We start from the raw sequence: 114,736 nt of genomic DNA, 5'->3' as shown, positions 1-114,736 counted from the left end.
TAGGCTATCGCCAGTACTTTCTGCAGGATCGCGTCAGCGCTCAGGTCATCCTCTTTCCGTTCATCCCAGTTGTCGAGGTTCACAAAGATCGCGGCGCCGTTTGTCGTTGTGCCGTTCAGGATCGAGAAGCCGTTGATCAGAACTGTGCTTGCGACGCCGGGGATCTGTTGGATCTGTGCGTCGACACGTGCAGTGACCGTTTCGGTCCGTTCCAACGTTGCGGCGTCTGGCAGTTGCACATCCACGAACAGATATCCGTTGTCTTCCAGCGGAAGGAAACCACTCGAAGTGTTGGACATGATCGTGCCTGTGCCCATGGCCAGCGCTACGATGATGCCCAGACCGATGATCGGCAGGATCAGCAATTTGCGTACGATGGCGACATAGCCACTGCGAACGCTACCGATGAAGTTTTCGAACACCGCCAACAACCCTTTTGGCGGGCCGGACCGTGCCTTCAACACCAGACCGCACAACGCAGGAGACAGTGTCAACGCGTTGATTGACGAGATCACCACAGCGGTCGAGATTGTCACAGCAAACTGCGAATAAAGCCGTCCCGAGATGCCGGGCATAAAGGTGACTGGTACGAACACCGCCAACAGAACCAACGTGGTTGCAATAACCGGACCGGTGATCTGCCCCATCGCCTTGCGCGTTGCCTCAGCCGGTGGAAGCCCTTCGTCGGCGATGATCCGTTCGACGTTTTCGACCACAACGATCGCGTCATCCACAACGATCCCGATGGCCAGCACCAGCGCGAACAAAGAGATCGTGTTCAGCGACATACCGAAAAGCAGCAAGAACGCGAATGTCCCGATCAACGACACGGGGATCGCAACCGCCGGAATGATCGTCGCGCGCCAGCTTCCAAGGAAGACAAACACCACCGAGATCACAAGGATGAAGGTCAGGATCAGGGTCGAGACCACGTCATTCAGCGACTGTTTGACAAAGTCTGTGGTGTTGAAAGGTACGGCGTATTCCACATCCGTCGGGAAGGTTCGGGACAATCGCTCAAGCTCGGCCTCGACACGGTCCGACACGGCCAGCGCATTCGCGCCAGGGGCCTGATAAATGCCGATTACCGTGGCCGGGACACTGTCGAAATAGCCCGAAGCCGCATAATATTCTGCACCCAGCTCGACCCGCGCGATGTCCTTGACCCGTACGATTGAACCGGCATCCCCGGTTCGGATGACAATGTCGCCGAACTCTGCGGCCGAGGTCAGGCGGCCCTTGGTTTTGATCGTGTATTGAAAGGTCTGCCCTTCCGGGACCGGAGGAGCGCCGATGGAACCGGCCGAAACTTCGACGTTTTGTTCCTGAATTGCATTGATCACGTCACCGGGTGTGATGGACAAAGCAGCCATCTGATCCGGGTCCATCCAGATCCGCATGGCGTATTCCAGATTGGTTAGAACGTCGGCTTTACCCACACCCTGAACACGCGCCAGCGCGTCTTTCAGGTTGATCGAAGCATAGTTGGACAGAAAGACACTGTCATAAGTCTCATTCGGCGAGGTCAGCGTCACCAGCAACAGCATGTTGGTGGATGCTTTTTGAGTAACCACGCCAGATGAGGTCACTTCGGCAGGCAGGGACGACATGGCCTGAGCCACGCGGTTCTGCACGTTGACTGAGGCGATGTCCGGGTCGGTGCCCACTTCGAATGTGACGTTGAGCGAATAGGATCCGTTATCTGCCGAGGTCGACGTCATGTAGATCATGTCGTCCACACCGTTGACCTGCGCCTCGATCGGTGCGGCGACGGTGTTTTCAACGGTTTCGGCGTTGGCGCCGGTATAGGTGGTCGTCACGCTGACCACAGGTGGCGTAATGTCCGGGAACTGTGCGACCGGCAGAACCAAATAGCCGATGCCGCCCATGATCGTTAGGACCAGCGAAATAACTAGGGCCAGCTTGGGCCGGCTAATGAACAGGGCTGAGAACATCCGTTATTCTCCCGGCTGTTCAGAGGCGACGACGGCATCCACCGCGACGCCCGGGCGAACCCGCTGCAGGCCCTCAACGATCACGCTTTCACCTTCGCGCAGACCATCTGTCACAATAATCGCTGTCCCAACCACGTCGCCGGTTGTGATGTAGCGCTGTTCGACCATCTGCTTGTCATTCACCACCAGCACGAACTCACCGCGCTGATCGCGTTGCAATGCGGCCTGAGGGACCAGCACCTGAAGGGTCGGTTCCAATGCCTCGATTTGAACACTCAGGAATTGGCCGTCGATGATAAACCGATCGGTGTTAGGGAACTCAGCGCGGACGGTGATCGCACCCGTCAGAGGGTCGATGCGGTTGTCCACAAAAACAATCTCACCTGTTTCGTCGAGCTTGGTTCCGTTGGGCAAGGTCAGGTGTACATTCGGGCTTTTGTTGCTTTCAGCAAGTGAAGCTGCGCTCTCTCCAACCTGTTCGAGGACCGAGGTAAATTGTTTTTCGTTTAAAGAGAAATTTACATAAATCGGAGCTTCGCTTACCAGGTTGACGAGCGGAGGGTTTGTCGGCCCTACAACGTCGCCTACGCTGGTTTCCACACGTCCAATCCGCCCGTCAAACGGCGCGTGGATCTCGGTGTAACTCAGGTCCAACTCGGCTTGTTGGATGGCAGCGTGAGCGGCCTTGACCTCGGCCTCGGCGACCAGTTCATTGGCGCGGGCGATGTCACGCTCGGACTCCGGGGTGGCATCGCGTTTGTACAGCTCTTCCTTTCGGGCCAGATCGACCTTGGCAAGCTCCAGATTGGCCTCCGCCCGGTCCAGATCGGCTTTCCGGGCCTCCAGGGTCGCCTCATACAGATCGGGTTCGATGGTAAACAACAGGTCGTCTTTTTTGATAAGCGCACCGTCTTCCACATCCTGAGTTTCAAGAAAGCCGTTCACGCGGGCGACAATATCCACCTTGTTAATGGCCTCGGCGCGCCCGATGAACACGGCCTCATCGGTAATTTCTTCGGTATAGGCCGCTGCAATCGACACTTTCGGCGGCGGCGCGTCGCTTTGATCCTGGGCCAGCGCCGTGAACGAGGCGCCCAAACTGGTCAGTGCCGCGATGGCCAAGACCGGACCTCTGTGTCGAAAAAATGAATTCTTTAATGCAAGGGACATGGCGGGCGCCTCATTAGACCTAAGGATATTGCGCCGGGGCAGCTCTGTTGCCTCGACGAGTCGTGCTGATTTCTTGGCAGGATGGCCGTTTTGGAACTTTATCTCAAGCTTCTTGAATGCGTCAGCCGGGTGGAGCGCCCGGAAATTATTCCGGTTTCAAGCGGACTTACGCCAAGATCCTTTGGAGTTTTGGCGCCCAAACCCGGTTTTTGCCCCATTTCAAATGAAAACGGAGGCCAAATGGCCTCCGTAACTATGGTGTTGTGATCCAAAATATCAGTCGCGCTGTCCAGCGAACCTGGATTGCCACTCTTCGCGCTGTTCGTCCGTGATCTTGGCGAACAGAACGTCCGGCACAGTGAACGCGTGACCGGCGGGCAGGGCGTCCAGCGCGGCAGCAACATCGTCAGGCCAGCTGGTGTCCAAAGTGTTCATTGCGCTCAGCATCTTGGCCGAGGCTTCAGGGATGAACGGTGCGCTGAGTACGGCGTAGAGGCGGATCAGGTTCAGGCCCAGACGCACCTGAGCGGCGGCCTGTTCAGGGTCTTCCTTGAAGATCGACCACGGGGCGGCAGCCTGCAGGTATTCGTTGCCCGCAACCCAGATCGCACGCAATTCCTGCGCGGATTTGCGAACCTCCATCGCCTCCATATGCGCTTCATACGCGCGGACTCGTTTGGTCAGCTCATCAATCAGCGCGTGTTCGCGGTCGCCATAAGCGCCACCTTCAGGAACTGCCTCACCAAACTTAGAGCGGCAAAACTTTGTAATGCGGCTGACAAAGTTACCCAGAACATCCGCCAGGTCCTTGTTCACCGACTGCTGGAAATTCTCCCATGTGAACTCGCTATCGCTGCTTTCGGGCGCATGGCTCAGTAACCACCAGCGCCAATAATCGGCTGGCAGGATTTCCAGCGCCTGATCCATGAACACACCACGGCCCTGGCTGGTCGAGAACTGACCACCATCGTAGTTCAGGTAGTTGAACGACTTGATGTAGTCGACAAGCTTCCAACGTTCGGATGACCCAGATTCTTCGTTGTAAGTGTTGGTGCCCAAAATCGTTGCCGGGAAGGAAAGGGTGTGGAAGGGCACATTGTCCTTGCCCATGAACTGGACATAACGGACATCATCCGCTCCTTTGTCGGTGCGCCACCAGCGTTCCCAATCGGCCTCGGTCCTGCCGTTGGCATCCGCCCATTCCTTGGCGCAGGCGATGTATTCGATCGGCGCGTCGAACCAGACGTAGAAGACCTTGCCCTCCATGCCGGGCCAGTCCTGATCGCCTTTTTTGACGGGCACACCCCAGTCCAGATCGCGGGTGATGCCGCGATCCTGAAGGCCGTCTCCGTCATTAAGCCATTTTAATGCAATAGAGGTAGTAAGATTCGGCCAGTAGTTCTGGTCTTCTGGCTCGACCTTTTCCCCTTCAACTGTGAGCGCGGTCGGTTTCATCTTAGACTGAATCCAGCGCCGCAGCTCTTCCCTCATCTCCGATTGCCGCAGGTACAGGTGTTTGGTCTCGCGCACCTCCAGATCGGTCGATCCGGATATGGCCGAGCGCGGCTCGATCAAATCGGTCGGGTCCAGCTGTTTGGTGCAGTTTTCACATTGGTCGCCCCGCGCACGTTCATAACCGCAATTGGGGCAGGTGCCTTCGATATAGCGGTCAGGAAGAAAGCGGCCATCGGCGTTGGAATAGACCTGTTTTTCGCTGACTTCGCGGATCAGCCCAGCATCGTCCAGCTTCCCGGCAAAATGCTGGGTCAGCGTCTTGTTCTGCTCGCTGGACGAGCGGCCAAAATGATCAAAGCTCATACCAAACCGCTTGGCGATGTCGGCCTGAACCTCGTACATATCTGCGCAGTATTCAGCCACTGGCTTGCCTGCTTTCGCTGCGGCCAGCTCGGCAGGTGTGCCGTGTTCGTCGGTGGCGCACAGGAACATGACCTCGTTCCCCCGGCCACGCAGGTAGCGTGCGTACAGATCAGCCGGCAATTGCGAGCCGATCAGGTTACCGAGGTGCTTGATCCCGTTGATGTAAGGGATCGCTGAGGTGATGAGAATTCGAGCCATGTTCCGTTTCCGCGTAACTGTCTGCGCGCCCGTCTACATTATGTTACCGGCCAGCAAAACCCCGGCTTTGGTTTGGACGTCATTTTAGCACGGGTCGCCGGGAAAATCGGACTGAGTTGCAGCCTTGGATTGCGTCGCCTTCATCGCATGCAATACCCCAGAGTTGTAAATTAGAATCACAAACTCTTGAATTTTCACAATGAGTTCCCATCTATCATGTATACCACAGTATACAATAACGAGGGCAAACAACTGATGTTCGACTTTCTGCTCGAGGGTGCATTTGCGCCCTTCACTTTGGCGCTTGCGCTTCTGTTCGGCCTGCTTGTGCTGGAACTGATCGCATTGGTCCTGGGTGGAAGCCTTATGGCGGGCGAGGGCGAGGTTGATCTGGACGTTGTTGACGCCCCGGATCTCGATGTTGGTGATTTCGATCTGGATATCGATGCCGATGTCGACCTAGGTGACTTTGAGCTGGCCGAGGTCGAAGCGGACGCGCCTGGCGCGACCCCTACGGGACCCTTGGCCTGGCTTGGGATCGGCAAAGTGCCGTTCATGATCTGGCTGGTCGTTCTGCTGGCGGGTTTTGGCCTGTCCGGTATGGGCCTGCAGTTGGCGTTGCGCGATCTGCTTGGCTTCGACCTGCCTGCCTGGATGGCCGCGATCCCTGCCGGTGCCTTTGGCCTTTGGTTTGCACGTGGCTTTGGCGGGGTCTTTGCCCGCTTGCTGCCCAAAACCGAGACCGAGGCAATGTCCGAACGGATGCTTGCTCGCCGCCGGGGCGTAATCACCCAGGGCACCGCTTCGCGCGGACGCCCGGCTGAGGTGCGTGTCATGGACCGCTTTGGCAACGCCCACTACCTGCGCGCTGAGCCGCTGCAGGACAAAGACGCGCTGAAGCAAGGCACCGATGTGCTGGTGCTGCGCGACCGACGGCGCGACCGGTTCGTTCTGGTCGGCATGTCTGAATAACCAAAAATTTCTAACCCCATCACGGAGGATTTTGCATGGAACTTACATTCCTAGCCGTCACAGTTGTGACCATTCTGGCAGTAGTTTTGTTTATCGGCCTTGTGCTTGGCCGTCTTTACCGCCGCGCGACCCGAGAGATCAGCCTGGTGAAAACCGGTGCTGGTGGTAAGAAAGTCATCATGGATGGTGGCGTTATCGTCGTGCCGTTGCTGCACGAAGTCAGCCCAGTCAACATGAAAACCCTACGCCTTGAGGTTCAGCGCAGCGGCGAGGCCGCTCTGATCACCAAAGACCGGATGCGTGTCGACGTGGGCGTCGAGTTCTACGTCTCGGTCATGGCGACTGAAGAAGGTATCGCTCGTGCTGCGCAAACCCTTGGCGATCGGACGTTCGACGTCGAACAGCTGCGGGAAATGATCGAAGGCAAATTGATCGATGGTCTGCGCGCTGTTGCGGCCCAGATGACGATGGACGGTCTGCACGAAAACCGCGCTGACTTTGTGCAAGAAGTGCAGAATGCGGTGTCTGAGGATCTGTTGAAAAACGGATTGTCCTTGGAATCCGTTTCGCTGACCGCGCTGGACCAGACGCCGTTTGAGGCTCTGGACGAAAACAACGCGTTTAACGCTGTGGGTATGCGCAAGCTGGCCGAGGTCATTGCGACCTCAAAGAAAGAGCGTGCGCAGATTGATGCCGATGCCGAGGTCGAAGTGCGCCGTGCAGCGATGGAAGCTCAGCGTCAGAAGCTGTTGATCGAAAAGGACGAAGAGCAGGCGCGCATCGAGCAGACGCAGCAGATCGAAACTCTGCGCGTGGCGCAAGAGGCCGAGGTTGCAGCCCGGACCGAAGACTCGGTACGCGAAACCGAACGCGCACGGATCGCCCGTGAAGAAGCCATTCGCGCCGCAGACATCGAGCGTGAGCGTAAAATCCGCGAAGCCGAGATCTCGAAAGAGCGTGAACTGGAAGTCGCCGAGCAAGAGCGTCAAATCATCATCGCGCAGAAATCCGAAGAGGAAAGCCGCGCGCGTGCATCTGCTGATTTGGCCCGTGCCGAGGCGACCAAAGCGACCGAAGCCGTAGCGACCGCACAGAAGGTTGCCGAGGCCGAGCGTATCAAGCAGATCGCGCTGATCGAAGCCACACGTGAGGCCGAGCGTCAAGCGACCGCAATCCGACTGGCTGCGCAGGCTGAGAAAGAAGCCGCTGCTGACCGCGCCGAAGCCCGCCGTGAAGAGGCGCAGGCCGAAGCCGACGCGCTGAACATTCGGGCTGAGGCCAAGAAGAACGACATGCTGGCCGAAGCCGAAGGTAAGCGTGCGATCGTCGAAGCAGATAACGTGCTGTCAGTGGATCAGATCCGCATGAAGGTTGATCTGGCGCGGATCGAAACCATGCCGTCGATCATCGCGGAGATGGTTAAACCAGCTGAGAAGATCGACTCGATCAAGATCCATCAGGTTGGCGGAATCAGTGGCACGAATGGCGGTGGCGCATCGAACGGCGACAAGCCGGTCGTCAACCAGGCGCTGGACTCGATCATGGGAATGGCGGTGCAGATGCCCGCACTCAAGAAGCTGGGCGAAGAGCTTGGCCTGTCGATGGAAAACGGTGTCGGGGGTGTCGTTAACGGTGCGCTTGAATCGACGGTTGAACCTGCCGAAGAAGGCGGCGTGATCGAAGAAGGATCGCGAACAGAACACTAATCGAAAGGGGCCGGGGTTTTCCCGGCCCTTTTTTATTGCTTTTCACGCGACCGTTTCAGCAAACGACCGATGGTGAACGACGTGCGTGGTGCGTAGACATAGTTGGTCCGCTCTTCGGGCGTCGGGCGTGAGCGCATTCGGGCCAGGCCAAAGATGATCAGGAAAACATGGCCGACCGCCACAAATGCAAACAGGGCTCCGGGTCCGAACTGCTGAATCAATGTCGATGAGATATAGGGTGAGGCTATCGCACCCAAAGCGAACCAGAACATCAGCGCCGCGGATAGCTCAACCCGTTCTTCTGCTGTTGCAAAGTCGTTCGCATGGGCTGAAGAGACCGAGAAGATCGGGAAGGTTGTCAGGCCAAAGAAAACAGCGGCTAGCATGACGCCTACCGTTCCTGTTCCGCTGGCCGCCATTGTGACTCCGCTGCTGACGACCGCAGCAACGGACAGCCAGATCAACACCCAGCGCCTGTCATATTTGTCGGCCAGCCAGCCCACCGGGTACTGCGCCAGTGCCCCACCCAAAACAAAGGAAGCCAGGAAGAATGCGATCTGGTCCACGTCCAACCCAACTTCCTGACCGTAGACCGGACCAACCATACGAAACGACGCAGAGCTGAGCGCCGCAACGATCACACCTGCAACGGCCAAGGGTGAGCTGCGCCAGGCCAGTTTGGGTCTCAACCGAGGGGCGTCGGGTGTTTTCGGCTGGCTGGCCCGTGTCAACGTCAACGGCAACAGGGACGCGCAGCACAGGATCGCCAGCAAGTTGTAGGACACGTATGACGCTGGCGGCAAAACCGCGATGATCAACTGTGCGCACAAAGACGCGCCCATATCCGCAATGCGATAGGTCCCCATGGCGCGGCCGCGTGTTTCGTTTGTGACTTTGGCGTTCAGCCAAGCCTCGATCACCGTATAGGCCCCGGCGACACAAGTTCCGGACGCGACCCGAAGGGCTGCCCAGATGTACGGGTTTTCGGTCAACGTATGCCCAATAAGACCCATTGCGCCCAAGGCCGTGCAGACTGCGAAGGCCCGCGAATGGCCAACGCTGCCCATTAGGCGCGGGGCCCACCAGCAGCCAATGAAGAAGCCAAGAAAGTGCGCCGAACCCAACATACCAATTTGTCCGGTCGTGAATCCAAGCGTGATGCCGGATATGGCATCCAAAGGACCAACGCCGCCCGTCGAGAGCTGCAGAAGAATGACAGAAAGAAACAGGGCGGCAAAAGAAATGATCGTGCGCATAGTGCGCCCAGCATTACCCCATCAGCGAGCGTTGCGCGTGATAATTCGACCTCTGCGCGTCGTTTTTTGTCCTTTGGGTGTCAGGCCTTGCGGGTCAAATCGGCCCGGATGTTCAAAGACACGGTATCGGCGACCAGATCGGGATAGCCAGAGGCGCCGAATTCGTGGCGGTTCAACGCGCCCGACAGTCGAATTGACAATGCGTTCAGGTCATCAGCCTCGGTTCCGGGTTCGCGGTACAGATTGGCTTGCAGGGTCACGGGGCGTGTGACCCCGCGCACCGTCAGGTCTCCGGTGATGGTTGCGCCTTCGGAAATGCGGCCGGCGGGGCCAAGCTGTATCCGGGTCGATTTGAACATTATGGTCGGAAATTCCTGCACGTTTAGCACGCTTTTACTTAGCATCGGGCCGCGGGCAAAGGGCAACCGGGTGCGCGCCGCGGCTACATTCAGCACGACGGTGACACGGCTATTTTGTAACTGATCCGTGTCGACCCGAATATCTGCCGATTGGATCGGCATCGTGCCTGACTGCGCAACCCCCGAAAGCATGAAGGAAAAGCCGACGGACGTCCCGGCTCGAGACAATTCATATTGGACCAACGCAGCATGAGTTGGCCGTGCCAACGGAAGGCTCGCCAGACCCGCAATCATAAAGCGCCGCGTCAATGATCTCATGCCAAAACCTCTTGTCTGTGGGCGCGCGAGCGGCTGAGCAGAAACAGCAGAATTCCGATGTTCAGGCCGTTCCATAGAATGCCGTTTACGAAAGCCAGTTGGTAATTGCCGGTCACGTCGTAAATCCAGCCGGACATCCATCCCCCCAGCGCCATGCCCATGATCGTCATCATCATGACAAACCCCACACGCGCCCCGGCCTCTCGCGGGGGCATATATTCGCGCACAATAAGGGCATAACCGGGAACGATGCCGCCTTGTGACAGGCCAAAAAGCAGGCTGATCAGGTAGAGTGAGACCATCCCGTCATAAGGCAAGAACAGGAACAGTGCGAGGCATTGAAGAACCGAGCCAATCAGAACCGTCAGGACGCCGCCAAGTTGATCAGCGACCATGCCTGATATTACTCGGCTGATCACACCTCCGAACAGCATCAGGGACAACATCTCGGCGCCGACTGTGGGTCCATAACCCAGCCCGACGCAATAGGACACGATATGCACCTGAGGCATCGACATTGCGACACAGCACGAAATACCGGCCAGACCGAGAATGTATTGAAGTGCCCGCGGGGAAATGCCAACGCTGCGCGCCTTGATTTGTGCGGCAGATGCTGCGGTGCTGTGCGCCTCGGCCGGGACCTGTCGGCGCAACAGTAGGGATAGGGGGATAACGACCAGCAACGTTATGACGGCCAGCGTCAGGTAGACCTGTTGCCAGCCATCGCGTGCGAGTATGCCGGACAGCAAGGTCGGCCAGATGGTCCCGGACAGATAGTTTCCGCTTGCCACTAGCCCCACAGCGATCCCGCGCCGTTTCATGAACCAGTGCGAGATGTCGGCGATCAATGGTCCAAAGCCGATAGATGCCCCGAGTCCCAACATAAGATGTGCGACGGACAACATCACAATGTTTGGCGCCAGTGTCGCCAGCAGATAGCTGGTGGCGCTGAGGATTGCGGTCCCGATCAGGGCTTTGGTCACGCCCAGCCGATCCACCAACTGCCCCATCCAAAAATTGCCAAGGGCGAACCCGATCATGGCCAATGTGTAAGGCATCGCGGCCTCGGCACGTCCGGCGTTGAATTGGGTTTCGATAGCGGGCATCACAACGATGACGGCCCACATTCCCACATTGGCCACGGTTGCGATGATCAAAGTGATCGCAAGTCGCAGCCAGGAGTATCGGCTATCGTGGATCGCGTGGCTCATCCTGAAACGCTAGGGCTCGGCCTGTGCTTTGGCCAGTCACAAACCCCGTGAGGGGCGCGTGATCACACGGGTGTGTCTTCTGTAGCGATCTGTTGCAGGTGCAAACCGGCGCGCGGTTTGGTCTGCGTGGCATGCCAGCTGACCGGGGGCAGGGCGCGGGCACGGCGGCGGGTCAGGGTCCAGCGCCGGGCCTCTGCCTGATGGTTTGCGGCCATGTGCCAGCGCGTCTCTACCCCCTGTGCGCCGCCGTCGCCGGGGGTCAGCAGCATCCCCAGCGGGGCACGCCCCATCGCACCACCCTGTTCCGCAGCCAGATGCATGCGCCGCACCGGGGTCAGCCCCGGTGCGCCGGGCAGATCACCGATGACCAGAGGCATGGCCGCGCTGCGCAGGGCCTCTTCTACGCACCACAGCAGGTCTTCGGACCGGGTCGGGCGCACAAAGATGAACCGGGCGGGGTCGGCAAAGGCCATCATGCCATCAGGGTTAAGCTGGCCGGGCTCCCATGCGGGCGCGATCCACAGCACCGGCCCCTGCATCTGCCCCGCTAGCCACATGGCAAAGCTGCGCCGGGCGGGGCCGCAGGCCTCGTGCACGCGGGCCAGTTGCAGTCTGATCTGCGGATGAAGATCTATCCCCGGCACGTCACGCGCGGGTTTGCGGCCAAGAAGATGTGTAGACATGCTGTCAGGCTAGCATGTTCTTATTTTGTTCTCAATCGTGGAGTTGCGGCAACGGATGCCTTAGCGAGACAAAAGCAGGCGGCCATTGGCGAACTGGATATTCGAGAACCGATGCAGGTAATCCATACCCAGCAAGGATTTGTCCAATTCCCCTTCGTTTACCCAGGCCGAGATATTCTGGTCCGTGATTGGCCCCAATGCCAGCGTATCCAGGCGCACTGGCGCGGTCCGCACAACGCCATTGGCCGTGTTTGCCCGGCCGAAATAATTCAACTGATCGGGATCAATGCCAACACGTTCGGCGTCCCGCGAGCTTAAGACAATCTGGCTTGCGCCGGTGTCCACCAGAAAGGTGATCGGTTCTCCGTTCACATCAATGGGCAGATAATAGTGTCCGTCGGAGGCGCGCGGAACCTCTATGGTCTGGCCGGTGACAGTCATTTGCGGGGCAGGGCCAACAGTGGTGCGGATGTCTTCCCACAGGCCGACAACGGCAATGACACCGATAAAGATAAAGACCCACGCCAAAGCCTGTTGCAGCGTTTTGTTCAGAGATTGGCGGTTTTGTGCGACAAACCACGCCACAACGGCCGTACCAAGCACGGCCAGATATACCAAACGTCCAATGTTGTCGCCGTCCATAGCGCTCCTCACCATATTCTCTGAAAGATATATGGGGTTTTACGACGCAAAACCAAAGGCCTTGAGGCCGTCCAGGATGAATTGAACCGACAACGCCGCCAGCAGCATCCCCAACAGCCGCGTCAATACGTTCAGGCCGGTTTTGCCCAACAGGCGCGCAATCAGGCCGCCAGACAGGAAGAAGGTTAAAACCACGGCCATGACGGCCAGCATGACGATACAGGCCTCGACAATGCCAAGAATGCCCGGGTGCTGTCCGGCCAGCAGGATAATTGTTGCAATTGATCCGGGACCGGCGACCAGTGGAATGGCCAGCGGGAACACGGACGGGTCATGGTGTTCCTCTTCTTCCTCGACTCGGTCTTCACGGCGTTTGGTGCGTCGTTCGAACAGCATGTCCAATGCTGTAAGGAACAACAACGCGCCCCCGGCGACCTTGAAGGCCTCCATCGAGATACCGACAAAACCCAGCACCGCTTCGCCAAAGGCGGCAAAGGCAATGAGTATGCCAGAGGCCACGGCACAGGTGCGATAGGCGGTCCGGCGACGGGCGCGGGCGTCCATGTCCTGAGTTAAAGCCACAAAAATCGGCGCGGTGCCAAAGGGGTCAATCACCACGAACAGGGTGGTGAAGGCAGTGATGAAAAAGGCGAAGTCGATCATTTGCCGGCACCTTGTTGGAGGTCTAACAGAACGGCCACAGCTTTTTCCGCCAGATTGCTTGGAACATAGACGTGGTCGTGGTGATACCCCGCGACCATGTTTGCCGGAATGTCACTTTGGGCAAGAGCATCGGACACTGCGGCAGTCAAGCCAACGCCTTCCAGTGAGGAATGAACCCGCAACGTTATGCACTTCATACTGATGGCGCCAGCGGGTGCTGCGTCGATTGGCACGATAAGGGACAGTCCTTCGGCCTCCATGCAACTGGCCCGCGTTCCTTCGGGCCAAGCTTTGTCATGCGGCCAAACAACAAATGCGAATTCTGCGTCCTGAAGTTCAGGGCGCATGCCTGCGATCATGGCAGTCGTTTCGATTACGGGTTTCGTCATGTCGCTTCGGCCTTTTCAAGACGCTCTGCGGCGACAACCCAAAGGGCCTCGGCTTTTTGCATGGCTTCGACCACTTCGGCAAATTTCCGGTTCCACGTTGCAAGATCGTTTTTCCTGTCGTCCTCGTAAAGCGCAGGATCTGCCAGTTTGGCCGACAGTTTATCATGCATATCCGTTAGCTTCTCGATCCGGTCCTCGCATTTGCGAAGGTCCGCCCGCAGGTTCAGCACTGCCTCGCGCGAGGGGCGCTTGGGCTTGATCACTTGCGGTTTCTCTTTGGCCGGTTTGTCGCGTCCCAGCAGCATGGTGCGATAGGTCTCGAGATCTCCCTCGAAGGGTTTGACCGTTCCGTCCGAGACCAGCCACAGATGGTCCGCGACCAGCGACAATAGGTGCATATCGTGGCTGACCAGAACCACCGCACCGGAATAGGCGGTCAACGCTTCGACCAGCGCCTCACGGCTTTCGATATCCAGGTGGTTGGTCGGCTCGTCCAGGATCAACATATGCGGCGCGTCGATGGTGGCGATCAGCAGCGACAGGCGTGCCTTCTGGCCGCCCGACAGACGACCAACCTTAGTTTCAGCCTGATCCGCGTTCAGCCCGAACCCCGCCAGACGCGACCGCCACTTGCCCGGCGCCTCGTTCGGGCGCAGGCGTCGCAGATGGTCCAGCGGCGTTTCGTCCACATAAAGCTCATCCACCTGATGCTGCGCAAAATAACCAATCCGCAGCTTGTTGCTGCGGGTCATCTTGCCCGCCATCAGGGGCAGGCGGTCGGACAGCAGCTTGGACAGGGTCGACTTGCCCTGACCGTTCCTGCCCAGCAGCGCGATCCGGTCATCCTGGTCAATACGCAGGTTCAAGCGGCGCAGCACCTCGGTTTCACCATAGCCCGTCACGCCGCCTTCAATCTGAATGATCGGCGGGGACAGCTCTTCTGGCTCGGGGAAGGAGAATGCGCGCAGAGCGGCCTCTTGAGGGGTTGAAACCAGCTGAATGCGCTCGATCATTTTCAAGCGTGACTGGGCCTGAACTGCTTTGGATGCCTTGTAACGGAAGCGATCCACGAAACTCTGCAGATGGGCGATCCGGGCCTTGGCTTTCACGTTCTCGGATTCCGCCTGTGCCAGCCGTTCAGCGCGGCGTTCGGCGAATTTGTCATAAGGAACCGCGTAGTAGGTCAGCTTGCGGTCTTCCAAATGCAGGATCGAACCCACCGCGCGGTTCAGCAACCCGCGGTCGTGGCTGATGATGATGACGGTGTGCGGATATTTGGCCAAATAGCTCTCCAGCCACAGCGCACCTTCGAGGTCCAGATAGTTTGTCGGTTCGTCCAGCAGCAGCAGATCGGGCTGTGAAAACAGCACCGCCGCCAACGCCACGCGCATCCGCCAACCGCCCGAGAAGTCGGAGCAGGGGCGCAACTGGTCGTCATCATCAAACCCAAGACCTTTAAGGATCGAGGCAGCGCGCGCCTCGGCAGACCACGCGTCGATATCTACAAGGCGGGTCTGAATTTCGGCGATGCGTGTGGGATCGGTCGCGGTGTCGGCCTCGTTCATCAGCGCGCTGCGCTCAGTATCGGCGGCCAGAACCGTGTTGATCAGCGACACATCCGAGGAGGGCACCTCTTGCGCCACTCCGCCAATCCGGGCGCGCTTCGGGACATTGATATTGCCTGACTCCAGCGCCAATTCGCCCCGGATCAGTCGGAACAGGGTTGTCTTCCCCGTGCCGTTCCGTCCCACAAGGCCAACCTTGTGCCCATCGGGAATGGTTGCACTGGCCCCATCGAATAGGGGGCGGCCTTCAACCGCGTAGGTTATGTCTTGAATCCGTAGCATGACGCGCTCTTAGCAGAGCCTTGTTGCCACCGCCAGCAGCTTGATATGTTCAATATCCAGGCAATGTGTTAGCGCTGATCCGGTTGGCATTACTCGACGGTTTTCATCATGCGCGCGGCTCAGACGCCTCCTTCTTTGGTCACTTTGATCTTCGCTACGGCGTTGTCGGTGCTGTCGTTGAACATGTTCCTGCCGTCGCTTGCGAGGATGGCCGAGGGCTTTCAGGTCGACTACGGACTGATTAACTTGTCAGTCGCCGGGTATCTGGCGGTGTCCGCCGTGTTGCAATTGATCATGGGGCCGTTGTCCGACCGATATGGTCGCAGACCGATCCTGTTGATTTGCATGGCAGTTTTCACAGTGGCATCGGTTGGCTGCGTATTGGCCGAGTCGATTTGGATATTCCTCGGTTTCCGTCTACTTCAAGCAGCGGTGGTGGCCGGACCCGTGCTGTCCAGCGCCTCAATCCGGGATCTCTATGCCCCGAACGAGGCCGCCAGCAAACTGGGCTATGTTGCGATGGCAATGGCTTTGGCACCGATGCTTGGCCCGATGCTGGGCGGTGCACTGGATATGCTGTTCGGTTGGCGAGCCGGGTTCATATTGTATTCGGTCCTGGGGGCGGGGATGCTGGTGCTGTTGTGGGCGGATATGGGTGAGACGAATACGAACCGTTCCGCAACATTCTCGGCTCAGCTAAAGGAATACCCGCACCTGTTTCGCGCGCGTCGGTTCTGGGGTTACGCGCTGTGCGCGGCATTCTCGATCGGCGGGTTCTTCAGCTTTATCACCGGTGCGCCACTGGTCGCCGCGGTCTGGTTCGACCTGAGCCCTGCCATGCTGGGTCTGGGGATCGGAATTATTACCGGCGGCTTCATGGTGGGCAATTTCATTACCGGGCGTATCGCAGCACACACGAAGCTGACGACGATGATCCTGATCGGTCGGGTCGTTGCCTCTATTGGGCCCTTCTGCGGGTTGCTGTTGTTCACAGCAGGTCTGAGTTCAGTCTGGGTATTCTTCGGCTCGGCCATTTGCGTGGGCTTCGGTAACGGGCTGACGAATGCCAACGCCTCGGCCGGCGTAATGTCCGTGAGACCCAATCTGGCAGGCAGCGCCGCGGGGCTTTCCGGGGCACTAATCGTGGCGTTGGGCGCAGTTTTGACCTTGATGACCGGCGCGTTTGTTAGCCCTGAAAATGGGCCCTTTCTGGTGTTGGGCATGATGTTCGCCAGCAGCTTTGTCGGATTGCTCGCGGTGCTTTACGTTCGCCGGATCGACGCGTCAGAGCCCTTGCCGGACACAATCTGATCGCCAAGACCCACTGGCGCAATCATTCCACTTTTCATGAGGCACATACCGTGTTAGGCGGCGCGCGATGGATTTCGGCGCGTACCTCGCGCCATATAGTAAGGAGAGGCCGATATGGCACTGGAACGCACATTCTCGATCATCAAACCTGATGCAACCCGTCGCAACCTGACTGGCAAGATCAACGCCAAGTTCGAAGACGCTGGCCTGCGCATCGTTGCGCAAAAGCGCATTCACATGACCAAAGCTCAAGCTGGCAAGTTCTACGACGTACACGCCGAGCGTCCGTTCTATGACGAACTGTGCGAATTCATGTCCTCCGAGCCGGTTATCGTTCAGGTTCTGGAAGGCGAAGGCGCCATTGCCAAGAACCGCGAAGTCATGGGCGCAACCAACCCCGCAGACGCAGCACCCGGCACCATCCGCGCCGAGTTTGCTGAATCGGTTGGCGAAAACTCGGTCCACGGTTCGGACGCGCCTGAAACTGCTGCCGTTGAAATCGCGTACTTCTTCTCGGGCATCGAACTGGTCGGCTAATCAGCCGTCAGACGAAGTTCAGGGCCGTATCCCATTGGGGGTGCGGCCTTTTTCGTTTCAGACCTCTTTAAGATCTTTCGGTGCAACGCGTATGCCAATTGCATCCAGATCAGAAATCATCTGGGTTTCCGGGGCGGTACTAACGCTGGATTTTATTGCGTCGAACTTTACGCGCAGCGCCTTCTTTTCCTCGCCCTTGCAGTCGTTCCAGGGGCGCCCCTGCAATCCCATCACCAGCACGTAGTATCCGATGAAGTGCGGCCGGGTGCCCGCCTGTAATAGCCGTGCATAGGCCTCATCCGCCCCCAAATCGCGCAATTCCTGCGCAGACTGAATGCCTGCGCGTGCGCAGGATTGCTCAAAAGCCGGGCCGAGATTGCGGATCGATGAAACAGGATCAGACATACCCCCGTCTTAGCCAAATGCCTGGACAGAGTCATTCGGTTGTTCGAGCAAAATCAGATGTTTTGGTCATTGCTGTTGATCAACGGAGTTAGTCGTTGATCAGATCGCAGGAATATGAATTCATGATCACGTACTGGATCCTCGGTGAAAGGGACGCTCTTAATGGCTCGGGTCAAAAACTGTTTTGTTATCCTGGGCACATTCGATGAGGCGGGTTTTACTAAATCTTTGAAAGATTTGGCATTGCGGTTCGAGGCCGCTGAAACTGCTGGAAATTTTGATATTCTGGATTGTCATGACCAATCCCTCAGGGCATCTAGCAAGGTTTTGATCCAAACCGATGGGTCATTGATTTTGTTGCGCGGCGGTAGAGCCAAAACCCAGCAGTGCAAGGGTAAGGGCAAGTTCGTGCAGGATCTGCCTGACGGACCCGTCAAGGCGGGTCTAGCGGGCTTTCCCAAGTTGCGCGCGTTGATTAGCGTCGGGACGGGCAGAGCCAAGCACCGATCATTTGCCATTCTGGGTGACCTGCAAAAGACACAAGTGCGTGGCACGATGATGTTGATGTCTTCGGATCAGGGGCAGGTAACAGTTGTAACCGTTCAACACATGCGTGGATATGACCGGGCGTGTAAGACTGTTTGTGAAAAGCTGACGAAATTGGAGGGCGGCAAAAGCAAGGCTAAGCCATTGTTCGACTGGTTGTTTCCCGACGCGACCATATACAGGGCCAAGCCCGAAATCCGCGTTAGTAAACAAGAACCATCAATTGAAGTCGCCACCAACATCATTCGCACCTATCTGGCGGTCGCGCGCCAGAACGAGGCGGGCGTGATCGATGATATCGATACTGAATTTCTGCATGACTACCGCGTTTCTCTGCGCCGCGTGCGATCTGTGATCGGCCTGTTCAAGGGTGTGTTCTCACCCGAACAAACCGCTGCATTAAAGCGCGAGTTTTCCGGTTTGATGGAACCCACTGGTCGCGTACGCGATTTGGATGTCTATCTGTTGGAAAAAGACAGTTACTTCAATCTCATACCGCCGAACCTTCATGAAGGTGCCGTGACCATGTTTGCGCAATTCGAAAAGGAACGCAGTCAGGCACTTGGCCGTCTGTCCCGGCGTTTTCGGACGCAAAACTATGACAATCAGATGAAAAAGTTGACCGAACTATTCGCTGATCCGACAAACCTGCAGTCTGGCCCAAATGCAGATCGGCCTGCCTATGAATACGCGCGCGCCCTAATCTGGAAGCGATACCGGAAAACCTGCAAACTGGCGCAACGTATCACTTCGGACACGCCTGATGAAGATGTTCATAAATTGCGGATCGACTGCAAAAAACTGCGTTATCTTATGGAGTTCTTTGCCCCTTTGTTCGACGCAAAGGCATTTAAAACGATCATCAAGCCATTGAAAAAGTTGCAGGATAATTTGGGTCTATTCAATGATTTCTCGGTCCAACAAGAGGCGCTTCTGAGCTTTGTGAAACAGCACACCAATATGCAAGGCCGCGCTGATGCGCAGTTGGCCTTGTCCGTGGGTGGGCTGATTTCTGTTCTGGATCAACTCCAAAAGGCAGAACGCGACCGAGTCATCGCAAATTTCAAGCATTTCGACAGCCCGGACATCCGGCACCTGTTCCGCAGTTTGTTTCATCAAAAGGAGGGCTGAGGAGTGAAGATCATTGCTTGTTACAGCAACAAGGGCGGTGTGGGTAAAACCGCCACCTCGGTCAATCTTGCCCATGCCTACGCGGCAGCAGGGCACAAGGTTTTGCTATGCGACCTGGATCCGCAAGGGGCGTCTGGGTTTTATCTGCGCGTCAAGCCGTCCAAAAAGCTGACAGATGCGCGGTTTTTTGACGATGTCGCGCGGTTCACCAAGTCCATTCGCGCCAGTGACTTCGAGGGTCTCGACGTGCTGCCAGCAAACATGACCTTTCGGGATTTTGACGTCTTCCTGTCACGGATGCGGAACACGCGGTCGCGGCTGAAAAAAGCGCTGATCTCGGCGGGCAGCGATTATGAGGTGATCATTCTGGATTGCCCGCCCAATTTTTCGACCCTGTCGGAAAACATCTTCAAAGCGGCCGATCAGATCGTGGTTCCGGTCATCCCGACGACTCTGTCTGAGCGGTCTTTCGATCAGTTGGTCGGTTTTTTCGATGCCAACAAGTTGTCGAAGAAAAAACTGACGGCATTCTTTTCCATGGTGCAACAGCGCAAGACCCTGCACCTTGAAACTATGGATGCGATGCGAAAGCTCTATCGCAAACGGTTCCTGTACAGCTCAATCCCGTTTGCGGCGGATATCGAACAGATGGGGCAGAACCGTGCGCCAGTCAGTGAATTCGCCCCGCGCAGCGCCGCCAGCTTGGCATATCAAAAGCTGTACGACGAGATGGAAAACGGAGTGGTTTCAAAGCGATGAGCACCGAAATTGAACGCAAGTTTCTGGTGGCGGAATTGCCCGACCTGAGCGGCGCGGATAAGGCCGTCATCCGTCAAGGCTATCTGACTGCACCGGACGATTCCACGGAATTGCGCCTGCGGCAAAAGAATGACAGGTACTTTTTGACGCTCAAAGGAGCGGGCTCCTTGGTGCGGGTGGAACGCGAGGCCGAGATCACGGCCGAGCAATTCGAAACCTTCTGGCCGGAAACCGAAGCACGTCGGGTTGAGAAAGAGCGCTATACCGGAAAAATGCCGGATGGGCGCGTGTTTGAGCTGGACATCTTTCTGGGAAGCCTCGTGCCGCTGCGGCTGGTCGAGGTAGAGTTCGACACAGAGGCCGAGGCGCAGGCATACGCGCCGCCCGACTGGTTCGGAACAGATGTGACGGCAGATAAACGTTATAAAAACAAGATGATGGCGATCAATGGTGTGCCAATCTAGGGCTTGCGCGCCAGCTTGATCGTGGCCTCAAGTCCAGGGTCGCAGTTGCGCGCCTCGAAAGCGCCTTGATGCATGTGAGAAATCGCCGCGACCAGCGCCAGACCCAGCCCTGAGTTGCGCTCGGTCCTTGCTGGATCAAGCGTGACAAACGGCACCTGCAGACGCGGCAAATCTTCTTCCGGGACGCCCGGACCGCAGTCACGCACGCTCAGGCAGGTAAAGGGGCCGTTTTCTGACAGGGTGATTGTGATCGCCGTCTTTTCCGGGGCATAGCGCATCGCGTTCTCCAGAAGATTTGACAACGCCTGAGACAGAAGCGGGCGGTGCCCCTGAACAGGTTGCGCGGTGCCGACGACCTCAAGCGAGATGCCCTGATCGGCGGCAACCGGGTCGTACAACTCGACGACGTCACCGATCAGTTGCTGCAAGTCCACGGGTTCGAACTGTTCCCGCCCGACGCCGGCCTCGGCGCGTGAGATTTCAGTCAATTGCCCCAGAACGCGCAGCACGTGGTCGATCTCGGCTGTCGCGCGGGCCACGTCGACGTCGCGGTCCAGATCGCTTTTGGACGGGTCTGACAGCGTCTCGACCCTTTGGCGCAGACGGGACAGGGGGGATCGCAGGTCATGCGCGATTGAATTTGAGGTTGTGCGCAGATTGCTGATCAGTTCCTCAATCCGGTCCAACATGCTGTTCAGGGTTCCGGCCACTTGATCCAGCTCATCCCCGGTTCCGCGCAAGGGCATGCGGCGGGACAGATCACCTGACACGATGTTTTCCGCCGTTCCCGCAAATTCTGACAGGCGAGTGAAGACCAGCCGTGTAAAAAGCCAACCAGTTAAAAGGCTCAGCGCCAACGCGATTGCAAGCGCCAAGCCAACCGCGCGCAACAGTGCCCTGTCAAATTGCTGCCGTGCAAGGGCATCACGACCTACCAGCAGGCGTTCGCCGCCCGGCAAGCGGACCGAGGCGGCCGAGATTGGCACCAATTGGTCGTTATCGGCCCGGCGAAGCTCCAGGTCGACCCAGCCACTGCCTGCTGTGACGTCCGCAGGCCAGTGCTTGAGGTTTCCGGCCAGCTTTACACCGAACCGGTCAGTCAAAAGATACAAAGCATCCCGTTCTGACGCGGTTGGAATCCTGCGTTCAATGGCCTGCAACAGCCCGAATAGGCCGCGCCGTTCATATTCATCGGCCAGACCGGTTAGTTCGGCGGATACCACCGAACGGGTCTCGCCCTCGATACTGCGATTAGCGGTAAAATATACAAGCCCCAGCACAATTGCTGTCAGCAATGTGCTGAGAATCATGCTGGCCAGAACGAGGCGGGTACGGGAATTATTGAACGAAAGTCGCAGGTTATCCATCGGATATCATGTAACCCGCACCTCGAACCGTTTCAATCAATGGCGGCCGGTCGCCTTCATCCAACTGGCGGCGCAGTTTTGAGATATGGACGTCGACCACGTTGGTATTTGGGTCAAAATGATAATCCCAAACACCTTCCAAAAGCATGGTGCGCGATACCACGCGGTTCTTGCGGCGCAGGAAGAATTCAAGGATCTGGAACTCACGCGGGGTCAAGGATATTTCGTGCCCGTCGCGGGTGACCTTGCGCGTTAACAGATCCATTTCCAGGTCGCGGCAGGTCAGCGTCGCGGTTTCCTCAGATTCCTGTGGCCGTCGCAACAAGGCTTCGATCCTCGCGTGGAGTTCCTGAAACGAAAACGGTTTGACCAGGTAGTCATCTGCACCCGACCGTAACCCCTTAACCCTTTCGTCAACCGCGCTCATTGCGGTCAGCATCAGGGTAGGGGTCTTGACCCCAGCCGCCCTTAAGGATCGGATCAGCGAAAGGCCATCAAGACCGGGAAGCATCCGGTCCAGCACAATGGCGTCAAACCCGCCATCGGTGGCGTGGTACAGACCCTCGCGGCCATCTGCAGCCTGCTCGACCACATAGCCTTCTTCGCCAAAGCCCTTGGCGATGAACTCACGAGTGTCCTCGTCATCTTCGACGATCAGCAGGCGGCGGCTCATGTTTCGGGTTCCTTTCTATCGGGATTTAAACACAAATTTCCTGAAAAGCACATGATTTGCGTAAATTACGTGCCGGGTGCGTTGCAGCGCACCCGGCAGTCCCGGCGGAATGCGGACAATTCAATCCGCCGAGGAGGCGCACGCCAGAAATCCCCATCAAATGGCGCACGCGGACTTCGGGTCAGGCGATTTCCACCGCCACGAAGATCTGGTTTCCGCCCCGGTTGATCAGCACCAGTGCAGGGTCAGTCTTTTCGCTGTCCAGCGCAGCCTTCAGCGCGTCGGGTGAGGCGGTTTCCTGACCGCCCAGTTTTACGATCACGTCGCCGCGTTGCAGACCGGCCTTGGCAGCAGGGCTGTCGGGCTTCAGATCAGTCACAACGACACCATCGACATTCTCAGCTACGCCCATTTGTGCGCGGTTGCTGTCGGTCAGCGGTGCGACGGTCACGCCCAACGCGGTGCCTGAGATGCCTTCGTCCACCGATTTGTCGATCTCGGCCGAGGCGCTTTGATGCTGGCCGATTGTCAACTCGATCTGTTGCTCTTTTCCATCACGCAGAACGGTCATGACACTGTCGGTACCGACTTTGGTCGTGCCGACAAGGATCGGCAGGTCGCTGCTGGAATCGACGGCTTCGTCGTTGAAGGTCAGGATAACGTCACCTTGCTCCAACACGCCTTCTGCGGGGCTGCCTGCGACGACATCTGACACAAGTGCGCCGGTCGAGGCATCGATCCCCATAGCCGCCGCGATCTCTGGGCTGACATTCTGGATTGAAACACCCAGCCAGCCACGGCTGACCTGACCATCATCGCGCAGATCCGCGGCGATATGTTCAACGATGTTCGAGGTCACAGCAAAGCCCAGACCAACCGACCCGCCGGTGGGCGAGTAGATGGCCGAGTTCACGCCAATCACTTCGCCTTCCATGTTGAACAGTGGACCGCCCGAGTTGCCCTTGTTGATGGCCGCATCGGTCTGAATGAATTCAGCGTAGGGCCCGGCCGAGATATTGCGGCCTTTGGCCGAAACGATGCCCGTGGTCACGGTCGAATGCAGGCCAAACGGGTTGCCGATGGCCACGACGTCCTCACCCACGCGGATAACGTCACTGTCCCCGATCTCAACGGCTTGCAGCGCTTCGCCGGCGTCAATCTTCAGGACGGCGATATCGGTCAGCGGGTCGGTGCCCACGATTTCGGCTTCGAAACTACGGTCGTCGCTCAGACGGACGGTCACGGTAGAGGCATTGTCGACAACATGGTGATTGGTGATGATGTACCCGGCTTCGTCGAGTACAAACCCCGATCCCAAGCCTTGCGATGGTCCACGCTGCGGTGCCTGAAAGCCCTCAGGCGCTCCGAAGCGTTTGAAGAATTCACCAAAGGGGTGGTCTTCTAAATCAAAATTCTGTCCCTGTCCCGGTGCTTGCACGGGCACAATATCCTGTTCGGCGATGATGGTCACCACCGAGGGGGACACGCTTTCAACCAGATCAGCCAGGGCTTCGTCTGCCAGCGAGGGCAGGGCGGTCGTGGCCAGCAGCGCGGCGCCAAGCGCGGATGCGCCAACGAGGCCTGTTGCACGTGGCAAAAGCAGCGAGGATTTACGGATGCTCATTTTTGTCTCCTGTTTATTTCACGCGATTGCAGCCGCGCGTTAACCGAGGAGATGAGGCATCAACCTGTGAGTTTCCTGTGTTGAGGATTAAGAAATCTTAATTTCGCCACAAACAGGTCGTCGTATGCGGACGGTTCGCCGAGATAGTGGCGAATCGCTTGTCACGAATCAGCGATTGTTGCCAATTTGAAAGTCAAACCCTGATTTAACCTGAATTGATTCAGTTTTGGCAACAAAGGATCACTGGAAAGCCTTGGCGAAAATCCGCTCACCTCTTGGTTGTGGTGCGTTTCTGCAACCTGAGCAAATCAAGTACATATGCACCCGATAACTTTTATATATAGCTAATAAAGAATATGCATATCGTCAGGTTTGAACTAAAATGGGCAGTTCATTGATCTTCTATAGGTAGATTTCGCCTCGGCGGGATGTTGCGCAAAAACCATTCCGAGACGCCAAAAATTAACCGTTCTTTCCAATTTTACATTGTTTGGAAGCACCGTTTGGGTGACGATGATCTTGCCCAAGCGAAGGGGGAGCCGATGGCACTAGGGGGTGCCAACGGCTTGTCACAGTCACTGGAAACGCTAAGCGGCATGTTAACGAGGGGGTCTTGTTTAGGTTCAGCGGCGGAATAGCCAGGGTGCCATAGGCATTTTTGGCAGCGTTTTCAGGATTGGTGAAAAGTGGTAGTCCTGTTTTGGGCAACGGCCTGGTCGGTATCGACCGGGCCGTTTCTATTTTGGCAGGCAGGTTATGTGGCCTTCCTGGCCCGCCAGCGCGCCCAATCCTCGGGTGTGTCTAAATCCAACAGGGCGTTTTGGCCGGGCAATGGTTGAAGATGCACTGCATTCTTATGCGCCCGCACAACGGACTGCGCGCCCTCATCGCCGGTAAGTTGACTGAGTTCTCTGAACAGCGGACGGGCAAACACAACCGGATGGCCGGGCTTTCCTGTGGCTGTCGCCCCACGCCAGATCAAGCAATTTGGATATTCTTGGATAGACTCTGCGACCTGCTTCAGGTCACCAACTGTGATTTCCGGCAAATCTGCCAGTAAAACCATGACAGCCCCGGCATCGGGGGGCACATGCGCAAGAGCACCGCGCAAACTGGCGTTCATGCCCTCATCAGCGTCGGGTATTTCAACTGCAACAACATCCATGCCTTTCAAGGCGTCCTGGCGAGGATGCGGGGCAGATGGTAACGCAACGATCACCGGGCCTACCTGCAACGCTGTTTGTGTGGATCGCCGTATCAGGGGCATGCCATCGACGCTTTGCATCAGCTTGTCCGCGCCAGCCATGCGGCGGGATTGTCCGGCGGCCAGAAGGATGATGGGAATATCTCTCATGCAATCACATAGCCGCCATGGCCGTCTTTTGTCATCCCCGCGTGCGTGCACCGTCCGCGTCGAACAGTGGTATTGAGATCACGCGCGCCTTGCGCATCTGGCCCAGTATCTCAATCTCGACCTCCAAACCGTCACGTATGCGGTCCGAGGGCAGGAAACCTATTGCGATGGATTTGCCGGCATAATGGGAATACCCGCCCGAGGTGCAGAATCCGACGACCGCACCATCCAGCCAGATCGGCTCATAGGCATTCACGTCAGCGTCGTCTGCATCCACTTCGAACGAGACTAGCTTGCGCGCGGTCCCCTCGGAGCGTTCAAGCTCGGCCGCGGCGCGACCGGTAAAATCGGTGTTCTTCGTGAAGGCGATAAAGCGATCCAGCCCGGTTTCAGCTGCGGTGTAATCGGGGGAAAACTCGCGCATCCACGACCCAAAGAATTTGTCCAGGCGCAGGCTCATCATCGCGCGCATGCCAAAGGGCACCATGCCGTGGGGCTGACCGGCTTGCCAAAGGGTCCACCACAATTGCCGTTGGGCCATCGAATCACAGTAGATTTCGTACCCCAGATCGCCCGTGTAGCTGACCCTTTGAACGATGCAGTCGGTCATACCGATGGTCATGCGGCGAACATCAAGGAACCTGAGGTCAGAAATGTCCTCGCGGGTGCATGCCGCCAGCACTTCTACGGCATTTGGGCCTGCGATCTGGAACCCGTTCAATCGGTCGGAAACATTTTCAATGGAAACGCCGTCTTCCTGATGTTGCAGAAACCAACGAATGTGAAAGGCCTGACTGCCATATGAAGCAGTCAACTGGAATTCGGTCTCGCTCAGGCAAGAGACAGTGAAGTCCCCGATTAGCTTGCCCTTATGCGACAGCATCGGCGTCAGAGACAACCGCCCCGGTTTTGGAATTCGCCCGGCCATGATCCGATCCAGCCAAATTCGTGCGCCGGGACCAGTGATGCGGTACTTGCCGAAGTTGTGGACTTCATTGATACCTACGCCGTTGCGAACAGCGCGAACCTCGCGGCCTGTGGCATCGAACGCATCCGAGCGTCGGAACGAGGGCGTTTCATAGCCCGGCTCATCGCCTTGCGCAAAATAGTTCGCAACCTCCAGCCCGTATTGCTGACCCCAAACCGCGCCCAGATCGCTGAAGATATCGTACATCGGGGTGGTCCGGTTCGGACGCGCGGCCGGCAGTTCTTCGTTGGGGTAGGCGACGCTAAAGCGTTTCTGATAGTTCTCGATCACCTTCGGGCGCGTATAGCCAGGCCCGATCCAGTCGCCGAAGCGGGCGACATCCATGGCGAACACATCGCGCTCAGGCTCTCCTTCGATCATCCATTGCGCCAACGTCAGGCCAACCCCGCCGCCCTGACTGAACCCGGCCATCACACCACAGGCGGACCAATAGTTGCGCATGCCCGGCACCGGCCCGACGAGTGGGTTGCCATCGGGCGCAAAGGTAAACGGTCCATGGATTACCGATTTGACACCAGCCTCGGCCAGAACGGGGAAGCGTTTGTAGGCAAATTCGATACTGTCGGTGATCTTGTCATAATCGTCAGGCAGCAATTCGTGGCCGAACTCCCACGGTGTGCCATCGACAGCCCAGGGTTTGCAGGGCTGTTCATAGAACCCAATACACAGCCCGCGCCCTTCCTGCCGCAGATAGCTTTCTCCGGCGGGATCCATCACATGCGGATGCTCGCCGCCAGCGTCGATGATCGCCTCGATCTGAGAGATCGAGTCTGTCACCAGATACTGGTGTTCCATCGGGTGTAGCGGGAAATAGACGCCCGCCATCGCGCCAACCTCGCGCGCCCAAAGGCCACCGGCATTGACGATGTGTTCGGCATGGATCGTACCCTTGTCGGTAACGACATCCCATGTCCCGTCAAGGCGCTGGATGGTTTCGCGTACCATGCAGTGCGTTTCGATGGTTGCACCTCCCATCCGGGCCGCCTTGGCGTAAGCATGGGTGGTCCCCGACGGGTCCAGATGACCGTCCAGAGGATCATAGAGTGCACCGATGATCCCGTCGGTGTTGGTGATCGGAGCGATCTTTTTGATCTCATCCGGGCCAACGATTTCGGTTTCCAACCCCATGAAGCGATGCTTGGCGCGTTCTGCCAGCAACATGTCGAACCGATCCTGATTATCTGCCAGCGTCACTCCGCCCACATGATGCAGACCGCAGGACATGCCGGTAATCTCTTCCAGCTCTTTATACAGCCGGATCGTATATCCCTGCAGCGCCGCCATGTTGGTGTCACCGTTCAGGGTGTGAAACCCGCCCGCCGCGTGCCAGGTTGACCCGCTGGTCAGCTCGGACCGTTCCAACAGCATCACGTCAGTCCACCCCAGCTTGGTCAGGTGATAGAGTACGGAACATCCAACGACTCCGCCGCCGATGACTGCAACTTGGGTTGTGAGTTTCATGCACATCTCCTGATGGCTATGCCGTCAGTCTCAATAGGAAAGCGGCCTTTGCAATAGCTTCAGCGACAGAAAGTGTCGCGGAAGGCGATCCGGGTTCAGCACCTGCTGGCGACGCCAAACAGGAAGGATACGGTGGTTGTCCAAAAGAAAACCGGCGCTCGGATCAGAACGCCGGTGGATTCTTGCAGTTCTTTGGGTTGTCCTCAGAGAGGTCGAACTTTCAGTTCGGTGATCCGGTTGCCTTGACGTTTTGTCACCTCAAAGCGGAAGCCGTGAAAGGAAAAGACCTGACCGACGGTTGGGATCATCTGCGCTTCGTGAATGACCAGACCGGCGATGGTATTTGCCTCATCGTCGGGCAGGGACCAATCCATCGCGCGGTTGGCGTCGCGGATCGTGGTGGCCCCTTCAACCAGAAACTGCCCATCTTCGGTTCGGGTCACGGATACGTCTTCGTCGATGTCGAACTCGTCCGCGATCTCGCCCACGATTTCCTCGAGGATATCCTCAAGTGTGATCAGCCCGCGCAGCGAACCGTATTCATCCACCACCAGCGCAAAGTGGCTGTGCATCCGCAGGAATTCGCGCATCTGATCGTCCAGAGTGGTGGTTTCCGGAACAAAATAGGGGTCGTTCGCGACCTTGAGGATGTCGAATTCTTTCAGTCGGTTATCAGCGTTCTCACTGCCGCCGGCATGGGCGTACATCGCGCGGAACAGGTCTTTGGCGTGGACGACACCCACAATGTTTTCTTGCTCATCCCGAAACACGGGCAGGCGGGTGTGGCTGCTTTTCAGACATTGCTGAAGGATGGCCTCGGGCGAAGCGTCTGCATCGATCATCTCAATATTCGAGCGGTGCAACATGATCTCTTCAACCGTACGATCGCCCAGATCAAGCGCGCCAAGGATACGGTCGCGGTCTTCCTTTTCGACCACGCCTTCGGAATGACCAAGCTGCAATGCCCCGGCGATTTCCTCGCGCACGGCGAGAATGTTGCTGTCCGGGTCGATCTGGACGCCGAACAGGCGCAGAACACCGCGTACCAGTAGGCGCACGGCTGCAACGATCGGCGAAAACACCGTCACGACGACGCCGATGATCGGTGCCACGGCTGCGGCCGCTTTTTCCGAATTGGTGATCGCGTAGGTCTTGGGAAGAACCTCGGCAAAGATCAGGACCAGAAGGGTCATCACCAGCGTTGCCAACGCAACTCCGCTTTCACCGAACAGCCGTGTGAAAAGCGCGGTCGCCAGCGACGCGGCAAGGATGTTGACAAGGTTGTTGCCCAACAGGACCGAGCCGATCAGCCGTTCATTGTCGTCGGTGATTTCCAGCGCCTTTTGCGCGCCGCGTGAACCCTTGTCGGCCTGCGCACGCAGTTTTCCACGCGACGAGGCGGTCAATGCCGTTTCAGAACCCGAGAAAAAGCCCGATAGGACAAGCAAAAGTAGAATGGCGCCTGTGGTAAACCAGAATGCGCCGTCGATCAGAGAAGCAGAAGAGGGTTCCATCGGTCCTTGGTTGTTCGTGATACTGCATCCGTTATGGGGGTGCGCATGCTGTGGATCAAGGGGTTAGCCGTCGTCATCGCCGTCTTTCGCCAGCGGGTGATGCTGCAACACAAGCTCTGACAGGCGTTCGTCCAGGACATGGGTGTAGATTTCCGTGGTCGCCACGTCGGCATGGCCCAGCAGGGTCTGGATCGACCTCAGATCAGCGCCATTGGCAAGAAGATGCGTGGCAAAGGCATGGCGCAGGGTGTGTGGCGTCACTTTTTCCGGCGAAACGCCACCTTCTACGGCCAGTTCCTTGACCAGCAGAAAAAACCTGTGCCGGGTCAGATAGCCGGATTTGCCGCGAGACGGAAACAGGAACTTGGAACGCTGAGCACCGTCTGCAACCTGCTTGTCCTCAGCCTCGTCCCTGATAAGCAACCACGCTGCCAACGCATCGCGCGCCGGAGGGGACAGTGGCACCATCCGTTCCTTGCCACCTTTGCCCAGCACAAGCAGCATCCGGGGGTCACCTCTGGCGGAAGAGACCGGCAGCGAAACCAATTCAGTTACCCGCATGCCCGTGGCGTACAGAACCTCCATCAGGCAGGTATTGCGCACCCGTTCTGCATCCTTGCGACCGGTGCGGCGCGCGGCCTCAAGCAAACGATCGACTTCGGCGACATCCAATGTTTTGGGCAGCCGTTTTTGCCGACCAGGGCCTTTGATCTGAATGGCGGGGTTAGCTTCAAGCCAACCTTCTTCAAAGGCGAACCGAAACAGTTGCTTGATCGCCGACAACCGACGTGCGCGCGTTGAACGAGACAGGCCCTGTGCGTCGCAGTCTATCAGGAATTGTTCGATTTGTTCTCTTTGTGTGTCAGGAAAACCTATCTTTCGACGCTCCAACCAGGCCGAGAATTCTTTCAGATCGCGGCCATAGGCCAGCAGCGTGTTGGTCGCAGCGCCCAATTCAGCGGCCTGAGCTTGTAAAAAGGTGGAAATCCACAAGTCCTGCGTCGCTGGGGCTACCACGATCAACTGCCCTGCAGGATCAGCAAGTTCAGCGCGGCGCGGCGGGCGGTGTCCTCAAGACCCACACGGCGGAGCGTCGCAATGGCTGCTGTCAAATCGACTAGGTTGCCGCGCGACCCATGCGCGAACCGGCCCATGGCCTCCAAAACCGCCTCACCCAATTGATCATTGTCCAGCATCGTTTCGATGTTCGACGGGACCGGAGCAGCCCATGCAAATCCCTGCGCAACCGCATCCGCCAGTGGTGAAGGAGAACGCGCACGCCCCGGATCGCCTTGTGCTAAAGCTGCTAGAAAATGACTTTCGTCGGATTGATCAGGCACAGAAAGGGCCGCTGTTTCATACAGTTCGGACAACAGAAGGATACGCCAGCGCAGCTGTTCCGCCGACGTATCCGTCAGCTCTGTCTGCGACAGGCGTTCTGCGAACAATTCTGCAAAGGGTACCTCTAATCCGATCAGGCGCATTTGCGCCCACACGGTCTTCAAAGCCCGAGCGATTTTCTCGGGATCGCGTGCATCCAGCGCGGATTCGAACCGTTGCACGGCCGAGACCCTGTCCCAAACTGCGCCGGACGCGGCCGGAGAGCGCTCGGTATACAAGCCCAGCAACTGGTTGGGGGTCAGCGCGCCGATCCGGGTCAACCGCTCAGCCGCTTCGATCTGCGCTTTCCACCCGGCTACGTCCCGCAAGTCGGCATTTGCAAAGGCACGGGGCAGAGGGGCCGATGGTAGGCGCTCTCCGATGGCCTCAAACAGGCGAAAGGTCAACGGGCTGGGATCATCGGGCTGTGGCAGGTATTCGGCATCTTCAAACAACTCAGGGCTGAGAAAGCGATCCAAGACATCCAGCTCGTCAGACGGGAGTATTTGCAATGCGTGCGCTGCTTCCAGCGTGAGGGCGGCTGATGGCCAGTCTCCGCGCCGCGCCTTGCAGAAAATTTGCGCGGCGTAGTCCTGTGACAGGTGTGGTTTTGCGATCAGGGACGTACAGCTGCGATCCTCGTCTCCGGTAAGTAAAGTGGCGTCAAACCAGCGCTGAAACCTGTCGCGTGTGTCGGTCGGACCGGCCAGTTGGACCAGCGATTGCGCCGGGTCGGCTGCGCCAAGCTGCATCAATCGGTCTATGCGGGCCAATAGTAGCGTTTCCTCGGCGCCGGAACCGGCAGGCGCGCGGGCCTCGGACAGGATCAACGTAAACAGCAAACGCTGCATCGCGGGATTATAGCGAACCGGCACATCGGTGATCAGCTCAGCCAGCCTGTCTGCATCACTGTTTTGCCAAAGGTGCACCGGCAGGCCAGTTACAGACGACGACACCAGTCCCAACGGCTGTGACAGCGCCTCAAGCGGAGAGACTTGGATATCCGGCTGAATGCCCGTCTCCGTGACCGGTGGTTCCAAAAGGACCGTTCCCGGCAGGTTTTCGGGCGGGTCCGTCAGCCAATCGATGACGGAAAGAGGAGCCTGTTGCGCCTGCGCTGATCCAGCCAGCAGCAATGCAGCCAGTGCGGCTTTATTCAACATTCAGGATTACCGGCTCTCGGATCTCGTCTTGCGGGGCAGAGAAATCCACCCCAAATATCGGACCCAGATAAGCATATCCCACCAGCCCGACAAAACTCAGGCAAACAATATATATCAAGAACTTGATCAGACGGCCCATTGCTCAACGCTGCCCCAATTTTGTCTTTTGCCATAGTTATAGCTGGCATTTTTCGTAAGATCACGTCATTCACGTTTAAATGAGCGAAATTAAGCATAACACCCACACAGAAGGGACTGATGCGGTCTTTGAACTGCACAAAACCGTCGTTCTTGTTGGCATGATGGGGGCCGGAAAGACGGCTGTAGGCCGTGCATTGGCCGCAAGGTTGGGCGTTCCGTTCCTAGACAGTGACGCCGAGATCGAATCGGCCGCCAATATGACCATCCCCGAGATTTTCGAGCGTGACGGTGAGCCGTTCTTTCGTGCCAAGGAAAGTCAGGTCATTGGGCGTCTGCTGGACGAGGAAAAAGGCATCCTGTCCACCGGCGGCGGCGCGTTTCTGTCTGAGCTGAATCGCCAGATGATCACCGAACGCGGGGTCTCAGTTTGGCTGCGTGCTGATTTGAAGGTGTTGTGGAACAGGGTCAAACACAAGGACACGCGACCGTTGCTACGCACGGCCGACCCTTATGCGACCTTGCGCGCCTTGTATGAGGCCCGCGTCCCGGTTTATGCGCAAGCAGGTCTGACGGTCGAGTCCGATGGCGAAACCTCGATTGAAAATATGGTGGACCGGGTGGTGGAGTCGATGTTGACGCGCCCCGACGTATTGGAACGGAAGTAAATGCACCAAACCGTACATGTAGAGCTGGGCGAACGCTCGTATGACGTGGAAATAGGGCCCGACCTGCTGGCACAATCCGGCACGATGATTGCGCCCTTGCTGCACCGGCCCAAGGTCGCCGTTCTGACGGATGAGAACGTGGCCGGGTTGCACCTTGATGCGTTGCGGGATGGTCTGGCAACAGCTGGTATCGAGATGACCTCGCTGGCCTTGCCCGCGGGCGAAGCCACCAAAAGCTGGCCGCATTTCGAACGAGCGGTTGAGTGGCTGTTGTCGGAAAAAGTCGAACGCCGCGATGTGGTCATCGCCTTGGGTGGCGGGGTCATTGGTGATCTTGCGGGATTTGCTGCGGCCGTTTTGCGGCGCGGAGTCCGTTTTGTCCAGATACCGACCTCGTTGCTGGCGCAGGTGGATAGTTCTGTGGGCGGAAAAACCGGCATCAACGCACCACAGGGCAAGAACCTGATTGGGGCATTCCATCAGCCGTCTCTGGTTCTGGCGGACACTTCGGTTCTGGGCACGATGACTCAGCGGGATTTCCTGTCGGGCTATGGCGAGGTGGTCAAATACGGCCTGCTGGGCGATGCTGCGTTCTTTGAATGGCTCGAAGCTAATGGTCCCGACGTTTCGGGTGGCGATATGGCCGCGCGTGTGCGGGCGGTGACACGCTCGGTTCAGATGAAAGCCGACATCGTAGCCCGCGATGAGACAGAGCAGGGCGACCGTGCGCTGCTGAACCTTGGGCACACTTTCTGTCACGCGCTCGAAGCGGCAACCGGGTATTCGGATCGTCTGCTGCACGGTGAAGGCGTAGCCATCGGCTGTGCGCTGGCGTTTGGGCTATCCTCACGTCTTGGGCTGTGCTCACAGGAGGAGCCAAGCCGTGTTCGGGCGCACTTGCGTTCAATGGGAATGAAAACCGATCTGGCGGACATTCCCGGAGATCTGCCGGGTGCCGCGGCACTGGTTGATCTGATGGCGCAGGACAAAAAGGTCATCGACGGCCAGCTTCGGTTTATTCTGGCCCGCGGGATCGGGCAGGCGTTCGTAACTTCGGACGTCCCAAGGGACGCTGTATTGTCCGTGCTGGAAGACGCATTGGCGACGGTCTGATCAGCGTCCGCGGATCACCATCAATTCACCAATGTTTTCGCGGGTGATGTAGCCAACCATTGTCCCGGCCTGCGTGCAAACCGCAACGGCGGGCGCACCCTTGTGTAGCTTCTCCAGCACGGTTTCCAAGCCGGTGGTCAATTCAACGCGCGGGATCTCGGTTTCCATGATCGAAGTTGCGAGATTTGACCGAGGTGCCTCTTGCGCCATGGCAGTGAACAGCGTGCCGCGTGCTATAAAGCCCAAAAGATCTCCATTCGGACCCAACACGGGGAATTCGTGTTGCGTGGTGTGAATGACGGCCTGTGCGGCGGTTGCAAGCGTGTCGGTGGGCGATAGGGCGTGAAACTCGGTAATCATCGCGTCGCGGGCCAGCACCCGCCGCGCGACTGAGCGCATGGCCACATCGTGGCTTTCCGCATTGGCAGCGACGAACACGAAGACGGCGATCAAAACCAGCAGGGGGTTACCAGTGCTCAACCCAAGAAAGCCAAACGCCACCGCCACGACCTGACCCGCAAGGGCGGCGATACGTGTGGCTTTTACCCGGTCCATCTTCAGACACAACAGCGCGCGGAATACCCGGCCGCCATCCATAGGGAAGGCCGGGATCATGTTGAATACGGCCAGCAACAAATTCACATAGGCCAGCCGGTTCAACAGTCCGGCACTGGTCGAATCGATCCGGGTCAGGGAGTCCAGTGTCATTCCGGCCCCCATGGCCATCAAAACGATCCAGATCACAATATTCACTGCCGGCCCGGCCAGAGCGACCCAGACTTCTTCCATGGGCTTCTCGGGCATCCGTTCTAGCCGGGCGAGCCCGCCGATGGGCAGCAATGTGATGTCAGGGGTTTTGATGCCATAGCGCCGCGCCATCAGCGCGTGGCCAAACTCATGCGCTACAACGCAGGCAAACAGAGCCAGAACAAAGATCAGGTTGTCGATCGCGGCGGGCACCCCGCCTTGGGAATAGGCCGCAAAGGCGACCCAGCCCAGTAGTAGGAAAAAGGTGACATGGACCCTCAGTTCCGACCCCAGTACCCGGCCGAGTGAGAAGGACCATGTCATGTTTCGTCTCCGTTTGCCTTAGAACGGAATCTCGTCGTCGTCGATTCCACCGGATGCAGGTGCAGGGGCAGGGGCGCTGGACTGTCCGCCATAAGGATCGCCATAGCCGCCGCCTGCCTGACCGCCGCCATAGCTGCCTGACTGTCCGCCGCCGTAACCGCCTCCGCCACCGCCTTCACCGCGTGCATCAAGCATAACAAGGGTCGAGCCGAACCCCTGAAGAACAACCTCAGTCGAGTAACGGTCCTGCCCAGATTGGTCCTGCCATTTGCGGGTCTGCAATTGCCCTTCGAGATAGACCTTCGAGCCTTTGCGCAGATATTGCTCCGCCACGCGGACAAGCCCTTCGTTGAAGATCGCGACCGAGTGCCACTCGGTGCGCTCACGACGCTCGCCAGTATTGCGGTCTTTCCAGGTTTCGGATGTGGCGATGCGCAGGTTGCATACTTTGCCCCCGTTTTGGAAATTCCTAACTTCAGGATCGCGGCCAAGATTTCCGACCAGAATGACCTTGTTGACTGAACCTGCCATATATTTCCCCGTTCTTGTCTGTGTCGAGCGCGCCCGAATCTGACGCGAAGTTTCTACGCGACCCTATACGGCCTGCGTCATGGTTAAAACACAGTTGATGTGTGCAACGGTTGGCAAGAAACTACGCAGGTTCTGTTTACCAAGCTTTTATTCTTGCCTGAAATACCTATACTCATTCGGGTTCGAGAGCGAGCGGGATTGGCGTAAATGCGTTTTCAAGTTGGTTGTTTTTCTGTTCTGTGCCTTGCGCTGGTTTCGGGTCCGGCAGCAGCGGACACTCTGTCCACCAAAAGCCGCAAGGACATCTTCCTCAAACAATCCAAGATTCTGGACTCGCGCGCAGCCACTCAATACCGCGATTCTGAACGGCTGAAGCCCAAAACAGCGCAGCCAACTCAAGTCATCAAGCGATATAATGGTAAATATCGCGGCCAATACCTGGCGCTGGCGCGGCAAGCAGCCCGGAAACACAGTGTCCCGGAAGAGTTGTTTTTGCGACTGGTGCAACAGGAAAGCGGATGGAACCCGCACGCGGTGTCTCACAAAGGAGCACTGGGTCTGGCGCAACTGATGCCTGGAACCGCGCGCCTTTTAGGTGTGAACCCGCATGATCCGAAGCAAAATCTGGAAGGCGGGGCCCGTTATTTGTCATGGCAGTATCGCAAATTCAAATCCTGGCGTCTGGCGCTGGCGGCTTATAACGCCGGTCCGAAAGCCGTGGAAAAACACGGTGGCGTACCGCCCTACAAAGAAACCCAGAACTATGTGAAAGTGATCTGGGGCGGTTGATCACCAGCCAACCCAAGTCAGAAAAGAACCGGCGCTGTGGCCGGTTCTTTGCGTTTGGGCTGTTACTCGGCCGCGATTTTGATGACCGGCTCCATGCGGGCCAGAACTTCTTCGGACAGATGGCATTTGACCTGATGGCCGTCCGCCAGAGTTTTTACCGGCGGCACATCTTTCTCGCACAGCCCACCCGGCACTTCGGATTTCCAGCGACAGCGCGTCTGGAAAGGGCACCCCGGGGGTGGGTTCATGGCCGAGGGGATGTCACCATCCAGAACGATATGCGCTTTTTCAACCGACGTATCCGCGATGGGAACAGCACTCAGCAGAGCCTCGGTATAGGGGTGATAGGGCGGCGAGAACACCTGGTCGGTGGTCCCCAGCTCGACCACGTGGCCCAGATACATCACCATCACCCGGTCGCTGAGATAGCGCACAATCGACAGATCATGGCTGATGAACAGCAAGGTGGTCTTGTGTTCGCGCTGAATCTCCATGAGCAGGTCGGTCACCGCCGCCTGTACAGACACATCCAAAGCCGACACAGGTTCGTCCGCAACAACGATCCGCGCATCGCCGGCAAAGGCGCGCGCGATACCGACGCGCTGTTTCTGTCCGCCGGACAACTGGCGCGGCATCCGCTCGGCAAAGGCGCGCGGTAGCTTCACCAAGTCCAACAATTCCAGCATGCGCTGTTTTCGCTCAGCCTCGGAATTTCCCACGCCAAAGATTTCCAGCGCGCGGATGATCTGTCGCCCAACGGTCATCGAGGGGTTCAGAGTGTCAAACGGGTTCTGGAACACCATTTGAACTTCGCCCACGGTCTTGGCGTCACGTTCTTCGATCGGCACATCTTCGATGTTGCGGTTGTCCAGCAGGATTTGCCCGTCGGTGGCTGTTTCCAGCCCCATCAACACTTTGGCAAAGGTGGATTTACCGCACCCGGATTCGCCCACGATGGCTAGCGTCTCGGATTCATGAGCCTCAAAGCTCAGTGTTTCGTTGGCTTTGACCACCTTTTTCTCACCGCCCCCGAACAACGCATTGGCGGCTACTTCATAGTACTTTTTGAGGTTGTCCATTTTCAGGACAACACGGCCGATTTCACCTTTTTCCTTCTTGTCCGCCAAAGTGATTGGGGCATTCCAGTCAATCTCTTTGTACTTCAAACAGCGCGTGTGGTGGCGGTCATTGCCGGGTACTGGCTCCATCAGAATGTTCTGCGCGTCGCAACGGCCTTCTTCGAAATAGTCGCAGCGTGGGCCAAAGTTACAGCCTGACGGACGTTCGTGGGGCAGGGGGAAGTTCCCGGGAATAGCCACCAACGGGCGAGCGTTCTTGTCTGCCCCCGGCAACGGGATCGAGCGGAACAGCGCTTGCGTATAGGGGTGCTGCATCTCGTCGAACACATCGTGGATCGAGCCGCGCTCGACTGCCTCACCCGAATACATCACGCAAAGCCGGTCACAGGTTTCCAGAACCAGACCAAGGTTGTGCGAGATGAACAGCATCGAGGTGCCGTATTTCTTGCCCAGATCCTTGACCAGTTCGACTACGGCGGCTTCAACCGTCACGTCCAGTGCAGTAGTCGGTTCATCCAGAATCAACAGCGCCGGTTTCGACATCAGCGCCATCGCGATCACGATACGCTGCTGCTGCCCCCCTGACAGCTGATGGGGGAACGAATTCAGCATCCGCTCGGGGTCGGGCAGGCGTACGTCCGTCACCACTTCCAAAGCCCGTGCATAGGCCTCTTCTGCGCCGACTCCCTCGTGGATCATCGGCACTTCCATCAATTGCTTGCCGATCTTCATCGCCGGGTTCAGCGAGGCCATCGGTTCCTGATAGATCATCGCGATCTCATTGCCGCGGATATCGCGCAATTCATCCGCGCTCATTTCGGCCAGATCGCGCCCTTTGAACTTGATCGAACCGCCGACAACCCGCCCGTTCTTGCCAAGGTCCTGCATGACCCCAAGTGCCACAGTGGACTTGCCACAACCGGATTCCCCTACCAATCCAACAGCCTCGCCGGGCTGCACGCTGACCGAAAAATCCATCACGGCGGGAATTTCCCGAAGGCGGGTGAAGAAAGAAATCGAAAGCTTGTCGATCTCAAGAATTGGGCCGTCATATTCCGCCAATTTGTTCATCTTGTATCTCCTCGCGAGAGTCCGGGGATCCCCTTCATCTGGCTAAAAATATCCTTGGGGTCCGGGGGCAAAGCCCCCGGTCACTCTCACATCAGTCCTTCAGGCTTTCTTCGCGCAGGCCATCTGCCAGCAGGTTCAGACCAAGAACCAGCGACAGCAAGGCAAAGGCAGGCGGAAGGGCAGGGTGCAGATAGATCGAAAGTAGCTTGCGCCCTTCATTGATCGTAGAGCCCCAATCCGGGCTTTCCGGTGGAAGGCCCAACCCGAAGAAACCCAAGGTTCCCAACAGGATCGTGGTATAGCCGATACGCAGACAGAAATCGACGATCAGCGGGCCACGTGCATTGGGCAGGATCTCCCACAGCATGATGTACCACGGGCCTTCGCCACGGGTCTGTGCCGCCGCCACGTAATCCCGCGTTTTGATGTCCAGCGCGAGGCCGCGCACGATGCGGAACACCGTAGGCGAGTTCACGAAGACCACCGAGACGAACACCACAAGAATCCCGCCTGGGATATCGAACAGGTCCAGATAGGTCGGCAGACCCCAAATGCTGTAGTCATCCGTGTTGATGACGTAACCACCGGTCGAAATCAGCGACAGATACAACCACAGCGCGATACCGAGAACCCCGATCAATAGCGGAGTGCGGAAATTCGGGCGGGTATAATACCGCGAGTTTAGCAGAACGCCGATAAACAGTATCGGGAACACGAACAAAACGGCCGCCATATAGTTCGGCACACCTGTCGCCACGATTTCCGGCGTGACCAGCAAGTAGAACAGCAGGATGACCGGGAAAGCCAGGATCAGATTGGCAAGGAAGGACAGGAACGTGTCCAGACGTCCGCCATAGTACCCGGCTGGCAGACCCAGAGTGATCCCGACCATAAATGCGAACATGGTCGCAAGCGGAGCGATCTGAACCACGATCCAAGCACCTTTGACCATTCGGCTAAAGACGTCGCGGGCAAGGTTGTCGCCGCCCAGAAGGTACCAAGCATACTCACCTTCTTCGGGACTTGGCAGTGGTGTTCCCGGCACTTTGTTCTTCATGCCCGATACCTGAACCAACGGGTCATGAGTGATGATCAGATCCAGCGCACCGAAGATGCCGGTGAAGACCCAGAACATCACAAGGCCAAAACCGATCATGCCGATGGGGCTGTCGAACAGTTTGCCGTAAAGGCCGAGGCGACGTTTGAAGGCAATCGACATTGCAAACAGGATGATCAGCGACAACCACACAGGAAGAAACTGCTGCGAGATCGCTCCGATTATCCCGGCACTGGTCCCCATCAGGATGCCAAGCACGATGTAGGCCAAGGCAAGCGCGACACAGGCGGAAAAGCTGTATCTCAGGGCCTTTTGTGTTAGCCCACGTAGCCCGTTGCCGCCGCTTATGGTGCCGTCGATATTCACGCTCATCGGGGATTCGGGCAGCACAATGCTTCCGATAATCCAAACGACGATTGATACGATCAACGCGGCAAGCGCGATCATCAGGAAAGGGTTCAGAATGGCGATAGAGCCGGTCCAGCTTAGAGGTTCCATGATCTATCTCCCTTAAGAAATACGGATGCGCGGGTTGAGGTAGACATAGCCGATATCGGAGATCAGCTGCGTCACCAGCACGACAAAGACCGACACGACCGAAATCGCCAGCAAGAGCTGAATGTCGTTGTTGCCTGCAGCCTGTACCAGTGCCCAACCGAAACCTTTGTAGTTGAACAGGGTTTCAACAATCACCACGCCATTCAGCAGCCATGGGAACTGCAGCATGATGACGGTAAAGGGCGCGATCAGCGCGTTTCGCAGCGCGTGCTTCATAACGATGTTGCCAAAGGAAACACCTTTAAGCCGCGCGGTTCGGATGTACTGCGCCGTCATGACCTCGGTCATCGACGCGCGGGTCATCCGGGCGATATAGCCCATCCCGTACAGTGAGATGGTCAGTACCGGCAGGAAGAAGTTCTCGAAGGTTGGGTTGTCCATCGCTGACGTCGCCGTGCCCTTGAACCATTTCAGGCCGACGGTCGACGAGGTGAAGATCGCGATGAAGATCACGCCCGACACATATTCCGGTGTCGCCGTGGTAATGATCGAGAATGTGGACAGGGACCGGTCCAATGCTGATCCTTCGCGCATCCCGGCCAACACACCCACCAGCAGCGCAGATGGCACCATCAGAACCAGAACCCAGAACATAAGATAGCCGGTATTGCCGAGACGTATGCCGACGATTTTGCCGACATCATCCTTGAAAACGGTTGAGTAACCCCAGTCACCCTGCAATACGCCGCAATATCTGGGAGTCGTTTCCTCGGTCGATCCCGGGCGGGTACACGTTCCAAGGAACGTTCCGTCGTCAAGTGTCTTGGAAAAGCCAGGGAGAACGCCCAGCCATTGACCGTACTTGACGAGAGTGGGTTGCAGATAGCCGCGATTGTCCAGCCAGGTCTCAACCTGTTCGTCGGACATCCGCTGGTTGCCCTGCGTTTTCGCAAGCTTTTCCAGGTTCGGGTAGAGGTTGGTCAGAAAAAAGACCACGAAAGTCAGGCACAATGCAGTAAGAAGCATGACGCCGAACCGTCGGAGGATGAATAGTCCCATGATGGCCCCTGTTGTTCGGGTGTTCCGCAGATCATTGGACCATTGTCTGGCCTCGGACATCCGACCCCGTGTCGGCCTGTCTGCGGCTGGAAAGGGGCGCCCTGATCAGGCGCCCCCATTAACGTCTGGCAGATTTTAAGCCGCCCAGCCCCACTTATAGTGGTGATGTTCGAAGGACACGTGCTGGTCCGTACCGACCAGACCTTCCTTCATGTGGCGATAGGTCGAACGCCAGTATGGCTGGACTGAGATGCCTTCTTCCTGAATCATTGCCTCGCCTTTGGCGACGATCTCGCGGCGTTTGTCAGCGTCTGCGATGGCCAGAGCTTCGGCGAGAAGGGCATCAAACTCGGCATTTGCCCAGCCGAATTCATTCCAAGCTTCGCCAGACTTGTATGCCAGCGCCCAGATTTGCACGCCGAGAGGGCGGTGGTTCCAGTTGGTTGAGCTGTAGGGGTATTTTGCCCAGTCGTTCCAGAAGGTGTTACCCGGCAGAACGGTCCGTTTGACCTTGATCCCCGCGTCACGAAGCTGCGCCGCGACGGCGTCGGTGGTGTTCCGGCGCCAGTCATCGTCGATCGAAAGCAGTTCGTGCTCGAAATCGATCATTCCGGCTTCTTCCATCAGCGCGCGTGCGCCTTCCGGGTCAACTTTCTGCTTGGGCAGTTCGTAGTAATCCGGGTGGATTGGGCCGACATGATGGTTCTCGGCAGGTACGCCCCGTCCGCCATACCCCAACTCCAGACAGATCGAATTGTCGACAGCCATCTGCAGAGCCTGACGCACACGCTTGTCTTCGTATGGCTTCTTACCGTCAATTTCAGCCAGCTGGTTCGGTCGGATGACGATGGTGTTCATCGTCACAACTTCGGACTTCACATAGCCGAGGCTGTCCATCACATCGATGAATTCACCAACCGATTCATACAGCATGTCGACTTCGTCGGATTCCAATGCTGCCAGCCAAGCCGACGGGTCGGTGCCGTAGTCAATGTAGACGATGCTGTCCAGCGCCGGGCGACCAAAGATCTCTTCGCCCCACCAGGTGTGGTTCTCGTTGCGGACGAGGGTCGCTTTTACGCCGACTTCCAGTTCCTGAACCAGGTACGCACCGGTGCCCACGTTGTTGAGCAGATCAGTTTCACTGAACGAGCTGTGTACGATAGCCGCCGGATAATCCGACATGCCCGCGATCAGCGAGATGTCGGACGTCGGAAGGTTCAGTTTGACCGTGTTTGCATCGACTACTTCGATTGCGCCCTCGATCGCCTGACCCGAATCCGCGTCGATCAGTGTTGCAAAGCGACCAGCCATCGAGTTGGTTTCCGAGTTCTTGTCGCACCAACGTCCGATGTTGCGCGCAACGTCCTCGGCGGTGAAGTCGTCACCGTTGTTCCATTTAACGCCCGGGCGGACTTTCAGAGTGTAAACGGTTGCGTCATCGTTGACTTCCCAGCCCTCCAGCAACATGCCACGGAACGTACCGTCCGAGTTGTACTCGACCAGATACTCGAGCGTGCCACGGGTCACGTTCGCGATCTGCGACCAGTCATAGGTGCGTGGGTCCTTCAGGGCGCGCACTTCCTGCTGAACGCGCAGGGTGCCGCCTTCTTTTTTGGCGTCTTCACCGGCCGCACGCGCCGGGGCGGCCAGTCCGATCATGCCATAGGCTGCGGCAGCGGTGACCCCGAGACCGGTGGTGCGGGTCAAAAATTCGCGCCGGTTCAGTTTGCCGTCCCGATATTCCTGTGCGTGCATTTCTGCCGCCCAGTGCGTCGGTGCTCCGGTCATTGTCTGATTATTCATTAACGTTACTCCCTGTGAGTCAGTATTTTTTTGGATGAAGTGTCGAACCGCTCAGGCCGGAATGCTCCGGACGGCAGGTTCTTGGATATTCTGATCTCGGATTCTGGACATCCCCATGGCCGACATTCGGCACCAGAATTTGGGTGAGGTCAATGTTCGAAATCGTCATTAATGATACAAAAACGACATCGGCGGGCCGAGTTTACCGTTGTCAGCTTTGTCAGCCCCAAGAGAATCCTCCAGCAAACTTAGTTTTGAGACTTCGGATTCGCCGCAAATTTATTGAACGTGTAGTAGCGATGGCAGCGACTTCAATCGCGGAAGGTATCACTTTGATAAATCAACCCGATTCCAGCTTTTCATGCGGGCGCGAAACCAGGTGCGCTGTCGTTTGGCGAATTGGCGGGTCGAAATCGTGGCCCGTTCGCGGGCTTCATCCAACGTCATGGTGCCATCGATATAGGCCATCAACTCGGGTACTCCGATGGCTTTGAATGCCGGAAGCGACGGATCATAGCGGTCCCGCATTCTTTCAACCTCGGTCAATGCACCAGTGTTCAACATCAGGTCAAAGCGGCGCGTGATGCGATCCAAAAGCCATTGTTTATCCACGTCGAAAACGATGGGCACTGTGTTCTTCACGTCCAAAACCGGGGGCGGTGTTGCGTCTTGCCAGTCTCTGAGGTTTCGACCAGTGGCTTTCTGCACTTCCCAAGCCCGCTGAACACGGGCACGGTTTCGTGTGTCGATCCGGGCCAGAGTCTGCGCATCCACACCCGCGATCAGAGTCTGCAAGGTCAGGCTGTCCGCCTCGGCCCGGATTTCGGACGGTGTAGGTGGAATATCGGCCATACCTTCGGTCAGCGCAGAAAAATACAGGCCGGTGCCCCCAACAATGATGGGGCGTGCGCCGCCGGTCAGCAGCGGTTTCACCTCGCGCAGCCAATGGCCGGTGGAATAGTCCTGATCATATGAGATATGGCCATACAGAAGATGCGGCGCGCGGGCTTCCTCTTCAGCAGACGGGCGGGCTGAAATCACGCGCCAGCAATCGTAGACCTGGCTGGCATCGGCATTCACGATGACACCACCGAACTGCTCGGCGATCAACAGGGCAAGGGCGGACTTTCCAGAGGCGGTGGGGCCTGCAATCAACACTGGTTTGTCGTCGGGAATTGGGGGCAGGCGGTCCAATATCTGCGATCTTGCGGGTTCGGTCATCTCGGACTGCCTCATTCCTTACCAATCGCATTGAACCTGCGCCGGTTTTGCTTCATTTTGCGCCTGAAAATAAACCCGTGCCAGCCCGGAGCGCAACATGACCATTTCCCCGACCACCGACACCGCCGAAACCACAAAGGCAAGGTATGATCGCGTAATGCTTAAAATCTCGGGCGAGGCGCTTATGGGCGATCAGGGGTTCGGCCTGCATCCGCCCACAGTTCAGCGCATCGCGCAAGAGATCAAATCGGTACACGATTTGGGTGTCGAGATCTGCATGGTGATTGGCGGCGGCAATATCTTCCGCGGTCTCAGCGGATCGGCACAGGGGATGGAACGGACTACGGCTGATTACATGGGCATGCTGGCAACGGTCATGAACGCGCTGGGGATGCAGTCCGCGTTGGAAGAAATCGGCGTTTTCACCCGGGTAATCTCAGCCATCCGCATGGACGAGGTGTGCGAGCCCTATATTCGCCGTCGCGCCGTGCGCCACCTTGAGAAAAAGCGGGTCTGCATCTTTGCTGCCGGAACCGGAAACCCGTATTTCACCACCGACACCGCCGCGACCCTGCGCGCCAACGAAATGGCATGTCAGGCGATCTTCATGGGTAAGAATGGTGTCGATGGTGTTTATGACAAGGACCCCAAGGAACACGCAGATGCCGTGCGGTACGACACCGTCAGCTATGACGATGTTCTGGCCAAACGCCTGCGGGTCATGGATGCGTCGGCCATTGCGCTGGCCCGCGACAACAATCTGCCGCTGATTGTCTTCGGGCTGGACGAACCTGGCGGGTTCCGGGGCATTCTGGCGGGCGAAGGGACCTACACCAAAGTTCAGGGTTAACGCTGGCCTCAACGTGCAGGATCAGGCCGGGCTAGGTTGCCCGGCCTTTTTCGCTTAGGTGCCTTCAAAGAAGCCCACGGAGTTGCCATCGGGATCCGTCGCATAGAAGAACCGACCGGCCGGTATTTGGATCGGGTCGGAAATGACTTTCCCACCTGCTGTTTCTACCCGCTTCATTACGTCCTCCAGGGCGCCATCTGCAGCCAGATGTAATGTTGGGCCGTGACCTTGTTGCGCAGGTTTGCCGGGATAAAGGTGCAGCGCGACACCGGTGCCGGGATCGGCGGGTTTGAAAACAGCCATGGGGTTTGGGGCATTCGGGTCAAGCTCGAGTGTTGCGCCGGTCACTTGCGCATAAAAGGCGATGGCCTTCTCCATGTCCTGTACGGGCAATTCGCCCCACACAAGAAAGTCCTTGGGTTTGTAACTCATGTTCGTCCCTCACAATCGTTGGAATGTGGACACTGTGCCAAATCCTGATGACAGATTCTGACACCAGCGGCGATGCTTGACCGAGTTGCGATCGTCAGGTTATCTGAGCCCGTCACAGGAGCAGGAGGATATCTGTCCCTGGGGCTGCCGCCGAACCATAAACTTGTGACTGGATCGCGGCTTGGCTGGAAGACCTGCCATGTTTTCGGAGCGGTCCGGGATCATGAAAGGACCGACAATCAGGACGTGGACAAAAACCAGGGAGAGAGGCGGGATGACATCCCTTGATATCGATTTTGTACGTGGGCAGTTCCCCGCGTTTTCCGAGCCCAGCCTGCAAGGGCAGGCATTCTTCGAAAATGCTGGTGGGTCATACACTTGCAAGCCAGTGCTCGATCGCCTGATGCGGTACTACACCCAGCGCAAAGTTCAACCTTATGCCCCCTATGAGGCCAGCCGTCTGGCGGGTGAGGAAATGGACGAAGCCCGCGCACGCATGGCGGCCATTTTGGGTGTTGAAACGGATGAGCTGAGCTTTGGCCCTTCGACCACGCAGAACACCTATGTCTTGGCGCAGGCTTTTCGCCAATGGATGCAACCGGGCGAGGCCATCGTGGTCACCAATCAGGATCACGAGGCAAATTCAGGTCCGTGGCGGCGGCTAGCGGACGAGGGGATCGAAATCCGCGAATGGCAGATTGATCCCGAAACCGGCTCGCTGAACCCGATGGACCTAGAAAACCTGCTGGACGAAAATGTTCGTCTGGTGTGCTTTCCCCATTGCTCGAACGTGATCGGAGAGATCAACCCGGTGACTGAGATCACCGCGATTGCTCATGCCGCGGGGGCATTTGTGTGCGTGGACGGGGTGTCCTATGCGCCACACGGGTTTCCGAATGTGGGTGATCTGGGACCGGATATTTATCTGTTTTCGGCCTACAAAACATACGGACCGCATCAGGGGTGTATGGTCATCCGGCGTACGCTAGGGGAAATGTTGCCGAACCAGGGGCACTACTTCAACGGCGACGTGCTGTACCAACGGTTTACTCCGGCGGGGCCGGACCATGCCCAGATCGCGGCCAGCGCGGGGATGGCGGATTACATTGATCTGCTGTGCGACCATCATGGCGGGCCAACCGGCGAAGCGGCCGAGCGTGGTTCATTCGCCCATGATCTGATGCGCTCGCACGAGGTCGCATTGCTGCAACCGGTTTTGGACGCGGTCAAAGACCGCAACGCCGTCCGCCTGATCGGAACATCCGATGCCAACCGCCGCGCGCCGACTGTGGCCCTGGCGCTGAACCGCAATGCGGAAGCCGTTGCCGCCGATCTGGCTGGATATGGCGTCATGGCTGGTGGCGGAGATTTCTATGCCGTGCGTCCGTTAACCGCGATGGGGGTCGATCTGGATCAAGGCGTGCTGCGGGTCAGTTTCACGCACTATACGTCTCAACAGGAAATTGATCAGCTTTTGAATGCACTAGACGACGTTTTGTGATCCAATTCCGCTTCTGCTTCGTAACCGAACAAAGAAGAAAAGAGCAGGGCGGACATGGAACAACAGCGGTCACCGATCATCATGTGGTTCCGACGGGATTTGCGCCTGTCGGACCATCCTGCACTGAGCGCCGCGGTTGAGAGCGGGCGACCGATCATTCCAGTTTTCATTCTGGACCACACGGTCCAGGCTTTGGGCGCAGCACCGAAATGGCGGCTTGAATTGGGCCTTAAGGCTTTTGCACGGACGCTAGAGCTGTCTGGCAGCCGCCTGATCTTGCGTCAAGGGGATGCGCTGACCGTTCTGCGGCAGCTTGTCATCGAAACTGGTGCAAGCAGCGTTTACTGGACCCGCGCATATGACCCTGACGCCATTGCCAGAGATACGAAAATCAAGACGGCGCTGACCGACCAGAATGTCACCGTTACATCCTTCGCCGGCCATCTTTTGTTCGAGCCTTGGACCGTGGCGACGAAAACAGGGCAGCCGTTCCGCGTGTTCACGCCGATGTGGCGTTCAGTGCGCAGCCGCGACGTTCCGATGCCCAGCGATGCTGTGGCCCATCTCAGATCGCCTGCGACGTGGCCTGTTTCCGAAAATCTTCAAGATTGGCATCTGGGCGCGCAGATGCGCCGCGGAGCATCCGTGGTCACACCCCATGTCCGACCGGGCGAAACCGCAGCTTTTGAGGCGTTGCATCAATTTCTGGACCGCATCGCCGCCTATTCAGATCATCGGGATCGTATGGACTTGGACGGAACATCTAACCTGTCCGAGTATCTGTCTTTAGGTGAAATAGGCCCACGCAGTGTCTGGCACGCAATTCAGCGGGCCGGGATGACGGGAGTTCGGGGGGGCGAACCCTATTTGCGCCAATTGGTCTGGCGCGAATTTGCTTATCACCTGATGTATCATACTCCATACTTGGTCAGCGGAAATTGGAAGCCGGAGTGGGATAGATTTCCTTGGAACACTGATGCGGACCAGCCCGAAGTTCTCGCTTGGAAGCAGGCGAAAACTGGCGTCCCGGCAGTCGATGCCGGGTTACGGCAGATGTATGTGACCGGGCGAATGCACAATCGAGCCCGGATGATTGTTGCGAGTTACCTGACCAAGCATCTGATGACCCATTGGAGAATTGGCATGGATTGGTTCGCGGATTGTCTGGTCGACTGGGACCCGGCGGCAAACGCGATGGGCTGGCAATGGGTTGCAGGGTCGGGGCCCGATGCCTCGCCATTCTTTCGCATCTTCAATCCGCAAACACAGCAGGAAAAGTTCGATCCGCAATCGGACTTCGTTCGGCAATGGATTGCCGAGGGGCAGAGCAATCCACCGGCAACAGCACTGGCGTATTTTGATGCGGTTCCGAAGTCATGGAACCTCAGCTCAGAGGACCCATACCCGCAACCCGTTGTCTCTTTGGCAGCCGGTCGGGCGCGGGCATTGGCGGCCTATGAGGGCCGAAAAAACCAGTAACGAATTGAAAACTTGCCACAAACACAAACTCGGCCTAGCCTGTTTGCGCGGCCGCACAGGGGAGAGCGGATGACTTTGATGACCACCGAGGGGCAGAAAGACCTGCCCAGATACTTTGCGCAAGTATTCAAAATGGTTAGCCGGATGCAGTCTGGCCGATTGGACATCGGACTGCCGGATGGTCGTGTCTTCCGAACCGAGGGCACCAAACCCGGGCCGGTTGCGCGTGTGGATATCCACAATCCAGACGTTTTTGCCCGCCTGGTCCGCGAAGGTGAACTTGGTTTTTCTGACGCATATCTGGAAGGTGACTGGAGTACGCCGGACCTGCGATCCTTTATGGACCTGGTGCATGTGGGCAATGAAACGGTCTATGATGATTTCACCGGCAAAGTTCTCGTGCAGATGTATGAGCGGCTACGATTCTGGTTGCACCGCAATAACCGGACACAGGCCAAAAAGAACATCTCGTACCATTATGATCTGGGCAATGATTTCTATGGTTTGTGGCTTGACGACACGATGACCTATTCCAGCGCTCTGTTCGAAACAGGGCAGGAAAGTCTGGAAAAGGCGCAGACCGCAAAATATGCCAGTCTGGTTGATGAAATGGGCGCAAAACCCGGAGATCATATTCTTGAGATTGGCTGTGGCTGGGGCGGCTTTGCTGAATACGCTGCAAAAGAGCGTGGCCTGCGGGTCACAGGTCTGACGATCAGTCAAGAACAGTTGAAGTTTGCCAGGCAGCGTATTGAAAATGCTGGCCTTTCGAATTTGGTTGAATTCAAATTGCAGGATTACCGGGATGAGCGTGGGCAGTACGACGGAATCGCATCGATCGAGATGTTCGAAGCGGTAGGTCAAAAGTACTGGCCTGTGTATTTCGACACTGTGCGTGAGCGATTAAAACCCGGGGCGCAAGCGACGTTGCAAATTATCACTGTCGCGGATCATCGATGGGATGTTTATCGTAACGGCATTGATTTCATTCAGAAATATATTTTCCCGGGCGGCATGCTTCCGGCGCCGTCCGTATTGAAGGAACAAGTTGCTCAGGCGGGTTTGAAAGTCGTCAATTCGAAAGAATTTGGTAAAAGCTATGATCTGACCCTGCGCCGCTGGTATGACACGTTCAACGACAAGTGGGACGAAATCTCGGAAATGGGCTTTGATGAGCGTTTTCGCCGCATGTGGAATTATTATTTGACCGCCTGCGGAGCAGCCTTTGACACCGGCAATTGCGATGTGACACAGATCACTATAGCGAAACCGAGTTAAGGAACGGACTTCAGAAATGCCCACTGCCTCAAAGCTTGTTGCCGGTTTATGCCTTTTGATCGTGGCGTTCTTGGTTTCGAGTATGGTCATCGAAAACGGTGATGAAGGTAAAAACTACGGTATGTTTACCTACGTAAACATGGCTTTGGGCGTGATCTGCGGATGGTGGATCATGGGCAAGCGTGCCGGCCGGGGCTGGACTGCCGCAATCAACAACGGCTTGACCGGAATGGCGGCGCTGGTGTTCTGGGGCCTTTTTGTTCAGGGTGTCAACGAAATGCTCCGCCTGGCAATGCGCCATCGGTATGACGGCCCATTTGAGGCGCTGATCTCTATCTTTAAAATCGGCGTTGAATATGGTCAGCAACTTGTGGTGCCCGAAATCTTGTGGACTTTGGTCATTGGGGCTTTGGTCACTGGGCTGGTCACCGAGGAAGCAGCCCGCCGGTGGCGGTGAGCTAACAACTTAAAGTACGAAAGAACCCAACAGTGTCAGATCTGTTCTTTTATGGCACGCTGCGGCACTTGCCATTGCTGGAGCTTGTCTTGGGACGTCCAGCGTCCAAACTTGAATTTGCCCAAGCCACGCTGAAAGATCATGCAGTCCATAGCGTGCAGGATCAGGCCTTTCCCATGATTGTTCACGAGGAAGGCAGTTTGGCCAAAGGGTTATTGCTCCGGGGATTAAGTGAGGAAGATCAGAACCGTTTGGTCTTCTACGAGGGTGGCTTTGATTACGACCTGCGGGAGCAGACAGTTGATCTGGCCGACGGGTCGATATCGCAAGCCCTTGTGTTCTACCCTGAGCCGGGGCTTTGGAACCGCGGCGGTCTCTGGTCGCTGCAGGGCTGGTTGGATGAGTGGGGCGCGATGACGATGCTCGCCGCGCAAGAGGTTATGGGTTTTTACGGCAAGGTTGATGCGGAACAAATTGCGCGAAGCTTTCCGTCGATCCGGACGCGAGCATGGGCAAAGCTGGCTGCCCGTCAACGTGCGACAGGTGATGCACGAGACACTGCCAATGACGTCATCGTGCACGACCGTAAACCGGCATATGTCAATTACTTCGGGATGGAAGAAGTCGCGTTGCAGCATCGCCAGTACGATGGCTCGATGGGCAAAGTGCTGAACCGCAGCAGCCTGATGCAGGGCAGCGCCGTGATCGTCCTGCCATATGATCCCGTGCGGGACACGGTGCTGTTGGTCGAACAATTCAGGGCACCGATCTTTCTAGCTGAGGATCCTGAACCCTGGATGTGGGAGCCGGTCGCCGGAATGATCGACCCAGGTGAAACGCCGGAACAGGCGGCTCTGCGCGAGGCCGAAGAAGAAGCCCAGATTGCGCTGAATCGGCTGGAATATGCAGGCGGCGCATATTCCTCCAGCGGGTCATCGACTGAATATCTATACCTTTATGTCGGGCTGGCTGATCTGACCAAGACCATCGAAGATGGTGGGTTGGCTACGGAAGGCGAGGATATTCGAACCCACATTCTGCCTTTCAGCGATTTCATGGACAGGGTCGACAGCCAAGGGTTCAAGGATTTGCCGCTTTTGGCGGTAGCCCATTGGCTTGCACGTCACCGTGAGCGCCTGCGCGGATGATTTTCGCCGCTTGTGGTCATCGCGCACCACAGGTAAATCTGCATTGATCCGTAATGAAATGAGGGCGCCATGCGCATTGCACGAGACCTTGCCGACGCAGTAGGAAAAACACCGTTGATCCGTTTGCGCCGCATCAGCGAAGAGACCGGGTGCGAAATTCTCGGCAAGGCCGAGTTCATGAATCCCGGGCAATCGGTCAAGGATCGTGCGGCGCTCTACATCATTCGCGATGCCATTGCGCGCGGTGACCTGAAACCGGGCGGTACTATCGTCGAAGGCACGGCAGGTAACACCGGGATCGGTCTGGCGCTTGTTGGCGCGTCGATGGGATTCAAGACCGTTATCGTCATCCCCGAAACGCAGTCCGAAGAGAAAAAGGACATGCTGCGACTGGCAGGTGCTCAGTTGGTTCAGGTTCCGGCCGCACCGTATCGCAACCCCAATAATTTTGTGCATTACTCGCGCCGTCTGGCCGAAGAACTGGCGCAGACCGAGCCCAACGGTGCGATCTGGGCCAACCAGTTCGACAATGTGGCGAACCGTCAGGCACATGTGGAAACGACCGGTCCCGAAATCTGGGAACAGACCGATGGCAAAGTTGACGGGTTCGTCTGTGCCGTGGGCTCGGGCGGTACATTGGCGGGCGTAGCGGACGCGCTTCAGCCCAAAGGTGTCAAGATCGGTCTGGTCGATCCGATGGGGGCGGGGCTGTATTCGTTCTACACCACCGGCGAAATCGCGATGGAGGGCGGCTCGATCGCCGAAGGAATCGGTCAAGTGCGCATCACCAAGAACCTTGAAGGGTTCAAACCAGATTTCGCCTATCAGATGACGGATAACGAGGCGCTGCCTTACATCTTTGATCTGCTGCGCGAGGAAGGCCTGGTCATGGGCGGTTCAACCGCCATTAACTTGGCTGGTGCGGTGCGCCTGGCCAAAGATCTGGGACCGGGCCACACCATCGTCACCATCCTGTGTGATTATGGCACCCGCTATCAGTCCAAGCTGTTCAACCCGGACTTCCTGCGTGAAAAGGAATTGCCTGTCCCGGACTGGATGACCGAAGCTCCGCGCAGCATCCCCGGCGTTTTTGAGGACGTGTGATGCTGCGGCAGGTTCGCCTGTTTCTGACCCTTGTCGCAGTATGTATTGCGATGCTGTGCGGCCCCGCTGCCGCGCAGCTTACAGATCGTCAAAGCGAATATTATCAGGGATGGGTAAAAACGGCGGACCGTGCCGAGACGGTGATCGAGGCCGATCGCGCGTCGAACGCGTCGCTCGAAAACCTGCGCGCCGAGATCAACGAATACCGGGACGATTTCAATCGGGCACGCGGTGCAAACACCGAACGTATCCAAACGCTTGAAAATCAGATCAAAGCTCTTGGTGCCGCACCCGAGGGCGATGCGACCGAACCGGAAGACATTGCCACGCTACGAAAGCACCTAGACGAGCAGCTGAACAGTTTGCGCGTCCCGCAGATCATCTCGGAAGAGGCATTCAGCCGGGCCAATGGCCTTATATCCGAGATAGACAAACTATTGCGGGACCGTCAGGCGAAAGAACTTTTAGAGCGCGGACCGTCGCCCCTGAACCCCTCCCACTGGCGACCAGCTTGGGTTGATGTGAACGAAGCTGCGCAAGCATTGTTCAACGAAGCGCGTCGGAACCTAAAAACTGACGTGGTGCATGAACGATTGCGGTCCCGAGGGCTGGGTATTCTAGCCTTGGTTTTCGTTGCTGGTGTTCTGCTGTTTTACGGCAAGCGCTGGTCGGAAGCCGCTGGTGCGCGTCTGCGAGCCCTGGGGGGGCAGGGAAGTGGCGTATGGACGTTCCTGACCTCGTTGCTGAGAATTATCCTCCCCTGGTTCGGCGTCTGGCTTCTGGTTCAGGCTGTTGTGATGACAGGCGTTCTGGGGCTGCGCGGGACGCTGTTGATGGAAAACGTGCCCTATTGGGCGGCGATCATCCTGTATTATGACTGGATTGGCCGACAGGTTTACGTGCTGCAAGCGGCGCAGGGGTTCAAAAAACTGTCCCGCCAGAAAGTCACTGAGTTACGCGTCTACCTCGATTTTCTTGCCGGGCTCCTGATCCTGCATGAACTGGTGAACCTGTTCGATCAGATCGAAAATATCTCGGATGCGACGCGCGCCGTCGTCGCCTTTCCGGTCATCGTCGCAACAGCTTTGATTCTACTGCGCGTCCGTCGCGTCCGCAGCGTTGATGTCCCTGTCGATGCAGGTGAGCCGTCCGAAACGGCCCGCGCTGCCGGGTTCAGCCAACTGATCGAGTTCATTCGACGCGCTTTGTTCTTCCTGGGGATCGCCAGCCCGATTTTAGCGATGCTGGGGTATACGAATGCGGCTGAGGCAATCGTTTTCCCGGCTGTGCGTTCATTGGTTCTTATTGCAGCGCTGGTCATCGTCCAACGCTTCCTGACGTCTGTTTACGGCTGGCTTGGCGGGCAGGGCGATAAGGCCAAGGACTCGCTGTTTTCGGTTCTCATCGGCTTTGCAATGGCCATTGTGGCTATGCCCGTGCTCGCGCTGTATTGGGGTGCGCGTCAAACCGACCTGCAGGAAGTCTGGTCGCGCCTGCTGCAGGGGTTTGACATTGGCGGGGTAACCATCTCGCCCAGCAACTTCTTTACCTTCCTTGTCATATTTGCCATCGGCTATGGCCTGACGCGGATGCTGCAAAGCGGGCTGCGCAATTCTCTGTTGCCAAAGACCAGCATTGATCCAGGCGGGCAAAACGCGATTGTTTCGGGCACCGGGTATGTCGGTATTTTCCTGGCCGCGCTGGTTGCGATAACGATTGCCGGTTTCAACCTGTCATCGCTGGCTATTGTTGCCGGTGCGTTGTCAGTCGGGATCGGCTTTGGTCTGCAAACCATCGTGTCGAACTTTGTGTCGGGCATTATCCTGTTGGTCGAACGCCCAATCTCGAAAGGGGATTGGATCGACGTGAATGGGATGATGGGGTACGTCCGTGATATTTCCGTCCGGTCCACGCGGATCGAGACGTTTGACCGAACGGATGTGATCGTTCCGAACTCGGATCTGATCAGCGGCGTTGTCACGAACTATACACGTGGCAATACGATCGGGCGGGTGATTGTACCGGTCGGGGTCGCCTATGGGACTGATACCCGAATGGTAGAGAAGATTCTGGGCGAAATCGCGAATTCACACCCTATGGTTTTGGCGAATCCAGCCCCCAGTGTGGTGTTCCAGGGGTTTGGCGCAGATTCGCTGGACTTTGAAATCCGGGCCATCCTGCGCGATGTGAACTGGGTGTTGTCGGTCAAATCGGACATGAACCATGAAATCAACAAACGCTTTGTCGACGAGGGGATCGAAATCCCGTTTGCACAACGCGATGTCTGGTTGCGCAATCCCGAAGCGTTGCAGGCTGGCGAAGGCCAACCCAGCAAGAACACCGACGAAATACCGTCCGCAAAGCCATCCACAAATCCTGTCGAGATGAACGAGGGCGATTTGGCTGATGGTGACGGCGACGAGATTTAAACGCCTTTGCAAGGCTTTCGATTTCAGGTGAATTTTCACCTCAATGGGGCCTTGCAAATCCCCCGGCGATAGTTCAAATAACGCCGGCACGGAGAGGTGGCCGAGTGGTCGAAGGCGCACGCCTGGAAAGTGTGTAGGCGGGAGACCGTCTCCAGGGTTCGAATCCCTGTCTCTCCGCCACAATCCCCTATCAACATTCATCCAGCCGCGTTTGTACGTGAATCCGTCAATCCCTGGATTTCGACCAGCGCAGAAGTAGGTTGGCCGCGATTGGCGCGCCGATGATCACGACGACAATGCGCGCCAGGTGGTGTGTGACCACATAGCCCAGATCCGCCCCTGATACGATGGCCAGCACTGTCATCTCTGCCTGACCGCCCGGTGCAAAAGCTAGAAAGGCTTCGACCGGATGGCCCAGCCCCAGCGTGGTGACCACTGCCGTGAAAGCAGCGGCCAGAACGGCCAGCAAGATCACATAGGTGAACCCAGCCGCCACGACGCGTGTGAGTTCCGACCACGTGACGCCGACGAACTTGACGCCGATTCCACAGCCGATGAAGAATTGGGCGAACAGGATCGCCTCGCGCGGGGGGCGGGTATGGATGAAATCCCCAAGAGATAAGGCCGCTGTCAGGATTAATGGTCCAAGAATCGAAGCACCGAAAAGCCCGATCTTCTCTCCACCTTTCCAGCCGACAAAAGCTGCGACCGCCATGAGTATCAGTTCATGCAAGGGTAGGGCCGAGGCAGGTTCGCCCAACGGGTTGGTCAGTTCGGCACCGTAAAACAAAGTCAGGAACAAAGGGGCAAGGGTGACGATAATCAATACGCGCGTCCCGTGGATCAGCGATAGGGTTCGCGGATTGGCACCGGCCTCGGCTCCAAAGATAACCATGTCCTGAAACCCGCCCGGCATGGCCGCAAAAAACGCAGTTTTTTCGTCAAAGCCCCAGAATTTTCGAAAGAACGGCACGCCAACCATTGCAATAAGCAGGATAAATACCGGTATCAGCAAAAGGGACGCGGCCATCTTTGGAAGTTCTGCGAACAGGCTGGGTGTGATCGACGCCCCGACCGCGACGCCAAGAATGGTTCTGGACGCGACCGAGATTTGCCCGAAATCCCGCATGGGTGCGTGTGCCAAAGCTGCAATCAAACACGCTGACATCGGCCCGAACAGAAAGGGCAGCGGCAGGTTCAACGCCCAAAAAACTGCAGTTCCCAACATAGCCAAAATCAGCGTGACTGACCGTTCCAACGGCGGGGACAAATGAAGGCTTGAAGCGGTCAAGGATAGTGTCCGATTTCGTTGACTAGGGTGTGTATCCAAATGTATACAAAGAGATCCAATATGCAAGATTGAGAAAGATGAAAACTCAAGAAGATCCTAATCAGGCCGGCCCGCAGGGGAATTCCGCTTATCAGCGTTTGCTAGATGAAATTCGCGAGGGCGTTTTGTTGCCTGGTGACCGGCTCAGAGAGATCGAGCTGTCCGAAAGACTGGGTGTCAGCCGAACACCTGTGCGTGAAGCGATACGGCAACTCGAAACGGATGGGTTGGTGACGCATGTCCCTAGGTTGGGCGCAACGGTTCGCAGCCTGAGCTATTCGGAAGTTATGGAATTGTATGAAATGCGCGCCGTACTTGAAGGAACAGCGGCACGGTTGGCGGCACGCGCGGCTTCGGATGTGGAACTGGACGAACTGAATGTTCTGAACAATCGCCTTGCCGAGGCTGGCACCGGTCCGGTGGCCGCTCAGTTGAACCGTATTTTCCACGCCACGCTATTGGATGCCGCCAAAAACCGCTTTCTCACAAAGTCGATGTTATCGCTGCAAAAGGCGCTGTTGATATTGGGCCCATCCCAAATGCTGGATGGTCAGCGCGCAGACGACGCCGCGGGTGAGCATCGCCGTGTGATGGAAGCCTTGCAGGCTCGCGACGGCGACGCAGCCGAGCTGGCGATGCGCGCCCATGTTCATGCGGCCCAGCGGATGCGTATCCGCGCGTTGCAGAAACGAGATCGCGCAATTGATCAGACCTGATCTGAGGAGCTGATTGCCCTAGCTCTTGGTCTTAGGTTCCTTCGCCAAACCACTCCTCCCATCCGCAGAAGTCGACGGAAAACCCGGCCATCGTGGATGGTCGTTGTTTAGGCTCTTCCGGTACAAACACTCAGTTGACCACTTTCAAAGGGTTGGCGCCTTCAACCTCGCGGCTAATCTCTTGTACCAGCGCCATCGCGGCAGGGTTTCGGCGCTTAACATGCATACGCGCGACAAAAACGATGGCCGGGGGATCGGGGAATACGCCTTTGATCACCTCTATGTCCGGTGTGACATGCATTCCATTCAACAGGGCGACGCCCAAACCGGACCGCACGGCCGACTGAATGCCATTGGCGCTTGGGCATTCTAATACGTTATCGAAGCGGTGCCCTTGCAGCTGCCCATCTCCGAAGCCCCATTTGCGATAGAAACATTGGCTGTCGAAGGACAGAAAGGGAACAGGTGCTGTCGTATCCAGTTGGAAATCCGGTGATTTTACCCAGTGGAGTGTGTCCTCGAACAGGATCAGGTCATCTGGCCGCGCATCGTGCCGAAAGATTTGCATGACGGCGACATCCAACTCTCCGGCCTTCAACCACTCTTGCACGTTCAGACTTTGACTGGTGCGTGTTCGGACCTGAACGTCCGGGTAAAGCCGTGTGAAACGACCCAATATGCGGGCGATGTCGCTGGTTGCCGTGTCCTCGGTCATGCCCAGCCGGAGTGCACCGGCCAAGGGTTTCTTGCCCAAACTGGCCAGCGCCTCATCGTGTAGGGCACATATTCGGCGGGCATAGTCGCACAGGCGCAAACCAGTATCCGTGAACAGAGGGCCACCGGGTCGGCGCGCCAGCAGATCGCAGTCCAGGGCTTGCTCTAACCGTCGGATTTTGTGGCTGACCGCCGATTGCGACAGCGCCAGATGCTCGGCCGCGCGCGTCACGCCGCCATGGGTTGCGATGGCTAGAAGGGCGCGCAGGGCGTCAATTTCCAATCGGTCGGTCACTTGTGAAGCCATGACAGTTTTTAATTGAGCTATGAATATCATTCATTTGTGTCACGCGCCAGTATTGAACTACTGGTCAGGAAATCCAATGCTCAGGAGCATTCGCATGCCGCATCTCGTCCCGGACCACACAGTGATCAAAACCCCGCGGATGGCCCCCGGAATCCATGGGGTGGGCGATCCGGTGGTTTTGATCCACAGCACATTATCTTACATCCGGCGCGACGTGCTGCCTGAAATGGCAGCGGCGGGCAACAGGGTACACTTGTTCGATCTGGCGGGTGTTGGTCAGTCTGAACGGCCTGGGAATCCAGCGTTTAGTGGGTCGGTCACTGATCAGGTTCCCGTCGTTCACAAGTTGCCGAAAAACTCCGGTCAATCCCCGATAAATGATCAGCCCAAACAGACACCCGCGCCGCTGATCAATCTCCTGAAGCGAAAGGGCTGAGCCATGACGGATCAAATCAAATCCCGTGACCGGCGCGGCCTGACGACCGTATTCGAAATCACCGGATCGGTGTTGGCAATGGCCTATGCCTTGTTGATCGCGTCGAATACGGGGGCTGAGTTGCTAGGTTTCGCCCTGTTGCTAGTGTCCTCGGGCCTGTTTGCGGCCTGGGCCGTAATAGATCGCCGCTGGACTTTCCTGTTGTTGCAAGGGTTTTATGCGGCCTCAGCGATCATTGGGTTGATCCGGTGGGCATGAACTTCGCATAGGGCAGTTGCGGAAATCTTGTTAGAACAGCCTTATGCGAAACGAAGACAGAATCAAAATCGGCTTTTTGCTGTTTGACGGCTTTCCCATGGCTTGCCTGACCTCGGTGATCGAGCCGTTGCGGGCGGCCAATGAAATCGCCGGGCAAGAGGCGTTCTGCTGGTCGCTGCTGTCCGAGCGCCAACAGAAAATACAATCCAGCGCAGGTGTCCGCTTCGAGGCCGAGAAGTCTCTGGCCGACTGCAAAGATATCGACATTTTGTTCCTTCTCAGCAGCCCAACGTCCGGCTTTGACAACACAACCGTTGGCAACGGTGCTCTACGCAGTCTTGGAAGGCATGGCACCGTATTAGGCGGGATTAGCGGTGGGGTTTTCCCATTGGTCCGGTCCGGGGTGATGGGGGGGCAACCTGTTTCCGTCCATTGGTGCTATGAGGCCGCATTTCTGGCTGAGTTTCCCGAAGTCGACTCGCGTAGCGAGGTGATCGTGAAAACGGCGACACGCTACACCGCAGCCGGTGCCGCTGCCGGGTTCGATCTGGCCCTGCATCTGATTGAAGATCAGCTGGGTGGCGAAGTCGCGCATGAGGTTGCCTGTTGGTTTCAACATCCGATGATGCGCGGGGCAGGTGTGCGGCAGCAGGTTCCGACCACGACCGCGCCGGAAACTGGCGACAGCCTGCCGCCGCTGGTGTCGCGCTGTGTCGACCTATTCGCGGGCCACATGAGCGAACCGATTTCCATCGCAGAGGCCGCACAGCAGATCGGGGTTACGCCGCGCCAGGTGGAACGCGCATTTAAGCAGGCGACAGGCCAAAGCCCCAGCCACTATTATCGCGCCATGCGCATGAAGGCGGCGCGGCAGATGGTTGTCTATACCAAGGACCCGATTGCAGATATCGCCGCTGCGATTGGCTATGGTTCAGTGGCGCCGCTTGTGACGCATTACCGGTCGGCGTTTGGGCTAAGCCCCAGCGAAGATCGCCGTAGGATCAACCGCTTCCGCGTTGAAGGTAATGCGCCGCTGCCGTCAGTCTGACATTGCTTTACAGCGCCGAACGCATTGCAGTGACGATGGCATGATGCAACGATCCGGCGGATGAACGGGGGCCATAAATGCTGAACGCTTCATCTGACCGACAGAGAACAAAGCAGCCAATGTGGTGAATTGAGCAACGGGCGACGCTGCCCGCATCGATATTGCGCAGGTCCAGCATAGATAACAGTTCCAACACAGCCGGAATCTGATCGCCGTTCAGGTCGAAACGTGTCCAACCGTCGGTCTGTTCTGTCACCGACGCCGTATCGCCCAAAGCGGACTTCACCTGATCAGCAAGCTCCTCGTGCGTGTCAAAAGGCGCCTCGATCATCCACTGATCCGGACCGGCCCAAAAAGCAGTGACAGTGTCACCGGCATGTTGGCCGATACCAGGTGCAGGGGCCCCGATCAGCTTGGCGAGGGCTTTGCTGGCTTTGGTTTCCTGTCCCATCCGTGCGGCGACGGATGCCAGAGCGACTCCCGGAACTTCCCGGCACGTAACCCCGCCAACAGTGTCGACCTGCGGTTCGGAGCCGCCCAATGCGGTTATTGCAACTAGATCATGCACGCAGACGCTCTCCTTCGGGGTCAACGAAATGGGCCGATACGATTTCGACCTCGACGGTCAGGTCGGTCAATGGGGACACAAGGCGCATTTTCTCGCCCATTCGGTTGGCACCGTCCTTCAAAAGACCCAGCCCGATATTGCTGTTCAGAATGGGCGAATACGCAGCCGAAGTGACATAGCCCTGATCGTGCGCGGCATCCACCGGGCCGGTCGTGTTCATCAAATGGCCACCAGCGGTGACTTTTTCTTCGGGCGATACCGGTTTGATCCCGACCAGCCGCAGGACATCCGGTTCTACCAAGGCCTCTCGTTCGGACAGGGTCGATCCGATGCTGTCTTTCTTTTTCGACACCATCTTACCCAATCCAAGATTCAATGCCGTTGTGGTGCCATTCAACTCGTTGCCGGCGGCGTGGCCCTTTTCGATCCGCATTACGCCCAGCGCTTCGGTGCCGTAAGGGACCACGTCAAATTCCTCACCCTCGGTCATCAGACGCCGCATCAGGGCGTCGCCATAACGTGAAGGTACCGCGATTTCGAACGCCAACTCTCCCGAGAATGAGATCCGGAACAGCCGCGCGCGCAACCCGCCGCAGACCGTAATGTTGCCACAGCCCATAAACGGGAACGCGTCGTTCGAGATGTCGAATTCAGGGTCGACGATCTTTTGCAACAGCTTGCGCGAATTGGGACCAGCGACAGCATATTGCGCCCAGGATTCCGTGGTCGAGATCAGCTGCACATCCATATCCGGGAACAGGCATTGGCGCACAAATTCCATGTGACGATAGACATTTACCGCGTTGGCCGTGGTCGTTGTGACGACAAAATGATCCTCGGCCAGACGCGCGGCTGTGCCATCGTCCATTACCATGCCGTCTTCGCGAAGCATCAGGCCATAGCGGGTTTTTCCCACGGGAAGCTTGGCGAAACCGTTCGCGTAGACGCGGTTCAGGAAATCAGCCGCGTCCGCGCCCTGCACGTCGATTTTTCCAAGTGTCGTACAGTCGCACACCCCGACGGACGCGCGGGTCTGGCGCACTTCACGGTCCACTGATTCACGCCAATGAACCTCACCGGGCAGGGGAAACCACTGCGCGCGCAGCCAGTTGCCGACCTCGACAAATACAGCGCCCCGTTCCTTGGCCCAGTAATGCGAGGGCGTCAGGCGCGTGGCGTGGAATTCTTGTCCCTTCATCCGACCGGCGAAGGTGCTGATCGGAACAGGCGTGTAGGGCGGGCGGAAAATGGTTGTCCCTGTTTCGGGGATCGATTTTCCGGCCACCTCGGCCATGATCGCCAATGCGCTGATGTTTGAGGTCTTGCCCTGATCAGTCGCCATGCCAAGGGTGGTATAGCGTTTCAGGTGTTCAACTGACCGGAACCCTTCCTGATAGCTGAGTTTGACGTCCTTGACGGTCACGTCGTTTTGCTGGTCCAGCCATGCGCGTTTGCAGCCTTCGACATACCAGAACGGTTTCTGCGCGATTGGTGTATCCTCAGCCTCAGGCAGGTCGGGCTGAGCATCGCTCAACTCCAACGCTGCCGCAGCAGCTTCGGTACCGGATTGCAATGCGCCGTGGGTCGACATCACCCCGTTCGCCGAACCCGCCACCGATAGCCCGACAGGTAGGTTTGAGCCGGGCACAAAGGCGGCCAGATCGTCGTTCCAGACCGGACGCCCGCGCTGATGGCAGGTCAGGTGCACATTCGGGTTCCACCCCCCCGAAACGCCCAGCGCGCCGCATTCCAGCGTTCGGGTCGAACCGTCGGGCAGGGCAACTTCGACAAAGGTCAGACCAAGACGCCCCTTGGTATTCACAACCTGAGCGCCGCTCAGGACTTCGTAATCGTAGTTGACCGGAGCATCCTCACGCACGTCGACAACGGCGCAAATGTGAACGCCCTTGGCATGCAGATCGGCGGCGGTGCGGTGGCCGTCGTCGTTGTTGGTAAAGATCGCCACGCGCTGAGAGGCCGTGGCCGCGAACCGATTGGCATAGGTTCGCAACGCGCTGGCCATCATGATGCCGGGGCGGTCGTTGTTTTCGAACGCGATGGGGCGTTCGGTCGACCCCGCACACAGCAATGCCTTCTTGGTGTAAATGCGCCATAGGATCTGGCGTGGCTTACCGGCGGGCAGGGTGGCCACGTGATCTCCGGTCCGTTCAACAGCGCCGTAGATGCCGTGGTCGAAGGCGCCGATAACAGTGGTTCTGGCCATCAGCCGGACATTGGGCAAGGATGACAGTTCCGCGACGGCCTGCGCTGCCCAATCGCTAGCGCTTTGATCGCCAACCGAAAATGTCTCGCTATTTAGACGCCCGCCGAACCGAAAATCCTCGTCCGCCAGAATTACATCTGCACCCGCGCGTCCTGCGGTCAGGGCTGCCATCAAGCCCGATGGACCCGCGCCGATGATTAGCAGGTCACAGTGGCGGAACCCTTTGTCATATTCGTCGGGATCAGCCTCCATCGACAATGAGCCAAGGCCGGCAGCGCGACGGATGATCGGCTCATAGACTTTTTCCCAAAAAACAGCCGGCCACATGAAGGTCTTGTAGTAAAACCCAGCGGACAGGAAATTCGAGAACAGGTCGTTTACGCCAAGCGCATCGAATTTCAGGCTGGGCCAACGGTTCTGCGATTGTGCCTCAAGCCCGTCAAACATCTCGGTCGTTGTAGCCCGTGTGTTGGGCTCCTGCCGGTTGCCGGAGCGCAGCTCGACAATGCCATTGGGTTCCTCGGATCCGGCAGTCAGAAGGCCGCGCGGGCGGTGATACTTGAACGAGCGTCCGATCAACCGCACGTCATTGGCCAGCAAAGCCGAAGCCAGCGTATCGCCGGGATGGGCGGTGTAGTTGCGGTTGTCGAACCGGAAGTTCACAGTGGTGTTGCGGTCGATCTGACCGCCGCTCAGCCTGTTGGATTGCGTCATTTGGATCGCCCCCGCGCGCGGGCCACATCGCGGGCCAGTTCTACCTTGGAAATCTCATGCGTGGTGGTGTCACGGGTCACGACCAGCCACGACCGGTCGCCAGCCTCATGATACCACAGTTCTTGATGTTCGCCTGCGGGATTGTCGCGCAGATAGCCGTATTCATAGAACGCTTCCGCCGCGTTTTCGGCCTGCCAGTCCGGGCGGTTGATCAGTGTCGCATCACCCAGATAGGTGAACTCTGATGCGTCGCGCGGGCCCAGAAGGGGATGGTTGATAATCATTCTCGTGCTCCCCTCAATGCAGGTTGGGCTGATTGCCCACGCCTTTTTCGTCGATCATCCGGCCCGTGCGGAACCGGTCGAAGCGATAGGCCGTGGCGGTAGAGTGCGGTTCGTCCTTCGCCAACAGATGCGCAAAACAGTAACCGGACGCCGGGGTCGCCTTGAACCCGCCATAGCACCATCCACCATTGAAATAGAGACCCTCGACCGGAGTGCGATCGATGATGGGTGAGCCATCCATCGACATGTCCATAACGCCGCCCCACATGCGCAGCAGACGGGCGCGCCCGATCATCGGCATCAACGAGACGCCGCCCTCGCAGACATCCTCGACCACAGGCAGATTTCCACGTTGGGCGTAGGTGTTATAGCCGTCGATATCACCGCCAAAGACGAGCCCGCCTTTGTCGGACTGGCTGACATAGAAATGTCCGGCCCCATAGGTGATGACGCTGGGCAGAACGGGCTTCAGACCTTCGGACACAAAGGCCTGCAACACGTGGCTTTCAATCGGCAGTCGCATGCCCGCCATGTTCATCACCCGGCCCGAGTTTCCGGCAACAGCGCAGCCGACTTTGTTAGCCCCGATAAAGCCCTTTGAGGTCTCGACGCCCAGGCATTTGCCGTTCTCGATACGCAGACCAGTGACTTCGCAATTCTGGATGATGTCGACACCGTGGCTGTCCGCAGACCGGGCAAAGCCCCAGGCCACCGCATCATGGCGCGCGGTGCCGCCCCGTCGCTGGGCCAGACCGCCTTTGATCGGGAAACGCGCGTCGTCGAAATTCAGATAGGGGTGTTCATTGCGTACCTGATCGGCATCCAGCAATTCGGCATCTGCACCGTGCAGGATCATCGCATTGCCGCGCCGCGTATAAGCGTCGCGCTGACCATCCGTGTGGAACAGGTTGAGTATTCCGCGCTGGCTCATCATCGCGTTGTAGTTCAGGTCTTGTTCAAGCCCTTCCCACAGTTTCATCGAGAATTCATAGAACGGCTCATTCCCGTCCAGCATGTAGTTCGAGCGAACGATCGTCGTGTTCCGCCCGACGTTGCCTCCGCCGATCCAGCCCTTTTCGACAACTGCGACACTTCGATGACCGTAGACTTTGGACAGATAGTGGGCTGTCGCCAGCCCATGACCACCACCGCCTATGACGATGATGTCGTAATGAGCTTTAGGTTCGGGGTCACGCCAGACCGGTTTCCACCCTTTGTGGCCGGTAAGCGCCTCTTTGATGACTCGAAAGCCTGAATATCGCATGAATCGGACCTTTTTTGCCAGAATTCACTATTTTCCTGCTCAGTGATATCCTCAGATGCGACATTGGTGTGTCTGAATCAGACCCTTTCCCGCGCCGCGCTGGGAACCAATTGTGAAAACCATGATACAAAGGCGTCAACCTCGGGGGATGCGCGCTGCACGGCCAGAAAGTACCCTTCGGTCGCTGGAGCAGTCTCATCGAAAACACGCGCGACCTGACCGGTTTGCAAAGCGTGATCGGCGATAAGTGCATTCACCAAGGCCACGCCGTTCCCGGCAGCCGCCAATTGCAATGCGAGCCCGTAAGAGTCGACATAATAGGCCGGGGTATGGATTTTATGACCGGTGACCTCCGCCCAGGTGGACCAGTTGTCTGACGTTCCCACGGCCTCGATCAACGGCAAGTCCAGAAAAGCGCCAACCAAGCCAGGTGCTTTTACCACAATCAGGTCATTTGGTCGCAAGGGCATTGCGTCCCGTCCAACCTGTTTTTCCGACCCGAACCGGATTTCGACATCGGCGCGCAGGGCAGAGTATTCATCGGGCCAGATCGTGCTGACAAAGCGAATGGACGTGTCTGGGTTTTGGTCGCGAAACTGGGGCAGGGCAGGGGAAATCAACCATTCGATGATGCTGATCGACGCCGCAACAGTGACGTGTCTGGCCCGTTCCTCTGCCAAATACGGAGAGGCGGCGGATTGCAGCAATTGCAGTGCGGCTTCGACTTGCGGCAGCAGCTTTCGCCCTTCATCCGTCAAGGAAAGACCGCGCGGGTGCCGATGAAACAGGACGACGCCAAGCCGGGATTCCAGCGACCTGATTTGCTGGCTTACGGCGGATTGGGTCAATCCGATTTCATCCGCCGCAGCTGTTGAGCTCAACCTTCGGGCCGCGGCCTCGAACGACCTGAACCATGTAAGGGGGGGCAGTGTTTTGGGCATGTGCAACCGACCTAGTAGCTTTGTTAATACCTAAGACCCAACTTCTTTCGTTTGTCAAAGTGCCGGCCAATCAAAGATATTTCTCGTACTCAAGATTGGGGGATAACGTGCAGCCGGAAATTCGTAAAATAGTGACCTTCGACGAAGAAGTGCTGATCGAAGGATATCGCAAAGCCGAACGGCCGTGGCGCATGTTCGCCGTGGCAGCGGTTGTCACGAACCCTTGGGCCGGACGTTTCGTCGAAGATCTGCGGCCTGAAATTTTGGCCTATGGCCCAATTCTGGGCCAAGAATTGACCGACAGGATGATCGCGCTGGCCGGAAGCGGCGAGGCGATTGAGGCTTATGGCAAGGCCGCGGTTGTGGGGTTGGACGGAGAGGTCGAGCATGCTTCGGGCCTGATCCACACGCTGCATTTCGGAAACATCTTCCGACAGGCAGTTGGCGCCAAGTCCTATCTTTCATTCACCAACACCCGGGGGCCTGCGAACACACCGATCATGGTGCCATTGATGGACAAGAACGATGCAGGCCGCCGGTCGCATTACCTGACGCTGCAATTCGCCATCCCCGACGCGCCGCGCGCGGATGAGATTGTCGTGGTTTTGGGCGGAGCAACCTCGGGCCGTCCACATCATCGAATCGGCGACCGTTATCAGGACTTGAAGGATCTGGGCCATGACGTGGACAACCCGGCCTCGGTCTGACATCGGCGGGCTCGCCGCGATAGACGAAGGCGAAGGCCCGCTTGTGGTTCTGCTCCATGGCGTTGGCTTGCGGGCCGAAGCCTGGGGCGCACAGATCGATGCGCTGTCTGCCGCCGGGTATCGTGTTCTGTGTCCGGATATGCCCGGGCACGGGGAAACCCCGTTCCAAAGTGCTATTGGGCTGGATGGATACGCCAACCCGATCGCGGCCCGATTGACCGAGCCTGCCGTTCTGATTGGGCATTCCATGGGCGCTTTGATCGCTTTGGACATTGCGGCATCGGGTCATGATCAGGTGAGAGGCATTGCCGCGTTGAACGCAATTTACCGCCGAACCCCCGAAGCGCGCGTGGCTGTTACGACACGCGCGGCGGCGCTGGATGCTGAGGCCATGAACGATCCCACCGTGACTTTGCAGCGTTGGTTTGGCGATCAGGTTTCCGAAGAATGCGAAGCCTGTTCGCGTTGGCTAAAAGATGTCGATCCGAGCGCCTACAAAGCGGCCTATACCGTCTTCGCCGAAAGCGATGGACCGACTAACGCACAACTGGGGCAAATCAAATGCCCGGCACTGTTTATGACGGGCGGGGATGAGCCGAATTCCACACCGGGCATGTCACAGGGCATGGCGCAGAAGGTGACAAATGGGCGTGTCGAAATTGTTCCGAACGCCGCCCACATGATGCCCATGACGCACCCGGCTAACGTTAACGCCAATTTGCTTGAGTTCGTTCGGAGGTGCCTGCCATGACCGAGGTTGATACCCGCGCCCTGCGTGATGCTTTCGGCAACTTCATGACCGGCGTGACGGTTGTGACGACCCGGGATACGTCCGGCAACCCGGTCGGGTTCACGGCGAATTCCTTCACGTCTGTGTCGCTTGATCCGCCCTTGCTGTTGGTCTGTCCCGGCAAGTTTCTGTCCACCCACGATACCTTTGCCGGATGCGCGCACTTTGCGGTGAATGTTCTGGCAGATGGGCAGCAGGGCGTCTCGAACACCTTCGCTAGTTTCAAGGGCGACCGATTTGGTCGTGTGGCGCATCGCGACGGAGCCAATGGCTTGCCGCTGATCGACGGAGCGCTGGCGCAGTTCAGTTGTGAAACGCATCAGGCGCTGCCCGCAGGCGACCACACGGTTCTGATTGGCCGTGTCATAGACTTCACCCATATCGGCGGAAACGGTCTGGGCTACGTTAACGGATCGTACTTCAGTCTTGGACTTGAGCGTGAAATGGACGCGCAGGTTCCAACAATCTGCGGCGCGATTGTCGCGGCGAATGGCAAAGTTCTTCTGGAATGCCACCAAGGCGCATTTCGCCCGGTTCAAATCGCCGGTGCAGAACCCGGGGGGCAACGCAACAGGCTGGCACAGGGCCTCTCTGATCGGGGCATTCAGGCGCAGATCGAACAGGTCTATTCTTCGTTCAACGATGCCGAAACGAACCTGCACTATACGTTCTTCCTGGCGTCCTGCGGTCAGACCACCCAGACGGGCAATGCTGAATGGGTAGACATCGGCGATCTGGCCGATCTGACCTATGCCAGCAATAGTTTGCACCACATGATGACCCGCTACGCGCTTGAAGCCCGCGAAGGCGTTTTCGGGCTGTATCTCGGTGATGCCGAGCGCGGCGAAATTCACAGTTTCGGTAAAGGAGCCATTTGATGGAGTTTTCACTGTTTGCCCACGTGGAACGTCTGACCCCGGATCAGCCTCACGATGTTCTGTATGATGAATTCGTGAGCCTGGCGAAGATGGCTGATGACGGGGGCATGCGGGCAGTTTGGACAGGTGAACATCATGGGATGGAGTTCACCATTGCCCCCAACCCGTTTCTGTCGTTGGTCGATCTGGCACATCACACCCGCAATGTGCGGTTGGGGACCGGGACGGTAATTGCGCCGTTCTGGCATCCCATCAAACTGGCCGGTGAGGCAGCCGCAGCGGATCAGATGACAAAAGGGCGTATCGAGCTGGGGATCGCGCGCGGTGCGTATTCCTACGAATATGAACGCCTGATGCCGGGAATGGACGCATGGGAAGCGGGGCAGCGCATGCGCGAGTCCACCCCGCTGTTGCCTCAGATCTGGAAGGGCGATTGTGCCCATGAAGGCGAGTTCTATGCGTTTCCGGCCGCAACTTCGGCACCGAAGCCATATCAGGAGGACGGCCCGCCAATCTGGATCGCCGCGCGGGACCCAAACAGCCATGAATTCGGCGTTCACAACGGATTCAATATTCAGGTCACCCCGCTGTGGCAGGGTATGGAAGAGATCGAGACCCTGATGGGGCGGTTCAACGATGCCTGTGACAGCTACGTGGGGCCGCGCCCCAAGATCATGCTGTTGCACCACACCTATGTCGGCAAGGATGACGACGATGTTGCGCAGGGCGTGCAAAATCTGCGCCGGTACTACAATTACTTTGGTGCATGGTTCATGAACAAACGGCCGGTTGAACAGGGCTTGATCAAGTCGATTACTGAGGCCGAGATGGACGCGAACCCGATGTATACCAGCGAGAAACTGGGCCGCGACCTGACAGTTGGGACCGCGCAACAGGTAATCGACCGGATCAAGCGCTATGAAGATCTGGGCTATGACGAGTTTTCGTTCTGGGTCGACAGCGGCATGACCAACGAACGCAAGCGCGCCTCTTTGGCGCGATTCATCGACGACGTGATGCCGGCATTTCAGTGAGGACCACCATGGGAAACTTACCGCATTTTCAGCTGTTCATTGATGGCGCCTGGACCGAAGGTTCAGCCTCGCAGGTTATGACGTCCGAGAACCCGGCCACAGGCCAGGGGTGGGCCACATTCGCGTGCGCCTCGCCCAGTGATGTTGAACGCGCCATCGCCGCCGCCAAACGGGTTTTGGATGACCCGGGATGGCGGGATATGACACAGACGCAGCGGGGCAAGCTGCTGTATCGTCTTGCCGATCTGGTGGCAGAAAACGCCAAGCGCCTGGGTGAGTTGGAGACGACCGACAGCGGAAAGCTGTTGGCGGAAACCTCGGCGCAAACCGGATATGTTGCCGATTACTACCGCTACTATGCGGGTCTGGCAGACAAGATCGAAGGCACGGTCCTGCCCATCGACAAGCCGGACATGCATGTCTTTACCTCACGAGAACCGATTGGCGTCGTGGCCGCGATCGTGCCTTGGAATGCGCAGATGTTCCTGACCGCGACCAAGCTGGGCCCGGCGTTGGCTGCCGGGTGTTCCGTCGTGCTGAAAGCATCGGAAATCGCGCCCGCACCGATGCTGAAGTTCGCCAAGCTGATCGAACAGGCCGGGTTCCCGCCCGGTGTTGTGTCGGTCATCACCGGTGACGCCGAAAACTGCGCGATCCCACTGACCCGCCACCCTGATGTCGACCGAATTGCCTTTACGGGTGGGCTTGAAACCGCCCGCCATGTGGTACGAAACTCGGCTGAGAACTTTGCGGTCACGTCATTGGAGCTGGGTGGAAAGTCGCCGATCCTCGTGTTTGAGGACGCCGATTTGGACGGTGCAGCAAACGGCCTGATCGCGGGTAACTTCGGCGCATCCGGTCAGAGTTGTGTGGCGGGCACGCGCGGACTGGTGCAACGGTCGATCTTGGGACCTCTGGTTGAACGGATCGCCGAAAAGGCCAGCGCCATCCGGTTGGGTGATCCCCTGCAGCCGGAAACGCATGTCGGCCCGCTGTGCACGGCAGCGCAGGTGCGCAAGATCGAAGAGACTTTAGGCAAAGCGCAGGGGCAGGGCGCGACGATCCATTTCGGCGGAGAAACTGCAGACCGTCCCGGAAATTACATGAATCCCACTTTGGTCGAATGCGTGTCACCCGAGACCGAAACCTTGAAGATCGAAATGTTCGGACCTGTCATGTCCTTGCTGCCGTTCGATACCGAAGAAGAGGCTATCGCGCTGGCAAACAGCACCCCTTACGGGTTGGGCTCGGGCGTGTTCACGCAGAACCTTGCGCGTGCACACCGTGTTTCGAAACGGATCAGGGCCGGTATCTGCTGGGTGAACACCTATCGCGCGATCTCTCCTATCGCGCCGTTTGGCGGGTTCAATCAGTCGGGATATGGCCGCGAGGCCGGCGTTGAGGCGATCCTGGATTACACCAGAACCAAGACCACCTGGATCAGCACCGCGCAAGAGCCGATGGCGAACCCTTTCATAATGCGCTAAGGATTCGGAAAGGCAGGGATTTCCGGAGGGAAGTGAGGGGCGCATGAAACTGACAAAACCGAACTTCCCACCACCGGCCGATGCCGCCGACCGCAAGGCCATTGCCCCAGTAATCTGCTACCCACCGGACTCGTTGCAGCAGCCTGATCTGATTGGTTTGGGCCAACTGCGCGAAGGTGCCGTAAAGGTGGCCGAGGCCACTGCTGCCCCGCGTGACGCGGCATGCATTGATGTTCCGGCTGGCGCTTTCTTGAGGGTGGTTTCGGTCGACGGTCCTCAGGTTGGCGACCTGAACATGTGGAACAAGCATGACCTGACCGAGCGGTTCTATTCCGGCAAAACCCGCGCGCTGCACGGCACGCACCTGTCGACCGGAGACCGGATGTGGTCGAGCTTTCCAAACATGCGACCGATGGCGACGATCGTTGCCGATACTCTGGACTGGTACGGGTTCGATACCTATGGCGGATCGGTCCATGACGTGATTGGCACACGGTGTGATCCCTATACCGGGCGTTTGCTGTCGGGGGACGACTATCACTATTGCTGCCACTCGAACCTGACCCGCGCGCTGGCCAGCCATTGCGACCTGCCGCTGCATGAGGCCGAAATGCTGGTGCATGACGTGTTGAACGTGTTCATGTGCACTGGATTTACACGCGATACCGGCCAGTATTTTATGAAAGCCAGCCCGGTGCGTCCGGGCGACTATCTTGAGTTTTATGCCGAGATTGACCTGATCGTCGGCCTGTCTGCGTGCCCCGGCGGGGATTGTTCGTCGGAACATTCTTCGGATGCCGCTGCCTGCCATCCGTTGGTGATGGAGGTCTATGACCCCGGCGAGAAAGCGCGTGCGGCGCATGTGCAACCGGATCGATCAAAATATGACCGCACGCACGGAACCGGTTAACGAGTCAGGCGCTGACCCAAACGGGTTAACATTCTGCAGCACATGTCCAACTGTTCGATTTCAAGAAACTCGTCCGCCTTGTGGGCCTGAGCTATCGAACCCGGCCCGCAGACGATTGCGTGAACGCCCAGTTTCTGGAACAACCCGGCCTCGGTCGCAAAGGCGACAACACCAGTGCCGTTCGCGCCCGTTAGTTCAGCCACCAAATCACGGGCCGCGTTTTCTTCCATGGGTTCAAGGCCTTCGACTTCGGCGATAGCCTCTTGCGTGATGCTCGAGTCGCTGTGGACCGCTTGCATCTCTGGCAGCAAAGAATGCTCCACGTAGTCCGCAAGGGTCTTTTTGACGAGGTCGGCGTCACTTGCTTGAACGGGTCGCATCTCCCACAAGACCTCGGCCTTGCTGGCTATGACGTTATGGGCAATGCCGCCTGAAATTTGGCCGATATTGACCGTCGTCCAAGGCGGCTCGAACCGGCTGTCGGCGGGTGCGCGGGACTTGAGGATATGGCGCAGCTCCAGCAGTTTGCCGATGTATCGCGCGGCATACTCCGCAGCATTCACCCCGTCATCGGGGGCAGAGCTGTGTCCCTCTAACCCGGTAAAGCGAGTTGTATATTCAAAGCAGCCCTTGTGCCCCTCAATCACGCGCATCTCAGTCGGTTCGCCGATAATTGCGATGTCCGGAACGATTCCGCGTTCGGACAAGTCATCGACCAGCGCTTGCGCACCAAGGCAGCCGACTTCCTCATCGTAAGTAAAGGCAAAGTGCAGCGGCTGGGTCAGCTTCCCGACATCCAGCGTTTCGCCGAAAGCCACCGCCGCAGCGATAAAGCCCTTCATGTCGCACGTGCCGCGACCGTAGAGTTTGCCGTCATTTTCAGCCATCTGGAACGGATCGGTTGTCCAATCCTGATCGGCCACTGGCACCACGTCCGTATGGCCGGACAAAAGGATGCCGCCGGGTTGATCCGGCCCGACGGTGGCAAACACGTTGGCCTTTGCCCCGGTCTTGTCTCGAGTGACGATACACCTCGCACCCAATGCTTCGAGCCGTTCGGTCAGATAGCTGATCATTTCCAGATTCGAGTCCGCAGACACTGTCTCAAAAGCGATCAGGTCGGCCAGTATTTCCGTGGTTCTAGGTAAAGTCATGGCTTCACAAATAGCTTTCTTGGGCGGTTGCAGAAACACTCGGCGGGACCCGACTCAGTGATGAGAATCGGCTCGGTGATCTCCAACCCCCAATCGTCCATCCAAAGGCCGGGCATGAAGTGAAAGGTCATGCCGGGTTCCAGAACGGTCTCGTCCTCGGGTCGCAGGGAAATCGTGCGTTCGCCCCAATCGGGTGGATAGCTGAGGCCAATCGGATAACCGCATCGCGCGCCGCGCTCGATACCCGCCCGTTCCAGCGGGGCAGCCAGAGCCAACGCGATATCACGCGCCTGATTGCCGGCCCGCGCGGCCTCTAGTCCCGCTTCAAGACCTTCTATCAGCGCGGCTTCAGCACGAAGCAAAAAGTCGGGTGGCTTACCCAAAAAGACCGAGCGGCAGAAGGGCGCGTGGTAACGGCGATAGCAGCCTGACAGTTCGAAAAATGTACACTCTCCGGATTTGAATGGTTCACCATCCCAAGTCAGGTGCGGTGCAGCGGCATCCGGACCAGACGGGAGCAAGGGCACAATGGCCGCGTAATCGCCCCAATCCTCGCCAACTCCGGTGATTGCGTCATGGTAGATTTGCGCGACAAGGTCGTTCTTTCGCATACCCGGTTCAATGCGTTCCAATACGCCGTCGGTCACATGCTCGGATATCCGGGCAGCTTTTCGCAGTAGCGCAATTTCTTCATCGGATTTCACAGCGCGCTGCCAGTTGACCAATGTGTTTGCGTCGATCAGCTCTGCGTCTGGCAACTCTGCCAGCAAAGTCAGGTGCGCTTTGGCCGAATAATAATAATTGTCCAACTCGACACCGATCCGCCCCTTCGCGATACCAGTGTCCGCAATCAGCGCGGCCAGATCCTGCATGGGGTGACGCACAGTGGATTGTACATATTCGTCGGCATATCCGCGGATTCGGTCGCTGGACATCCATACGGTTCTGCGCGCGCCATTGGCATCCTGATTTCGGCCCCACCAGATCGGGTCGGCATCCTGAAGCACAAGTACCCCCTGATGCACATAGAACGACCAGCCTTCATACCCGGTCAACCATGCCATGTTTGAAGGATCTTCGACAAACAAGGCATCCAAACCCGCTGCTGCCATGGCGGCGCGGGTCTTTGTCAATCTGCGGTCATACTCGGCGCGGCTGAAGGCCGGATCTGAATGGGGCATTTTAGGCTCCTGCCTTGGGCGAGTTTTGTTGACAGAACTTGACGAATGCGATCACGTCAATGGGCATCACGGGAAAGACACCAAATTGAGAATCTCACCTACCCCCCATCGCGGCGGCCAAATGCTGATCAATGGCGCTTGTTTGAGAATTGACGCGGACGCGCAGGTTAGCTGCTTTTTTCTGAGGTCACGGAATGAGGGGGTTTGAAACATCTGAGTTCGCAGCACGAACGGAACGTGCGCAAGACAAGATGCAAGCCTCTGGTCTGTCGGCGCTGTTGCTAACGACGGAACCTGAGGTTCGATATTTTACCGGCTACCTGACGCGGTTTTGGGAAAGCCCGACACGGCCCTGGTTTATGATTGTACCTGCCAGCGGCAAGCCTGTAGCGGTGATCCCTTCGATCGGGGCCGCGCTTATGGCCGAGACATGGCTCGACGATATCCGAACCTGGGCTGCGCCGGATTTGGCGGACGATGGTATCAGTCTTTTGGCTGATACACTTCGCGAGGTGACGCCCGACGACGCAAAGATCGGACTACCAGATGGGCATGAAACGCATGTCAGGATGCCGTTGGCAGACCTTCGACGTCTGCAACAGACAGTCGGTCAGCGAGACCTTTGCGGCGATGAAGGGATCGTACGCGCGCTGCGGATGGTGAAATCATCAGCGGAGATTGCGAAGATTGAAACGGCATGCGCCATCGCTGGGCGTGCCTTTCAGCGGGTGCCCGAAATCGCCAAAGAAGGCGTGGCGTTGGATGCTGTGTTTCGCGAGTTTCAAATGTTATGTCTGGACGAGGGGGCCGATTGGGTTCCCTACCTTGCCGGCGGTGCGGAACAGGGTGGCTACACCGATGTGATTTCCCCGGCATCTGATACGCTGCTGCAGCAAGGCGATGTCTTGATGCTGGACACCGGCCTGGTTTGGGATGGGTATTTCAGTGATTACGACCGCAACTGGTCGATAGGATCCGCGAGCCAGCAGGTTAAGTCGGCCTACAGTGCTTTGATTGAAGCTTCGGATTCGGCATTCGAGATTGCGCGTCCGGGCGCCACGGCGGCTGACTTGTTTCAGGCGATGAACTCTGTGCTGTCGCGCCACGATGCTGACACTGGGGCAGGGCGCTTGGGGCATGGATTAGGGATGTCTCTGACGGAATGGCCATCCCTCATTCCAACCGACCACACAGTTTTGGAACCAGGTATGGTCCTGACGCTTGAACCGGGCATTGCCGTAGGTGGAAAGATCCTTGTCCACGAAGAAAACATCGTCATAACCGAAGAAGAGCCCCGCTTTCTTAGCCCTCGCGCTGGTATGGAGTTGCCCGAGATATGACGCGATTACCTTATACAGTTGATGCAGATGATCCCGCAGCGCCCCCAATGGGCCTGATCGTCTTGCAGACAGACGAGACCCTTGAGCCGGAGTTCAACGCGTATTTTTCTGATCGAAGCTGTCCGATTTACGTCTCCAGAATTCCCAGCGGCAAAGAGGTGACGACTGATACTTTGGCGGAAATGGAAACCGCCTTGCCTGCCGCCGCCGACTTGTTGCCCAAGACCCGACCATATCGTGTGGTTGGTTATGGCTGCACCTCTGCCAGCTCGGTTATCGGCTCGGATCAGGTTGAACAAATGGTTCAAAAAACTTGCGAGGCGGCGATTGTTTCAAACCCATTGCGCGCGGCCTCGGCCTGCGCCCACGAACTTGGCGTAGCAAAGTTTGCACTTTTGTCGCCATATATCGAAGAAGTGAACGATCCCTTACGCAGTGCATTTGCGCAAAATGGCATTTCGATGGATGTTTTTGGCACATTCGGCGAAGCCGAAGAGGCCAAAGTAGCGCGGATTTCACGGAAGTCTCTGATTGAGGCTGCAGTGAGTCTTGGGCAGGATGATTCAGTTGAAGCTGTTTTTCTAAGCTGCACGAATCTAAGAACTTTTGATATTATTCCGATTGTGCAGGAACGCCTGAAAAAACCGGTGCTTTCCAGCAACCAAAGCCTTGCGTGGCACATGCGCAAGTTGAATTCTGCCTGAAAACTCTGCTGTTTCCTTTTTAATCGTTACCCACGTGTCATATTTTGGTTGCGTGCCGCACCCCGCATGTCCTTAAATGACCTCGACAGGTCTTTGAGATCCGGATGAACCGGGCAGGCAAGGACTGCACAGGGGAGACTAATCGGTAAATGTCTAATGACGCAGCGTTCGTCGAGTTTCAGCATGTCCAAAAATCTTATGATGGCGAGATCCTTGTTGTAAAAGACCTTAACCTTTCCATGCCGAAAGGTGAGTTTCTTACAATGCTTGGGCCCTCGGGTTCCGGCAAGACAACTTGTCTGATGATGTTGGCAGGGTTTGAAACAGCCACCCATGGCGAAATTATGTTGGACGGGCGACCGATCAATAATATCCCACCGCACAAGCGCGGTATCGGCATGGTATTCCAAAATTACGCTCTTTTTCCGCATATGACGGTGGCAGAAAATCTGTCGTTCCCTCTGGAAGTGCGGAAAATTGGCAAGGACGCAAGAGAAGAAAAAGTCCGCCGGGCGCTTGATATGGTGCAGATGGGGGCCTTTGGCAGCCGTCGACCGGCGCAATTGTCTGGGGGTCAGCAGCAGCGGATTGCCCTTGCACGCGCGCTGGTGTTCGAGCCCGAGCTGGTTCTGATGGATGAACCTCTGGGCGCGCTCGACAAACAGCTGCGTGAGCATATGCAGTTTGAAATCACGCGTCTAGCCCATGAACTTGGGATTACGACCGTCTACGTGACCCACGACCAGACCGAGGCGCTGACAATGTCAGATCGCGTTGCGGTATTCGACGATGGGCGCATTCAACAGCTTGCGCCGCCGGATCTGCTGTACGAAGAGCCTGAAAACAGTTTTGTTGCCCAGTTCATTGGTGAAAACAACACATTGGAGGGCGTTGTTAAGTCAATCAACGGCGACGAATGTGTTGTGGCGCTGGATGACGGATCTGAAATTGACGCCAAGCCGGTCAATGTCCACGCGGCAGGTGATCGGACCAAAGTGTCAATCCGGCCTGAGCGGGTGGAATTCAACAAGGATCGCCTGCACGCCGATGCCCATACACTGAAGGCAACGGTGAAAGAGTTCATCTACATGGGCGATGTCTTCCGCTTCCGTCTGTCGGTTGCCGGGAATGACGACTTCATCATCAAGACGCGAAACGCCCCGGACGCTATCAAGCTGTCACCGGGCCAGGAAGTCGAAATCGGCTGGCTTGCGCGCGACTGCCGGGCATTGGACGCCTGATCAGGAATTGCCCCGCTCATGGCACCATAATGTGCGGGGAAAGGCATGGGAGGGTTACCCCGTGGCCCAACCGCAATGATCAAGATTAACGGGATAAAACAGGGAGTTAACGATGAAAGTTACTAAAACCACTCTTATGGCGGGTGCGATTGTGGCTGTTGCCGGCGCCGCGTCAGCCGAAGAGATGACGATCGTCTCTTGGGGCGGCGCATATTCCAAGTCGCAGCTGAAAGCCTATCACGAGCCCTATTCGGAAAAGACCGGCGTAACCATTCTGAACGACGACAGCTCGAACGAAGCGGTCGCCAAGCTGCGGGCAATGAACGAAGCGGGCAACATCACCTGGGATGTTGTGGACGTTGTGGCAGCGGATGCCATTCGTCTGTGCGACGAAGGCCTGGCGCTGGAAATCGACTTTGACAGTCAACTGGCACCGGCACCTGACGGCACACCCGCGTCCGAGGATTTCGGCGAATTGCTGGTAAGCGACTGCTTTATTCCGCAAATTGTATACTCGACCACTTTCGGCTATCGCACCGATTTGGTCGGTGACAACCCTCCGACCGAGATTTGTGCCATTTTCGATCTTGAAGGCTATCCGGGCAAGCGGTCGCTTGAAAAGCGTCCGATCAACAATATGGAATGGGCGCTGCTGTGTGACGGTGTTGCCAAGGATGACGTCTATGATGTTCTGGCCACACCGGAAGGGCAGGATCAAGCTCTGGCAAAGCTGGACACTATCAAGGACAGCGTTGTCTGGTGGTCCGCAGGTGCAGACACGCCGCAGTTGTTGGCGGACGGCGAAGTCGTCATGGGTTCGACCTATAACGGTCGTCTGTTCAGCGTGATCGAAGAGCAGAAGCAGCCTGTTGCCATGCTGTGGGATGCACAAGTGTTTGATCTGGACGGTTGGATCATTCCTGCTGGTTTGAGCGAAGAGCGTCAACAGCGCGCGCTGGACTACATCATGTTCGCAACCGACACCCAGCGCCTGGCGGATCAGGCCAAGTGGATCTCGTACGGTCCGGCACGTGCATCTTCGGCACCGCTGGTTGGTCAGCACGCCGATCTGGGTATCGAAATGGCGCCGCACATGCCGACCGATCCGGAAAACGCCAAGAACACGTTCCTGTATAACTACGAGTTCTGGGCTGACTACCGCGACGATATCGACGCGAAGTTCCAGGCTTGGCTGGCGAAATAAGCCGGTTTTGAAAACCACGGTCGGGGCCGCCATTGGCCCCGGCTTACCTAAGACCAAGGGACGCAGATGACTGACGCAACTCAATCCGGTCCGATGCTAGCTGCCGATGGCACGCCGCTGAAGAAATCCTTGGCGCGATCACTGCGCCGCCGAAAACTTCGGGCTTTGGCTCTGATCGCGCCCTTGCTGCTATTTGTGCTGCTGTCCTTTGTGATACCGATCGTGTCGATGCTGTTCCGCTCGGTCGAGAACGGTATCGTGTCCCAAACACTCCCCCTGACGGTGGTCGAGTTGCAAAATTGGGATGCCGAAGGCGGAGAACTACCGGACGAGGCGCTTTACGCGGCCTTCACCAAAGACATGGTTGCCGCAATTGAGGCGAAAGAACATACCAAACTCGGGACACGTCTGAATTATGAACAGACGGGAATGTCTTCGATGTTCCGAAAATCTGGACGCAAGATCAAGCGGTTGGATCCGGAAGCTGACGCCCCGTTTAAGGAAAAACTGATCGAAATTCACGAAGGCTGGGGGGACGTGGACACCTGGCGCGTGATCAAGACGCACGCGGTGCCGATCACCAATGGATACTTTCTGAACGCTATTGATATGCAGCGCACACCCGAAGGGGCGCAAGCGCAACCCGAAGATAAGCGTATCCTCATCAAGCTGTTCGGCCGGACATTGTTCATGTCGCTGATCATTACCGGGTCCTGTATTCTGCTGGCCTATCCAGTTTCTTACCTGCTGGCCAATCTGCCGATGCGGGCTTCAAACATGCTGATGATTTTGGTGCTGCTGCCATTCTGGACCTCGCTGCTTGTGCGCACCTCCGCCTGGAAAGTGATGTTGCAGCAGCAGGGTGTGATCAACGAAACGCTGGTCTGGCTGGGGTTTGTTGCCGATGACGCAAGGCTGGTGATCATCAACAACCAGTTTGGCACGATCATCGCGATGACGCACATCCTGTTGCCGTTCATGATCTTGCCGATGTATTCGGTCATGCAGACGATCCCGCCGTACTATACTCGTGCGGCCAAATCCATGGGCGCGACAAACTGGACGACCTTCTGGCGGATTTACTTCCCGCAATCGATACCGGGTATCGGCGCGGGTTCGATCCTAGTGTTCATTCTGGCGATCGGCTACTACATCACGCCCGAGATCGTTGGCGGCACCAAAGGTGTCTTCATTTCGAACCGGATTGCGTACCACATCTCATCCTCTCTGAACTGGGGACTGGCTGCGGCGCTGGGGACGATCCTGCTGGCGGTCGTTCTTCTACTATACTGGTGCTACGACAAGATCGTCGGCATTGATAACGTCAAGCTGGGATAAAGAATATGGCTGCACTTACACCAATATCCCGCAAACCGTTGTCGGTGGTTCTGCCGGCTGTCGCAATCGCCGGAGGATTTCTGGGCATGTTCGTCGGAGCCGGGCAGGACAACGTTCTGCTGGGCATCCTGATCGGCGCTGCTTTGATGGCAGGGCTGGCATGGCTGTATATCAACGTGCTGGACAACGAACGCGTTGCGCGCTGGATTACGATACTTGGTCTTGCTGCAATTGGGTTTTTCTTCGCAGGCATTACAGGCTTGATCGTCGGGCTGCTGGCGGGGTGGTTCTTTGCCTTCTTCATCTTCTGGCTCTACGAGGGGCGCTATCGGCAAAAATTGCTGCCTTACATGACGTCTGGTCAGGTGTTGTGGCATTTTACTTTCCGGGTGATCTGCGGGGCAATCTTCGTGTTCCTGATCACACCGATCCTTGTGGTTCTGCCGCTGTCTTTCAATGCGCAGGACTTTTTCACCTTTACGCCCGAAATGCTGCGTCTGGACCCTGAAGGGTATTCGCTGAAGCATTACCGCGATTTCTTCACCAACAATGAATGGCAGCGTAGCTTCAAGAACTCGCTGATCATCGCACCAATTGCGACCGTCATTTCGGTATCGCTGGGCACTCTGGCGGCGATAGGTCTTAGCCAGTCGCATGTTCCGGGGCGTCGGGCCATCATGGGCATTCTGATCTCGCCAATGATCGTTCCGCTGATCATCTCGGCCACGGGTATGTTCTTTTTCTACAGCGACATCGGCCGCTTTTTGGAAGGTACGCTGGGCATGAACAAGAACTTCGTTGGCTATGTGAAAGTCGTGCTGGCGCATGCAGTTCTGGGGATTCCCTTCGTTATCATCACGGTGACTGCAACGCTGGTCGGATTTGACCAGTCACTGACGCGGGCTGCTGCGAATATGGGTGCGGGTCCGGTGCGGACGTTCTTCAAGATCCAGATGCCGCTGATCCTGCCGGGCGTGATCTCGGGCGGCCTGTTCGCCTTTATCACATCGTTTGACGAAGTTGTGGTGGTCCTGTTTGTCGGCTCGGCCAGCCAGAAGACACTGCCGTGGCAGATGTTCACCGGCCTGCGTGAGCAGATCAGCCCGACCATTCTGGCAGTCGCGACCATCCTTGTGGTGATCTCGATCGCGCTGCTGACCACGGTCGAACTGCTTCGGCGGCGGTCTGAACGCCTGCGGGGGCTCACCCCGGCTTGACGCGACTCAAAAGCTGATTTAGCGATTTCACCATGCTCCCCGGTCACGATGGCGTCGTGACGCAACGCGGGGTGCATGGCTCTCGGATCCCGAGGCCGCTTGTCCTGAACGCCGGGACTTGTGGCCGGGCGATGCCAGTCCGGCGTTGAGGAGAGTCAAAGATGGAAGATCTAAACAACCGCCCCGAGTTTTTCACCTGCCACAACGGTGACAAAGCGCCGTTGCCATTCAGCCGGGCGGAGTACGAGCGTCGCCTTGCCAGCCTGCGCGCGACCATGGCGGCACGGGATATTCCCGCAGTTCTGCTGACGTCGATGCAGAACATCGCTTACTACTCGGGATTCCTGTATTGCTCGTTTGGTCGCCCTTACGGCTGTGTTGTAACGCAGGATTCCTGCACCACGGTTTCGGCCAATATCGACGCCGGGCAGCCCTGGCGCCGATCGGTCGAAGAGAACGTGATCTACACCGATTGGAAGCGGAACAACTACTGGCGCGCTGTAGCCAGCCTGATCGGCTCCGCGCGCCGGATCGGTATCGAGGGTGACCACATGACCCTGGCAATGCGCGACACTGCGCTGGATATGCTGGGGGCACCGGAACTGGTCGATATCGCGCCTGATACGATGGCTGCACGGATGGTGAAATCAGCCGAAGAGATCGAACTGATCAAAGGCGGCGCGCGTACTGCGGATGTTGGTGGTGCGGCTATCCATGCCGCGATCCGTGAAGGCGCGACCGAGATCGAGATTGCCATGGCCGGGCGTGACGCGATGGAGGCCGAGATTGCCCGCGCTTATCCGGATGCCGAATACCGCGACACATGGGTTTGGTTTCAGTCAGGCCTGAACACGGATGGTGCACATAACCCGGTCACCAAGCGCGCGTTGGAAAAGGGCGATATCCTATCCCTGAACACTTTCCCGATGATTTCAGGTTATTACACAGCGCTGGAGCGCACTCTGTTCCTTGGCGAACCCGACGCCGATAGCCTGCGCATCTGGAAAGCCAACGTTGCCGCGCATGAGCTGGGTCTGAGCCTGATTAAACCCGGCGCAACCTGCTCGGGGATCTGCGAAGAGATCAACCGCTTCTTCGCCGACGAAGGTCTGCTGCAGTACCGGTCCTTCGGGTACGGCCACTCCTTCGGTATCCTCAGCCATTACTATGGGCGCGAGGCAGGTCTGGAATTGCGTGAAGACATCGACACGGTTCTGGAGCCCGGCATGGTCGTCTCGATCGAACCGATGCTGTGGATTCCCGAAGGTCAGAAAGGCGCTGGCGGATACCGTGAGCATGACATTCTGGTGGTCGAGGAAACCGGAGCCGAAAACATCACTGGCTTCCCCTATGGCCCTGAACACAACACGATCAGTGCATAAGTGATTTGGCAGGAAGGGCGATCAGCCCTTCTTGCCTCGTTCGTGGAAGATGAACCCGATAAAGTTCAGCAGAACCTGAGCCGCCAGAATCTGCGTGCTCTCGGTCGGGTCGTAGTTCGGAGCTACTTCGACAAGGTCAATTCCAACCACATCTCCGCGTTTCGCAAGCCCCTGAATGATCTCTAGGACATCATAGTACTGGAAACCTCCGTGGCTGGGCGTTCCGGTGCCAGAGGCGATAGAAGGGCAGAACGCGTCAATATCAATCGTCACATAGTACCGTGCGCCCTCGGGGATGCGCGCCAGAACGCCATCAGTACCAAGCTTGCGCACCTGTCGCACGGACAGAATGTCAGACCCACGGGCGCGGGCGTCCTCATACCCTTCTTTGGCTGTTGATGACACGTTCCGGATGCCCAGTTGTGTCATGCCCGAAACGTAAGGCTTTTCAATCGCGCGTCGCATGGGGTTGCCGTGTCCCTCGGTCACGCCGTGGCGTTCGTCTACGAAGTCCAGATGTGCATCGATCTGAACAACGTGGATGGGTCCGTTTTTCTCGCAATCCTTTTCGAAAGCGTTGATGCAGGGAATATTGACCGAGTGATCTCCACCGATAGTGACGGGCAGGGCGCCCGCGTTCAGCATCTTTTCCACACCGAACTGAATGTTCGCGTGGCTTTCTTCGGTTTTGGTGTGAATGATATCCGCATCACCGATATCGACCATCCGGACGGACGCATCCAAGTAGGTAGCATCATCCTCGTGATCATACGCGCCTGCGTGCCCAAAGCTGAACAGGGTCGACGCCTCTCGCACCGCCCTTGGGCCGAAACGGGCGCCCGAACGCCATTGCGTGCCGAAATCAAAAGGGGCTCCCATGATGGCGACGTCGGCTTCGATTTTGTCCCAATCCTCGACATACGGAGCCTTGCCAAAGGTCGAAATGCCCACAAACGGAAGGTTGAGGCGGCCGCCAGAATATCCATGAGACGTCATTCCAAGAATCCTTTTTATTGTTTTCCCAGCGCAGCTTAATCGGGGCTTCTAATTCTGAATAGGCATAACGCAATGCTTATTGCCCAAGCGCGGACTTGATTGTCCGCCTCACCGGTGTGTATCTGGCATAACCGCTTGAAAGGAAACGCCGTGGGACGTCAGGAACTGCCACCAGAGACGGGTGCCTTTTTTATCAATCTAGATCGGGTTCCAGCGCGCCGCAGTTTCATGGAAACGCAGTTCAATCATGCCGGCTTGGAGGGTGCCACCCGGTTCAGCGCGACGGATGCTCAGATACCCGGAGTGGTGGACGCCAGTGGCTATGTTGCCGGAACGGGGATTCGCTGGGGTTTAACGCAAAGCGAAATCGCCTGTTTCGAAAGCCATCGCGCGGTTTGGCAGGCGGTCGTGGATCAAAACCTGCAAGCGGTGGCCATTTTCGAAGATGACGTCGAAATGTCTGTTCAGGCAGGATCTGTGATTTCAGCACTGATGGCGGAGCCAGATGCCTTTGACATGGTGAAGCTGGACTATTCCCCCAAATCTCTTCGATTTGGGCCAGAGACGCGTATCGCAGGCGTCACCGTCCGGCCCATGCTGGAAATGGCCCCGAGTGCGGCCGCCTATGTGCTCTCTCAGCGGGCCTGCCAAAAACTGCTGAATTGGTCCGAAAAGTATTCGGATCACCTGGATGATTTCGTCTCCATCCCACGGTCGGATTGGCGGATGTATCAGTGCTTTCCGGCTGTTGGGGTGCAGATGATCTGGTCGAAACAGCAAGATCACACGGTCGAAGAGGTGAAGGTCAGTGAACGATCCCAAGACCAGAAAACCAACAGCGGGCTGGATAAGGGGCCGCTTTGGTTCCGCCTTCGGCGGGAATTGGTCGCGGCCCGGCGCAAGCTGTATTGGCGCATGGGGGGGCAGACGCGATTGCTGGAACAGGGGGGATATGTCGGGTTCATCCCCTGCGCCGACGATCTGAGCGTGTAAATTCAAGCCTCACCAACGCCACCTAAACGGACATCCCGCGTCATAAGCGTTAACAAAACTGTCAATATGATATAACCTCGTGACGTTAGTGGTGAATAACGTTTGGGTTATGTGTCGTGGGGCAGACAATTTACGAAAGATACGGTGGTTTCAAAACGATCTCGCGGATCGTGATGACCTTTTACGAAATGGCGTTGGAGTCCGATCAGATCGGCGATCATTTCGAAGACATAGACATGCCCCGTTTGATTGATCATCAGACCAAGTTCGTTTCGTCCCTGGTTGGTGGACCTGCATCCTTTAGCGATGACAGGATCGAGGCAGTTCATCGTCACCTGAACATCTCTCACGCCGATTTTGATGAGATGGCTGCGCTTTTCAGCGAAGCGCTGTCGATGCATGGAATGGAAGACGTGCATATAAAAATTGCCCTTGATGCCATCGAGTCAAAACGAGGCATCATCGTGGCACGCGACGCCGCATGAGTATTCTGGCCATAAACGAACAGCTGCTCCGCGCGATCGGTGTCGGCGTCGCTGTTGTGCGGGCTTCGGATTTGGCTTTCGTGTTTCACAACGGTCCATTTACCGAGTGGTTTGGGGCACCGGCCGAAGGTCAGACCCTGTTCGATTATTTTCCCGACCTTGATCCAAAAGAGCTTGAGGACGTTAAACAATCCGGCCTGCGCTATTCGGCCGAGCTACAGGTCAAACCCAAGCGCCGGACGCTGATATTCGCAGTCGCGGTTTCCCTGGCCAACGGCCTTTCCGAACAGGTGTTGGTGGTTGAATTTCAGAACATCACCCGCATTCGCGAGCTTGAGAGTATGATCGACAGTTATTCGACCATGGTCGAACGTAATACGCGCGAATTGGAACGCGAGAAAGAGCGGGTCGAACGGCTGCTGTTGAACCTCATGCCACGCGCCGTGTACGAAGAGTTCAAGACCTTTGGTGTCGTTACGCCGCAGCTCTACGATCAGGTCTCGGTCGTGATGCTGGATTTTGTGGGCTTTACGGATTTTGCGGCAAAGACCGACCCGACCGTGACACTCAGCGAGTTGAACGACGTTTTCACGGCCTTCGACCGGATCGTCGAACAATATGGGTGCGAACGGATCAAAACTATCGGGGACGCTTATCTGGCGGTCTCGGGTATGCCGGATGCAACACCGGATCATGCGACAGCCGTGGCCCATTGCGCGGTCCGGTTCTTGCGATACCTCGAACGGCGCAACGAAAGCCATCCGCATAAGTGGCAGGCCCGGATCGGTCTGGGAATGGGGCCTGCAGTCGGCTCGGTCGTGGGTATTCAGAAATACGTCTACGATGTGTTTGGTCCGGCCGTGAACATTGCTTCACGCCTGCAAGTCTTTGCAAACCCAATGAATATCGTCGCCCCGGCAGAGATGAAATACGCATTGATTGACGAGTTTCAAGTCTCGGATATTGGGCCGGTGGATATCAAGGGCATGGGGCAGATGGATCTGATTAACGTCACCTCGGGCCTTAGTGTTCCGGCACCAAGGCCCAGGTTCTAGCTCGAACCTCAATCGTCCTGCGGCACCAGGCCCAAACCCCGCAGATAGATACCGATACCGCTTTCCAGCAGATCCTCTGGTGGAAAGGGAGAGCTGGCACCTGTGTTTCGGGCATAAAGCTCAACAACGCCATGGCTCATCGCCCAGATGTGAGCACTGAACATTGACGCGGGCGGGCGTTTTTCGGGGGGGATATGCTGAGAAAGGTCTGCAGCCGCTTTCTCCAGCACGCTCTTGGCCCGGTTCGCGGCCAACGCCAATTCAGGCGTTCGGTTTACGGATATCCCGCTTTCGAACATGGCGATGTAGTGCCCTGGGTGCTTGCGGGCAAAAGCCAGATAGGCCCGACCAGTAGCCTCAAACGCTGCCAAGGCCGAGGGTTGGCCCGTGTCATAGGCGTACTGCATCAGGTCGGCGAACATTTCAAAGCCCTGACGGGCGGCCTCGGCAATCAGGTCCTCGCGCCCCTGAAAGTGCCTGTACACCGCCGCAGGTGTTACGCCTGCGGTCTTCGCGGCCTCGGACAGGGTAAAACCGGTCGGTCCCTTTTCTTCGATCAGCGAAAGAGCGGCCTCGATCAGGGCTTGCTTGAGATTGCCGTGGTGATACCCGCGTTTCGCCATGCCTGTGTCACGAGCCTTTTTGTTTAAGTTTTGGGGAACCAAGACATAATCCACACCTGCCGGTTCGTCCAACCCTTGGCAGCAATGGAGCGCGAAAATGTCATCACGCGTCTAACACCTCGGGTCCGCCGCAAATCAGTGGATCGATCTTGCCAATAGCCTTCTTGTCCTTTTCATCATAGTCCAGCGCGTGCAAAACAGTTCGTATTGCCGCAATACGAGCGCGTTTCTTGTCGTCCGATCGAATGATGGTCCAAGGACAAAGGTCTGAGTGACTGCGGGTCAGAGTCTCCGAGATCGATTGCGTGTACTCGTCCCACTTGCTAAGGCCCGCAATGTCGATTGGGCTGAGTTTCCATTGCTTTAGCGGATCTGTCTCACGCGCCAGAAAGCGGTTCAGTTGTTCCGCGCGCCCGACGTTAAGCCAGAATTTGAACAGTTTGATCCCGTCATTCACAAGTCCGGATTCAAGCGGCAGAACTTGCCTGAAAAAACGTTCGCGTTCTTCGGTTTCGCAAAAGCCAAATACGTTTTCGACCACACCGCGGTTGTACCAGCTGCGGTCAAAGAACACGATTTCGCCTGCCGCAGGCAGGTGTTGAACGTAACGTTGGAAGTACCATTGGCTGCGTTCGGTATCAGAGGGTTTGCTGAGGGCCACGTTGCGGGCGCCGCGTGGATTTAGGTTCTCGCGAAAACGTTTGATCGTACCACCTTTCCCGGCGGCATCGCGGCCTTCGAAAATGATCGCGACGCGGTTGCCCGTTTCTCTGACCCAGGATTGCATTTTGACCAGCTCGATCTGCAGCAGATCCATTTCTTTCTCGTAATCCTTACGCTTCATTCTTTCTTCGTAAGGGTAGGTCGGGTTCAGAATGTCGTCTTTCTTTGCGTTTTCAATGGCTGATCGCACCTCTTTCGGGGCGTCCCTGCGAAAATACTTTTCAATGGAACCTTTGTCCGAACGGGCCATTAGCTACCTCGCCATAAAATCCATATCCTACTATGGATTAGCTGGCAGTTTAACGCAAACCCGCTCGCTCGGCGGCGCGGTCTATTGCTGATGCGACCTCGGGGGCAGCCACAACCTGCGGCATGTGACCGATACCCGGAAGCTCGATCAGTTCCGCGTCAGGGATTTGGTCGACCAGTTGTTCTGCATGCCAGGCAAACTTGACAGTGGTGTCAGCCGTTCCGTGAACGACCTCTGTCGGTACGGAAATTTCGCCATAGCGGGGTTGTAGGGCGCGGACCTCGTCCAACAGATTGGCCCGCTGCTTGGCATTCGCATGCATCGAGGCGCGCCGCATTGTCAGGCCGGGGCCGAAGTGCTGTGAATATCCCTCGGGTGCCGTCTGCGGGGCAAAGACTTTGTCCAACGCTTTTTCCACATACCATTCGGGGACATATGCGGTGATCAGGGGCAGGGCCAGCGTATTGCCCGCCTCGGTCGACGCCAGCTTGTTGAAACCGTCCAGCGGCGTCTCCCACGGGATTGCAGCCGGTGCGATCAAAACAAGGGCAGAAATGTTGTCGGGCCGGGTGACCGCCCAAGCCAGCGATACGGACCCGCCATAGCTTTGCCCCGCAACAATAGGTTTTTCGGCCCCTAATTGGGCTGCAGCCTTTTGCAGGATTAACGCTTGTTCTTCAATGGTTTCTCCATCCGGGTTGAAGCTATCGCTATAGCCCAGACCGGGTCGGTCGAACACGATTACACGGAAGTTCTCGGCCAGGATCGGTGCAAGAGCAAAGGTCATGTCACGGGTGTTACCGCTGGAGCCGTGGATCAGAACCACATCGGGGCCGTCGCCCATGACCACCGCATGGACGGCGATACCGTCGACCATCACCATTTCACCCTCGGGGGGGAACCGAGCCTCAGCCGCAGCCTCATTCTGTGCTGCGCGCCAGACGGTGAGCAGAATCAGACCCGATAGGACGAGGCCAAGGAATATCAGAACTTTAATGACCAACGTCTTCCATGTTGAACGGTGTGGACTGGTAAATCTCGTTGATCCAATTGCCATAAAGTAGATGCGCATGGCTGCGCCATCTGTTTTGCGGCGGTTGTGATGGATCGTCGTCTGGATAGTAGTTCATCGGCACGTTGATGGGTGTCCCGTTCGAGACATCGCGATCATATTCCTGCTTCAACGTATCACTGTCATATTCGAAATGGTTGAAGATATAGATCGCACGATGCGAAGGGTCCTCGACCAGACAGGGGCCGACCTCATCGCTTCCCAACAATGTCGTCAGGCCGGGCGCGCTGTTGATCTCAGATTGGTTCATTGTGGTCCAGCGGCTGACCGGGATCACGCAATCATCGGAAAACCCACGCAAAAACGGGGAAGAAGGGGCCAGATTCTGGTGCCGATAGCAACCAAACGCCTTGGCATCGAGCGCCTGTTTGTCGATGCCGTGGAAATGGTTGATCATCGCCATTCCACCCCAGCAAACGCCAAAGGTGGAATGGACGTTCGTCTGAGTCCATTCGAATACTTCGGTCATCTCGTCCCAATAGGTGACGTCATCGAACTCCAGATGCTCGATCGGCGCGCCCGTGATGATCAGGCCGTCGAATTTCTGATCCTTTACCTCTTGGAACGGTTGGTAGAACTCGGCCATGTGATCGGCGGCGGTGTTCCTGGTGCGATGTTCGGTCATGCGGATCAGCGACAGGTCGATCTGCAGAGGCGTGGCACCAATCAGTCGCGCGAACTGGTTTTCGGTCTGAATCTTCTTGGGCATCAGATTCAGCAATCCGATCCGCAAGGGGCGGATGTCCTGACGCATTGCCTGATCCGCAGCCATGACCATGACGCCCTCTTTGGTGAGAACGTCGTAAGCGGGCAGGTCGGAAGGGATCTTGATCGGCATTAGGTGCAAGCCTTTGGAGTTACTGTGTAGAGGCGGTAATTAAGCCCGGTTTGTCCGGGTCTCAAGGGTGCGTTCGATCAACTCATCGAAATCACCCGCATCGCGGATCTTGTGCATGTCATCAGCGGTGACTGTGACACCCCAATTGTCCGCCATGGCCTGATAGCGCGGTTGGCGGTGGGCCAAGGCACGGGCATAGGTCCAGCGGATAAAGGCGTCCGGGTCGACGTCCTCGGGTGCGTAACCATGTTCGGTGAGGTATTCGTCCCAGACCCGGGTCAGAAACTCTGCCTGATAGGACATCGGCTTAGGGGCCTTATCGAAACGGCGGATCAGTTCTGCAGTGTGATCCTCATCGCCCTTAATCCAGATCATCAAGGTTTGGCGGGACAGCTCGGACAAGACATGATCAGCCGGGTCCTCAGGATCGACCCATTCGCAAATTGACCCGCCGGTATCACAGATGAAGTTCGGGTATTGATACAAACGCTTGGCGCGGTCGATGAAATACTCGGTGTCCAACAGGGCGTGGATCTCAGCAAGGCGGAACTGTTCCTGCCTACGACGATATTCAGTAAGCTCAAGCCCGCCGTGCGCCGGGTTGCCCGGTTTGCCCAGATAGGTCGCAACCGGTGTCAGGTTTTCGAACGAGATATTTGAGCCGATATAGATCGAATCCGACAGCAACAGGTCGCGCAGGAATGGAACTTTCATCGCCTCGGCCTTGGCGTTGTCGATGATGTATTCGCCCATGTACCGGGTGCCGATGCGGTAGTCGATCGAGTAGTGGAACCAGTCCCCGGAATCGCGCAGCACGTTCGACACATAGGTCTTACCCAGCCCAGACATGCCGAAGAACAGCACTTTTTTCCGGGCCGCTTCGCGCCAGTCCTTTGCCGAGCTGTAGATCATTGTCCGCTGTCCCTTTTTCTGACCTAGCTAAAACGGGCAGGGGGCGGCGTCAATCACGTGAGCGGGACCAGTTCAGAATCAACAACCCGATCGCCAGCACGGCAAAGCCCAAAAAGGCCTGCGGCGGTAAGGTTTCGTCGCGCACCAGTGTGCCTAAAACGATGGCGACTGGCGGTATGACAAGCGTTACTAACATCAGGTTTCCGGCCCCGGCCATGGCAAGAACGCGGTAGTACAGCAAGTACGCTCCGGCTGTTGCGATCAGGGCGTAATAGGCAATGGCCGCCCACGTGATCGCCGGCAAGTTCAAAACGGGAAGCCCGTCGACCACGAGGGAAACAGGCAAAATCAGAATGGTTGAGCCGGTCAGCATGCCAGCTGCGGCAACTATGGGAGACAAGCCAGACAACTTGATTCTGGCCCAGGCGCTGGCCAACGCGTAAGAAACTGTTCCTGCGATGATTGCCAGTTGGGCAACGCTTTGAAGGTTGAAAGTCGCGAAATTCTTGAGGCCAATTGCAATTGCTACACCCAGAAACCCCAGACCGACGCCCACACCACGAGCAAGGGTCAACCTCTCGTCCTTGAAAAACATAGCGGCGATCAGGACGCCGAAGACGGCGGTTGCTGCATTCAGGATCGAGGTCAGGCCAGTTTCGATGTAAAGCTGCCCCCAAGCCATAAGCGAGAATGGGATGGCATTGTTCAACAACCCCATCATCAGGAATGCGCCCCAGATGCGCGGACTGGTGGGAACACTCAGCTTTTTAACCCAGACAACGATCCACAACGCCAGCATCGCCCAGAATACGCGGTGCAGAACCGAGGTCATGACGGGGATCGTGTCCAATGCGACGCGGATCGAGATAAAGGATGCGCCCCAGATCACGCCCAGAAGCAACAGTTCGGCCCAAGCCCTTGGAGACAGGTGTTTTTGAGGTTCCATAGCCCGTTCTCGCATTCCCCAAGGCGATGTTCGACCCGAAACTTGCGCAAAGAAAAACCCCGCCAAAAGTGGCGGGGTTTTTGTAGTTGGTTCGGTAGGCGGGATCAGTTCAGCGTGTAAGTGAGCTGAAGGCCGACGCTCCATGCCGAGTTGCCCGAGAATTCGCCACCTGTTGTGGTGGTCGCATCGCCGATATCGGTATAGCGGATACCGCCAGAAATCTGCGCCTGCTCGAAAGTATATGTACCACCTACGCCAAGGCTCCAGAAACCGTCGGTGGGGCCAAGGTTCGAAACAGTGGAACCTGAGGACGTTTCATAGCCCGCAGAGATCGCGCCGGAAAACTCTTCGGTGAACTTGTAGCCAAGACCCAGTGTATAGGTGAAGGTGTCGTCCGCGTAATCAACCAGGTTCTGTTGTGCAGCGGCAGTATAAACCGGCGGTGCCAGAACTGTCTGCGGCCAGTCAACCCAGCGGATCGAGCCGAACAGCAGCGTTTTTGGTGCCACACCAGTCTGGAAGTCCAGATTTACCGATTGAGGCGTCACAACTTCGGTTTCGGTCTGTGCGGTCACAAGCGGTGCAGGGACGGGCGGTGGTCTCCGGTTGATGGACTCCGTCGAGTCGAAATCGTGTGTGATTTTCGAGTTGTAGGTAAGTGCGACACGTGCCGCGATCTCGGGACGTTCCCATGCGACGCCTACGACGTAACCGAAGTCAACCTCAGAACCGGATTCAAATTCGTAACCGGCAACAACCGGGACAGCAACGGTTGCCTTGGCTCGCTGCGCGCGAATACCGCCGATTGCGCTGAAGCCGCCATCGAACTTGTAACGCACCAGGGCAGTAATCGCATCAACATCCGCTTTAGCGCGCAAAACGTCCGTGCGACCACCAAAAGCGGCCAAGGGGTTCTGCGACAAAGGATAGTTCGACGGGTACTCGACATCGGCACCGTACGGTTCATCATAGATGAGAGCAAAGTCCAACTGATCGGTAAAAGAATGCTTGTATGCTAGGTGTGGTGTCCAGAAGCTTTTGGCGATGTTTCCGGAATCAACACCGTTCTGCTCACCGCTCACGTCGGGGTTTGCGTAACCCAAACGGAACTGAACAACAGAACCTTCCTCAAACAGAATGTTGACGCCCTGGCCGCTGCGATCAAGACCGCCTGCGTAAGCACCGGTTGCGCCAACGCATACCGCACACGCCTGTAGAAGCGCTTTTTTCATTAGTTCCTCCCTCTAGGTCTCCTGGAGGTCAGCGCCTGTTGATATGTGGTGCGGACTGACCTGCATTGTGGTGCTCGTTATTTTCTTGAGCTTTACCTTATCGTCAACTGGTGACCGTGCGTTACTTGTGTTGAGTGTCGCGTAGAGGTGTTGCCAAACTGTTACGATTCTCGGCGTGAACGTTCAGGAAAATACCTACGAAAATTACCGCAGCGCCTAATAGGGTCCAGTGATCCAGCGGTTCGTGATACAGGACCATACCTATGACCGCGATTGTGGGCAGGCGTGCAAAGTCAAACGGCACCACAACGGTTGCCGGGGCAATCGCCAGCGCATTTGTGATGCAGTAATGCGCCAGCAACCCGGCCAGCCCCACCAGCAACAAAAACGGAGCTGTGCTTGCCGAGGGCAGGGTGATTTGTCCGTCGATACCCGATGCGATCAGCCCCAGCACGGCTTGCATTACTGTCAGCCAGAACATGATGCATCCGATGCTGGCAAAACGAGTGAGGGACTTTGTCGATATCGTTGTTAAGGCAAAGAAAACAGCGGACATAGCAGCGGTCATCACACCTGCACTGAGAGGCACGGTGCCCGGCCGGGCGACCAGTAGAATTCCCGCAAATCCGATCAGCGCCGATAACACGCGCACGGTCGTCAGGCGCTCTTTCAATAGAAGTGGAGACAACAGGATGACCCATATCGGCTGTGTGAATTCCAGCGCAAATACCTGCGCCAACGGAATGACGCTGACCGCATAAAACCAAAGGTTTTGCCCGGTGAAATGCAATACGTTCCGGATGCCGTGCAAGCCGATCCGTTCGGTCGATACCTGGTGCCACTTTCGCGTCAGGGTCAGGATCAAGGCGACCACGCAGATACCGACGAGGCTGCGGTAGAACATGATTTCGAACGTGTCGTGGGTCACGCTCAGCTCACGGCCCGCGATTGCCATGGACGAGAATGAGGCAATCGCCCCGGTCATCCAGAGCGCTGCCTTGCCGATCTGTGGTCTGGCCGTTTCCATCCGCGCGCCTGTAGCTTTTGGTTATACCAATTTGATTGCTATCGATTTCTTCACGGCGTGAAAAACAAAAAAGCCGGGACAGAGCCCGGCTTTCGCATTATTCCCACTCGATGGTTCCGGGTGGCTTTGATGTGATGTCATAGGTGCATCGGTTGATGCCTTTGACCTCGTTGATGATCCGAGTGGCCGTCTCGCCAAGGAACTCGTGGCTGAACGGATAGTAATCGGCAGTCATGCCATCCACCGATGTCACCGCGCGCAGGGCGCAAGCGTAGTCATAGGTGCGGCCGTCGCCCATGACGCCTACAGTACGCACGGGCAGGATGGCCACAAAGGCTTGCCATATGTCATCGTACAGACCGTGCTTGCGAATCTGGTCGATATAGACCGCATCCGCTTCGCGCAAGATATCCAGCTTTTCACGGGTGATCTCACCGGGGCAGCGAATCGCCAGACCGGGACCGGGGAAGGGGTGGCGGCCGATAAAGCTCTGGGGCAGGCCCAACTCACGACCCAGCGCGCGGACTTCGTCCTTGAACAGCTCGCGCAGGGGCTCGACCAATTTCAGGCCCATCTTTTCGGGCAGGCCGCCAACATTGTGGTGCGACTTGATCGTGACGGATGGGCCGCCCGAGAAGGACACCGATTCAATGACGTCCGGATACAGCGTGCCTTGCGCAAGGAACTCTGCACCATCGATGGTGTCAGCGTGTTTCTGGAATACATCTATGAACAGCTTTCCAATGATCTTGCGTTTGGTTTCGGGGTCGCTTTGACCTTCGAGTTCACCAAGGAAAAGATCGCTTTCGTTCGCGTGGATCAGCTGGATGTTGTAATTGTCGCGGAACATGCCGACGACTTCTTCGGCCTCGTTCTTGCGCAGCAAGCCATGGTCCACGAATACACAGGTCAGCTGATCACCGATTGCCTCGTGGATCAGGATCGCCGCGACCGAGCTGTCAACACCACCGGACAGACCGCAGATGACTTGTTTGTCGCCGACCTGCTCGCGGATCTTTTCGATCATCTGTTCGCGATAGGCACCCATGGTCCAATCGCCCTTGAACCCGGCAAGTTTGACGAAATTCTCATACAGTTTTGCACCCTTGGGTGTGTGGTGCACTTCGGGGTGGAACTGAACCGCATAGAAGTGACGGTCGCTGTCCGCTGTAATCGCGAAAGGTGCGTTGGGGGAGGTGCCGTAAACGGTGAAGCCGGGCGCGATTTCGCTGACATGGTCGCCGTGGCTCATCCAGACTTGTTCATCGCCATCGGTGAACCAGCCGTCCAGAATATCCAGCTTTTGGTTGGGGGTCACAAACGCACGCCCAAACTCGGCCGTGCCGTGTCCGCTTTCAACCTTGCCGCCCAGCTGGTGCATCATCACCTGTTGGCCGTAGCAGATGCCAAGGATCGGAACGCCGTAATCAAAAATCTCTTGCGGGACACGGGGCGAACCCTCACGCGTCACACTGTCAGGACCGCCCGAGAATATCACGGCCTTGGGGGCCATTTCCCGCACAAAGTCCATCGTGACTTTTTGATAGGGGTGGATTTCGCAATAGACATTCAGCTCGCGCAGGCGGCGCGCAATAAGCTGCGTAACCTGGCTGCCGAAGTCGATGATCAGAAGGCGGTCATGGGTGTCTTGGGTCATGGTTGGCTATTAGGTCGCAAGCCTTGCATGTGCAAGCGCTATGACGTCATTTGTGCAATTGAGCCTCAGGATAATACAGAAAGAACGCGAGATGCCCGAGTTCATACTACGCCGCGCAAGTGCTGCTGATACCGAAGCCGTCACAACGTGCATTGCGGCGGCCTATGCGGAGGCATTGCGCGATATTCCTGATCTGCCCGATGTCACGGACGGCGTTGGCGAAGACATCGCCGCGCATCAGGCTTGGGTTGCCACGAAGGATGAAGACATCGTCGGGTTTATTGTTTTTGACCGGGTCGATTCTGCGATGATGATATTTAACCTCGCCGTATCGCCAAAGGCACAAGGGGCAGGGTTGGCGAGGCAGTTGATCGAATTAGCTGAACAAGAAGCCAAGGGGACGGGCGCCACTAAGCTTAGGTTGCGAACGCATAAATTGATGCGAGCGACAGTCTCCATGTATCTCTACTTAGGGTGGCACGAGAAAGAGGTGAGCGGAAAGACCATCCTGATGGAGAAGGAACTTTCCTGATCAGAGCAAGTGCCTGACGGTTTTGGTTCCTGCGGATGTCGCTTTTCCCCCTATAGCGCCGTAAATTAGATGCTTTGCCCCAAATGCTTGCTGTAACAAACTGATCAAATCAATCAATAGACGGGATCTTCTCATGGCAGAGGCAAACACCCGGCGTCGGGCAAGAGGTGGCGGTGGTGCCGCCCGCCGGGCCGAACGTACCGCGGTTCGCATCGAAACGGCGAAATACATCGAACGGAATATTCCGAACTTCGAGGTTCTCAACGAAGAAGCGTTGGAAATCATCGAAACCAATGCGGAAACCATTCTGGCCGAAGTCGGCGTGAACTTTGTCGACAACCCAGCCGCGTTGCAGCGCTGGAAAGACGTTGGCGCCGATGTCGATGGTGAACGCGTCCGCATTCCGCGTGGTCTGGCACGTCAGCTGATCAAAACCGCGCCCAGCGAATTCACGCAGCATGCCCGTAACCCCGAGAAATCGGTTGTCATCGGTGGCCGCAATCTGGTTCTGGCCCCGGTGTATGGCCCGCCCTTTGTGCGGGACGCGCAAGGTGGCCGTCGTTATGCGAACATGGAAGATTTCAACAAGTTCGTGAAACTGGCGTATATGTCCAAGTGGTTGCACCATTCGGGCGGGACCGTGTGCGAGCCGACTGATATTCCGGTGAACAAGCGTCACCTGGACATGCTGATGGCGCACATGACCTTGTCGGACAAGCCGTTCATGGGCTCGGTCACCGATCCAAGCCGCGCGCAGGATTCGGTTGAAATGTGCGAGATTCTGTTCGGCAAAGAGTTCGTTCAGGAAAACACAGTGATGACCTCGCTGACCAACATCAACTCGCCGATGACCTTCGACGACGTGATGATGGGCGCGCTGGAAGTTTATGCGAAGAACAATCAGGCCTGCATCATCTCGCCCTTTATCGTGGGTGGTGCGATGGCGCCGGTATCGATTGCAGGGACATTAACGCAGGTTCTGGCCGAAGTTCTGGCTGGTGTCGCGTATAGCCAGATCATCCGTCCGGGTGCGCCTGCGATTTTCGGTGCCTTTGTGTCATCGATCGATATGAACTCTGGCGCGCCGACATTTGGTACGCCCGAGGCATCGATGGTTACCTACGGTGCGGGCCAGCTGGCGCGACGTCTGAACCTGCCGTTCCGCTCGGCCGGGTCGTTCTGCGGCTCGAAATTGCCTGATGCACAGGCGGCTTATGAGACCGCAAACTCGTTGAACATGGGGCTGATGGCTGGCGTGAACTTCATGCTGCATTCCTGCGGCTGGCTTGAAGGCGGTCTTGTTGCAGACTTCGAAAAGTTCGTCATGGATGCCGACCAGTTGGGCGTTCTGCATGGTCTGGCCAAGGGAGTGGCCTATGATGAAAACGCGCAGGCGATGGATGCGATCCGCGAAGTTGGCCCGGGCGGTCACTATCTGGGCTGTGCCCATACGCAGGCGAATTTTAAAGAAGCGTTCTGGAAGTCCGAGGTCCTGGATTACAAACCCTTTGAGACCTGGGAAGACGAAGGCGGGCGCGACACACGCCAATTGGCCACGTCGCGGGTCGAGCATCTGCTGGCCAATTACCAGCAACCGCAACTCGACCCCGCCGTCAACGAAGCATTGAACGCATACGTGGTGGAAAAGAAAGCATCCATGCCGGATGCCTTCACCTGATCATTGATATTGCGCGGCGCGACTGGCTTTGAACAGTTGCGCCTCGCCCAACAGCGCGATCAGCAGGTCCAGATGGCGGACCAGCGAATAGGCGGCGTCTTCGGCCAGCCTTTGGGCGTTAACCTCTCGTTCCAATTCCAACAGACGAACCAGCGCAGATCCTGTGCCGGGCAGTGATCCGTATCCCAGAACACGCTGAAGATGCCGATCCCGATCATACTCCTGCGCCCCAATTTTTGCGGCCCGAGCCAACAGGCGTGGGCGGCGGAGCGTTGTAATCATGGTCATCAGGTCCTGCATTTCGGTGATCCCTTGGTTGAACAGAAGATAGCCATTTGTCACACAACCTAAGCGAGTGTTGCCTTGTGCGGGTTCTCTCCGAACTCTTACTTCATGAGTGTTTATGATTTTGAATCAAATCTGGTCGTTGTTTCTCCCGGTTAACGAACGAGTAACGAAAGCGGCTCTAGTTAGGATTGGTTAACACATTCACCGGGGGCGATTGAGAACCGATTGTTTTGTCGACGAGGGCAAGTGACTATGCAAGAAAACATGGCTTTCACCATTCCGGCGTGGGTGCCTGAAGGGGCGCAGAGATACCTGGCGCATACCGAAACCGGTCAATCGATCCGCGACATCGCGCGATCCGTGGGGTGCCATGCGTCAACCATACTCAGACAAATCCGACGTATTGAAATGCGCCGGGACGATCCGTTGGTGGATGCTGCGCTGCAAGCACTGGCAGAGGTCCATTTCACGGATCAACAAGGGCGCGCTGGGTCCTTGAACGAGCCTTTGGGGATTCAGGTCAACGATGCAGCAAGCAAGGACGATGAGTTTAACCGCGAAGCTCTTCGAATACTGCGTCGCCTTTGCGAAACCGGCGCGGTTCTGGCTGTGGCGGAAGAGATGGACAAGGCTGTGGTCGTTCGGGACACCGGCGACAGCGGGACCGCAAGAACTGCGGTCGTCGATTGCACGATTGCGCAAGCGCTGGCTCTGAATGATTGGATATCCTGCGATAATCCTGGACGTATTTCCCGGTATCGCATCTCTTCCGCTGGGCGGTCGGCCTTAAGCCAACTGATCGCCGAGGCCGAGAACAAAGCCCGCGCCAGAAACGAGTTCGGCATGGCCGAGGCGCAATCGCCGTTTCAGGCGCATGGCGAACAAAGACAGGACAGGTCGTCGCACGGCGCCAGACGTATTCGGTACAGTGCTGCCGAAAGTCCGCTGATCGCGTTGGCGCGCAGGCGGGACAAGGACGGAAAGCCCTTTCTCGACGAAACTCTGGTCGGCGCTGGCGAACGGCTACGCGAAGACTTTGAACTGTCGCAGATCGGTCCGCAGGTTGCCCAAAACTGGGATCACTTTCTAACGGCCGGGGGGCGGGGAAGTTTCGCAAATGGAACGTATGCAGGCCAGGGATCGTCAGACGCCCGCGCTCGGGTTGAACGTGCCCTGTCGGATCTGGGACCGGGGTTAAGCGACGTGGCACTGCGGTGCTGCTGTTACCTTGAGGGGCTCGAATTAGCCGAAAAACGCATGGGGTGGTCGGCGCGTTCCGGGAAGATCGTATTGCGCATCGCCCTGCAACGCCTCAAGCGCCATTACGAAGATCAGGCAGAGAAAACTCGCCTGATTGGGTAGAATTTCCATAATTCGCAGTTGAGGTTTCAGGGGGTAGTGATAGGAATTGCCTATGAATTTTACCCTCAGACAGCTTCAGTATTTTAATGCGGTGGCGGATCAGCGCAATTTTGGCCGTGCGGCGCAGGTCTGCCATGTTTCGCAGCCAGCGCTGTCGGTTCAAATCAAAGCGTTGGAAGAGACTTTGGGCGGCCCGCTGTTTGAACGTCAGGCGCGCGACATCCTGCTGACGCCATTGGGGCGCGATGTGCTGGACTACGCCCGTCAAGTGCTTGGCGCGGCAGACAGGCTGGACCAGTTCGCAAAGGATCATTCCGTTGGGCATCGGTCTTTGGCGATTGGAATCATCCCGACGATTGCGCCTTATCTTTTGCCTGGTGTGCTTGCCGGGCTGCGCACAGCCGACGTCTCCTTGCGGGTGCAGATCCGAGAGGCCCGGACCGAGCGCTTGCTGGCCATGCTGCGGGCCGGGGAAATCGATGCCGGTGTGATGGCCTTGCCGGCCGGTGGCAGCGAATTGTTCGAATTGCCACTTTTCGAGGATCGCTTTCTGCTTGCCGGAAGCGCGGGGCGGCTTGGGACAGTACACTCAGACCCGGATGCCTTGCGCCCGGTGGATCTGCAGACCGCGCAGTTGATGTTGCTGGATGACGGACATTGCCTGACGGATCAGGCGCTTGAGGTCTGTGGTCAGGACAGAAGCAGCGGTTTGATCAATATGGGGGCGTCCTCATTGGCGACTCTGTCGCGACTGGTTGCCGAAGGGTTTGGTCTGACACTTATGCCTGAACTCGCGGCCCGCTCGGAGACCGAAGCTGTTCCGGGGCTCAAGCTCATGCGGTTCGGGGCACCGCAACCTGCGCGGACTGTGGGATTGGTCCGGCGCCTTTCGACGGGACATGAAGACTGGTTCGACAGTCTTGCGGAAGTCATCCGGCGTGTTGGCGATGATATCGTAACCGCGACCCGCCATTAAAAAAGGCCCGCCTGAGGCGAGCCTTTGATACGTCAGCCTGACAATTGTTATGCCAGTGCCGGTTCTTTGGCTTCTTCCAGGTGCTTCATCAGGGTTTCTGGGGACGAAACTCCATAGGGGTCTTCTGGGCAGTTGTCCATCAGGCCGGGCTCTTCGAACCAGGCTTCGACCACACCATCGGTTACGATGGCAGCGTAGCGCCACGAACGCATGCCAAATCCCAGGTTTTCCTTGTCGACCAGCATGCCCATTTTGCGGGTAAATTCGCCTGAACCGTCAGGGATGACTTTTACGTTTTTCAGGCCCTGATCCTGTGCCCATTTGTTCATGACAAAGCTGTCATTCACGGACATGCAGTAGATTTTATCGATGCCCTTGGCAGTGAAATCAGCATAGCCGTTTTCGAAACCGGGCAGTTGGTAGGTCGAGCATGTGGGCGTAAACGCACCGGGCAGGGAAAACAGGATGACGCGCTTGCCTGCGAAGTAATCAGCGGTTGTTTTGTCTTCCCAACGGAACGGGTTGGGTCCTTCGATTGCTTCATCCCGAACGCGGGTATGGAAGGTAACGGAAGGCAGTTTTGCGCCGGTTTTCATCTACGGGCTCCTGTGATTCACATTAGAATTAGTGGTGATTTAAAACAGTTCTAAACCGCCTTCAACGCCAGAAATGCTGCAATTGCGATATAGCTTTAGGTGGCTGTAAACGAAAGTTAATCTGCCTAGAGTGTTTGAAGTGCCGGGCTTTTTTCTGCGAGTGCAAACGTACCGTGCATGGCGGGTATACCCGGGTGGCATAGTCTGCGCGTGCGTATTATGTTAGTGCAAAGCAAATTGACCCAAAGTCAGGAAAGCCAGCCGTGCGTGATCTGAAGATCCCAGAACAACGTCATCCCGAAAAAGCGCATCGTCCAGACAATGCGCAGCCCAAAAAGCCCAAGTGGATACGCGTCAAGGCACCCGGCGGTACGGGTTATGCTGAGACGCACAAGATCATGCGCGAAAACAATCTGGTCACTGTCTGTGAAGAGGCCGGATGCCCAAATGTCGGCGAATGCTGGAGCCAGGGCCACGCCACCATGATGATCATGGGCGAGATTTGTACCCGCGGTTGCACGTTTTGCAACATCGCGACAGGCCGCCCTGATGATCTGGATGTTTTTGAACCGGGTCGTGTGGCCCACGCAGTCGAAAAATTGGGCCTGAACCACGTCGTGATCACGTCGGTTGACCGCGATGACCTGAAGGACGGAGGTGCCGACCATTTCGCGCAGACGATACGCGCGGTGCGGCATCGGTCGCCTAAGACGACGATTGAAATCTTGACACCAGATTTTCTTAAATGTGATTCTTCCGTTCTTGAAACTGTCGTCGAGGCCAAGCCGGACGTGTTCAACCACAATCTGGAAACCGTACCCGGTCTGTACCTCGAAGTGCGTCCCGGTGCGCGTTATTTCCACTCGCTGCGGCTGTTGCAGCGCGTCAAAGAGCTGGACCCGTCTATTTTCACCAAATCGGGAATCATGGTCGGCTTGGGTGAGAATGAGCAAGAAGTTCGGCAGGTCATGGATGACATGCGAGCCGCCGATATCGACTTTTTAACCATCGGTCAGTATCTGCAGCCCACGCCCAAACACCATGGTGTGGATCGGTTCGTGACGCCGGAAGAATTCGAATCCTACGAAAAAGCTGCTTATGGCAAAGGGTTCTTAATGGTGTCCGCGACACCTCTGACCCGGTCGTCCTATCACGCGGGCGATGACTTTGCCCGGTTGCGTGAGGCTCGCCAGAAAAAGCTGGAACAGGGGTGACACCCGAAGCGCACGCGCGGCTGACACGCCTGCGCCACAACCTGCACCAATATCCCGAACTTTCCGGGCAGGAGCACGATACCGCTGCCCGCATGACAGAGCTGTTGCAGGGATTCGGTGCGGACCATGTGCTTACCGGACTGGGGGGGCACGGTGTTGCCGCGGTTTTTGACAGTGGGCAAGCTGGGCCGACCGTGGGTATCCGGTGCGAGTTGGACGGACTGCCGATTCAAGAACTTGGCACGCACCCCTATGTGTCGAAGGTTCCGGGCAAAGGGCATTTGTGCGGCCATGATGGGCACATGACGATGGTGCTTGGCGTTGCCGAAGACCTGGCGCGACAGCGACCTAATAAGGGTCGGGTGGTATTGATCTTTCAACCGGCTGAGGAAACCGGGCAAGGCGCCATCGCCTTTCGCGCGGACCCTCAATTCGCGCAGATCGCGCCGGACTATGTGTTCTCTCTGCACAACCTGCCGGGGTTGGAACTTGGTGCAGTTGAGTTGTGTCAGGGTTCGGCCAATTGCGCCTCGCGCGGGATGAAAATCATCCTGACCGGCAAGACGTCCCATGCGGCTGCGCCTCAGGATGGGGTTTCACCTGCTCGGGCAATGTCTGAATTGATGTTGCAACTGGCAGGCTTGGGCGCGGGCGGCGCGTTGGATGCCGATTTTGCGCTGACAACTGTGACGCATGCCCGTTTGGGAGAGCCGACTTTCGGCGTCGCTCCGGGACAGGCCGAGATCTGGGTAACCTTGCGCACCGTTTCAGATGCCCGGATGCAGACGCTGATGACCGAGGCCGAGGCGCTGGCGCGCCGCGTCGCATCCGCCGACAGTCTGGAGTTTGAGATCACCTATGACGATGTCTTCGAGGCCTGCGTCAATCACCGCGACGCGGTGAGCATCATCGCAACGGCCTGCGCCGAGCGTGGAGTAGTGTGCCATTCAACAGAGACGCCGCAAAAGTTCTCAGAAGATTTCGGGCAATTTGGGAAAGGCGCGAAAACGGCTATGTTCTGGCTGGGGTCAGGGCAGGATCATCCGCAATTGCATAACCCTGACTATGATTTCCCAGACGCACTTATCCCGGTAGGAGTAGACGTATTTGTTGCCGCAATTCGATCACTTAATGGCTGAAACTTCAGTTTACGAGATCGCTCACTATTCCAACGGCATCAATGACTGTCTTAGTGTCATCTGATATCGACAGGATTTCGTCATCCACGCGAATATATCGCTGACCGGCGGGTAGGGGCTTCAACTTCCAGCCGTCCAGGTCATCAAGATAATCAAAATTCAGATCGTTAGGGATTTTCTGACCTCGTGTATAACGCTTGATCTGTCCAGGCGGTACACCAACGCCATTATTGGTCTTTATCGACTTTTCGATTTTCGACTTGTCTGGGCCTTTCCCTTTGCCCTTGTTGTCTTTTGCGTCCGCAAGACCAACCGTTGCGGCGACTGCGCAAGTCGCCAGAAGCCCAATAGACATTACTTTCATAAGCAGAATCCTCCCAAGATGGTCGGAGGGTAATCTGTTGTTGAGGGCGTTGTCCAATGGTATTCAATTAAGTGAATGCAAGGGTGCGCAACTACTTTGACTATTGGAATCTGGGTTTGTTTTTGCCCCTCTCAGTCTTCGACAAAACGAACCTTACCAATAAACGGCAGGTTGCGATTGCGCTGCGCGTAGTCGATCCCGTAACCCACAACGAATTCGTCCGGAATTTCAAAGCCGATCCAATCGGAACGGAAATCGACCTCGCGCCGGCTGGGTTTGTCCAGCAAGGCAATGGACTTGAGTCGGCTTGGCTTGCGGCTGCGCAAGAGTTTTGTAACGTGGTTCAGCGTGTGGCCGGTGTCGACAATATCCTCGACCGCTAAAACATCGCGCCCTTCAATCGCACCGCGCAAGTCCTTGAGAATGCGTACTTCCCGGCTGCTTTCCATCGCGTCTCCATACGAGGATACTTCGAGGAAATCGACTTCGATCGGCAGGTCCAGCTCGCGCACCAGATCCGCGATGAAGACGAAACTGCCGCGCAGCAGGCCGACCACGATCAGCTTGTCGGTATCTCCGAATTCTGCCGTGATTTCGCGGCATAATTCCTCGATTCGGGCTGCAATCGCCTTGGCCGAGATCATCGTATCTATCACATATGCGCGGTCGCTCATCGCTGCCCCCTTGATCTTTGGCGCGCAACATACGACATGACGCGCCATTGTCACCTGAAAAACCGGACGCCATGCCTACTCATTCGGAAACACGTCACCTTCCTTACACTGCTCAGCAGATGTACGAGCTGGTCGCGGACGTGGCAAAGTATCCCGAGTTTCTGCCGTGGTGCGCAGCTGCCCGCATTCGTCGGACCTATGCGGCGGGCGAGGCGCAGGTCATGGAAGCCGATCTGGTGATCTCGTTCAAAGTGTTCCGCGAACGGTTCGGCAGCCGGGTGACATTGTTTGCCGATCAGAGAAGAATCGACACTGAATATCTGGACGGCCCATTCAAATACATGAAATCCGACTGGCAATTCGCTGACGCCGACGATGGCGGATGCAACATCACGTTCCACGTGGATTTCGAATTCAAGAACGCGATCCTTCAGGGGATCATCGGCGTGGTCTTCAACGAGGCTATGCATCGGATCGTTCAGGCCTTTGAGACCCGCGCAAAGGACTTGTACAGCTAGGTCTTTACCCCGGGTTGGCGGTCGCTAGACTGCGCCCATGACCGATTTTACCACATCACTGGCAGCCTTCGCGGCGGGGCCTATCACGACGACTTTGCAGACGCGGGTCGTTACGTCTCTTTCTGTTTTGGACTGGATTGCTGTCGGGCGTGCCGGAGTTGATGAGCCTGTTTCCCGGACAGTGCGCGACCTCGTGCTTGGCGAAGGGGGTGCGGAACAAGCAAGCCTTTTTGGTGGAGGTGCGGCACCCCTGCGCGGTGCTGCATTGGTAAACGGAACCGTGTCGCATGCCCTAGACTATGACGACACGCATTTCGCCCATATCGGCCATCCATCGGTTGCCGTCCTTCCGGCGGCGCTGGCGCTAAGCGAATGGGACGATCGTATTCTGGTCGATCTCCTTGAAGCCGCGCTGGTTGGGATGGAGACGTCCATTCGGATCGGCCTCTGGCTGGGGCGTGATCACTATCAGGCGGGCTTTCACCAAACGGCAACGTCCGGTGCGTTTGGTGCGGCTGTCGCTGCAGGGCGCATACTGGGGTTCGACGTCGAACAGATGCGCAAAGTTCTGGGCCTGACGGCGACTAGGGCTGCCGGTCTAAAGGCGCAATTCGGAACGATGGGAAAACCTTATAACGCGGGTCTTGCGGCCTCTGCCGGGGTTGAGGCAGCTTTGTTGGTAGCATCGGGATTCGATCCCAATTCAGACGCGCTGGAAGGGTCCTATGGATTCGGCGCGACACATAAAGGACAGTCTGACATTGCAGCCTCATTGGATGGGCTGGGTGCGGAATGGCTTTTTGAAAGCGTCAGTCACAAGTTTCATGCCTGTTGCCACGGATTGCACGCCGCGCTTGAGGCCGCGCGCGACCTGGATATCGCCGAACCGGAAGTCGCCGAGATCAAGATCAAGACGCATCCAAGGTGGATGAGCGTCTGCAACCAGACATCCCCGACAACTGGCCTTGGTGCCAAGTTCTCATATCGGACGGTGATTGCGATGCAGGCGCTTGGCTATGATACGGCCCTGCCAGGCAGCTATTCGGACAAGATATGCGCCGACCCGCGTCTAGTATCCTTGCGGGACCGAGTCTCTGTCGAAGCGGATAACAGTTTGTCAGAAACGCAGGCGCAGCTGACCTTGTTGCGCCGGGATGGGGCAAGGCGCGAGGCCACGCATGACCTGTTGGCCCCCATGACTTTGTCAGATCGTGAGGACCGGGTGCGCGGCAAGGCCAACAAGCTAATCGGAACAGATGACGCGGACGCGATCTGGTCGATGCTGAGCACCGGAGGCCGCGCCCGCGATTTGTCTGCGTTGCTGGCGGGTTAAGTCACGCGCCAGTGCAACGGGAAACCCGGTTCAAACACTGTGACGGGTCCGTCATCGGATTCGATCTTGTCCGAGTAATCTACTGGTTCGCCCTTGGTCAGGGTGATGGTTTCCTCGTTCACCGGCAGGCGATAGAAAGCCGGGCCATTCAGCGAAACAAAGCCTTCCAGCTTGTCCAAAGCGCCTTCACGGTCAAACATTTCCGCCACCAGCGACATTGTATTGGTCGCCGTGAAACATCCCGCACACCCACAGGCCATTTCCTTGTTTGCGTCGGTGTGGGGTGCGCTGTCCGTACCCAGGAAATACCGCGCATCGCCCGAAGTCGCTGCCGCCAGCAGAGCCAGTCGATGTTCTTCGCGCTTGGCGACAGGCAGGCAATAGTAGTGCGGCTTGATTCCACCAACGAGGATGTGGTTGCGGTTGATGATCAGGTGGTGCGCCGTGATCGTTGCACCCAGATCTTTGTCATTGGATTTGACGTATTCGACACCGTTCGCGGTCGTGATGTGCTCCATCACCACGCGCAGTCCGGGTGTGGCCTTGCGGATCGGATCCAGAACACGGTCGATGAACACAGTTTCGCGGTCAAAAATGTCGATCTCGGCGTCGGTCACCTCACCATGCACGCACATGGGCAGGCCAATCTCGGCCATCTTTTCCAGCACCGGACGCACTTTGTCGAAATCCTGCACGCCCGAGGCAGAGTTGGTTGTTGCGCCCGCCGGGTACAGTTTGACCGCTTTGACCAGACCGCTTGCATGAGCTGCGGCCATGTCTTCGGGGTCGGTATCCTCGGTCAAGTACAGCGTCATCAACGGCTCGAACGTCATGCCCTCGGGCAGCGCGGCCAATATGCGGTCGCGATAGGCGGCGGCCTGATCGCCGCGCACGACGGGCGGCACAAGGTTCGGCATGATGATCGCGCGGGCAAAATGACGCGCGGTTTCGGGCAGGACGGCCTGCAACATCGCGCCATCGCGCAGGTGCAGATGCCAGTCGTCGGGGCGGCGGATCGTGAGGGTATCGGTCATGGCCTTCCGCTAGCACAGCGGACCCGGCGGTGAAAGACCTTCAATTCGGTCCCAGACCTTGTCAATCAGTCCGATCGTCGTAAGTCCCGGAAAGAACACGGCCTTGACGCGCGCGGGTGGTCATGAACTGTTGTGGCAAGGGAGAGATCGAAACATGACACAGCCAGATTCCATCGACGCCGTCCAATCCATGTTGGGTTCACAGGGCTATGTCTGCGGGCGTGCGCTGGCGACGGTGGTGTTTCTGTCCCTGAAACTGGGCCGACCACTGTTTCTGGAAGGTGAGGCTGGGGTGGGCAAGACCGAGATCGCCAAGGCCCTTGCCGCCGGTCTGAATCGGCGCCTGATCCGGCTGCAATGCTACGAAGGTCTGGATGCTTCTTCCGCTGTTTACGAATGGAACTTTCCGGCGCAGATGGTGGCGATCCGCACGGCCGAAGCCTCGGGCGGGGCGGATCGGGGCACATTGCAGACCGAACTATTCTCGGACGAGTACCTGATCGAACGCCCGCTGCTGCAGGCGATGCGCCCGGATGAAAACGGCGCGCCGGTCCTGTTGATCGATGAGCTTGATCGCACAGACGAACCGTTCGAGGCGTTCCTGCTCGAAGCGCTCAGCGATTTTCAGGTCACGATTCCTGAACTGGGCACGGTCAAAGCACCGGAGCCGCCCATCGTTATCGTCACCTCGAACCGCACACGTGAGGTGCATGATGCACTAAAAAGACGCTGCCTCTATCATTGGGTCGACTACCCCGATTTCGACCGAGAAATCGAAATCCTGCACGCGCGCGCGCCGGAAGCTGCCGAAGCGCTTAGCCGTGAGGTCGTGGCCTTTGTTCAGCATCTACGCACCGAAGACCTGTTCAAGAAACCGGGTGTGGCTGAGACGATAGATTGGGCCAAATGCCTGCTTGCGCTGGACGTCATCAACCTCAGCCCCGAAGTGATCGGAGACACCCTGGGTGCGATCTTGAAATACCAGGACGACATCCAGAAATTGCAGGGGTCCGAGGCGAAACGAATACTGGATCAAGCCAAAGCGTCGCTGGAACCAGCCTGATGGCTGAACAGCTTCCGATCGACATTCCGGACAACCCCAAGCTGGCGCAAAACATCACCCATTTCGCACGCGCGTTGCGTAAGGCCGGGCTACCGATAGGGACGGGTCGAGTGGTGGATGCTATTCGCGCGGTTCAGGCGGCGGGGTTCACGGAAAAACAGGATTTCTACTGGACATTGCACGCCTGTTTTGTGAACCGCCCGGAACACCGCGCTATATTTGCACAGGTCTTTCGCCTCTATTGGCGTGACCCCCGATATCTTGAGCACATGATGTCCATGATGCTGCCTGCCATTCGCGGCGTACAGGAAGAACGCAAGGCTGACGCGGCCGAAAAGCGCGCGGCCGAGGCGTTGTTGGACGGGGTTGAACGTGATCTGCCCGAGGTGGCTGAGCAGCAAGAAGAATCCGAGTTAGAGATCGACGCCTCGCAAACGGCGTCCTCCGAGGAACGTCTGCGCAGTCTGGACTTTGAGCAGATGAGCACCGCCGAGATCGCGCAAGCTAAGCGCATGCTGTCGCGGCTTGCTCTGCCGGTGAAGCCCATAGAATCCAGGCGCGGTCAGGCCAGCCATCTGGGACATCGCATCGACCGGGCGCGGACATTGCGCGCCGCGATGCGTCAGGGTGGAGAGTTGCGCGATATTGCCAAGCTGAAGCCGAAACCTCGATGGCCCAATCTTGTTGTGCTTTGCGATATTTCGGGGTCGATGAGCCAGTACAGCCGGATCGTCCTGCATTTCCTGCATGCGGTGTCGAACGCCAAAGGGGCGGGCTGGGCCAAGGTTCACGCGTTCACCTTTGGGACGCGTCTGACGAATATCACCCGTCATCTTCAGCAGCGCGACGTAGATGCCGCACTGGCCGCCGCCGGGGCTGAGGCTCAGGATTGGGAAGGGGGAACGCGGATTGGCGAATGCCTTCATGCGTTCAACCGCGACTGGTCGCGGCGGGTCATGGGGCAGGGTGCTGTGGTCCTATTGATTTCGGACGGGCTGGATCGCGGAGACCCCGAGGCGTTGGGTAAAGAGACGGAGCGATTGCACCTGTCTGCGCGTCGTCTGATTTGGTTGAATCCATTGCTACGGTGGGATGGGTTCGCGCCCAAAGCGCAGGGCGTCGCGGCCATGCTGCCCCATGTTGACAGTTTCCGCGCTGGTCACTCGATCGCGTCGTTGGAAGATCTGGCCAATGTCATCTCGAAACCCGATGACGTGGGTGAGAAAGCGCGGTTGATGACCGCGCTTTCCGACTAAGTATCAGCTCAGCTGTTCTTCGTTGCACTTGCGGGCCATTTCCATGGCTTTGTAAGTGCCGGTCAGATCAACGGTGAAGGCAAATTCCTTTTCCGGGAACACAACCATGACCTTTTGCTTGGCGAGGTCATCGGCGAATTGGGGATCGTCGGACAGGACGTAACCACCTGAGTAACCCTTGGTGATGTTGCCCTTCATACCGGTAGCTTCACCAACATAGATGTTGTCGCCCAGCAGGACCGCGACAGCTTCTTTTTCACCGCGCTTGATGTCGGTCTTGGCCTTGGTGAAGACGCCAACATAGCCCACGCCACGATCTTCGGTCAGGCCCATTTGAACGACGTTTTCAGCGTCATCAACAGCTTCGATCAGGCAGGATTTCTTGTCCTCGTCAATAAATACTTTCCAACCTTCAACCTCGCCGTAACGCAGGAACGAGTCTGCGGATGCAACGCTTGCGGTGAACAGGCCAAGTGCCATTCCGAGTGTAAAAATGCGTTTCAACTCTCTGTCTCCATTGTCAAAAATTAATATGCGCATACTGGAATGCAGCAGCTACGCATGTAGGCTATAATCTGGGCCGGGTGCAATCAATGATTTGTGGGCTGCTTGGCAATCTGGGCTTGTGTACGCCGATGCAATTTAACAGACAGGTCGAACATCCGGTATTCGCCTTAAGGCTTACTTTTCATTGCGCCAAACCTGCCTATGTTGGTTCAGAACACGCCGGGAGGGTGCAATGGACAGATTCGACAACAGCCCAGAGACGGCCCTGAAATGGCATGACGAAGGTCATCCAACCGCGTTGGCCACGGTGGTTGAAACCTGGGGTAGCGCGCCGCGCCGCGTCGGCGCACAGTTGGTGATCGCCGCAGACGGGCGGATCGAAGGGTCGGTATCCGGCGGCTGTGTCGAAGGCGCGGTCATCGTCGAAGCGCTTGAGGCGATGGACGAAGGTGATGCGCGCCTGTTGGAATTTGGCGTCAGCGATGAGGACGCTTTTGCCGTGGGTTTGGCCTGTGGCGGAACGATCCGCGTTTTAGTGGAACCTATCGGTTCGGTCCTGCCAGAATCCATGTTGCGAGATCTGGTCAAAGCCCGCGCACAGCGGGAACCGGTGGCCTATGAAGTTAATACCGAAACCGGTCACCGGGCTTTGCGCCGCAACGCTTATCCGGTTCGAATGCGGATGGACCGATCAGGTTTTGAAGAAGACGGAAAGACATTTGTTGCGGTTCATAACCCACCGCTACGCTTAATAATTGTGGGCGCAGTGCACATTGCGCAGGCGCTGGTTCCGATGGCCCGGATCGCAGGATATGATCCGGCCATCATCGACCCGCGCGATGCCTTTGCCTCTCGTGCCCGTTTCCCGGGCGAAACCATCCTGACTGATTGGCCGGACGAGGCGGTGGCCAAGCTGGGCATGGATACGCGAACCGCTGTTGTCTTGCTAACGCATGACCCCAAGTTGGACGACCCGGCTTTGGAATCCGCCTTGAAGGCGGGCGTGTTTTATATCGGGGCTCTGGGGTCCACGCGTACGCATGCCAAGCGGGTTGCTCGCATGAAAGAGGCGGGTTTTACGGACGAACAGATTGCCCAGATCCACGGACCGATTGGATTGGACATCGGCGCGGCGGGTCCGTCCGAGATCGCGGTGGCCATCCTCGCCCAGATGACGGCCGTGCTGCGGGGCAAGGCGTGAAATTCGGTCCCGTTCCTGTCGCCGAGGCCACCGGCGCGATCCTTGCACACTCCGTCCAGGTTCAGGATGCCAAGTTGCGCAAAGGATTGCTGCTGACTGCCGAACATGCGGCTCATCTGGGTGCAGCTGGATATGATGAGGTCACAGTTGCGCAGCTTGAGCCCGGCGATTGCCACGAAGACGAGGCTGCTGAAATGTTGGCCGCTGCACTTGCGCCTGATCCAGATGCCGCCGGATTACGGGTAACGCAGCCGTTTACCGGGCGCGTGAACCTGCTGGCCGACGGGCCGGGTGTTGTCGAATTGGACGTTGCGGCCCTGCAGGAGTTCAACTGCGTCAACCCGATGATCACAGTAGCGACGGTGCCGCAATATCAACAGATGGGTCCGGGCGGGATGGTCGCCACAATCAAGGTGATATCCTACGCCGTTCCAAAGGATGACGTCGTGCAGGCCGCTGGTCTGGCTAGGGCCTCGATTCGTCTGGTGGCACCGGTACATAAAACGGCAGGGCTGATCGTAACGGATATTCCCGGAGGTCCAACCAACGAAAAGGGGATCGCAGCCATTCGCGGCCGGGTAGAAACCCTTGGCATGGACCTCAGCGATGTACGGATCGTTCCACACAAAGCCGAACCGCTGTCGGAGGCTATTTCAGAGGCTGCCGGTGACATTGTGATGATCCTGACCGGCTCTGCGACATCTGATGTTTTTGATGTTGCACCTCAGGCCGTGCGGGCGGCTGGCGGTCAGGTGGATAGGTTCGGCATGCCTGTCGATCCCGGCAATCTGCTGTTTCTTGGATCACTCGGCCCAAGGCCAGTAATCGGATTGCCCGGATGCGCCCGTTCGCCTGCATTGAACGGCGCGGATTGGGTCTTGTCGCGGGTTGCTTGCGGCATCGAAACAACCGGCGCGGACATTGCTGGGATGGGGGTTGGCGGGCTGTTGAAAGAAATCCCGACGCGGCCGCAACCACGCGCGTCGCGCAAAAGGTGATGTGGCAGATTTTAGCTTTTCTTCTTAGGCGGCCGAGATAGAAAAGACGACCCCTACGAACGTCGGATATTGGCGCTAAATATTTTTGTTCTCAAACAAATTTTCCCGTGTTTAACTCGGCGACAGCGATAAAAGCCAATAGGGGAGGATCTTATGACCAAGGTCTCAATGACCGTGAACGGTAAGACCGTGAGCGGTGAGGTGGAAGGGCGGACGTTGTTGTCCGGTTTTCTACGCGAGAATCTCAATCTCACTGGCACTCATGTGGGTTGCGATACAGCGCAATGCGGCGCGTGTGTTGTTCATGTGAACGGCGAGGCCGTGAAGTCCTGCAATATGCTGGCGCTTGAGGCAGACGGGGCTGATGTGGGCACGATCGAAGGCCAGGCTAACCAAGATGGCTCGCTGAACGTGATTCAGCAGGCATTTCAGGACCATCACGGCCTGCAATGCGGTTTCTGCACACCGGGAATGGTCATGAGTGCTGCAGCACTGCTGAAAGAAAACCCGCGCCCGACCGAAGCCGAGGTGCGCAAGTATCTGGAAGGCAACCTGTGCCGTTGCACCGGCTACCACAACATTGTCAAGGCGATCATGGCCGCATCTGGTCAGGACGTCAGCAGCATCGCTGCCGAATGATGCCGCTGCGGGCGTCCGATGAAGCGCCCGTGGGAAGACATAGGATGCACAGCATCCGTTTATGGGAGGAGAACAAGCAATGCCCAAAGACAGTGGCATCGGAGCCAGTTCCAAGCGGCGCGAAGACGTACGCTTTCTGACGGGAGCGGGCAATTATACCGACGACATCAACGTACATGGCCAGGCCTATGTACATTTCCTACGGTCCGACATCGCGCATGGACGGATCCAAAGTATCGACACCTCTGCAGCTGAAGGCATGCCGGGCGTGGTGAAGGTTTTCACCGGCAAGGATTTCGAAGGCGTGGGCGGGATGCCCTGCGGTTGGGAAGTGACCGACAAGCACGGCGCGCCGATGCAGGAGCCGCCGCACCCCATTTTGGCACAAGGTAAGGTGCGCCATGTGGGCGACCCGATTGCGGCCGTTGTGGCAGACAGCCTCGAACAGGCCCGTGATGCGGCCGAGGCGATCGATCTGGATATCGAAGAACTGCCGGCTGTCATGAACATGAAAGCTGCTGCTCAGGATGGGTCGACGCTGGTTCACGACGATCTGAAAAACAACATCTGCTATGACTGGCAATTGGGTGAGACGGACGACGCCAAGGTCGATGAGGTCTTTGCCAATGCAGCTCACGTAACGACGCTGGATCTGGTCAACAACCGCCTGGTCGCAAACCCGATGGAACCGCGTGTGGCGGTGGGTGAGTACAAGCGTGGTACGGACGAATACACGCTATTTACCACGTCGCAAAACCCGCATGTGATCCGCCTGCTGATGTGTGCTTTTGTTCTGGGCCTGCCCGAACATAAAGTGCGCGTGGTGGCCCCGGACGTGGGCGGCGGTTTTGGCACCAAGATATTCCACTATGCGGAAGAAGCGTTCTGCACCTTTGCCGCCAAGGCCTGCAATCGCCCGGTCAAGTGGACCTCAAGCAGGTCCGAGGCGTTCATGTCCGATGCCCATGGCCGCGACCATGTCAGCAAGATCGAGTTGGCGCTGGATGCAGACAACAACTTCATCGGCCTGCGCACCAACACCTATGCGAACCTTGGTGCGTATCTGTCGACCTTCTCTAGCTCAGTTCCGACCTGGCTGCACGGCACGCTGATGGCAGGCAACTACAAGACGCCGGTCATTCAGGTGAATGTGAAGGCGATGTTCACCAACACGGTGCCGGTGGACGCCTATCGCGGCGCTGGACGCCCAGAGGCGACCTACCAGCTGGAGCGTGTCGTTGACAAAGCTGCACGCGAGTTGGGTGTTGATCCGATTGCCCTGCGCCGTCAGAACTTTATCACTCAGTTCCCCTATGACACTCCGGTCGCACTGACTTATGACACCGGGGATTACAACGGGACGATGGACAAGCTTGAGGTCGCTGCCGATCTGGCGGGTTTCGCCGCGCGTCGGGCCGAAAGCGAAGCCAATGGCAAGCTGCGTGGTCTGGGCATCAACTGCTATATTGAGGCCTGCGGTATCGCGCCTTCGAACATCGTCGGGATGCTGGGGGCCCGCGCGGGTCTGTATGATGCCGCAACTGTTCGGGTGAACGCCACCGGTTCGATCAGCGTCATGGTGGGCGCACACAGCCACGGGCAGGGGCACGAGACGGCCTTTCCGCAAGTCGTAGCCGACATGATCGGTATCGACGAGTCGATGGTCGAGATCGTTCATGGTGACACCTCCAAGATCCCGTTTGGTATGGGCACATACGGTTCGCGTTCGCTGGCCGTTTGTGGTTCGGCCATGGTCAAGGCGACGGAAAAGGTGATCGAGAAAGCGAAGAAGATCGCGGCCCACCTTTTGGAAGCGTCCGAGGCCGATATCGAGCTTAAGGACGGTCAGTTCAGCGTCGCGGGCACGGACAAATCGGTGGCCTGGGGTGATGTGACCCTGACGGCTTATGTTCCGCACAACTATCCGCTGGAAGTTGAGCCAGGGTTGGAGGAGACCGCGTTTTACGACCCGGCCAACTTTACTTACCCCGCCGGTGCATATGCGTGCGAGGTCGAGGTTGACCCCGAGACCGGTCAGGTGACCATCGAGGCCTTCACTGCCGCTGACGACTTTGGCAACATAGTCAACCCGATGATCGTCGACGGTCAGGTTCATGGCGGTATCGGTCAGGGTATTGGTCAGGCGCTGCTGGAAAACTGTGCCTATGACGAAAACGGTCAGTTGCTGAGCGCGTCTTTCATGGATTATGCGATGCCGCGCGCGGATGACGTACCTTTCTATGGTGTCGATCATTCCAGCCAGACGCCCTGTACGCATAACCCGTTAGGTGTGAAGGGCTGCGGCGAAGCCGGTGCAATTGGCTCGCCGCCGGCGGTGGTCAATGCGGTGTTGGATGCGCTGAACTCGGGCGGCAAGGCGGTCGATCACATCGATATGCCGGTGAGCCCGTCCCGCGTCTGGGCGGCGATGAACAGCTGATTGGTTGGGTGGGCTGGGGGCTCTGCCCCCAGACCCCCGGA

Annotated in this window: 105 protein-coding genes and 1 tRNA gene (1 of these 106 cut by a window edge); 53 read left to right on the top strand and 53 right to left on the bottom strand. The window is 57.3% G+C overall.

Features of this window, described 5'->3' with window-relative positions; translation table 11 throughout:
- From AC2FJC_RS05190 to metG, 3 genes are all read right to left on the bottom strand, one after another.
- Positions 1-1,955 carry the 5' portion of an efflux RND transporter permease subunit gene (locus AC2FJC_RS05190; protein ID WP_496738678.1) on the bottom strand. It extends 1,183 nt beyond the left edge of the window, so 1,955 of the gene's 3,138 nt are visible here — the first part of the coding sequence; its start codon is at positions 1,953-1,955; its stop codon lies beyond the left edge, outside the window.
- A 3-nt stretch (positions 1,956-1,958) separates the two neighbouring features.
- Positions 1,959-3,125 (bottom strand): efflux RND transporter periplasmic adaptor subunit, encoded by a 1,167-nt coding sequence (locus AC2FJC_RS05185; RefSeq protein WP_496695182.1) that lies wholly within the window; start codon positions 3,123-3,125, stop codon positions 1,959-1,961.
- A gap of 276 nt (positions 3,126-3,401) precedes the next feature.
- Complete coding sequence (gene metG / locus AC2FJC_RS05180) at positions 3,402-5,201, bottom strand: methionine--tRNA ligase (protein WP_496738677.1); 1,800 nt, start codon at positions 5,199-5,201, stop codon at positions 3,402-3,404.
- Between the two features lie 216 nt (positions 5,202-5,417).
- On the opposite strand from metG, the gene AC2FJC_RS05175 reads away from it, so the two are divergent.
- Positions 5,418-6,173: an OB-fold-containig protein gene (locus tag AC2FJC_RS05175; RefSeq protein WP_496738676.1), complete on the top strand. Its 756-nt coding sequence runs from the start codon at positions 5,418-5,420 to the stop codon at positions 6,171-6,173.
- A gap of 35 nt (positions 6,174-6,208) precedes the next feature.
- The gene (locus AC2FJC_RS05170; protein WP_496738675.1) at positions 6,209-7,879 is read left to right on the top strand and encodes a flotillin family protein; all 1,671 of its coding nucleotides are present in this window, start codon (positions 6,209-6,211) and stop codon (positions 7,877-7,879) included.
- Between the two features lie 32 nt (positions 7,880-7,911).
- Here AC2FJC_RS05170 and AC2FJC_RS05165 read toward each other — a convergent pair whose 3' ends face one another.
- The 8 genes from AC2FJC_RS05165 to AC2FJC_RS05130 form a co-directional block, all read right to left on the bottom strand.
- The gene (locus tag AC2FJC_RS05165) at positions 7,912-9,135 is read right to left on the bottom strand and encodes an MFS transporter (protein WP_496738674.1); all 1,224 of its coding nucleotides are present in this window, start codon (positions 9,133-9,135) and stop codon (positions 7,912-7,914) included.
- 80 nt (positions 9,136-9,215) lie between these two features.
- Positions 9,216-9,812: a YceI family protein gene (locus tag AC2FJC_RS05160; protein ID WP_496738673.1), complete on the bottom strand. Its 597-nt coding sequence runs from the start codon at positions 9,810-9,812 to the stop codon at positions 9,216-9,218.
- A complete protein-coding gene (locus AC2FJC_RS05155; RefSeq protein WP_496738672.1) occupies positions 9,809-11,023 on the bottom strand; it encodes an MFS transporter in 1,215 nt (404 codons plus the stop codon). The genes AC2FJC_RS05160 and AC2FJC_RS05155 overlap by 4 nt, the downstream gene beginning before the upstream one ends.
- Positions 11,024-11,085: 62 nt before the next feature.
- Positions 11,086-11,706 (bottom strand): ImuA family protein, encoded by a 621-nt coding sequence (locus tag AC2FJC_RS05150; RefSeq protein WP_496738671.1) that lies wholly within the window; start codon positions 11,704-11,706, stop codon positions 11,086-11,088.
- Between the two features lie 60 nt (positions 11,707-11,766).
- Entirely contained in the window at positions 11,767-12,348 is a 582-nt protein-coding gene (locus tag AC2FJC_RS05145) for a retropepsin-like aspartic protease family protein (RefSeq protein WP_058273802.1), read from the bottom strand.
- A gap of 39 nt (positions 12,349-12,387) precedes the next feature.
- Positions 12,388-13,011 (bottom strand): MarC family protein, encoded by a 624-nt coding sequence (locus AC2FJC_RS05140; protein WP_496722419.1) that lies wholly within the window; start codon positions 13,009-13,011, stop codon positions 12,388-12,390.
- Positions 13,008-13,400, bottom strand: coding sequence for an ACT domain-containing protein (locus AC2FJC_RS05135; protein WP_058273800.1), 393 nt, complete (start codon positions 13,398-13,400; stop codon positions 13,008-13,010). The genes AC2FJC_RS05140 and AC2FJC_RS05135 overlap by 4 nt, the downstream gene beginning before the upstream one ends.
- On the bottom strand, positions 13,397-15,247 hold the full coding sequence (locus AC2FJC_RS05130) for an ABC-F family ATP-binding cassette domain-containing protein (RefSeq protein ID WP_496738670.1): 1,851 nt from the start codon (positions 15,245-15,247) through the stop codon (positions 13,397-13,399). Before AC2FJC_RS05130 ends, AC2FJC_RS05135 begins: the two co-directional genes overlap by 4 nt.
- 108 nt (positions 15,248-15,355) lie before the next feature.
- Between AC2FJC_RS05130 and AC2FJC_RS05125 the strand changes: the two genes are divergently transcribed.
- Complete coding sequence (locus tag AC2FJC_RS05125; RefSeq protein ID WP_496738669.1) at positions 15,356-16,558, top strand: multidrug effflux MFS transporter; 1,203 nt, start codon at positions 15,356-15,358, stop codon at positions 16,556-16,558.
- Between the two features lie 114 nt (positions 16,559-16,672).
- A complete protein-coding gene (gene ndk / locus AC2FJC_RS05120; RefSeq protein ID WP_058273797.1) occupies positions 16,673-17,095 on the top strand; it encodes a nucleoside-diphosphate kinase in 423 nt (140 codons plus the stop codon).
- 57 nt (positions 17,096-17,152) lie between these two features.
- Here the strand turns inward: ndk and AC2FJC_RS05115 are convergent, their stop codons facing one another.
- Positions 17,153-17,500: a TfoX/Sxy family protein gene (locus AC2FJC_RS05115; RefSeq protein WP_496738668.1), complete on the bottom strand. Its 348-nt coding sequence runs from the start codon at positions 17,498-17,500 to the stop codon at positions 17,153-17,155.
- 162 nt (positions 17,501-17,662) lie between these two features.
- On the opposite strand from AC2FJC_RS05115, the gene AC2FJC_RS05110 reads away from it, so the two are divergent.
- The 3 genes from AC2FJC_RS05110 to AC2FJC_RS05100 are packed head-to-tail and all read left to right on the top strand — an operon-like array spanning position 17,663 to position 20,400.
- Positions 17,663-19,177 (top strand): CHAD domain-containing protein, encoded by a 1,515-nt coding sequence (locus AC2FJC_RS05110; RefSeq protein ID WP_496738667.1) that lies wholly within the window; start codon positions 17,663-17,665, stop codon positions 19,175-19,177.
- A 3-nt stretch (positions 19,178-19,180) separates the two neighbouring features.
- Entirely contained in the window at positions 19,181-19,936 is a 756-nt protein-coding gene (locus AC2FJC_RS05105) for a ParA family protein (RefSeq protein ID WP_496738666.1), read from the top strand.
- Complete coding sequence (locus AC2FJC_RS05100; RefSeq protein ID WP_496738665.1) at positions 19,933-20,400, top strand: CYTH domain-containing protein; 468 nt, start codon at positions 19,933-19,935, stop codon at positions 20,398-20,400. The genes AC2FJC_RS05105 and AC2FJC_RS05100 overlap by 4 nt, the downstream gene beginning before the upstream one ends.
- Here AC2FJC_RS05100 and AC2FJC_RS05095 read toward each other — a convergent pair.
- The 8 genes from AC2FJC_RS05095 to AC2FJC_RS05060 all read right to left on the bottom strand — a co-directional run bounded on the left by AC2FJC_RS05095 (position 20,397) and on the right by AC2FJC_RS05060 (position 31,924).
- The gene (locus tag AC2FJC_RS05095) at positions 20,397-21,767 is read right to left on the bottom strand and encodes a sensor histidine kinase (protein WP_496738664.1); all 1,371 of its coding nucleotides are present in this window, start codon (positions 21,765-21,767) and stop codon (positions 20,397-20,399) included. The two genes, AC2FJC_RS05100 and AC2FJC_RS05095, sit on opposite strands and share 4 nt — an antisense overlap.
- The gene (locus AC2FJC_RS05090; RefSeq protein ID WP_496738663.1) at positions 21,760-22,440 is read right to left on the bottom strand and encodes a response regulator transcription factor; all 681 of its coding nucleotides are present in this window, start codon (positions 22,438-22,440) and stop codon (positions 21,760-21,762) included. Before AC2FJC_RS05090 ends, AC2FJC_RS05095 begins: the two co-directional genes overlap by 8 nt.
- A gap of 181 nt (positions 22,441-22,621) precedes the next feature.
- Positions 22,622-24,064 carry a Do family serine endopeptidase gene (locus tag AC2FJC_RS05085; RefSeq protein ID WP_496738662.1) on the bottom strand — a complete coding sequence of 481 codons (1,443 nt, stop codon included), beginning with the start codon at positions 24,062-24,064 and terminating at the stop codon, positions 22,622-22,624.
- 754 nt (positions 24,065-24,818) lie between these two features.
- Entirely contained in the window at positions 24,819-25,418 is a 600-nt protein-coding gene (locus AC2FJC_RS05080; protein WP_496738661.1) for a nucleotidyltransferase family protein, read from the bottom strand.
- A 31-nt stretch (positions 25,419-25,449) separates the two neighbouring features.
- Positions 25,450-27,867 (bottom strand): GcvT family protein, encoded by a 2,418-nt coding sequence (locus AC2FJC_RS05075; RefSeq protein WP_496738660.1) that lies wholly within the window; start codon positions 27,865-27,867, stop codon positions 25,450-25,452.
- Between the two features lie 203 nt (positions 27,868-28,070).
- The gene (locus AC2FJC_RS05070; protein WP_496704331.1) at positions 28,071-29,381 is read right to left on the bottom strand and encodes an HlyC/CorC family transporter; all 1,311 of its coding nucleotides are present in this window, start codon (positions 29,379-29,381) and stop codon (positions 28,071-28,073) included.
- A 63-nt stretch (positions 29,382-29,444) separates the two neighbouring features.
- The gene (locus AC2FJC_RS05065; protein ID WP_496738659.1) at positions 29,445-30,398 is read right to left on the bottom strand and encodes a site-specific tyrosine recombinase XerD; all 954 of its coding nucleotides are present in this window, start codon (positions 30,396-30,398) and stop codon (positions 29,445-29,447) included.
- A gap of 2 nt (positions 30,399-30,400) precedes the next feature.
- Positions 30,401-31,924, bottom strand: a complete 1,524-nt coding sequence (locus AC2FJC_RS05060; protein WP_496738658.1) for a hypothetical protein — start codon at positions 31,922-31,924, stop codon at positions 30,401-30,403.
- 218 nt (positions 31,925-32,142) lie between these two features.
- Between AC2FJC_RS05060 and AC2FJC_RS05055 the strand changes: the two genes are divergently transcribed.
- Positions 32,143-32,730 (top strand): shikimate kinase, encoded by a 588-nt coding sequence (locus AC2FJC_RS05055; RefSeq protein ID WP_496738657.1) that lies wholly within the window; start codon positions 32,143-32,145, stop codon positions 32,728-32,730.
- Positions 32,731-33,843, top strand: coding sequence for a 3-dehydroquinate synthase (gene aroB / locus AC2FJC_RS05050; protein WP_496738656.1), 1,113 nt, complete (start codon positions 32,731-32,733; stop codon positions 33,841-33,843). It begins immediately after the preceding gene.
- On the opposite strand, the gene AC2FJC_RS05045 is transcribed toward aroB, so the two are convergent.
- Together AC2FJC_RS05045 and ssb are read right to left on the bottom strand one after the other, a co-directional pair.
- Positions 33,844-34,914, bottom strand: a complete 1,071-nt coding sequence (locus AC2FJC_RS05045; protein ID WP_496738655.1) for a site-2 protease family protein — start codon at positions 34,912-34,914, stop codon at positions 33,844-33,846.
- An 18-nt stretch (positions 34,915-34,932) separates the two neighbouring features.
- Positions 34,933-35,445 (bottom strand): single-stranded DNA-binding protein, encoded by a 513-nt coding sequence (gene ssb, locus AC2FJC_RS05040; RefSeq protein WP_496738654.1) that lies wholly within the window; start codon positions 35,443-35,445, stop codon positions 34,933-34,935.
- A 207-nt stretch (positions 35,446-35,652) separates the two neighbouring features.
- Between ssb and AC2FJC_RS05035 the strand changes: the two genes are divergently transcribed.
- Positions 35,653-36,234, top strand: a complete 582-nt coding sequence (locus AC2FJC_RS05035) for a lytic transglycosylase domain-containing protein (protein ID WP_496738653.1) — start codon at positions 35,653-35,655, stop codon at positions 36,232-36,234.
- 62 nt (positions 36,235-36,296) lie between these two features.
- Here the strand turns inward: AC2FJC_RS05035 and AC2FJC_RS05030 are convergent, their stop codons facing one another.
- The 5 genes from AC2FJC_RS05030 to miaA form a co-directional block, all read right to left on the bottom strand.
- Complete coding sequence (locus AC2FJC_RS05030) at positions 36,297-38,384, bottom strand: dipeptide ABC transporter ATP-binding protein (RefSeq protein WP_496738652.1); 2,088 nt, start codon at positions 38,382-38,384, stop codon at positions 36,297-36,299.
- A 91-nt stretch (positions 38,385-38,475) separates the two neighbouring features.
- A complete protein-coding gene (locus AC2FJC_RS05025; protein WP_496738651.1) occupies positions 38,476-39,939 on the bottom strand; it encodes an ABC transporter permease in 1,464 nt (487 codons plus the stop codon).
- A gap of 12 nt (positions 39,940-39,951) precedes the next feature.
- Positions 39,952-40,998: an ABC transporter permease gene (locus tag AC2FJC_RS05020; RefSeq protein ID WP_496704324.1), complete on the bottom strand. Its 1,047-nt coding sequence runs from the start codon at positions 40,996-40,998 to the stop codon at positions 39,952-39,954.
- A gap of 135 nt (positions 40,999-41,133) precedes the next feature.
- Positions 41,134-42,804 (bottom strand): ABC transporter substrate-binding protein, encoded by a 1,671-nt coding sequence (locus AC2FJC_RS05015; RefSeq protein ID WP_496738650.1) that lies wholly within the window; start codon positions 42,802-42,804, stop codon positions 41,134-41,136.
- A 327-nt stretch (positions 42,805-43,131) separates the two neighbouring features.
- The gene (gene miaA, locus AC2FJC_RS05010; protein WP_496738649.1) at positions 43,132-44,025 is read right to left on the bottom strand and encodes a tRNA (adenosine(37)-N6)-dimethylallyltransferase MiaA; all 894 of its coding nucleotides are present in this window, start codon (positions 44,023-44,025) and stop codon (positions 43,132-43,134) included.
- A 97-nt stretch (positions 44,026-44,122) separates the two neighbouring features.
- Here miaA and pyrH point away from each other — a divergent pair, with 97 nt between their 5' ends.
- The gene (gene pyrH / locus AC2FJC_RS05005) at positions 44,123-44,875 is read left to right on the top strand and encodes a UMP kinase (RefSeq protein ID WP_058273777.1); all 753 of its coding nucleotides are present in this window, start codon (positions 44,123-44,125) and stop codon (positions 44,873-44,875) included.
- Positions 44,876-44,929: 54 nt separating this feature from the next.
- On the opposite strand, the gene AC2FJC_RS05000 is transcribed toward pyrH, so the two are convergent.
- Positions 44,930-45,307 (bottom strand): VOC family protein, encoded by a 378-nt coding sequence (locus tag AC2FJC_RS05000; protein WP_496738648.1) that lies wholly within the window; start codon positions 45,305-45,307, stop codon positions 44,930-44,932.
- Between the two features lie 274 nt (positions 45,308-45,581).
- Here AC2FJC_RS05000 and AC2FJC_RS04995 point away from each other — a divergent pair, with 274 nt between their 5' ends.
- From AC2FJC_RS04995 to AC2FJC_RS04960, 8 genes are all read left to right on the top strand, one after another.
- Positions 45,582-46,808: an aminotransferase class V-fold PLP-dependent enzyme gene (locus AC2FJC_RS04995; protein ID WP_496738647.1), complete on the top strand. Its 1,227-nt coding sequence runs from the start codon at positions 45,582-45,584 to the stop codon at positions 46,806-46,808.
- 54 nt (positions 46,809-46,862) lie between these two features.
- Positions 46,863-48,287, top strand: a complete 1,425-nt coding sequence (locus AC2FJC_RS04990) for a cryptochrome/photolyase family protein (protein ID WP_496738646.1) — start codon at positions 46,863-46,865, stop codon at positions 48,285-48,287.
- Between the two features lie 69 nt (positions 48,288-48,356).
- On the top strand, positions 48,357-49,565 hold the full coding sequence (locus AC2FJC_RS04985; RefSeq protein ID WP_496738645.1) for a class I SAM-dependent methyltransferase: 1,209 nt from the start codon (positions 48,357-48,359) through the stop codon (positions 49,563-49,565).
- A 16-nt stretch (positions 49,566-49,581) separates the two neighbouring features.
- Positions 49,582-50,022, top strand: a complete 441-nt coding sequence (locus AC2FJC_RS04980; RefSeq protein ID WP_496722483.1) for a TrgA family protein — start codon at positions 49,582-49,584, stop codon at positions 50,020-50,022.
- A gap of 32 nt (positions 50,023-50,054) precedes the next feature.
- Positions 50,055-51,170 (top strand): NUDIX domain-containing protein, encoded by a 1,116-nt coding sequence (locus AC2FJC_RS04975; RefSeq protein WP_496738644.1) that lies wholly within the window; start codon positions 50,055-50,057, stop codon positions 51,168-51,170.
- 69 nt (positions 51,171-51,239) lie between these two features.
- Positions 51,240-52,274, top strand: a complete 1,035-nt coding sequence (locus AC2FJC_RS04970; RefSeq protein ID WP_496738643.1) for a cysteine synthase A — start codon at positions 51,240-51,242, stop codon at positions 52,272-52,274.
- Positions 52,274-54,703, top strand: a complete 2,430-nt coding sequence (locus AC2FJC_RS04965) for a DUF3772 domain-containing protein (protein ID WP_496738642.1) — start codon at positions 52,274-52,276, stop codon at positions 54,701-54,703. The genes AC2FJC_RS04970 and AC2FJC_RS04965 overlap by 1 nt, the downstream gene beginning before the upstream one ends.
- A 90-nt stretch (positions 54,704-54,793) precedes the next feature.
- Positions 54,794-54,883 (top strand) — tRNA-Ser (locus AC2FJC_RS04960).
- A 46-nt stretch (positions 54,884-54,929) separates the two neighbouring features.
- On the opposite strand, the gene AC2FJC_RS04955 is transcribed toward AC2FJC_RS04960, so the two are convergent.
- Positions 54,930-55,931 (bottom strand): AbrB family transcriptional regulator, encoded by a 1,002-nt coding sequence (locus AC2FJC_RS04955; RefSeq protein ID WP_496738832.1) that lies wholly within the window; start codon positions 55,929-55,931, stop codon positions 54,930-54,932.
- Positions 55,932-56,071: 140 nt separating this feature from the next.
- Between AC2FJC_RS04955 and AC2FJC_RS04950 the strand changes: the two genes are divergently transcribed.
- Positions 56,072-56,749 (top strand): GntR family transcriptional regulator, encoded by a 678-nt coding sequence (locus AC2FJC_RS04950; protein WP_496738641.1) that lies wholly within the window; start codon positions 56,072-56,074, stop codon positions 56,747-56,749.
- Positions 56,750-56,879: 130 nt separating this feature from the next.
- Here the strand turns inward: AC2FJC_RS04950 and AC2FJC_RS04945 are convergent, their stop codons facing one another.
- Positions 56,880-57,770: a LysR family transcriptional regulator gene (locus AC2FJC_RS04945; RefSeq protein WP_496738640.1), complete on the bottom strand. Its 891-nt coding sequence runs from the start codon at positions 57,768-57,770 to the stop codon at positions 56,880-56,882.
- Positions 57,771-57,864: 94 nt separating this feature from the next.
- Between AC2FJC_RS04945 and AC2FJC_RS04940 the strand changes: the two genes are divergently transcribed.
- Genes AC2FJC_RS04940 through AC2FJC_RS04930 form a run of 3 tightly spaced genes read left to right on the top strand, consistent with a single transcriptional unit; the run spans position 57,865 to position 59,512 of the window.
- The gene (locus AC2FJC_RS04940) at positions 57,865-58,206 is read left to right on the top strand and encodes a hypothetical protein (protein WP_496738639.1); all 342 of its coding nucleotides are present in this window, start codon (positions 57,865-57,867) and stop codon (positions 58,204-58,206) included.
- Between the two features lie 3 nt (positions 58,207-58,209).
- Positions 58,210-58,464: a hypothetical protein gene (locus tag AC2FJC_RS04935; protein ID WP_496738638.1), complete on the top strand. Its 255-nt coding sequence runs from the start codon at positions 58,210-58,212 to the stop codon at positions 58,462-58,464.
- A gap of 43 nt (positions 58,465-58,507) precedes the next feature.
- A complete protein-coding gene (locus AC2FJC_RS04930) occupies positions 58,508-59,512 on the top strand; it encodes a GlxA family transcriptional regulator (protein WP_496738637.1) in 1,005 nt (334 codons plus the stop codon).
- A gap of 7 nt (positions 59,513-59,519) precedes the next feature.
- Here the strand turns inward: AC2FJC_RS04930 and AC2FJC_RS04925 are convergent, their stop codons facing one another.
- The 5 genes from AC2FJC_RS04925 to AC2FJC_RS04905 form a co-directional block, all read right to left on the bottom strand.
- Positions 59,520-60,080 (bottom strand): sarcosine oxidase subunit gamma, encoded by a 561-nt coding sequence (locus tag AC2FJC_RS04925; RefSeq protein ID WP_496738636.1) that lies wholly within the window; start codon positions 60,078-60,080, stop codon positions 59,520-59,522.
- Positions 60,073-63,018, bottom strand: a complete 2,946-nt coding sequence (locus AC2FJC_RS04920) for a sarcosine oxidase subunit alpha family protein (protein ID WP_496738635.1) — start codon at positions 63,016-63,018, stop codon at positions 60,073-60,075. The genes AC2FJC_RS04925 and AC2FJC_RS04920 overlap by 8 nt, the downstream gene beginning before the upstream one ends.
- Positions 63,015-63,302 carry a sarcosine oxidase subunit delta gene (locus tag AC2FJC_RS04915; protein WP_496738634.1) on the bottom strand — a complete coding sequence of 96 codons (288 nt, stop codon included), beginning with the start codon at positions 63,300-63,302 and terminating at the stop codon, positions 63,015-63,017. The genes AC2FJC_RS04920 and AC2FJC_RS04915 overlap by 4 nt, the downstream gene beginning before the upstream one ends.
- 13 nt (positions 63,303-63,315) lie before the next feature.
- Entirely contained in the window at positions 63,316-64,566 is a 1,251-nt protein-coding gene (locus tag AC2FJC_RS04910; RefSeq protein ID WP_496738633.1) for a sarcosine oxidase subunit beta family protein, read from the bottom strand.
- A 77-nt stretch (positions 64,567-64,643) separates the two neighbouring features.
- On the bottom strand, positions 64,644-65,507 hold the full coding sequence (locus AC2FJC_RS04905; protein ID WP_496738632.1) for a LysR family transcriptional regulator: 864 nt from the start codon (positions 65,505-65,507) through the stop codon (positions 64,644-64,646).
- Positions 65,508-65,614: 107 nt separating this feature from the next.
- On the opposite strand from AC2FJC_RS04905, the gene AC2FJC_RS04900 reads away from it, so the two are divergent.
- From AC2FJC_RS04900 to AC2FJC_RS04875, 6 genes are read left to right on the top strand one after another with little or no spacing between them, the layout of a single operon-like run.
- Entirely contained in the window at positions 65,615-66,214 is a 600-nt protein-coding gene (locus AC2FJC_RS04900) for an amino acid synthesis family protein (protein ID WP_109311679.1), read from the top strand.
- A complete protein-coding gene (locus AC2FJC_RS04895) occupies positions 66,186-66,965 on the top strand; it encodes an alpha/beta fold hydrolase (protein WP_496722514.1) in 780 nt (259 codons plus the stop codon). The genes AC2FJC_RS04900 and AC2FJC_RS04895 overlap by 29 nt, the downstream gene beginning before the upstream one ends.
- The gene (locus tag AC2FJC_RS04890) at positions 66,962-67,882 is read left to right on the top strand and encodes a flavin reductase family protein (protein ID WP_496738631.1); all 921 of its coding nucleotides are present in this window, start codon (positions 66,962-66,964) and stop codon (positions 67,880-67,882) included. Before AC2FJC_RS04895 ends, AC2FJC_RS04890 begins: the two co-directional genes overlap by 4 nt.
- Positions 67,882-68,916 carry an LLM class flavin-dependent oxidoreductase gene (locus tag AC2FJC_RS04885; RefSeq protein WP_496738630.1) on the top strand — a complete coding sequence of 345 codons (1,035 nt, stop codon included), beginning with the start codon at positions 67,882-67,884 and terminating at the stop codon, positions 68,914-68,916. Before AC2FJC_RS04890 ends, AC2FJC_RS04885 begins: the two co-directional genes overlap by 1 nt.
- An 8-nt stretch (positions 68,917-68,924) precedes the next feature.
- On the top strand, positions 68,925-70,403 hold the full coding sequence (locus tag AC2FJC_RS04880; protein WP_496738629.1) for an aldehyde dehydrogenase: 1,479 nt from the start codon (positions 68,925-68,927) through the stop codon (positions 70,401-70,403).
- A 43-nt stretch (positions 70,404-70,446) separates the two neighbouring features.
- Positions 70,447-71,313 carry an urea carboxylase-associated family protein gene (locus AC2FJC_RS04875; protein WP_496738628.1) on the top strand — a complete coding sequence of 289 codons (867 nt, stop codon included), beginning with the start codon at positions 70,447-70,449 and terminating at the stop codon, positions 71,311-71,313.
- Here AC2FJC_RS04875 and argE read toward each other — a convergent pair.
- Complete coding sequence (gene argE, locus AC2FJC_RS04870; protein WP_496738627.1) at positions 71,310-72,467, bottom strand: acetylornithine deacetylase; 1,158 nt, start codon at positions 72,465-72,467, stop codon at positions 71,310-71,312. The genes AC2FJC_RS04875 and argE overlap by 4 nt on opposite strands.
- A complete protein-coding gene (locus AC2FJC_RS04865) occupies positions 72,464-73,648 on the bottom strand; it encodes a M24 family metallopeptidase (protein ID WP_496738626.1) in 1,185 nt (394 codons plus the stop codon). Before AC2FJC_RS04865 ends, argE begins: the two co-directional genes overlap by 4 nt.
- 194 nt (positions 73,649-73,842) lie before the next feature.
- Here AC2FJC_RS04865 and AC2FJC_RS04860 point away from each other — a divergent pair, with 194 nt between their 5' ends.
- From AC2FJC_RS04860 to AC2FJC_RS04830, 7 genes are all read left to right on the top strand, one after another.
- Positions 73,843-74,988: a M24 family metallopeptidase gene (locus AC2FJC_RS04860; protein ID WP_496738625.1), complete on the top strand. Its 1,146-nt coding sequence runs from the start codon at positions 73,843-73,845 to the stop codon at positions 74,986-74,988.
- Positions 74,985-75,692, top strand: a complete 708-nt coding sequence (locus tag AC2FJC_RS04855; RefSeq protein WP_496738624.1) for a maleate cis-trans isomerase family protein — start codon at positions 74,985-74,987, stop codon at positions 75,690-75,692. The genes AC2FJC_RS04860 and AC2FJC_RS04855 overlap by 4 nt, the downstream gene beginning before the upstream one ends.
- A 149-nt stretch (positions 75,693-75,841) precedes the next feature.
- Entirely contained in the window at positions 75,842-76,933 is a 1,092-nt protein-coding gene (locus AC2FJC_RS04850) for an ABC transporter ATP-binding protein (RefSeq protein WP_496738623.1), read from the top strand.
- Positions 76,934-77,045: 112 nt separating this feature from the next.
- The gene (locus tag AC2FJC_RS04845; RefSeq protein ID WP_496733094.1) at positions 77,046-78,137 is read left to right on the top strand and encodes an extracellular solute-binding protein; all 1,092 of its coding nucleotides are present in this window, start codon (positions 77,046-77,048) and stop codon (positions 78,135-78,137) included.
- Positions 78,138-78,203: 66 nt separating this feature from the next.
- Entirely contained in the window at positions 78,204-79,475 is a 1,272-nt protein-coding gene (locus AC2FJC_RS04840) for an ABC transporter permease (RefSeq protein ID WP_496733095.1), read from the top strand.
- 5 nt (positions 79,476-79,480) lie between these two features.
- Positions 79,481-80,692, top strand: a complete 1,212-nt coding sequence (locus tag AC2FJC_RS04835; RefSeq protein ID WP_496738622.1) for an ABC transporter permease — start codon at positions 79,481-79,483, stop codon at positions 80,690-80,692.
- Positions 80,693-80,853: 161 nt separating this feature from the next.
- Complete coding sequence (locus AC2FJC_RS04830) at positions 80,854-82,074, top strand: aminopeptidase P family protein (RefSeq protein ID WP_496738621.1); 1,221 nt, start codon at positions 80,854-80,856, stop codon at positions 82,072-82,074.
- Positions 82,075-82,095: 21 nt separating this feature from the next.
- Here AC2FJC_RS04830 and speB read toward each other — a convergent pair whose 3' ends face one another.
- Positions 82,096-83,070, bottom strand: coding sequence for an agmatinase (gene speB / locus AC2FJC_RS04825; protein WP_496738620.1), 975 nt, complete (start codon positions 83,068-83,070; stop codon positions 82,096-82,098).
- Between the two features lie 150 nt (positions 83,071-83,220).
- Here speB and AC2FJC_RS04820 point away from each other — a divergent pair, with 150 nt between their 5' ends.
- From AC2FJC_RS04820 to AC2FJC_RS04810, 3 genes are all read left to right on the top strand, one after another.
- On the top strand, positions 83,221-84,063 hold the full coding sequence (locus AC2FJC_RS04820; protein ID WP_496738619.1) for a glycosyltransferase family 25 protein: 843 nt from the start codon (positions 83,221-83,223) through the stop codon (positions 84,061-84,063).
- Positions 84,064-84,179: 116 nt separating this feature from the next.
- Entirely contained in the window at positions 84,180-84,548 is a 369-nt protein-coding gene (locus tag AC2FJC_RS04815; RefSeq protein ID WP_496738618.1) for a group I truncated hemoglobin, read from the top strand.
- Positions 84,545-85,603, top strand: coding sequence for an adenylate/guanylate cyclase domain-containing protein (locus tag AC2FJC_RS04810; protein WP_496738617.1), 1,059 nt, complete (start codon positions 84,545-84,547; stop codon positions 85,601-85,603). The genes AC2FJC_RS04815 and AC2FJC_RS04810 overlap by 4 nt, the downstream gene beginning before the upstream one ends.
- Before the next feature lie 8 nt (positions 85,604-85,611).
- Here AC2FJC_RS04810 and AC2FJC_RS04805 read toward each other — a convergent pair whose 3' ends face one another.
- From AC2FJC_RS04805 to guaA, 9 genes are all read right to left on the bottom strand, one after another.
- The gene (locus tag AC2FJC_RS04805; protein WP_058271885.1) at positions 85,612-86,226 is read right to left on the bottom strand and encodes a TetR/AcrR family transcriptional regulator; all 615 of its coding nucleotides are present in this window, start codon (positions 86,224-86,226) and stop codon (positions 85,612-85,614) included.
- Between the two features lie 103 nt (positions 86,227-86,329).
- The gene (gene ppk2 / locus AC2FJC_RS04800) at positions 86,330-87,199 is read right to left on the bottom strand and encodes a polyphosphate kinase 2 (RefSeq protein WP_496738616.1); all 870 of its coding nucleotides are present in this window, start codon (positions 87,197-87,199) and stop codon (positions 86,330-86,332) included.
- A gap of 49 nt (positions 87,200-87,248) precedes the next feature.
- On the bottom strand, positions 87,249-88,202 hold the full coding sequence (locus AC2FJC_RS04795; RefSeq protein ID WP_496738615.1) for an alpha/beta fold hydrolase: 954 nt from the start codon (positions 88,200-88,202) through the stop codon (positions 87,249-87,251).
- On the bottom strand, positions 88,192-89,109 hold the full coding sequence (gene metA, locus AC2FJC_RS04790) for a homoserine O-acetyltransferase MetA (RefSeq protein ID WP_058271457.1): 918 nt from the start codon (positions 89,107-89,109) through the stop codon (positions 88,192-88,194). The genes AC2FJC_RS04795 and metA overlap by 11 nt, the downstream gene beginning before the upstream one ends.
- Positions 89,110-89,148: 39 nt before the next feature.
- A complete protein-coding gene (locus tag AC2FJC_RS04785) occupies positions 89,149-90,021 on the bottom strand; it encodes an ATPase (RefSeq protein ID WP_496738614.1) in 873 nt (290 codons plus the stop codon).
- 49 nt (positions 90,022-90,070) lie between these two features.
- On the bottom strand, positions 90,071-90,967 hold the full coding sequence (locus tag AC2FJC_RS04780; RefSeq protein ID WP_282118578.1) for a DMT family transporter: 897 nt from the start codon (positions 90,965-90,967) through the stop codon (positions 90,071-90,073).
- A 104-nt stretch (positions 90,968-91,071) separates the two neighbouring features.
- Positions 91,072-92,199 (bottom strand): OmpP1/FadL family transporter, encoded by a 1,128-nt coding sequence (locus AC2FJC_RS04775; RefSeq protein ID WP_282151079.1) that lies wholly within the window; start codon positions 92,197-92,199, stop codon positions 91,072-91,074.
- A 121-nt stretch (positions 92,200-92,320) separates the two neighbouring features.
- Positions 92,321-93,226 (bottom strand): DMT family transporter, encoded by a 906-nt coding sequence (locus tag AC2FJC_RS04770; RefSeq protein ID WP_496738613.1) that lies wholly within the window; start codon positions 93,224-93,226, stop codon positions 92,321-92,323.
- A 97-nt stretch (positions 93,227-93,323) separates the two neighbouring features.
- On the bottom strand, positions 93,324-94,883 hold the full coding sequence (gene guaA, locus AC2FJC_RS04765) for a glutamine-hydrolyzing GMP synthase (protein ID WP_496738612.1): 1,560 nt from the start codon (positions 94,881-94,883) through the stop codon (positions 93,324-93,326).
- 91 nt (positions 94,884-94,974) lie between these two features.
- Between guaA and AC2FJC_RS04760 the strand changes: the two genes are divergently transcribed.
- Both AC2FJC_RS04760 and AC2FJC_RS04755 read left to right on the top strand, forming a co-directional pair.
- Positions 94,975-95,415, top strand: coding sequence for a GNAT family N-acetyltransferase (locus tag AC2FJC_RS04760; RefSeq protein WP_496738611.1), 441 nt, complete (start codon positions 94,975-94,977; stop codon positions 95,413-95,415).
- A gap of 133 nt (positions 95,416-95,548) precedes the next feature.
- Positions 95,549-97,093, top strand: coding sequence for a trimethylamine methyltransferase family protein (locus AC2FJC_RS04755; RefSeq protein ID WP_496733110.1), 1,545 nt, complete (start codon positions 95,549-95,551; stop codon positions 97,091-97,093).
- Here AC2FJC_RS04755 and AC2FJC_RS04750 read toward each other — a convergent pair whose 3' ends face one another.
- On the bottom strand, positions 97,094-97,393 hold the full coding sequence (locus tag AC2FJC_RS04750) for a DUF6477 family protein (RefSeq protein ID WP_108859085.1): 300 nt from the start codon (positions 97,391-97,393) through the stop codon (positions 97,094-97,096).
- A 240-nt stretch (positions 97,394-97,633) separates the two neighbouring features.
- On the opposite strand from AC2FJC_RS04750, the gene AC2FJC_RS04745 reads away from it, so the two are divergent.
- The gene (locus AC2FJC_RS04745) at positions 97,634-98,743 is read left to right on the top strand and encodes a DUF6456 domain-containing protein (RefSeq protein WP_496738831.1); all 1,110 of its coding nucleotides are present in this window, start codon (positions 97,634-97,636) and stop codon (positions 98,741-98,743) included.
- A 52-nt stretch (positions 98,744-98,795) separates the two neighbouring features.
- Positions 98,796-99,719, top strand: coding sequence for a hydrogen peroxide-inducible genes activator (locus AC2FJC_RS04740; protein WP_282168414.1), 924 nt, complete (start codon positions 98,796-98,798; stop codon positions 99,717-99,719).
- A 47-nt stretch (positions 99,720-99,766) separates the two neighbouring features.
- Here the strand turns inward: AC2FJC_RS04740 and AC2FJC_RS04735 are convergent, their stop codons facing one another.
- On the bottom strand, positions 99,767-100,315 hold the full coding sequence (locus AC2FJC_RS04735; protein WP_496738610.1) for a peroxiredoxin: 549 nt from the start codon (positions 100,313-100,315) through the stop codon (positions 99,767-99,769).
- A gap of 263 nt (positions 100,316-100,578) precedes the next feature.
- Between AC2FJC_RS04735 and lipA the strand changes: the two genes are divergently transcribed.
- Positions 100,579-101,529 carry a lipoyl synthase gene (lipA, locus tag AC2FJC_RS04730; RefSeq protein WP_496738609.1) on the top strand — a complete coding sequence of 317 codons (951 nt, stop codon included), beginning with the start codon at positions 100,579-100,581 and terminating at the stop codon, positions 101,527-101,529.
- Positions 101,526-102,668, top strand: coding sequence for an amidohydrolase (locus tag AC2FJC_RS04725; protein WP_496738608.1), 1,143 nt, complete (start codon positions 101,526-101,528; stop codon positions 102,666-102,668). The genes lipA and AC2FJC_RS04725 overlap by 4 nt, the downstream gene beginning before the upstream one ends.
- 4 nt (positions 102,669-102,672) lie before the next feature.
- Here AC2FJC_RS04725 and AC2FJC_RS04720 read toward each other — a convergent pair whose 3' ends face one another.
- The gene (locus AC2FJC_RS04720) at positions 102,673-103,032 is read right to left on the bottom strand and encodes a hypothetical protein (protein WP_496695312.1); all 360 of its coding nucleotides are present in this window, start codon (positions 103,030-103,032) and stop codon (positions 102,673-102,675) included.
- Positions 103,033-103,163: 131 nt separating this feature from the next.
- Complete coding sequence (gene hpt / locus AC2FJC_RS04715; RefSeq protein ID WP_058271886.1) at positions 103,164-103,706, bottom strand: hypoxanthine phosphoribosyltransferase; 543 nt, start codon at positions 103,704-103,706, stop codon at positions 103,164-103,166.
- Between the two features lie 71 nt (positions 103,707-103,777).
- Between hpt and AC2FJC_RS04710 the strand changes: the two genes are divergently transcribed.
- The gene (locus tag AC2FJC_RS04710; RefSeq protein ID WP_282118567.1) at positions 103,778-104,224 is read left to right on the top strand and encodes a type II toxin-antitoxin system RatA family toxin; all 447 of its coding nucleotides are present in this window, start codon (positions 103,778-103,780) and stop codon (positions 104,222-104,224) included.
- A gap of 37 nt (positions 104,225-104,261) precedes the next feature.
- Complete coding sequence (locus AC2FJC_RS04705) at positions 104,262-105,557, top strand: MmgE/PrpD family protein (RefSeq protein WP_496738607.1); 1,296 nt, start codon at positions 104,262-104,264, stop codon at positions 105,555-105,557.
- Here the strand turns inward: AC2FJC_RS04705 and pyrC are convergent.
- Positions 105,554-106,591: a dihydroorotase gene (pyrC, locus tag AC2FJC_RS04700; protein WP_496738606.1), complete on the bottom strand. Its 1,038-nt coding sequence runs from the start codon at positions 106,589-106,591 to the stop codon at positions 105,554-105,556. The genes AC2FJC_RS04705 and pyrC overlap by 4 nt on opposite strands.
- 154 nt (positions 106,592-106,745) lie before the next feature.
- Between pyrC and AC2FJC_RS04695 the strand changes: the two genes are divergently transcribed.
- Both AC2FJC_RS04695 and AC2FJC_RS04690 read left to right on the top strand, forming a co-directional pair.
- Positions 106,746-107,654, top strand: coding sequence for an AAA family ATPase (locus tag AC2FJC_RS04695; protein WP_496738605.1), 909 nt, complete (start codon positions 106,746-106,748; stop codon positions 107,652-107,654).
- On the top strand, positions 107,654-108,910 hold the full coding sequence (locus tag AC2FJC_RS04690) for a vWA domain-containing protein (protein ID WP_496738604.1): 1,257 nt from the start codon (positions 107,654-107,656) through the stop codon (positions 108,908-108,910). Before AC2FJC_RS04695 ends, AC2FJC_RS04690 begins: the two co-directional genes overlap by 1 nt.
- A 3-nt stretch (positions 108,911-108,913) precedes the next feature.
- Here the strand turns inward: AC2FJC_RS04690 and AC2FJC_RS04685 are convergent, their stop codons facing one another.
- The gene (locus AC2FJC_RS04685) at positions 108,914-109,414 is read right to left on the bottom strand and encodes a hypothetical protein (protein ID WP_496738603.1); all 501 of its coding nucleotides are present in this window, start codon (positions 109,412-109,414) and stop codon (positions 108,914-108,916) included.
- Positions 109,415-109,649: 235 nt separating this feature from the next.
- Here AC2FJC_RS04685 and AC2FJC_RS04680 point away from each other — a divergent pair, with 235 nt between their 5' ends.
- The 4 genes from AC2FJC_RS04680 to AC2FJC_RS04665 all read left to right on the top strand — a co-directional run bounded on the left by AC2FJC_RS04680 (position 109,650) and on the right by AC2FJC_RS04665 (position 114,695).
- A complete protein-coding gene (locus AC2FJC_RS04680; protein WP_496738602.1) occupies positions 109,650-110,618 on the top strand; it encodes an XdhC family protein in 969 nt (322 codons plus the stop codon).
- On the top strand, positions 110,615-111,616 hold the full coding sequence (locus AC2FJC_RS04675; RefSeq protein WP_496738601.1) for a molybdopterin-binding protein: 1,002 nt from the start codon (positions 110,615-110,617) through the stop codon (positions 111,614-111,616). Before AC2FJC_RS04680 ends, AC2FJC_RS04675 begins: the two co-directional genes overlap by 4 nt.
- A 153-nt stretch (positions 111,617-111,769) precedes the next feature.
- Positions 111,770-112,255: a (2Fe-2S)-binding protein gene (locus AC2FJC_RS04670; RefSeq protein WP_109311614.1), complete on the top strand. Its 486-nt coding sequence runs from the start codon at positions 111,770-111,772 to the stop codon at positions 112,253-112,255.
- A 79-nt stretch (positions 112,256-112,334) separates the two neighbouring features.
- Entirely contained in the window at positions 112,335-114,695 is a 2,361-nt protein-coding gene (locus tag AC2FJC_RS04665; RefSeq protein WP_496738600.1) for a xanthine dehydrogenase family protein molybdopterin-binding subunit, read from the top strand.
- The last annotated feature ends 41 nt before the right edge of the window (positions 114,696-114,736 follow it).

The sequence above is a fragment of the Ruegeria sp. CDSB117 genome (genome assembly GCF_059611005.1).
The sequence above is the reverse complement of the archived record's forward strand: the minus strand, read 5'-3'. Positions and strand labels throughout refer to the sequence as shown.

What these genes read in the sequence shown, in the direction of transcription:
- AC2FJC_RS05185 (WP_496695182.1), bottom strand. Translation starts at nt 3,125, where the DNA reads ATGTCCCTTGCATTAAAGAATTCATTTTTTCGACACAGAGGTCCGGTC.
- metG (WP_496738677.1), bottom strand. Translation starts at nt 5,201, where the DNA reads ATGGCTCGAATTCTCATCACCTCAGCGATCCCTTACATCAACGGGATC.
- AC2FJC_RS05175 (WP_496738676.1), top strand. Translation starts at nt 5,418, where the DNA reads ATGTATACCACAGTATACAATAACGAGGGCAAACAACTGATGTTCGAC.
- AC2FJC_RS05170 (WP_496738675.1), top strand. Translation starts at nt 6,209, where the DNA reads ATGGAACTTACATTCCTAGCCGTCACAGTTGTGACCATTCTGGCAGTA.
- AC2FJC_RS05165 (WP_496738674.1), bottom strand. Translation starts at nt 9,135, where the DNA reads ATGCGCACGATCATTTCTTTTGCCGCCCTGTTTCTTTCTGTCATTCTT.
- AC2FJC_RS05160 (WP_496738673.1), bottom strand. Translation starts at nt 9,812, where the DNA reads ATGAGATCATTGACGCGGCGCTTTATGATTGCGGGTCTGGCGAGCCTT.
- AC2FJC_RS05155 (WP_496738672.1), bottom strand. Translation starts at nt 11,023, where the DNA reads ATGAGCCACGCGATCCACGATAGCCGATACTCCTGGCTGCGACTTGCG.
- AC2FJC_RS05150 (WP_496738671.1), bottom strand. Translation starts at nt 11,706, where the DNA reads ATGTCTACACATCTTCTTGGCCGCAAACCCGCGCGTGACGTGCCGGGG.
- AC2FJC_RS05145 (WP_058273802.1), bottom strand. Translation starts at nt 12,348, where the DNA reads ATGGACGGCGACAACATTGGACGTTTGGTATATCTGGCCGTGCTTGGT.
- AC2FJC_RS05140 (WP_496722419.1), bottom strand. Translation starts at nt 13,011, where the DNA reads ATGATCGACTTCGCCTTTTTCATCACTGCCTTCACCACCCTGTTCGTG.
- AC2FJC_RS05135 (WP_058273800.1), bottom strand. Translation starts at nt 13,400, where the DNA reads ATGACGAAACCCGTAATCGAAACGACTGCCATGATCGCAGGCATGCGC.
- AC2FJC_RS05130 (WP_496738670.1), bottom strand. Translation starts at nt 15,247, where the DNA reads ATGCTACGGATTCAAGACATAACCTACGCGGTTGAAGGCCGCCCCCTA.
- AC2FJC_RS05125 (WP_496738669.1), top strand. Translation starts at nt 15,356, where the DNA reads ATGCGCGCGGCTCAGACGCCTCCTTCTTTGGTCACTTTGATCTTCGCT.
- ndk (WP_058273797.1), top strand. Translation starts at nt 16,673, where the DNA reads ATGGCACTGGAACGCACATTCTCGATCATCAAACCTGATGCAACCCGT.
- AC2FJC_RS05115 (WP_496738668.1), bottom strand. Translation starts at nt 17,500, where the DNA reads ATGTCTGATCCTGTTTCATCGATCCGCAATCTCGGCCCGGCTTTTGAG.
- AC2FJC_RS05110 (WP_496738667.1), top strand. Translation starts at nt 17,663, where the DNA reads ATGGCTCGGGTCAAAAACTGTTTTGTTATCCTGGGCACATTCGATGAG.
- AC2FJC_RS05100 (WP_496738665.1), top strand. Translation starts at nt 19,933, where the DNA reads ATGAGCACCGAAATTGAACGCAAGTTTCTGGTGGCGGAATTGCCCGAC.
- AC2FJC_RS05095 (WP_496738664.1), bottom strand. Translation starts at nt 21,767, where the DNA reads ATGGATAACCTGCGACTTTCGTTCAATAATTCCCGTACCCGCCTCGTT.
- AC2FJC_RS05090 (WP_496738663.1), bottom strand. Translation starts at nt 22,440, where the DNA reads ATGAGCCGCCGCCTGCTGATCGTCGAAGATGACGAGGACACTCGTGAG.
- AC2FJC_RS05085 (WP_496738662.1), bottom strand. Translation starts at nt 24,064, where the DNA reads ATGAGCATCCGTAAATCCTCGCTGCTTTTGCCACGTGCAACAGGCCTC.
- AC2FJC_RS05080 (WP_496738661.1), bottom strand. Translation starts at nt 25,418, where the DNA reads ATGAGAGATATTCCCATCATCCTTCTGGCCGCCGGACAATCCCGCCGC.
- AC2FJC_RS05075 (WP_496738660.1), bottom strand. Translation starts at nt 27,867, where the DNA reads ATGAAACTCACAACCCAAGTTGCAGTCATCGGCGGCGGAGTCGTTGGA.
- AC2FJC_RS05070 (WP_496704331.1), bottom strand. Translation starts at nt 29,381, where the DNA reads ATGGAACCCTCTTCTGCTTCTCTGATCGACGGCGCATTCTGGTTTACC.
- AC2FJC_RS05060 (WP_496738658.1), bottom strand. Translation starts at nt 31,924, where the DNA reads ATGTTGAATAAAGCCGCACTGGCTGCATTGCTGCTGGCTGGATCAGCG.
- AC2FJC_RS05055 (WP_496738657.1), top strand. Translation starts at nt 32,143, where the DNA reads ATGAGCGAAATTAAGCATAACACCCACACAGAAGGGACTGATGCGGTC.
- aroB (WP_496738656.1), top strand. Translation starts at nt 32,731, where the DNA reads ATGCACCAAACCGTACATGTAGAGCTGGGCGAACGCTCGTATGACGTG.
- AC2FJC_RS05045 (WP_496738655.1), bottom strand. Translation starts at nt 34,914, where the DNA reads ATGACATGGTCCTTCTCACTCGGCCGGGTACTGGGGTCGGAACTGAGG.
- ssb (WP_496738654.1), bottom strand. Translation starts at nt 35,445, where the DNA reads ATGGCAGGTTCAGTCAACAAGGTCATTCTGGTCGGAAATCTTGGCCGC.
- AC2FJC_RS05035 (WP_496738653.1), top strand. Translation starts at nt 35,653, where the DNA reads ATGCGTTTTCAAGTTGGTTGTTTTTCTGTTCTGTGCCTTGCGCTGGTT.
- AC2FJC_RS05030 (WP_496738652.1), bottom strand. Translation starts at nt 38,384, where the DNA reads ATGAACAAATTGGCGGAATATGACGGCCCAATTCTTGAGATCGACAAG.
- AC2FJC_RS05025 (WP_496738651.1), bottom strand. Translation starts at nt 39,939, where the DNA reads ATGGAACCTCTAAGCTGGACCGGCTCTATCGCCATTCTGAACCCTTTC.
- AC2FJC_RS05020 (WP_496704324.1), bottom strand. Translation starts at nt 40,998, where the DNA reads ATGGGACTATTCATCCTCCGACGGTTCGGCGTCATGCTTCTTACTGCA.
- AC2FJC_RS05015 (WP_496738650.1), bottom strand. Translation starts at nt 42,804, where the DNA reads ATGAATAATCAGACAATGACCGGAGCACCGACGCACTGGGCGGCAGAA.
- miaA (WP_496738649.1), bottom strand. Translation starts at nt 44,025, where the DNA reads ATGACCGAACCCGCAAGATCGCAGATATTGGACCGCCTGCCCCCAATT.
- pyrH (WP_058273777.1), top strand. Translation starts at nt 44,123, where the DNA reads ATGACCATTTCCCCGACCACCGACACCGCCGAAACCACAAAGGCAAGG.
- AC2FJC_RS05000 (WP_496738648.1), bottom strand. Translation starts at nt 45,307, where the DNA reads ATGAGTTACAAACCCAAGGACTTTCTTGTGTGGGGCGAATTGCCCGTA.
- AC2FJC_RS04995 (WP_496738647.1), top strand. Translation starts at nt 45,582, where the DNA reads ATGACATCCCTTGATATCGATTTTGTACGTGGGCAGTTCCCCGCGTTT.
- AC2FJC_RS04990 (WP_496738646.1), top strand. Translation starts at nt 46,863, where the DNA reads ATGGAACAACAGCGGTCACCGATCATCATGTGGTTCCGACGGGATTTG.
- AC2FJC_RS04985 (WP_496738645.1), top strand. Translation starts at nt 48,357, where the DNA reads ATGACTTTGATGACCACCGAGGGGCAGAAAGACCTGCCCAGATACTTT.
- AC2FJC_RS04980 (WP_496722483.1), top strand. Translation starts at nt 49,582, where the DNA reads ATGCCCACTGCCTCAAAGCTTGTTGCCGGTTTATGCCTTTTGATCGTG.
- AC2FJC_RS04970 (WP_496738643.1), top strand. Translation starts at nt 51,240, where the DNA reads ATGCGCATTGCACGAGACCTTGCCGACGCAGTAGGAAAAACACCGTTG.
- AC2FJC_RS04965 (WP_496738642.1), top strand. Translation starts at nt 52,274, where the DNA reads ATGCTGCGGCAGGTTCGCCTGTTTCTGACCCTTGTCGCAGTATGTATT.
- AC2FJC_RS04955 (WP_496738832.1), bottom strand. Translation starts at nt 55,931, where the DNA reads ATGTTGGGAACTGCAGTTTTTTGGGCGTTGAACCTGCCGCTGCCCTTT.
- AC2FJC_RS04950 (WP_496738641.1), top strand. Translation starts at nt 56,072, where the DNA reads ATGAAAACTCAAGAAGATCCTAATCAGGCCGGCCCGCAGGGGAATTCC.
- AC2FJC_RS04945 (WP_496738640.1), bottom strand. Translation starts at nt 57,770, where the DNA reads ATGGCTTCACAAGTGACCGACCGATTGGAAATTGACGCCCTGCGCGCC.
- AC2FJC_RS04940 (WP_496738639.1), top strand. Translation starts at nt 57,865, where the DNA reads ATGCCGCATCTCGTCCCGGACCACACAGTGATCAAAACCCCGCGGATG.
- AC2FJC_RS04935 (WP_496738638.1), top strand. Translation starts at nt 58,210, where the DNA reads ATGACGGATCAAATCAAATCCCGTGACCGGCGCGGCCTGACGACCGTA.
- AC2FJC_RS04930 (WP_496738637.1), top strand. Translation starts at nt 58,508, where the DNA reads ATGCGAAACGAAGACAGAATCAAAATCGGCTTTTTGCTGTTTGACGGC.
- AC2FJC_RS04920 (WP_496738635.1), bottom strand. Translation starts at nt 63,018, where the DNA reads ATGACGCAATCCAACAGGCTGAGCGGCGGTCAGATCGACCGCAACACC.
- AC2FJC_RS04915 (WP_496738634.1), bottom strand. Translation starts at nt 63,302, where the DNA reads ATGATTATCAACCATCCCCTTCTGGGCCCGCGCGACGCATCAGAGTTC.
- AC2FJC_RS04910 (WP_496738633.1), bottom strand. Translation starts at nt 64,566, where the DNA reads ATGCGATATTCAGGCTTTCGAGTCATCAAAGAGGCGCTTACCGGCCAC.
- AC2FJC_RS04905 (WP_496738632.1), bottom strand. Translation starts at nt 65,507, where the DNA reads ATGCCCAAAACACTGCCCCCCCTTACATGGTTCAGGTCGTTCGAGGCC.
- AC2FJC_RS04895 (WP_496722514.1), top strand. Translation starts at nt 66,186, where the DNA reads ATGACGTGGACAACCCGGCCTCGGTCTGACATCGGCGGGCTCGCCGCG.
- AC2FJC_RS04890 (WP_496738631.1), top strand. Translation starts at nt 66,962, where the DNA reads ATGACCGAGGTTGATACCCGCGCCCTGCGTGATGCTTTCGGCAACTTC.
- AC2FJC_RS04885 (WP_496738630.1), top strand. Translation starts at nt 67,882, where the DNA reads ATGGAGTTTTCACTGTTTGCCCACGTGGAACGTCTGACCCCGGATCAG.
- AC2FJC_RS04880 (WP_496738629.1), top strand. Translation starts at nt 68,925, where the DNA reads ATGGGAAACTTACCGCATTTTCAGCTGTTCATTGATGGCGCCTGGACC.
- AC2FJC_RS04875 (WP_496738628.1), top strand. Translation starts at nt 70,447, where the DNA reads ATGAAACTGACAAAACCGAACTTCCCACCACCGGCCGATGCCGCCGAC.
- argE (WP_496738627.1), bottom strand. Translation starts at nt 72,467, where the DNA reads ATGACTTTACCTAGAACCACGGAAATACTGGCCGACCTGATCGCTTTT.
- AC2FJC_RS04865 (WP_496738626.1), bottom strand. Translation starts at nt 73,648, where the DNA reads ATGCCCCATTCAGATCCGGCCTTCAGCCGCGCCGAGTATGACCGCAGA.
- AC2FJC_RS04860 (WP_496738625.1), top strand. Translation starts at nt 73,843, where the DNA reads ATGAGGGGGTTTGAAACATCTGAGTTCGCAGCACGAACGGAACGTGCG.
- AC2FJC_RS04855 (WP_496738624.1), top strand. Translation starts at nt 74,985, where the DNA reads ATGACGCGATTACCTTATACAGTTGATGCAGATGATCCCGCAGCGCCC.
- AC2FJC_RS04850 (WP_496738623.1), top strand. Translation starts at nt 75,842, where the DNA reads ATGTCTAATGACGCAGCGTTCGTCGAGTTTCAGCATGTCCAAAAATCT.
- AC2FJC_RS04845 (WP_496733094.1), top strand. Translation starts at nt 77,046, where the DNA reads ATGAAAGTTACTAAAACCACTCTTATGGCGGGTGCGATTGTGGCTGTT.
- AC2FJC_RS04840 (WP_496733095.1), top strand. Translation starts at nt 78,204, where the DNA reads ATGACTGACGCAACTCAATCCGGTCCGATGCTAGCTGCCGATGGCACG.
- AC2FJC_RS04835 (WP_496738622.1), top strand. Translation starts at nt 79,481, where the DNA reads ATGGCTGCACTTACACCAATATCCCGCAAACCGTTGTCGGTGGTTCTG.
- AC2FJC_RS04830 (WP_496738621.1), top strand. Translation starts at nt 80,854, where the DNA reads ATGGAAGATCTAAACAACCGCCCCGAGTTTTTCACCTGCCACAACGGT.
- speB (WP_496738620.1), bottom strand. Translation starts at nt 83,070, where the DNA reads ATGACGTCTCATGGATATTCTGGCGGCCGCCTCAACCTTCCGTTTGTG.
- AC2FJC_RS04810 (WP_496738617.1), top strand. Translation starts at nt 84,545, where the DNA reads ATGAGTATTCTGGCCATAAACGAACAGCTGCTCCGCGCGATCGGTGTC.
- AC2FJC_RS04805 (WP_058271885.1), bottom strand. Translation starts at nt 86,226, where the DNA reads ATGGCGAAACGCGGGTATCACCACGGCAATCTCAAGCAAGCCCTGATC.
- ppk2 (WP_496738616.1), bottom strand. Translation starts at nt 87,199, where the DNA reads ATGGCCCGTTCGGACAAAGGTTCCATTGAAAAGTATTTTCGCAGGGAC.
- metA (WP_058271457.1), bottom strand. Translation starts at nt 89,109, where the DNA reads ATGCCGATCAAGATCCCTTCCGACCTGCCCGCTTACGACGTTCTCACC.
- AC2FJC_RS04785 (WP_496738614.1), bottom strand. Translation starts at nt 90,021, where the DNA reads ATGATCTACAGCTCGGCAAAGGACTGGCGCGAAGCGGCCCGGAAAAAA.
- AC2FJC_RS04780 (WP_282118578.1), bottom strand. Translation starts at nt 90,967, where the DNA reads ATGGAACCTCAAAAACACCTGTCTCCAAGGGCTTGGGCCGAACTGTTG.
- AC2FJC_RS04775 (WP_282151079.1), bottom strand. Translation starts at nt 92,199, where the DNA reads ATGAAAAAAGCGCTTCTACAGGCGTGTGCGGTATGCGTTGGCGCAACC.
- AC2FJC_RS04770 (WP_496738613.1), bottom strand. Translation starts at nt 93,226, where the DNA reads ATGGAAACGGCCAGACCACAGATCGGCAAGGCAGCGCTCTGGATGACC.
- guaA (WP_496738612.1), bottom strand. Translation starts at nt 94,883, where the DNA reads ATGACCCAAGACACCCATGACCGCCTTCTGATCATCGACTTCGGCAGC.
- AC2FJC_RS04760 (WP_496738611.1), top strand. Translation starts at nt 94,975, where the DNA reads ATGCCCGAGTTCATACTACGCCGCGCAAGTGCTGCTGATACCGAAGCC.
- AC2FJC_RS04755 (WP_496733110.1), top strand. Translation starts at nt 95,549, where the DNA reads ATGGCAGAGGCAAACACCCGGCGTCGGGCAAGAGGTGGCGGTGGTGCC.
- AC2FJC_RS04750 (WP_108859085.1), bottom strand. Translation starts at nt 97,393, where the DNA reads ATGCAGGACCTGATGACCATGATTACAACGCTCCGCCGCCCACGCCTG.
- AC2FJC_RS04745 (WP_496738831.1), top strand. Translation starts at nt 97,634, where the DNA reads ATGCAAGAAAACATGGCTTTCACCATTCCGGCGTGGGTGCCTGAAGGG.
- AC2FJC_RS04740 (WP_282168414.1), top strand. Translation starts at nt 98,796, where the DNA reads ATGAATTTTACCCTCAGACAGCTTCAGTATTTTAATGCGGTGGCGGAT.
- AC2FJC_RS04735 (WP_496738610.1), bottom strand. Translation starts at nt 100,315, where the DNA reads ATGAAAACCGGCGCAAAACTGCCTTCCGTTACCTTCCATACCCGCGTT.
- AC2FJC_RS04720 (WP_496695312.1), bottom strand. Translation starts at nt 103,032, where the DNA reads ATGAAAGTAATGTCTATTGGGCTTCTGGCGACTTGCGCAGTCGCCGCA.
- hpt (WP_058271886.1), bottom strand. Translation starts at nt 103,706, where the DNA reads ATGAGCGACCGCGCATATGTGATAGATACGATGATCTCGGCCAAGGCG.
- AC2FJC_RS04710 (WP_282118567.1), top strand. Translation starts at nt 103,778, where the DNA reads ATGCCTACTCATTCGGAAACACGTCACCTTCCTTACACTGCTCAGCAG.
- AC2FJC_RS04705 (WP_496738607.1), top strand. Translation starts at nt 104,262, where the DNA reads ATGACCGATTTTACCACATCACTGGCAGCCTTCGCGGCGGGGCCTATC.
- pyrC (WP_496738606.1), bottom strand. Translation starts at nt 106,591, where the DNA reads ATGACCGATACCCTCACGATCCGCCGCCCCGACGACTGGCATCTGCAC.
- AC2FJC_RS04695 (WP_496738605.1), top strand. Translation starts at nt 106,746, where the DNA reads ATGACACAGCCAGATTCCATCGACGCCGTCCAATCCATGTTGGGTTCA.
- AC2FJC_RS04690 (WP_496738604.1), top strand. Translation starts at nt 107,654, where the DNA reads ATGGCTGAACAGCTTCCGATCGACATTCCGGACAACCCCAAGCTGGCG.
- AC2FJC_RS04680 (WP_496738602.1), top strand. Translation starts at nt 109,650, where the DNA reads ATGGACAGATTCGACAACAGCCCAGAGACGGCCCTGAAATGGCATGAC.
- AC2FJC_RS04670 (WP_109311614.1), top strand. Translation starts at nt 111,770, where the DNA reads ATGACCAAGGTCTCAATGACCGTGAACGGTAAGACCGTGAGCGGTGAG.
- AC2FJC_RS04665 (WP_496738600.1), top strand. Translation starts at nt 112,335, where the DNA reads ATGCCCAAAGACAGTGGCATCGGAGCCAGTTCCAAGCGGCGCGAAGAC.